The sequence below is a fragment of the Pseudomonas sp. genome (assembly GCF_017744435.1).
Taxonomy (GTDB): domain Bacteria; phylum Pseudomonadota; class Gammaproteobacteria; order Pseudomonadales; family Pseudomonadaceae; genus Aquipseudomonas.
Map to the genome: position 1 here is coordinate 1 of NZ_JAGIBG010000028.1, position 115,343 is coordinate 115,343.

The following is a 115,343-nucleotide window of genomic DNA, read 5'->3' on the forward strand; positions in this document are numbered from 1 at the left end:
CCTACAGGCGAATGCGTAACCTGTAGGAGCGGCCTTGCCGGGGCGCCGGACCGGTCGGAAAGGGCTGCAACGCAGCCCCAAACATCAGAAGCTCTTGCTGTAGAACAACGAGTAGGATTCGATGCCGTCGTTCGGTTGCTTGATGCCGGCATTGGAATAGTGAATCAGACGGACCCCGACTTTCTGCGCCGCCGGCAGCTTCAGGCCGAAGCCGATGCGGTCTTCAAAATTGACGGCCGAACCCAGGTCATGGTCGCCCACCTCGGTCTTGGAGAAGGCCGCCAGGCCAATACCGGCTTCGACATACGGGGTGTAGGTGAAACCACTGAACTCATAGGTGAACACCGGGCTGAACGACAGCGAATGGGTGCCGCTGGCATCGCCACCTTCCCAGTAGGTGTAGGCCGCGTCCCAATAGCCCGTCACAAAGCCGATGTCACTTTTCAGCCACTGCTTGTCCCAATCGAACGACATGCCAAGACGGTAGGTCATGTCACCTTGGCCGGTGGCCCCCACGGCACCGGAAACCTGTGCGGCCTGGGCCAGATTGGTGCCGGCGAGCGCCAATAGGGCAGCGGCCAGCGTGCTGGCAAGACGGGTTTTCATCAATGACTTCTCCTGATGGTCACACTGGCAAGTGGGGGCTTGGGCCCCTCGATTTTTGCGGCGACCGGTGCATCCAACCGGTCACACGGGGTAATACTTTTCTGATTATTGTCTAGATAATCAGAAAGTTGAAAGTGAATTGCCAGCATTGTTTGAATTTACCCGCAGTGCCCAGGCATCTCAGTCGTATTCGGCCTCCTCATGCTCCCCCAGCAAGCGCCGTTGCCGGGGTGTCGCCTGCTCCAGCACCTGTGGGTTGAACTGCCAGTTCAGGTAGGGAGAGAACTTCTGCGCCACCATGCGCCGGCCGTAGTGCACCTGCAGCATGTCGCGCTCACGGGCATTGCTGCAGTTGGCGCCGCCGCTGTGCCAGATGTCACTGCGAAACACCAGCGCGTCGCCCGCCTGGCACAGTACCGGCCGGGCTTCACGGCCCTGCCACTGCTGTTCGCCAGGTAGCGGTGAGCGCGCAGCCCGATGGCTGCCGGGCACCACCCAGGTCGGGCCGATGTCGAGGTCGATATCGCTCAGGTATACCTGTGCGGTCAGAATCTGCATGGGCGGGCAGAAGTCGCCGCGCGCCACCAGCCAGTCGGGCAACGCCATGGGCAGATGGTCCAGGTGCAGGCCCATGCCCGGATAGCCAGGGTGGCTGCGCCAGGCGGTCTGGCCGATCACATGGCAGTCGGCGCCGAGGGCCGCTTCGGCGAGGTCGATCAATGGCGGCAGGTCAAGAAAGGGCAACCACAGCGGGTCGCGATTGAACACACACTTGTAGTGCTCCAACAGCCCCTGATAGTCCCAATGGAGGGGCTGCAGGTCATCGATGGCGCAGCGCAGCAACGCCACGCGTACGCCATCGAGAACGTCGCGAAGCAAGACGTAGCCCTGCGCCTCCAGCGCTTGCAGTGGTGAGTCGAGGCTCATGCAGAAAGACTCCCCTCCAGGTGGAGTACAGATGTACTCCACCTGCTTTTGCCGATCAGTGCCAGTTCAGGCTGGCAGTGGCAGGCGTCTTGCCGTTCACGGTGACCAGTTGCTGGACCGTAGTACCCTGCCCCTGGCCAACGACCTTGTACTGGCCCGGTGGCAGCTGGACATAAACCAGTGGCCCGGCATCCTGAAGGCTCAACACCGACTTGCCTTGTGCGTTCTGGATTTCGACTGCAGCGCCACTTTCGAACTGGCCGTGTGCGCCGGTCGACAGCTCAACGTGCAGGTCATAGCCCTTGGTATGGCGCAAGGCATTGGCTTCGTCCTGGCCGATACCCCCTTCAAGGTAGCGCACGCCGTTCTGCTCTTGCGGCTGCAGTTGCACGGCTTGCATGTCGATGGGGGCGTTGTGGTCGTCCACTTCCGCGGCAGCGGCCAGAGTCCAGGGCAGCGCCAGTGCAATCAGCAGCGTGGCGCCCAAAGCATAGTGATGGTTACGCATGGTCAGCTCCTCCTCAGGGAGATGGCTTACCTAATGTTTGACCCCACACAGTGCTGATGTTCACGCCGTTCGCCGCTCTTCGAGAAGTTTCACGAACATGCTCAGGCTGCGCGAAACGGTGCCCCGGCGCCACACCAGCCAGGTCTTGAGGTAGCGGAACTGCTCCTGCATCGGCCAGGCGCAGACCGTGCTGCAGCCGGGCATGTTGTCGAGCATGCTGCGCGGCAGCATGGCCAGGCCGGCACCGGCGCTGACGCAGGCGAGCATGCCGTGGTACGACTCCATTTCGTGGATCTTGCCGGGCACCGCCTGGTCCTGGACGAACCAGTTCTCGAAGTGATGGCGGTACGAGCAGTTGGCACGGAAGGCGTAGATGCTCGCGCCGTTGACGTCCTGGGCGCGGGTCACCGGGGCGTGGTTGAGCGGCGAGATGATCACCATCTCCTCCTCGAACACCGGCATGCCTTCGAGCGTGGGGTGCAGCACCGGGCCGTCGACGAAGGCCGCCACCAGGCGCCCCGCCAGCACGCCCTCGAGCATGGTCCCGGAAGGCCCGGTGGACAGGTCGAGATCGACCTTGGGGTAGCGCTGGTTGTAGGCGGCCAGCAACGCCGGAATACGCACCGCCGCCGTGCTCTCCAGCGAACCCAGGGCGAAGGTGCCCTGGGGGTCTTCGCCGGCCACTGTCAGCCGCGCCTCGTGCACCAGGTCGAGGATGCGCCGGGTGTATTCAAGGAAGTTCCAGCCCGCAGGCGACAGGCGCAAGCGGCTTTTTTCGCGGATGAACAGCTCGACGCCGAGGTCTTCCTCCAACTGCTTGATGCGCGTGGTCAGGTTCGACGGCACCCGATGGATGTGCTGGGCGGCGGCGCTGATGCTGCCCTGCTCGGCCACGGCCTTGAAGATCTCCAGTTGCACCAGGTCCACAGTCGTTCTCCAAACGTGAATGTTTCGCTCATTATTATTCAGTTTTCATTAAAGCCATAGCCCACTAGTCTGGCGTCACTGATTAACAACAACGAGAGTGTCCAGCCATGAGTGCGATCAGCAGCCTGACCCACGCCATCTCCGTCGACCCGTTCAGCGGCGAGCAGATCGGCGCCTACCCCTTCGACACCGACGCCGCACTGGAAGCGGCGCTGCAACGTGCCAAGGCTGGCTACGGCCAATGGCGCCAGGTGTCGCTGGGTCAGCGCAGCGAGTACCTGCTCGCCCTGGCCAGCACCCTCGAAGCGAAGGCCGAAGCCTTCGCGCAGATGATCAGCCGCGAAATCGGCAAGCCGATCGCCCAGGCCCGTGGTGAAGTCGCCAAGTGCGTCGGCCTGTGCCGCTGGTATGCCGAGCACGGCCCGGCCATGCTCGCCGCCGAGCCGACCCAGGTCGAGAAAGCCCGCATCGAGTACCGCCCGCTGGGCCCGATCCTGGCCGTGATGCCGTGGAACTTCCCGGTCTGGCAGGTACTGCGCGGCGCCGTGCCGGCGATCCTGGCGGGCAACACCTACGTGCTCAAGCACGCACCGAACGTGATGGGCAGCGCCTACCTGCTGGGTGAGCTGTTCAAGGACGCCGGCCTGCCTGAAGGCGTGTTCGAGGTGCTTAACGTCACCCCGGACGGCGTTACCCGCGCCATCAACGACGTGCGCATCGCCGCCGTGACCCTGACCGGCAGCGTGCGCGCCGGCATGGCCATCGGTGCCCAGGCGGGTGCGGCGCTGAAGAAGTGCGTGCTGGAGCTGGGCGGTTCCGACCCGTTCATCGTGCTGGCTGACGCCGATATCGATGCCGCCGTGCAGGCCGCCGTGATCGGCCGTTACCAGAACACTGGCCAGGTCTGCGCCGCCGCCAAGCGCCTGATCATCGAAGAAAGCGTTGTCGAGGAATTCACGCGCAAGTTCGTCGAAGCCACGCGCAAGCTGAAAATCGGCAACCCGCTGGAAGATGACACCTACATCGGCCCGATGGCCCGCTACGACCTGCGCGACGAGCTGGATGGCCAGGTCCAGGCGACGCTGGCCGAAGGCGCCACCCTGCTGCTGGGCGGTAACAAGGTCGAAGGCGTGGGCAACTTCTATGCACCGACCGTGTTCGCCAACGTCACCCCGGACATGACCGCCTTCAAGCAGGAGCTGTTCGGGCCGGTGGCGGCGATCATCACAGCCCGTGATGCCGACCATGCGGTGGAGCTGGCCAACGACAGCGAGTTCGGCCTGGCGTCGACCATCTACACCGCCGACTATGCACTGGCAGAGCGCATGACCGCAGCGCTGGATACCGGTGGCGTGTTCATCAACGGCTACTGCGCTTCCGACCCCCGCGTGGCATTTGGTGGCGTGAAGAAGAGCGGTTTCGGGCGCGAGCTGTCGCACTTTGGGGTGCGCGAGTTCACCAATGCCCAGACCGTGTGGCTGGATCGTAACTGATTCATTGACTGGGGCCGCTACGCGGCCCCAAGTCTTCAATCCCGGACCTGGTCCTTGACCCAGTCCAGCATCCCCCCCGGCACAATCAGCTCATGCCGCGCCCGCGAACAGGCGGTATACAGCCCCGCCAGCATCCGTGCCCGCTCGTTGCGATTGCCTGCCGTGCTCGGTGCCACCATCAGTTCCGGCGACACCATCACCCGGGCGAACTCCATGTTCTTCACATCCCGCACCCGCCCGAGGAACAGTTTCGGCGCCTTGTCCCAGCGATAACGGCTCTTGGCCTTGGCGAAATGCTCGGCGGTGTAGCCTTTGCGCAGCATGCCGGCCACGGCGACAAAGGCCTTGTCGTCACCCTTGTCCTGCTCCAGCGCCTGCCAGCTGGGGTAACGGAACAACATCGGGTGGCGTGCCCGAGTGCCGTAGCGGTACAGCTCGATGCAATCCTCGACGAACAGCTCGAAGTCCTTGCGCGCACTTTTCAGCAGCACGAACGGCACCCCCTGATGGGTCAGACGCTGGAACCAACCGAACAGGCCCCACTCGTCATCGACGATCAGGGCGGTGGGCTGCTCAGGCACCGTCACCGTGTCGAAGAAACTCACCCGTGTGTAATGCTCGGCACTGCCACTGAAGGCGGCCTGGATCGCCGCCGGGTGCGCCTGGATCAACGGGTTGAGCACGCCATCCATGGCCGGGCCAGCGCGCAGCGAATGGTCGATGTAGCGCTGGCGGATGAAGTTGCCATGGTGCGGGCTGAGGCCGTTGAGGTTCTGCAGTTCGTCGCCCAGGGCGATCACCGACTGCGGGCTGCGATCGAGCACGGCCAGCATCGGGGCCGAAAGCTCATGGGCCTCGTCGACGATGACGTGGCTGTAGCGGCTGTCGATCACCTCGGCAGTCAGCGACAGCAGTTTGACCCGGTGGTAGTCGCGCACCGGCAGCTGGATTTCACGGGCTGACGGGCGGATCAGTTCCTGCCAGTACAGGCGAGCCTTTTCCAGCAGCACTTCCTGGTCCAGCGGCGTGGTGCCAGGCCCGGCCCACGGCAGGTGATGCAGCTGCAACAGGCTGTCACCGCTGCGGCAGAAGCTGCGCACGGCCTTGACACACAGGGCCACCACATCGCGTGCGGCGAGCGGGCCAATGTCAGGGATGTTCAGCCAGCGCACCACCTGCGCCTCCTGCGGGCGCCAGGACAGTTTGGTGCGGTACGGGTCACGCAGGCGCCAGCCGTTGCTGGTGAGGTCACGGTTGAGGATTTCGTCGGCCAACTGGCCGAAGGTCAGCGCGGTGTAGGCCTGGGCATCCTTCACCCGTGCCTGCAACGCCCGCAACTGGCCTTCGGTGAGGGCCAGCAACAGCGTGCGCTGGGGGTCTAGCAGGCGAGCGAACTGGTGGATCAGGAAGGTCTTGCCGGTGCCGGCGAACCCCTGCACGGCAACCGATTCGTCGACACCGCAAAGGAACTCGCGCAGCAAGCGGTTCTGCTGGTCACTGAGCATCAGGTCACTGGCCAGTGACGGCAGGTACACCGGGTGCAGCGGGGTCACGCGCTGGCGGTAGTTGTCGGCGAACTGGAAATTCCACTGGCCTTCGGCGTCCTGGAACTCGTCGGCCTGGTACTCGGTTTCGGCCGACACCAGGGCGACGCCGTTCTCACCGAGCATGCCCAGCCCCATGGCGAACGCCTCTCGGTCGAAGTGCTGGGCTACCTGCCGTTGGAAGCGGCCTGGGGCTGCACCTTCGACTTCATTGGCGATGCGCACGATCTCGGCGAAGCGGCGCTCCTGGGTGTCCGCCGAGGCGCTGGCCGGTTGGCGCGGCAGGTTCTGCACGAACAGCACGGCGGCAGCTTCCAGCAGGCTGGCGCTCGGGAAGAAGTCGGTGGCGGTAGGCGCGCTGGCCAGGCGGTCGGCCTGGTCGCTGGGCAAAGGCAGGTAGAACATCGGGACCTCGGGTGGAAACTGCCGGGCACGATAGCAATTTTCCAATGGGAATGCTGGGTTGTCTGTACCGGCCTCTTCGCGGGTAAACCCGCTCCCACAGGTACCGCGCTGCCTTCAAGACCTGTGACATCCCTGTGGGAGCGGGTTTACCCGCGAAGAGGCCGGTACAGGCAACAGAATTCTCAGCCCCTTCCCCGCTTGAGGGTCTCGCTCGGAAACTCCTTGAACAACTGCCGGTAACTCTCTGAAAATCTTCCCAAATGCCAGAACGACCAGCGCATGGCCACTTCCGCCACGGTCACCTCACCGCCGCGCAACAGATCCCGCCGCGCGCCGTTGAGCCGACGCAAGCGCAGCCAGTGCGCCGGCGGCATCCCGGTAAACGCCTTGAACGCCTGCTGCAGCTGACGCAGCGACACACCTGCCACCTCGGCCAGTTCCACCAGATTAAGGGTTTCTTCCGGGCAATCTGCCGCCCACTCACTGACCCGTTGCATGATCGCCCGCTCTTCGCCGCGCCGCCCCAGCGCCCCGCCCTGCAAGCGCTGGCAGGCGTTGTCGAGAATGAACAGGCAGTCCTCGAGCAGCTGCTCGGCCAGTGCCTGCCCTTGCAGTGGGCAATCGGCCTGGCCAAGGCGGGTCAAGGTGGCGCTCAGCCAGCTGCCGAACAAGGCATTCTGGCCGCTGCCCAGCGGCACCATGAACAACCCTTCGAGCCGTTGCGGGTCCAGACCGTGACGGGCAAGAAACGCCTGGTCGAACACCACCGCCACTTCCTGGTAGTTCTCCGGCGTGATCCAGATATTGCGGCTCTGTTCGTTGAGCAGGTACAGGCTGTTTTCGCTCTGGTCGAAACAGAACGCCAGTGAGCCGCTCGGCGCACGGAAAAACTGCTCGACCCGGGTATTCAGGCGCTCTTCGTACACCTCCACGCCATCGAGCCCCAGGCAGCGCAGCTGGCCACTGAAGTGCCCTGGCGACATCTGCCGGTACTGCTGCTGCCAACCGGGGGTGGCGCGCACCTGTTCGGTCACATCGGTGGTGTGGAAAGCCTGAACCTGCAAGGCATTGGGCGTTGTCACGCTTTGTCCTAGTTGCACTCTTTTGGTGCATTCATTGCCGAAGAAAGTGGATAGATGGCTTTGCGGGCCTGCGCTCAAGATAGTCTCCAGCGCGTCACCTGGGAAGCGCAAAGCCTTGGAAACCCTGTAGAGGCTTTCGCGGGTAAACCCGCTCCCACAAAAAAACCCAACCAAGAGGTCTGTATGAACGCCCCCTTCGATCAGCTGTCCACCTGGCTGAAAGAACACCGCATCACTGAAGTCGAATGCGTGATCAGCGACCTGACCGGCATCGCCCGCGGCAAGATCGCACCGACCGCCAAATTCCTCCACGAGCGCGGCATGCGCCTGCCCGAAAGCGTGCTGCTGCAGACGGTCACCGGCGACTACGTCGACGACGACATCTACTACAACCTGCTCGATGCGGCCGACATCGACATGATCTGCCGCCCCGACCCGACGGCGGTCTACCAGATCCCGTGGGCCATCGAACCCACCGCCATCGTCATTCACGACACCTTCGACAAGCACGGCAACCCGATCGAGCTGTCGCCGCGCAACGTGCTGAAGAAAGTGCTCAAGCTGTATGCCGACAAAGGCTGGCAGCCGATTGTCGCGCCGGAAATGGAGTTCTACCTGACCCAGCGCTGCGAAGACCCGGACTTGCCCCTGCAAGTGCCGCTGGGCCGCTCGGGCCGCGCTGAAAGCGGGCGCCAGTCGTTCTCGATCGACGCCGCCAACGAATTCGACCCGCTGTTCGAAGACGTCTACGACTGGTGCGAACTGCAGGGCCTGGACTTGGACACGCTGATCCACGAAGACGGCCCGGCGCAGATGGAAATCAACTTCCGCCATGGTGACGCGCTGGACCTGGCCGACCAGATCACCGTGTTCAAGCGCACCATGCGTGAAGCCGCGCTCAAGCACAACGTCACCGCCACCTTCATGGCCAAGCCGATCACCGACGAACCGGGCAGCGCCATGCACCTGCACCAGAGCGTGGTCGACATTGCCACCGGCAAGCCGATATTCGCCAATGAAGACGGCAGCATGAGCGAGCTGTTCCTGCACCACATCGGTGGCCTGCAGAAGTACATCCCCAAGCTGCTGCCGATGTTCGCGCCAAACGTCAACTCGTTCCGCCGCTTCCTGCCGGACACTTCGGCACCGGTCAACGTCGAGTGGGGCGAGGAAAACCGCACCGCCGGCCTGCGCGTGCCGACCTCCAGCCCCGATGCCATGCGCGTGGAAAACCGCCTGCCGGGCGCCGACGCCAACCCTTACCTGGCAATCGCCGCCAGCTTGCTGTGCGGTTACCTGGGCATGGTCGAGAGGATCGAGCCGAGCGCGCCGGTCCAGGGCCGTGCCTATGAGCGGCGCAACCTGCGGCTGCCGATCACCATCGAGGATGCCCTGCAGCACATGGAAGATTGCGAAACCGTGCAGCAGTACCTGGGCAAGCAGTTCGTCCAGGGCTACGTGGCGGTCAAGCGCGCCGAGCATGAAAACTTCAAGCGCGTCATCAGTTCCTGGGAGCGCGAGTTCCTGCTGCTGAGCGTGTGATTCTCCGGGGGCGCCCGGCGCCCCCCTTGCACCGAACTCAAAGAACAAGACCAACGAGGTGTCGACATGCGTCATCTGCAAGCCCTGATCCCCGCCACATTCGCCCTGCTGTTCGGCGCCGCCGCACAGGCCACGCCGAGCGTCAGCGTGTACAACTGGACCGACTACATCGGTGAAACGACCCTGGCCGACTTCCAGGCCAGCAGCGGGATCAAGGTCGTCTATGACGTGTTCGACTCCAACGAAACCCTGGAGGGCAAACTGCTCGCCGGCCGCACCGGCTACGACGTGGTGGTGCCTTCCAACCACTTCCTCGCCCGCCAGGCCCAGGCCGGTGCATTCCTGCCGCTGGACCGCAGCAAGCTGCCGAACTGGCAGCACCTGGACCCGAAGCTGCTCAAGCAGCTCGAGCAGAACGACCCCGGCAACCAGTACGCAGTGCCGTACCTGTGGGGCACCAACGGCATCGGCTACAACGTCGAAAAGGTCAAGGCCGCACTGGGCGTGGACCATATCGATTCCTGGGCAACCCTGTTCGAGCCTGAGAACCTGAAGAAGCTCAAACAGTGCGGTGTGGCCTTCATGGACTCGCCCGACGAACTGTTCCCGGCGATGCTCAACTACCTGGGCATGGACCCGCGCAGCGAAAAGGCGGATGACTATGCCAAGGCCGAAGCACGCCTGCTCGAACTGCGCCCGTACATCACCTACTTCCACTCCTCCAAGTACGTCTCGGACCTGGCCAATGGTGATATCTGCGTGGCCTTCGGCTATTCCGGCGACGTGTTCCAGGCGGCCAACCGGGCCGTGGAAGCGAAGAACGGGGTGAAGATCGCCTACAGCATTCCCAAGGAAGGCAGCAACCTGTGGTTCGACCTGCTGGCCATCCCCAAGGACGCCCAGAACCCGGAACAGGCCCTCGCCTTCATCAACTACCTGCTCGACCCGAAGGTGATCGCCAAGGTCAGCGCCACGGTCGGCTACGCCAACGCCAACCCTGATGCCCAGGCCTACATGGACAAGTCCCTGGTCGACAACCCCGAGATCTACCCGCCCCAGGCGGTACTGGACAAGCTGTACATTTCCAGCACCCCGAGCCCGAAGATCATGCGCGTCATGACCCGCTCCTGGAGCAAGATCAAGTCCAACCGTTGAACCGAGAACGCGCCATGCCTTTCGATACCCAACATACCGCGTCGTACTACGCTGCCACGGCGCGCAGCACGACGCCCTACCCCAGCCTCGACGGTGAACTGACCGCTGATGTGTGCGTGGTCGGCGGTGGCCTGACCGGGGTCAACACCGCACTGGAACTGGCCGAACGCGGGCTCAGTGTGGTGCTGCTGGAAGGCCGACGCATCGGCTGGGGCGCCAGTGGGCGCAACGGCGGCCAGCTGATTCGCGGCATCGGCCATGATGTCAGCGGCTTTGCCCGCTACGTCGGCCAGGACGGCGTACGCTACCTGCAGCAGGCCGGCATCGAGTCGGTGGCCCTGGTCGCTCGCCGCATCGAACAGTATGCGATCGCCTGCGACCTGCGCTGGGGCTTCTGCGAACTGGCCAACACCCCGGCACAGTTCGCTGCCTTCAAGGCTGAACAGGAGGACCTGGCCAGCCTTGGCTACCGCCACGAAACCCGCCTGGTCGGGCCCGAGCGCATGCATGAGATCGTCGCCAGCGACCAGTACGCCGGCGGCCTGGTGGACATGGGCTCAGGCCATCTGCACCCGCTCGACCTGGTCCAGGGCGAAGCGCGCGTGGCCCATGGCCTGGGCGTGCGCATCTTCGAACAGAGCCCGGTGCTGCGCATCGAACATGGGCCCACGGTGACCGTGCACACGGCACGGGGCAAGGTGCGGGCACAGAGCCTGGTGCTGGGCTGCAACGCCCACCTGGACGAACTGGAACCACGCCTGAGCGGCAAAGTGCTGCCGGCCGGCAGCTACGTGGTGGCAACCGAGCCGCTGCCGGAAGCACTGGCCAGCAAGCTGATCCCACAGAACATGGCCATGTGCGACCAGAAGGTCGGCCTGGACTACTACCGGCTCACTGCCGACCGCCGCCTGCTGTTCGGCGGTGCCTGCCACTATTCCGGGCGCGACCCCAAGGACATCGCTGCCTACATGCGGCCCAAGGTGCTCAAGGTATTCCCGCAACTGGCCGATGTGCGCATCGACTACCAGTGGGGCGGCATGATCGGCATCACCGCCAACCGCTTCCCGCAAGTGGGGCGGCTAACCCAGCACCCCAACGTCTTCTATGCCCAGGGCTATTCCGGGCATGGGTTGAACGTGACCCACTGGACGGCGAAGTTGCTGGCGGAAGGTATCGCATTGGGACAGAGCCAGGGGCTGGATGTGTTCAGCGCGGTACCACACCTGACGTTCCCGGGCGGCAAGGCGCTGCGCTCGCCGCTGCTGGCGCTGGGGATGTTGTGGTACCGGTTGCGGGAGGCGCTGGGATAGCATGGCGAATGCCGTGAAGGCTGCGCCGCGTGGAAGATCGAGCGCCGCACGGGCGGTGCTCGATCCCAGGCATGCACGGCAATGACAGCTGGACAAAAGCAAAGCTACATAGAGCTTTAACTTCAATACGTAATAAATTGTTTTTATTATATATTGGCTAACCTAGAATCAACTTGAGCTACACAAGAAACTGATTTCAACCTATTGATAGTCCCACGGATTTCCACACTCCAGGGGCGGTTCGATACGAAGTAAAAACTCACCGCTTTTCCAGCAACCACTGGCCATCTTCCAAGCACCTGCTAGCGTTGTTCTGGCCGACCCATCATGGATGCATGACCATCATGAAATCATTGCCTCGCGTTACCCTGTTGTGTGCCGCTTTGCTCGCTGTAGCCGCGTGCTCCAGCAACCGCGTGGACCCCAAGGATTATTCCGGCTTCCTCAAGGACTACAGTCGCCTGCAGGAAGCCAAAAGCCCAACCGGTGCACCGGTGATGCGCTGGATCGACCCCAAGGTCAATGTCAATCAGTACACGCAGGTCTTCATCGAGCCCAGCCAGTTCTACCCCAAGCCCCAAGCCACAGCGGTCATTTCCCAGCAGACGCTGGCTGAAATCACTCGCTACTTCAACGATGCCTTGCGCCGTGAAATGGGCAGCGTGCTGACCCTGGCCAAGGCGCCCGGCCCGGGCACCATCGTGGTACGCCCGGCGATCACTGCAGTAGCTACCAGCAATGAAAGCCTCAAACCTTACGAATTCATCCCGATCGCGCTGATTTCGGCGGGCGTCAACACCGCGATGGGCGGCCGCGACCAGGAAGTGGATGTCGGCGTCGAAGCGGCCTTCCTCGATGGCGGCAACCAGAAGGTGCTGGCCCAGGTGGTGCGCAAGGGCACCGGCAAAGAGCTGGAGAACGACAAGACCAAGCTGACCCTGAACGATGTAAAACCCGTGCTCGACGGCTGGGCCAAGGACATGCGCGCCAGCTTCCTCACCCTCAAGAACAAGAGCAAGTAACGCAAAGCCGCTCCGCTCGTCGGAGATCATGCAAAAACGCCATCACTGTCGGGCAGCCCTGCTTTACTCAAGCGGGCTGCCAGGCAGGCGGCACCGCAGACCAGGGACTGGTTGCACAAGCTGGCTGACAACAGCCGCTCGCTCCGGGCAAGCAACACCGCCGCCCGGCTCCCTCATCTCCCCGCCTTTTCCGCCCGCCTTCGCAGCTGTGTAACGGTCATTCATTCATCGAATGCAACGGAGGCAATCATGTCTGATTCACTGCTCGCACCTTCGGCAGGCCTGTTCCCGGTGTCCTACCAGATCGGCAACAACGCCGCTGGCGCCCCGCGCCTGCAGCTGGACCTGCTGGTCTATACCCCGGACCGTAGCCTTAACGGCGCGGCCCAGCTCACCCAGGCCATCAACCCACCACTGGCCCTGCACCTGGACGTCTGGGGCAGCTACACCTACCTCACCGTCCAGCCACCGAGCGAAGGCAGGATCCTGATCACCGCCCAGGGCAACCAGGGTGGGCCGCATGCCAACTCACCGGTGCAGTTCAAGTTCAGGGCGCTGCTCGACCCGAGCTGGCAGCACGGCGTGGCCGACTACGAGTACTACAATGGCCAGGGCTGGGTGAGCGTGGACAACGTCCCGGTCACGCTGGAAGGCCAGCGCATCCAGCAGCTGGCCAACGTCGACCTGCACAGCGAACTGCACAACGCCACCCTTGAGGCCGCCATCGCCAACGGCGATCTCGCGCACCTCAAGCAGTTGGCCACCGGTGGCCTCGAGCAGGCCCTCGCCGCGACCAAGTCCCCGGCCACCAAGACCGCCAAGAAAGCCTGAGCAGGCAAGGAGAGACACCATGGCAATCGGACTGTTCCATGTTCGCCTGAACGTCAGCAACGGCTTGCCCGGCGCTCCGACGTTGACCCTCGACCTGTTGGTCAACGCCGTGACCAAGAAGGTCTCCGGCAAGGCTCGCGCCAGCCAGGCCACCTACCCGTCGCAGCCATTCCAGGCCAACGTGTGGGGTGACTACAGCGAGCTGCAGTTCGCGCCGGCCGGCGCGCCGTCGATCGTCCTGAGCCTGGACGGCAGCCCCAGCGGCCCGCTGAGCCAGATCGCGCAGACCTTCCACCTGCACGGCCTGCTGGAAACCGGCTGGAGCAACGGCTCGGCCAGCTACCGGTACTTCAGTAACGGCCACTGGGTCGACCAGCACGGGCGAGTGCGCAAAGCGCCGGATGTGACCCACCAGGGCCGTCCGCAATTGACGCAGCGGCTGAAGGCGGCCGTCAGCCAGCTGGAAAGCGTGTAACCCGCAAGCAGCGTTCGCCGGCAAGGCCACTTGCCGGCGAAACGCCGATCAGCACTCGACGAACGCTACCGCCAGGCCACCCCGCGACGTTTCCTTGTAGTTGGCATGCATGTCGGCGCCGGTGTCGCGCATGGTGCGAATGACACGGTCAAGCGAGATGAAATGCTCGCCATCACCCCGCAAGGCCATCTGCACGGCATTGATCGCTTTCACCGCCGCTATCGCATTGCGCTCGATGCACGGCACCTGGACCAGCCCGCCGACCGGATCACAGGTCAGCCCGAGGTTATGCTCCAGGGCGATTTCGGCGGCGTTTTCCAGTTGCGGCGGTGTGGCACCCAGCACTTCGGCCAAGCCCGCAGCAGCCATCGAGCAGGCCGAGCCGACCTCGCCCTGGCAGCCGACTTCAGCACCGGAGATCGATGCATTCTTCTTGCACAGGATACCGACCGCGGCAGCGGCCAGCAGAAACGCCACCACATCGTCGTCACGGGCGCTCGGGTTGAACTTCATGTAGTAGTGCAACACTGCCGGGATAATGCCGGCGGCGCCGTTGGTGGGCGCGGTGACCATGCGCCCGCCGGCAGCATTCTCTTCGTTCACCGCCAGGGCAAACAGGTTGACCCACTCCATGGCGCTCAAGGTCGAACCGATCACGTTGGGCTGCCCGGCCTCCTGCAGGCTGCGGTGCAGCCGCGCGGCACGGCGCTTGACGTTGAGCCCACCAGGCAGAATGCCTTCGTTGCGCAGGCCGTTGTCGACGCAATCGCGCATCGCCGCCCAGATCCGCAGCAGGCCTTCACGCACCTCGGCTTCCGGGCGCCAGGCGCACTCGTTGGCCAGCATCAGTTGGCCAACGCTCAGGTTGTTGGCCTTGCACAGGGCCAGCAATTCGGCGCCGCTGGAGAACTCGTACGGCAGGTGAACGGCATTGGCCTCGGCCTTTGGCGCGTCGATTTCGCCCTGCTCGACGATGAAGCCGCCGCCGATGGAATAGTAGGTCTGCTGGAACAGGCTGCCCTGCCCGCCCATGGCCTCCAGGGTCATGGCATTGGGGTGATAAGGCAGGCTTTCGTCCAGCAGCAGCATGTCGCGGGCGTACTGGAACGTCAGTGGATGGCTGCCATCGAGCATCAGGCACTGCTCCTGCAGCAGTTGATGGATGCGCGGTTCGATGGTGGCCGGGTCGATGCGGTCCGGCCACTGGCCCATCAGCCCGAGCAGGCAGGCGCGATCAGTGGCATGGCCTACCCCGGTGGCGGAAAGTGAGCCGTACAGCCGCACTTCGATGCGCTGCACCTGTGCCAGCAGGCCTTGCTCGCGCAGTGCCTGGGCAAAGCTCGCCGCCGCCCGCATCGGGCCTACGGTGTGGGAACTGGACGGGCCGATGCCAATCTTGAAAAGGTCGAAAACACTGATAGCCATACTAATGCCTGACCGTGTCGGCGCTGAATGCTGCCGCACGGCTATCTGAGAAAATTGAACGGTATTGCCAATTTGCGCGATACTGCCGCGCTCGCTGGCAGATGACCAACGAAACTTTCTAAGCAAGGCTTTAGCAGGACTAAACGATGCGGCGACAACTCAATGGCCAGATGTTCGTCTGGCTGCATGTCTTCTCTTGTGCGGCGCGGCACCTGTCGTTCACCCGCTGCGCCGAAGAACTGCACATCACCCCCGGTGCGGTCAGCCAGCAGATGCGCCAGCTTGAAGAACGCCTGGGCTACAAACTGTTCCTGCGCCGGGCGCGCGGTGTGGAGCTGAGTGCCGAGGGCCAGCGCCTGGCACAGACGGTCACCGAGGCCTATGGCAGCATCGAGGCCGAACTGCTGCGCCTGGATGCCGGGGAAATCCGCGGCACCTTGCGCCTGCGCTCGATCCCGTCGTTCCTGGCCAAGTGGCTCACCCCGCGGCTGCCGCGCTTCCAGCAGCGCTACCCGGACATCGAGCTGCGCCTGGTCGCCGAAGACAGCGCCCAGGCCTTGCATCCCGGGGACTTCGACCTGGCCATCGACCTCAACGACGGCAGTTACCCCGGCATGCTGTCGACCCCGTTGCTGGACGAACAGATCTTCCCGGTCTGCTCGCCCGCGCTGCTGCGCGGCCGCCCACCGCTGCATGGCCCGGCAGACCTGACGCACTACCCGCTATTGCATGACATCACCGCCTGGCGCGGCAGTTCGGAGTACGCCGAGTGGGAGTTCTACCTGGAGGGTATCGGCGCCAGCGGGCTGGATGTACGCCGCGGGCATACCTTCAACCGCAACCACCTGACCATCGAAGCGGCGATCGCCGGCATCGGCGTGGCCATTGCGCGGCGCACGCTGCTCAATGACGAGCTTGAGCGCGGCGCCTTGATCGTGCCGTTCGGCCACCCCATCGCCAACCACAAGCGCTACGTGGTGCACTACCCGCCGGGCGGGCTGAACCAGCCCGGCGCCCGTGCGGTGCATGACTGGCTGGTGGAAGAAGCCCAGGGCTTTCGCGCCTTGCACCCCCTGGTACTACCGGCCTGATCACTCGGCGGCGATGTGCTTGATGTCGAAGTTGAACGACGGCACATAGCCGGTGCCGAGCAGGTGCGGGCATTCCGAACTCTTGTAGTCATCGCTGAGCAAATCCTGAGTGCTGTCATAACCCGGCATCGAGATCCCGGTCATGTTCAGCAGCGTATGCGGCAGCGAGGCGATGCTGACCTGTTGATCCTCCCTGACCTTCAACTTCTGCAGTTTGCCCGACTGCTCCGGCGAGAGGTTGCCGCTCGACCAGACAAACGCCGACGTCGACAGGTCATACTCGTTACCCATGCCATGGCCCAACAGTTGCCGGCTGTCATCCAGCAGATTCTCGCCGTGGTCGGACGCGTAGACCAGCAGCGCTTTCTTCTGGCTGGCCGTCAGCTGTTGCATGATCGAGGACAGAAGCGAATCGGTATACAGCACCGAGTTGTCGTAATCGGCTGTGATCCGGTCTTTCTGGCTGTCGCTGGCAGGCTTGAACTGGGCAAAGTCGCTTGGGTATCGCCGCGCGTATTCGAAGTGGCTGCCCTTGATATGAATGAATATCGCCTGCCGATGCCCATTGGCCTTGCCCAGCACATTCTGCAACGCCGGTATCAGCGCACCGTCATAGCTGCGCTCCAGGTACTGGCGGTATTGAGCTTCTGCGGCGATTTGCGGAATGATCCCGCCGAAGCTGTCGACCTCCTGTGAGGACAGCCAGTAGGTGTCGTAGCCGGCCGCGCGGAAGATCCCTACCAGCGATTTGTTCGACGCAATCAGGTCCCAGTCGCGGATCGGTTCCAGGCTGAGCAACGAAGGCACGGCTACCGAGGTATAGGGCGCGGTCGTGCACATGCGGTTGAACTTGAACAGCCCCGGCAGCTGATCGAGATGGGGCGTGGTCCTGTTGTGGTAGCCGTACAACGACCAGTTGTGCGGGCGCGAAGATTCGCCGATGACGAATACCAAGGTCTCGATGTCGGCCTGGTCGGAGATGCTGGTGATCTTCACCTCCGACTCCATGCGTTGCTTGATGTACCCCTTGGACTCCACATACAAGGTTGCCGTCAGGCCGATCTGCGACAGGTAACCCACCGGCGTGCTCTGGTCTTTCGCCACCAGGTCGAGCACTGCGCCTTTACTCAGCGAGTTGACCTTGACGGTCTTGTAGAAGTAAGCCCCATAGCCCAGCAGCAAGCCGCCCAGCGCCAGCGCAAAAATGGCCTTGTTGCGGTACAGCCGACGCCCGTGCAACCCGGCCAGCCCCACCCCGTAGCACACTGCGAACACGGCCAGGATGCCGGCGATCGAGCGCCAGTAGGTGGCGAAGAAATCCGTCGCTTCCTTGTAGTTGGTCAAGGCAATGAACAGGTAGGCCGCCGTCAGGCGCGAATTGAAGTTCAGCACGACGAACAGGTCGATGCTCGCCAGCAGATAGAACGGCAACAGCAGCAGATGCACCTTGAACTGGTTGGCGGATACGAAGCGGATCGCCAGCAGCCACAAAAATGAAATGGCAAAGGTGTATAAAACCAGCAGGTCGATCTTCGCGCATTGGCAATCCGCCAACAGCCTGGCCAGCAGCGGCGAAAACAGAAACGCCCACAGCACCAGCGAGGGCCACTCGGCTTTCAACAGCCTGGCGGCACCTGCCCCTCCCGCTGACAAGATGCTCATGCACCCTCCCCCTGTACACCACGCCGGATTCCGGCGTCAGTAAGCCTGCTTGCCGGTGAAGGCATTGACCGTGCGCACCAGGATCACGAAGTCGAGCCACAACGACCAGTTGTTGATGTACTCGATGTCCGAATTGACCCGCTGGATCATCTGCTCGATGTCCTTGGTTTCACCCCGATACCCACGCACTTGTGCCAGGCCGGTCATGCCGGGCTTGATGTTGTGGCGGGCGAAGTAATCGACGATGTCCTGCGAGTACAGGGTGTCGTGCTGCAAGGCATGGGGACGCGGGCCGACCAGCGACATGTCACCGGTCAGCACGTTGAACAGTTGCGGCAGTTCATCGAGGCTGGTGCGCCGAATGAATGCACCAACCCGGGTCAGCCGCTTGTCATTACGCTGCGCCTGCTCGACCACACCGTTTTCCGGTTGATGCACGTGCATGCTGCGGAATTTCCAGATGCGGAACGACTCCCCGGTCCAGCCCGTGCGGTCCTGGCGGAAGAACACCGGCCCCGGGCTGTCGAACTTGATGATCAATGCGACCGCCAGCAACACCGGCGATGCGCACAGCAGGATGAGCGCGGCCAGCACGCGGTCCTCGAGGTTCTTAAGGAACAGGCTGGTCCCGGTCAGCGGCGTTTCCGACAGGGTCAGCACCGGAATCCCGGCAATTTCTCGCACGCTGTGGTTGATCAGGCGCAACGAGAAGATGTCCGGTACCCAATTGACCGCGATGCACTTGTCGAGCAGCTTGAGGTAGACATCCTGAATGACGGCGGAACCGCCAAGGGGCGTTACCAGGTACACCGTGCGAATGCCATGTTGGGCAATGATCTCGTCCAGATCGGCGATGCTGCCCAACACCGGCAGGCGCTGCTTTGCATCTTGTTGCGCCTCGCGCTCCGGGCCTTCTTCCTGATCGACCCAGATGCAGCCCATCACCCGCTCACCGAACCACGGGTTGTTGCTGATCTTTTGATACAGGAAGTTGGCCAGGTCGCCATTGCCGATGATTAACGCGTTATCCAGCCGCGCGTGGGCGGTGAAGCGCTTCTGCAACTCGCGCATGGCCACGTGCAGGAACAACTGCACGATATAGCCGATGACAAACAGTTGCACGACCAGCAGGCGTGAATAGGTTTCGCTCTGCTTGGTCAGGAAGGCGATGACCACCAGGAAACAGAATGTCGCCGACCAGGCCTTGAACAGCCGGAAGGCCTTTACCGAAAGCCCCACATTGCTGCGATAGATGGCGTAGTGGTCATAAATGACCGCCAGCGCGCCGATCAGCAGCAGGAGCATGATCACGTAGTCCGAGGTGATGTAGCCGAACTGGTCGTAGATCAGGTACCACGCGACACCGGTGACGGCAATCCCGTCGAGGCCCGCTTGAATGGCGTTGCTGACGCTGCTTCTACGCTGGAGCAATGACCGACTGCTTCTAGGTTCGAACACCATCGTAAGGCCTCACTGATCTGTGTGTGGCAAATGCCTGACCATCACAACGAAGCGATGGCAACTCACCTCAGGTACCTGAAAAACCTTTGAAATTTTGCAGCACGGCGCCCCGCGTCGATTGATATCACTGTAGCAGCACCCGGCGGTTGCTGCGGGGCCGTTCGACCACCTCGACAGGCAGCATTCAGCTTCTCCACTACACCCGATGCGCAGGCACCCTGGCATAGAGCAGCGCACGCAACAGGAACAACGGATTACCAATCACATAGCGCGCAAACAGGCGCTTCGGCTCTTTGAGCAACCTGAAAACCCACTCACCGTTCAACCGCCGCACCCAATGGGGGGCTCGCGTTACCTTGCCGCCCAGAAAGTCGACAATGGCGCCGCCGCACACGATCAGGCAGGGGCTGTCGAGCGACGCCAGCCGAGCGGCCACCTGTTCCTGCTTGGGCATCCCCATGCCCAGCACGATCAGCGCTGGCTGGTGTGCCTGGGCGAGGCCGAGGTAGGCGTCGACCTCGGCAAAGCCATCGTGCCGTGACACCACATGCACGCCAAACTGCGTTTCGCAGCGCTGAGCGGCCGCAGACAGGAACGGCTCGCGCGTCCCCCAGAATGCCACGCGCCTGCCCTTGAAGGCCGCCAGCAGCTTGGGGATGAAGTCCGTGCCGTTCATGTTGAGACCGGGCGCCAGCCCCAGGCGCCGCAGCAAAATCGCCATGCCGGCACCGTCACGCAGCAGCACCTCCGCTGCCGCCAGTGCCTGGCAGTAATCAGCCTTGCCCGCGACCAGGTTCATGGCATGGGCGTTGACGAAACCCAGCACGATTGCCCGCTGGGGTGAACTCAGCGACACCAGCAGGCGTTGCTCGTCCGTCGCATCCCGGACCAGGCGCAACTTACCCATGACCAACTTCCAGCGTTGCAGCCAGGCCCACCGTTCCATCAGCTGTCATCCCGCTTCGAACGCACCCAGTCCACCTGGCGCTTGAGTAGAAACCCCAGGTACAGGGGGATTTTCCTGGCCGCATAGAACGGCGCGTACAGCAGTACCGAAAACGGGATCAGCTCCCGTGCAAAGCGCGCCCACGCCAGCAGGACAGCAGCGCCGAGCAGGCCCAACCCCAGCGTGGCAAGCAGCGCTGGCAACAGCACGCCGAATATCCCGAACGCCAGCCAGGTGAGCGCAAAAAGGACCATCAGCAGCATTGACAACAAGGCCAGCGGCGGCACCAGCAGGTCGGCGGCCATGCCCAACAGCGGCCAGTTGCGTTGCACCAGTGCGCGGCCCAGAAGCTTCGGCCCCTCGGCCAGCACCACCCCCAGGTGACCATGCTCCCAACGCTTGCGCTGGATGCTCAGGCCTTCCTGGCTGGTGGGGAAGTGACTGTTGACCACTGCGTCCGGGCAAAACAGCGGTGGTTTGCCAAGCGCTGCACACTCCAGGCCCAGCTTCAGGTCTTCAACCAGGTGCCCGGTGGCCAGGTTGACGGCCGACAAGTCTTGCCAGGCAAAGGCCATGCCCGCCCCCATCAACTGACAGGGCAAGCCCGCTCGGGCCCAACCACGCGGGCGGACCAGGTTCTTCACCCGCCAGGCAAAGGCGGCGACCTGCACCTTCAACCCGGCACCGGCAGGTGCATGCATCAGATACAGCGCCTGCGCGGGCCGGGCATTATCGACACAACAGCGCGCCAGTTGCTCGAGCGCACCTGCACCCACCTGGCAGTCTGCGTCGATGATGATCAGTACCTCGGGGGGCGACTGGCGCAGATGCTGCACCCCGAAGTCCAATGCGTAGCCCTTGCCCCGACGCTGTTGATCCTGGCGCTCGACCACCTGCGCGCCCGCTGCGCGGGCCAGGCTTGCGGTCTGGTCCGTGCAGTTGTCCGCGACCACCAGCAACTGGTCGCCTTCACCCAATTGCGGGCTGATGCTGGCCAGCGTGGAGGCAATCAGCGTTGCCTCGTTGTGCGCCGGCACCAACACGGCAACCCGTGCACGAGCACCTGGCCGGGCGACCCGTGCAGGCGCAGGCAGGCAGGCCAGCAGCACCTGGGTGAACAGCACCAGCGTCGGCAACAGGACCAGCAACACCGCCAGGCCCAGCAACCCGCTCAACAGGGTCAGCATGTCGGCACCTTGAAATGGCTGACCAGCCTGGCTGCTTCCGTATCGATGTCGTGGCGCTTGAGTACGCGCTGGTAAGCAGCCTCGCCCTTGCGCTGGAGAGCCTCGACCGGTTGCTGCAGGCAGTCGAGCATGGCCTCGGTCAACGCCTCGACCGAACCTGCCGGGAACAACCAGCCGTTCTCACCCTGGTGGACCAGTTCGGGAATACCGGCCACGTAGGTGGTCAGCACCGGCCGACGCAACGCCATGGCCTCCATGATCACCACCGGCAAGCCCTCGGCAAAACTGGGCAGCACCAGGGCTCGCGCGGCGAGGAGTTCGTCCCGCACCTGTGCACTGCTGATCCAGCCGGTGATGCGCACCTGCGCCTGCAAGCCATGCCGGGCGATCAGCGCCTCGATCGGGCCACGCAATTCGCCATCGCCGGCCAACACCAGCTCGAAGGCCACACCCCGGCTCGCCAGGGCACGCGCCGCCTCGATCAGCAGCAGCTGGCCTTTCTGCTCACACAAACGCCCTACGCAAACCAGCCGAGGCGCAGCGGGTGGCACAAGCGCAGTACCCTCGTGGAAACTGCGCTCCAGGCCACAATGCACGACCTTGACCTTGCCCCAGTGCTCATGGGCCACCCAGCGATACAACTGGCTACGACCGAAGGAGCTGACGGCAGCCACGAAAGCGGCCCGGCGCACCTTCTCGCCCAGGTGCAGGATCTGCGCCTTGTCGAACTCTTCCGGCCCATGCACGGTGAAGCTGTAGGCCGGCCCGCCGAGGGCATTGGCCAGCATCACCACTTCTGTCGAGTTGGTGCCAAAGTGCGCATGTACATGTTCCACAGCGGATGCCTGCAGCCATTGCACCACCCGGCACGCTTCAGCCAGGTAGACCAAGTGGTAGGGCCATGGGCGATCAGCGCGCCAACCCAGGCGAAGCGCCAGGCGCAGTGCGCCAAGAAACCGCCTGGGTTGTGCTCGCGCGGCTTCGAACAACGGCTTCAGCAGGCCCTTCAACCCCTCCTGCAGCACATAGCGCGTCTTGCCCCGTTCTGCCAGGTCCTGGTCATCGTGCAGCTCGGCATCCCAGCCACGCAAGGCGATGCGCTGAACCTCGATGCCCTGGCGCTCCAGCGCCAGTATTTCGCGGCGAATGAAACTGTGACTGACCTTGGGATACTGATTGATGAAATAAGCGATACGCATAGTGCCCCGAATCTGAGTCCGTTTACTGAATGGCCAGGCCTGCCGTGCTCTGCTGCACGGGGCTGCCGGCCAAGGCGGCCTGTATCTGGCCAAACGCGTCATCCAGCAACGCATGGCGCCTGCGGTACATGGCCCGTTTCTTCGCCGCGACTTCCTCTACCGCGCGCTGCGCGGGTGCCAAGGGGATGATGAAAAAGTCCTCGCGGTCCGAGGGCCCGGCGCCGTTTTCCTGCCAGATCACATCGTAGTTGGCCGCCAGATCCTGATGCTTGTCGGCGCCAAAATAGGGATGGCGATGGTGGCGGTACTCGTCCCCCACCGCATAGATACGCACGGCCCCCACCGTTCTTGCCACGCACTTGATCGCCTCGATCAACAGGCTTCTGGGCCGCAAACCTTCGAAATCCTTGGTCAGGTCGCGGTAGATCGTCAGCGAGGTCTCGCTGTCCACGCCCTTGTGGATGCCCTGCACTGCGCCGATGTACAGGCACAGGCCCGCCGCTTCACGGCACAGGGTAAAGGCGAGCGAGGCCACGCGCAGTTCGCCCTGGAACAGGTTGATCACCAGCTCCCCTTCGCGCTTGAACCAGATCGGCCGGTCGAGCACCAGGCTGCAGCCGCTGGAGTACGCCGACAGGTCGCACAGCTGCCGATGCTCGTCACGTCGCAACAGCAGCAACGGGGCACAGTGCGCAGCGACCACTTCATAGTGCGACGCCACCGCTTCCAGACGCTGCGGGGCGCTCCAGCATTTGCTGATGTAAGGCCACTGAACGACGCCAATGCAATCGACGCCCAGCCGCTCGAAGCGGTCCTGGCCCAGTGCCCGTGACATGCGCTGGGCGAAAGCCTGCAAGCCGGACCACTCCCGGGCCATGGATACCGTCAACTTGAACTTGTTGTTGAGCGCGCGCAGCGAATAGCCGGGCTGCAAGGTGAGCACGCTCTTGGCCAGCGATCTGAACGTCATGGTCATGTCATTTGTACTCGATCAGCAGCGCCTTGCCGGCCGCATACCTGTTCAGCAGGAACTTCGCCTGGCCGAGCATTTCCGGGAACTTGCCCAGCACCAGGAACACCGCCTGCCACCAGTTTTCCCGCGTCGAACGCTCGCCCCGGCGGGCCAGGCGCACAATCTGCAGCGGATAGATCAACAACAACAACAGCCCCCAACCGCCCGACAACAGGCTCACGGCGAGGATTGCCAGTGGCAGGTTCAGGCCCCATAACCAGGCGCGCCGTGATTCACGCAACCAATGGCGCTCCGGCGTCTGACCATGCAGGTAAGCGCCTTCGGCATAGGCATAACCGGCGCGTAGACTACGCCGCCACCATTGCCCGAAACGGGTCATGGCGGCATCGTGCAGGGTCATTTCATCGGCCAGGCGCCAGACCTTCCAGCCACCTGCACGCAAGCGCACGCATAGCTCCGGCTCTTCGCCGGCAATCAGTTCCGGGCGAAAACCGGACACCGCCATGAAGGCGTCGACGCGCATCAGTGCATCACCGCCACAGGCCTTGGCTTCCCCTACCGGTGTGTCCCACTCCAGGTCGCACAGCAGGTTGTACACCGAGCGCTGCGGGAAGCGTTCGCGGCGGCGCCCGCACACCACTGCCACGTCCGGGTGCTGGTCGAGAAACGCCTGGGCCTTGCCCAGCCAGCCAGCATCGACTTCACAGTCGCCGTCGACGAACTGCACATGGCGGATGCCGGGCACGATGCCTTGCAGGCAGGCAAAGCCTTCGTTACGGGCCCGTGCTGCGGTAAAGGGTTGCGTCATGTCCAGCGCCACCACTTCGACGCCCAACCGTTGCGCCAGCTGTACCGAGCCGTCGGAGGAGCCGGAATCCACGTACACCAGCTGGTCCGCACGCCCCATCAGCGACAACAGGCAGCGCTCCAGGCGCTGGCCCTCATTGCGACCGATCACCACCACTCCAATGCCTGTCACCATGGGCTTCACTCGTCCGCTTTGAGCTAGGTCACGTGTACTGCACCGCATCGCTGTGCTTGCGCGCCTTGATGGTCGCGGGCACACCCACGGCCAGGCAGTTGTCCGGCACATCGATCAGCACCACCGCGTTCGAGCCTATCGTCACGTTGTTACCAATGCGTATGTTGCCCAGCACCTTGGCGCCGGCGCCGATATCCACGTTGTTGCCGAACACCGGGGCGATGGGTTCGTCGACATTTTTCAGGCCCACCACCACGCCGTTACGGATCCGGCAGTCATCGCCAAAACGCGCATAGCCACTGATGACGATGCCGCCGAAGTGGTCGATGACGAAGTTGCGGCCAATCACCACCTCGCAGGGCAGTTCGACCCCGGTGATGATCTGCACGAACTTGAACAGCACCTTGTAGACGAAGGAGCACACTTTGCGCAGCAAGGCCGGGCGTACGCCATAACGCCAGCGGCCAAAGCGGTAGACCAGCAGCACCCAGAACCCCTGGGCGCCCCAATCCCCCCCATGCGCGCGCAAGTCTGCACGGATGTTATCGAACATGGTTTCACCTACCGTGTGGGTTGGCTGGCAAACTGGGTCTTGAACAACAGTGACCAGGTGGCGCGGGTATGCCGCCAGCACGCCTTGATCGCTGCCAGGCCGCGGCCTTTGAGCAACGCCTTGAGCGCCAGCACCAGGTCGCCCAGGCTCACCAGCAGCATGTGCAGGGCCAGCCCTGCCGCACCGTGATGCTTGCGGAAATACAACAGTTCGCTCTCGATCTGATAACCGGATATCTGCCGGCTCGCCGCTTCCAGTTCGGCCACCGACTTGGAGCTTTCACCACCGATGTGCACCACGGTGGTGTCGGGGAAGTACACCACTTTCCAGCCGGCCGCCTTCACCCGCTTGCAATGGTCCACTTCCTCGTAATAAAGGAAGTAGCGCGGGTCGAACAGCCCCACCTGGTCGAGCACTTCACGGCGCACCAGGTAGAAGCAACCTGGCAGCCAGTCACACTCACGCACCGAGGCGTGGTCCCAGTCCATTTCATCGACCATTTTCAGCCCCGGGAAGAAACGCCCGAGCCCGGTGCGCCCGACGAATACGTTCAACGGGGTCGGGAAATAGCGGCAGCTCGGCTGCAGGTCGCCATCCCGGCCCACCAGGCGCACGCCAAGAATGCCGCACTCCGGGTGTGCTTCCATGTAGTCGACGGTTTTCTGCAGGCTGTCGGCCGCCACGAAGGCATCGGTATTGAGCAGCAGCGCGTACTTGCCTTGCAGGTGCGCCAGCAGCTGATTGTTGGCGCGGCCAAAACCGACGTTGCGCTTGTTGCTCAGCAGCAGCGCTTCAGGGCAGACCTTGCCCAGGCGCTCAACCGAGTCGTCAACCGAGGCATTGTCCACCACCAGGTAGCTGGCCAACGCCTCACCACCTGCGGCGCGCAGTGCATCGAACATCGGCTGCAGCAATGCCGCGGTGTTGAAGTTGACCACCATCACATCGACAGGCTTCTTATCCATTGCTGTCGTCCCCGAAGAAATAGCGACGCCTGTGCATCGCCAAGGTCGACTCCAGCGACGGGTCGAAGGAGCCTTTGCGTTGCTTGATCAGGTCTATCCAGGGGTAGGCGTTGCAACGCTCTTCGACCCGCTTGATCAGGTCTTCAGTAGTGCAGATGAATTTGGCCGGGTTGCCGCCGACCACGGTCCCCGGAGGCACGTCCTTGGTCACCACGGCACCGGCAGCCACCACCGAATCAGGCCCGATGGTCACCCGCGGCATGACGATCGCGCCGTGGCCGACGAAGCTGTTGTCCTTGACGTCGATGACACCCACCGAGTCCAGTTTCGTGCCATAGCAAAGTTCGATCAGCGCCACCACGCCGTCGTGGCCGATCAACGTGCAGTCGGACAAGCCGACGTTGTTGCCGATGCGCACCAGCGCCGGGTCGGTGACGTTGCAGCCGACATTCATGTGAAAGTTCTTGCCCACGGAATAGAACTTGCCCCATCGGTACTGGAATTCGCCCCACTGCCTCGGTGTCGGTTTGCAAAGTTTCAGGTAGGCCGTGACGCCTTTCCCGGTCGAGTTGGCATAATTCGCCACTGCATTGCGTATCCATCCAAACATATGGCAAGCCTCGCAAATCAAGCGATCCTGGACTGTCCCTGAGGCAAGCAAGGTCTCGTTCTTGTAGGTGCTGACCCTGTTGCACTCAACCCTTTCACACCGCGACTTCATTTCTGCCGGTTCAGGCCGCCGCTCCCTTTGTCGTGCTCATCTTCTCGTTGAGGTGGTCGGCCAGCCTCAAGGCGAACTGCAGCAGTGGCATGGTCGGGTTCGAGGCGCCGCCGGTGGCGAAGATACTGCTGCCGGCGACATAGAGGTTCTCGGTGCCGAACACCTTGCAGTTGATATCGACCACCCCGTCCTTCGCGGCGGCCGCCATCCGCGTGGTGCCCATGTGATGCGCATGCGGCGACAACATCAGCGGCAGGCTGGTGTCGTAGACGTAATCGCTGAGCTTGATGAAACCCAGGCCCATTTCGGCGAACTGCTTGGCCAGTTCGTTGCCGATGCACTTGATGGTGTGCCGGTCATCGGCGCTCAATACCCAGTTGACATTGACCTTGGCCACGCCCAGTTCGTCCTTTTCATCCAGCAGCGAGATACGGCTCTGAACGTTAGGGAACTGCTCGATCAGCGTGGTGATCACGCCATCGCCCGGGCAGCTGAACTTGGCCACGAACTCGATCTTGCTGGCCACGCCCATTTCACAGGCCAGGTTTTCCAGAAAGTGCTTCACTTCGGCCGTACGGCCGTAGGTCCGCACATCTTCCAGCACCGACGCCAGCACATTGCCCTTGCCGGCGTGGTATTCGGCGACGAAGGCATCGGTGGTGAAGTATTGACGCGGCTCGGTGTCCTCGCCGCTGCGCAGGATGAACTTGCCCATGTCGATATTCAGGTGCTCCATGAAGCACCGGCCGACCAGGCCGTCCTTGCGCACGATGCCCGCGTCCGCCAACGACTGGCTGTTGAGCAGCTGCCTGGCGTTTTCAATGGCCCCCATGGCCAGGATGTAGTTGCGCGCGGTGACCGGCTGACGCTTGCCGTCGTAATCGGACACCTGAACAGCTTTCAACCGGCCGTTGGCCTGATCGAACAGGAGGTCGACGCAGTTGCAGTTGATGAACACATCCAGCCCAGGCGTTTCGTCGAGCGCCGTTGCGTATTTCTGCGCAAAGCGTGTTGGCGGGCTGAGCAGGAAACGGTCGGCATCGAAATCGCCACCTTTCAGGCCCGGATTCACCGCGCGAAATTCCGCGCCCTGGGGCAGGTCGACGATCTCCATGGCGCCTGGCAGATAGCGCTCGATTTCAGCGTAAGGGATCGGCCAACCAGGCATGTCGACGGGCGGTGGCACGGCGAAATCAGATTCGGTGAACGGCCGGCAACGCCCCATCCAGTGATTGGAGGTGCCGCCCAGGTAACGCAGGCGGGCTTCCCCGGGATACAGCTCGAGGCCGGTGGAGGTGCACTTGTACAGCGCCTGCGAGCGCGGCGTGTATTCGCGCCCGCCCCCTTCGAGCAACGCCACGCTCCATCCCGCAGCCGCCAGGCGCAAGGCCAGCGTGATCCCCGCAGGGCCTGCGCCGATGATGCAGAAGTCGTAAGCGTTACGCAGAGTCTTGTCGGTGTCGTAGTCCTTGATCATGAGCGTCCGTCCTGGAAGTACCCCACCGGCAACACCCAGCCATTGATGATGACGAAGCCGCCCTTTGGCTCTGGTTTGCGCGCCGCATTGGCGTTGGCATTGACGCAGACACCGAACACGGCCGCCCCGGCACTCAACAAGACACAATTACGTAGAAAGCCTCTCCGCCCCAGCAACGGAGTACAAAACTGCAGCTTCCCCATGATCACAGCCCCATACCGTTGATTTTCTTATGCCCCGCTCTCTACCGCGGGCCTTGTCGGGCGACCATCAGGGTCAATCGAAAAAGCGCGTCGACAGAGAGGCACTCAGTGCCCCTATCGCAATCATAGGCATAACCTGCGTCACGCGCCTGTGCTGGATTTTTCGCATCGCCACAACTTCAATCGACTGCATGACTTCAATCTCTGACCGAATGGCTAGAACTCACTATAGTTTCATTTAGCCACGATGCTAGCCTCCATCCAGTCCACCGAGGGATAGGTGCCTACAACCCATGCCTGAACATTTAAGAGCCCTGGTCGTCATTGTGCTTGTGGCCAGTGTGGTTTTCTTCATGGCCCGGCGTCCGGCAACGGACCTGATCCCCCTGGCGGACTTCAAGCGACGCCGCAACCTGTGGTTTGCCCTGACCCTGGCGGCTTTTTTTGCCCACAGCTTCTGGCTGTATGCCGGCGCCGCCGCGGTCATCCTGCTGGTTGCCCAGCGCCGCGAGCACAACCCGCTGGCGCTGTTTTTCATGTTGTTGTTCCTGATCCCGCCAGCGATGACCGAAATACCCGGTTTTGGCGTGATCAACTACCTGTTCGACATCAACCACCAACGCGTCCTGACCCTGTGCGTGCTGCTGCCGGCGGCGCTGGTGCTGCGCAAGCAAAGCGAGAGCATTCGCTTCGGCCGCCTGTTGCCCGACAAGCTGCTGCTGGCCAGCCTGGTGCTGACCAGTGCGTTGGCACTGCGCGAAACCACCGTCACCGACACGCTGCGCCAGGTGCTGAGCCTGTACATCGATGTGTTCCTGCCCTATTACGTGGCCAGCCGTGGCTTGCGTGAACTCAGCGACTTCAAGGACGCCATGCTGGCGTTCGTCCTGGTCGGCTTTCTCCTGGCGCTGCTCGGGGTTGCCGAGTACGTACGGAACTGGCTGCTGTACAACGCCCTGCTCGATGCCCTGGGCCTGCAATGGGACATGAAAGCCTATCTGAGCCGTGGTGGCTCGTTGCGGGCCAGTGTCACCACCGGGCAGGCCATCGTGCTCGGCTACGTGATGGCCGTGGCCATCGGTTTGTTCCTGTTCGTGCAGCACTTCGTGCAACGGCCTGCGCACCGCTACATGGGCGCCCTGCTTCTGGCCGCCGGGCTGTTTGCCCCGCTCTCGCGCGGCCCCTGGATCGGCGCAGGGGTGATTGTCGTGGTGTTCATCGCGCTGGGCAGGCGCGCCGTATCGCGCCTGGCGATGCTGGCCCTGGCCGGGGTGCTGAGCATACCGCTGCTGAGTGTCATGCCCGGTGGCGACAAGATCCTCGATCTGCTGCCCTTCATCGGCAAGGTGGACACGGAGAACATCACCTACCGCCAACGCCTGCTCGACAATTCGTGGATCGTCATCCAGCGCAACCCGCTGTTCGGCTCCTTCGATTACCGCAGCACCCCGGAAATGCAATCGATGATCCAGGGCGAAGGCATCATCGACATCGTCAACACCTACGTTGGCCTGGCCTTGCGCATCGGCCTGGTGGGGCTGGGGCTGTTCCTGGGCTTTTTCGCCTGCATCCTGCTGGGTATCCACCGGGTGATGCGCGCGATCAGCGACAACGCCGACCCGTACCGGCTGCTGGGGCGGGTGCTGCTGGCGACCTTGCTGGGGATCCTGGTAACCATATTTACCGTCAGCAGCATCACGGTCATCCCGATCGTGTACTGGTCGATTGCCGGGCTCAGCGTCGCCTACATCCAGATGATGCGCCGACAGGCCATTGCAGAAACCAGCCAGGTGACCACCATCAGCCTTCAACCGAGGTAGTTCGATGCCCAGTCTTGCCCTGTGTACATGGACCCGCACATCGCTACTGGTCGGCCTGCTGGCATTGCCAGTGGGCGCCTGGGCATCCGAGTGGGTCGTGCGTGTCGACGAACAGAACGGCCTGCCCACGCTGACCCACGGCGGTGGCCCGGCCTTCGTGCCCAGCTTCGACTTCTGGGGCGCGAACTGGGGTTGGACCGGGTTCTATCCTGCGCTCAAGGTCGATGGGCCCTACCGCTACACACTGACCGGCAGCAACAAGGACCTGGACTTCGACCTGAAGGCCGACATCCACAAGCCCCAGGCGCAAACCCTCACCTGGGACTTCGACCTGCAGGCGCACAGCAGGCAGAGCAACGTGATGGGGGGCGGTATCGTCTGGCGCTTCGACCCCACGTTGATTGCCGGGGAAATGGGCGACCCGGTGCTATTGCCCGATAACCGCGGCTGGGCATGGGGCAAGAACCCCCAAGGGCCACATGTCGAAATGCGCTTCGACCCACCGCTGGCCAAAGTCTATTTCGAGCGCGGCAACACCGACCAGGTGCGCACCTTCTTCTACACCGACCCGATCAAGCCTGGGCAACAACAGATCAAGGCACAGCTGAGCGTGACCGGGGATATCACCATCGGCCAGACCGCCACTGAACGCTTTGGCATGACTGACCCCACGACGTGGCCGGACGACCAGCTCGACTGGCGCACTTCACCGGTTGACCTGTCGTTCCTCAACGCGCCGGAAAAACCGGCCGGCAAGCGCGGCTTCGTCAAGGCCGATGGCGAACAACTGGTGTTCGCCGACGGCACCCCGGTACGCTTCTGGGGCACCAACCTGTCGGCCTATTCGCTGTTCCGTACGCCCGACGAGGAAATCAAACTACAGGCCAAGCGCCTGTCGGCCCTGGGCTTCAACCTCGTGCGCCTGCACCACCATGATTCCCCCTGGGTGACCCCCAACATCTTCGGTGACTTGCAGAAAATCAAGGACACCCAAACGCTCAGCGACGAGTCGCTGAAGAAGATCGACCTGTGGATCAAGAGCCTCAAGGACGAAGGTATCTATGTGTGGCTCGACCTGCATGTGTCGCGGCCAGTCACTGCTGCTGACAACATCTATGGCTTCGACGAACTGCCCAAGGACCATGCTGTCGCCGGTCTCAAGGGCTACCTGTTCGTCAACGTCACCCTGCAGCAGGCCTTGAAGCGCTTTGCCGAGCAGTACCTGACCCACGTCAACAGCTACACCGGGCTCGCCTACAAGGACGACCCGGCAATCGCCGCCGTGCTGATCACCAACGAGAACGATGTCACCCACCACTTCGGCAACGCGCTGTTGCCCGACAAGGATGTCCCCAAGCACAGCCGCCTCTACATGGACCAGGCCAAGGCCTTTGCCCAGCGCCACGACCTGCCGGCGGACAAGACCTGGCGCGCCTGGGAGCACGGCCCGTCGAAGCTGTTTCTCAACGACCTGGAGCAGCGCTTCTACGCCGACATGATCGGCTACCTGCGCACGCTCGGGGTCAAGGTACCGATCGCCACCACCAGCACCTGGGGCCTCAATGGCCTGTCCTCGCTGCCCGCATTGACGGCGGGTGACGTGGTCGACGCCCACAGCTACGGCGGCCTCGGCCAACTGGAGAAGAACCCGCTGAGCAGCGACGGCATGATCAACTGGCTGGGCGCGGCCCAGGTGCTGGGCAAGCCGATGACCGTCACCGAGTGGAACGCCGAACCCTTCCCCTTGCCCGATCGCCACACGCTGCCGCTTTACGTGGCGGGTACCGGCAGCCACCAGGGCTGGGACGCGATCATGCAATACGCCTACAGCCAGCAGGCGTTCTTCGAACAATGGCGCCGGGCCGACAACTGGAACGCCTACAACGACCCAGGGCTGATCGCCACCCTCCCCGCAGCCGCCCTGCTCTATCGGCGCCAGGACGTGCACCCGGCCAAGACCCGCTACGTCTTCGCGCCCACGGCAGCGACCCTGTTCAACCAGGAGATCTCACCGGCCAACTCGGTGCTGCTGCGCACGGCCATGGAGAAAGGCCGCCTGCAGATCGCCATGCCGCAAACCCCAGAGTTGCCGTGGTTGCAGGCCAGTGCGATGCCCGCAGACGCACAGGTACTGAAAGACCCCGGGCAGTCACTGATCGATGCCAATGCCAGCGAAGCCGTAAGCGACAGCGGCGAGCTGCGCCACAACTGGCAGCAGGGCCTCTACACCATCGATACGCCCATGACGCAGGCGGCGACGGGCTGGCTGGGCGGCCAGTCGCTCAGCGTGGGGGACATCCAGGTCAAGCTCAAAACCGGCTATGCCAGTGTCGTGGTGCAGAGCCTGGACAGCAAGCCGCTCGCCCAGTCGCGCAGCCTGCTCATTTCACTGGGCAGCCGCGCCATCCCCAGGCCCGAAGACGTCACCCCGTTCCACGTCGAACCACTCGAAGGCAGCCTGAGCATCAAGGCGCCGGCGGGCCTGAAACTCTACAGCCGCAGCACTGATGGCAAGGAAAATCTGCTGCCTGCGAGCTACAAGGATGGGCGCTACCTGATCTCGTTCGATGGCCAGCACATGGCCAACTGGCTGTTCTTGAAATAGGGCATATCGCCATCTACAGTCATTGAAGCCCTGTATTCCAGGCATTCGACGCTGCGTCTGTTCCAGGAGGATTGGATGAAGTACTTGGTTGTCGGTGGTGCAGGTTATATCGGTTCACACATGGTCAAGCACCTGCTGCGTGCCGGCCATGAGGTGGTGGTTGCAGACCTTCAGGCGCCGGCGCCCGACATCGAGTGGGACTGCCTGGACATCGCCGACGGCCACGCGCTGGACGCCCTGTTCAGCGACTATCACTTCGATGCCGTGTTCCATTTCGCCTCGTTCATCCAGGTCGGAGAGTCGGTGGCAGACCCCGACAAGTACTACCTGAACAACGTCTGCGCGACCCTGAGCCTGCTCGAGGCCATGGTACGGGCAGGCATCAAGCGGCTGATCTTTTCCTCAAGTGCCGCCGTATACGGCGACCCTCAGTATGTGCCTATCGACGAGCAACACCCCAAGGTGCCGATCAACCCCTACGGGCGCACCAAATGGATGGTGGAACAGATGCTCGAAGACTTCGACCGGGCCTATGGCCTGCGTTCGGTGAGCTTGCGTTACTTCAATGCGGCCGGCGCTGACCCGGACGGCGAGCTGGGCGAATGCCACGAGCCGGAAACCCACCTGATTCCGCTGATCCTGCAGGCGGCCTCCGGGCGTCGTGAGGCCGTGACCGTGTTCGGCCATGACTACGACACCCCGGATGGCACCTGCATCCGTGACTATATCCACGTTGCCGACCTGGCTTCGGCGCACGCACTGGCCGTGGAGTATCTGCTGGCAGGGGGCACGACAGCGGCGTTCAACCTGGGCAACGGGCTGGGGTTTTCGGTGCAGGAAGTGATCGAGACGGCACGCACGGTGACCGGGCGCCAGATCACTGTGATCGAGGCCCCCCGTCGTGCTGGCGACCCGCCCCGGCTGGTGGCGGATGCCGAAAAAGCCAGGTCGGTGCTGGGCTGGCAGCCCGTGCACACTTCACTGGATGAGATCGTGAGTCATGCGTGGGCGTGGGAGTCGAAGTATCCCTGGAAGTGACAGCCAGCCCCTTCGCTGCGGCTCGACGCGAAGGGGCCAACCCTCAGTAATACGTCCGCGGCTGCTCATCCGCCTTGTTCAATACCGCCCCCACCAGGTTCGACGAGGCCAGGTGATACAGGCAATCCTCGATGTCCTTCTTGCTGTTCATGCCGTTGCCCACCACCAGCAGCACGCAGTCGAACTTCGGCAGCACGGTGATCGCGTCATCCGAACTCAGCAATGGCGGCAAGTCGAAGATGCAGATCCGCGAGTCATAGCGGTCGCGCAGGTCGGTGATCAGGTTGCTGACCTTGGCTGACGACAGCACCTCGGTAGACATCGGTACCGGCTCACGCGTCGGCAGCACGACAAAGCGTGGCAGCGTCGGGTTGACCAGCGCCTCTTCGAGCCAGGCCTTGCCGTTGAGCACGTCGTTGAGCGCCTTCTCCATCGGCAAGCCCAGGCTGCTGCCAACCCGCGGGCGGCGCAGGTCGAAGTCCACCAGCAAGGCGGTCTTGTTGGTGTGGTGGGCGATGCTCATGGCCAGGTTGACGGCCAGCACCGTCTTGCCCGCCTCAGGCGTTGGCGAGGTGATCGCCAGCGTGCGCCAGCCATTGTCCTCCATGGCCTGCAGCACCTGGGTACGCAGCAGGTCGATCGCCCCGCTCATGTTCGAGTTCTTGTTGAAGGACACGATCCGGTTACGCTCCAGGTGTTCCGCATTCAGCGGCACCACCTTGGTTTGTACGTAATCGAATTGCCCAAGCTCCCCAGGCTTCTCCATGACCGAAGGTACCTGCGCCGTCTCGGGCGTGACAGGCGAAACCTGGTGAATGTTCTTACCAATAGCCGGCGTACTTCTGTCCATCGCTGCGCTCCCTATTCAAACCGAGCCATAGCTTTGAAAAGCAGGAGGTCCAAAGGCATGTAAAAAATATGGACGCCCACCAACAGGATAGCAACCAGCAGCAATCCGGCACCGATCATCATCGAAAGCAGCCTTTTGCGCCTGGCTTTATCTGCCTTGGTCGCGATATACGGCACCGCCACCAGCACACGCCGACCCAGCACGCTCTCCAGGGCACCGACGCCGCGCACGCGCTGATTGAGCATTTCCAGCAGCATCACCAGGCCACCACCAGCGGCCGGGGCCAATACCAGGCCAAGGGCGACGATTTTCTTGCGGTTGGGTTTGACCGGTTTTTCCGGCATCAGCGGTGGCTCCAGCAGCACGAAGCGCTCGGCCTTGTTTTCCTGTTCGAGGCTTTCGGTAATCTTCGCGCCCATCTGCTTGTTGCGGATTTCTTCGTATTTCTTGCGTGCGTTGTCATGGTCACGCAGCAGCGTCACCAGGCCGCGCTCGACTTGCGGCGCCTCGAGGATATCGGCCTCGTAGCCTTCCATCTTGGTGGTCAGCTGGCGCTTCTGATCGGCCAGCGAGGCGATGCGCGACTGCGCAGCAGCCATCTTGGTCCGTACGCGCGCGGCGTCGAGGTTGCCGCCAGCCGCTGCGGCAATGCCCTGGTTACCCGATGCCTTGAGTGCGTCGATCTTGCGTTTGATCGCCACCACGTCCGGGTGCGCTTCGGTGTATTTGGTCAGCAGTCGAGCGTATTCGGCCTTCAACCCAGGCAGATCCTGAGGGTCTGGGGCAACGGCCCTGCCATTGGCCGCCTGGGTCGGCACGCCGGAGTTGGCCGCCGCCAGTTCCAGTTCCAGATAACGCAGTTCTTCCTGCGCAGCCTTGTAGTCACGGTCCACCTCACGGAACTCCAGCTCCGAGCGCGACAACATGCTCATGCGCAACTGCTGGTTTTCAGGCAAGGCATTGGAATGCGCCTGCTTGAAGTCCGCCAGCTTGTTTTCCAGGTCGGCCAGCTCGGCGCCGAGCTTGTCAGCCTCCTGGGAGAGGAATTCGGTGGTTTCGGTGGCGCGCTCGGTGCGCTGCTTCATGTTCTCGTTGAGGAATAGCGACACCAGTTCGTCGGCCACTTCCTTGGCCACGTCCGCGCGTTTGTCCTCGTAGGATACGGTGAAGGCCACGGTGGCCTCGCCGCGCCCCTTGACGTACGTGCTGAGCGTGGCGACCACGATCGCACTGCGCATCTGTTCGATCTTGTCGGTTTCGCTGAAGCGGCTGCCGCGGTCGGCGAACAGGTTGTACTTCTCGATGATCCGCGCCAGGTTCTCGCGGGTCATCACCCGCTGGCGGATGACCTCGATACGCTCATCGGCAAAGGTGTTGTTGCCGGCCGAGACCAGGTCCGGGGAGATCTGCTGCGACTCCACCAGAATGGTCCCGGTCGACTGATAGATCGGCGGCACACTGATCGCCACCCCGATGGTAGCGGCCACCACGACCACTATGACGATCGCCAGCAGCAAGGCACGGTCCTTGATGATGGCGACGTAATCTTTGATAGAAAGCTCGTACTCAGATTTCATAGTGGCCACCAATCCGAAATTCAGATGTCGGGGTATCTATACGTCAGCGTCAAACCAGCGATGGTAGCGTCGGCATTGGGCAGGCCACTTTGCTGGCGCTCCTTGTACAGCAACGAAAAACGCAGGTCCCAGGCCGGCGAAAATGTCCGGCTGGCCCAGACGCTGTAGGTCTGTGTGGTGTTGGGGTTCTGCCCTTTGCTGTCCTGCCACCAGGCGTCTGCGCCGACCCGGGTGGTTTCGGTCAGCAGGTAGCTCCAGCTGCCACGCACCATGTCCATTTCGGCTGCACCGCCCTGGGCGTTGGACATCGTGGTGCGGTCGGCACTGAAGCTGGCCTCGTGACGCGAGCCACGGTAAGTCAGCGATGCGCCGCCTTCACCACGGCGCTGGGTACCGGCACCGTTGGTCTGGTTGACGCCAACATGCATGGCGCCCACCAGGCTGTCGGAGAACTGATACTTCAGGCCGATGCTGGGGACATAGCTGTTGGTGGCGATGGCCGTGCTGTTGCTGTCTGGCTCGTAACGCCGGGCTTCGAAGCTGGTGATGATGTCGGTGCGCTCGCTCCAGGCATACGTCCAGTCGAAGTCGTTGGCGTACTCGTCGTAACCGATCAGCGTACTGATGTCGTAACTGGCATGGGAGTAGCGAAGTTCGTTGGACAGGGTGCTGCGCTCGGTCACCGCGCTGCTCCAGTTGCCCGTGAGCCTGGACATCTTCTGGGTGCCGTCGGTGGTAACTACCACACCGGTATCCTGCACCGCACCGGACAGCGTCGAGCTCTCGTCGTATTGCGCCAGCAGGCCAAAGCCGCCGCTTTCGGTCTCGCGCTGCCAGCCCAGGCGCAGGTTCGGGTCTTCACGGTCATCCATCACCGAGCGGTCCGATGAACGCAGCACATGCATGCCCACGCCCATGCGTAACTGATCGCGATCGAACTGACCTACCAGGGTGTAATCAGGCGCAATGATCGTACGCGTCACACCTTTCTCCTTGGACGTCAGGAGCAATGGGTTGCTGTCGTACTCGACAGTCGTGGGAACCTCGACTGAAGACTGCCAGTTAGCGGCATCAACCACCCCGGAGAACGGCATCATCATGATTGCCGTTACAACACTCGTCGTTTTATTGATAGGCACAAGTCGTTCTTAGTTATTAGGTAGAGTCAGGGTACGACCAGCGTATCGCCAGCCTGAAGTTGGAAGTTGGTGGACATGTCACGCCCAGAAACCAGATCCTTGTATCGCACCGGCATGACCTTTTGGCCGCGAATGACCTTGATGGCACTTTCGTCGGCGAATTTGTCCATTCCACCCGACATGCTCAGGGCCTGAAGCACCGCCGTAGGGCCTGCCATCGGCACTGGGCCGGGCTTGATCACTTTGCCTTGAACATACACCAGGTTGCCAGCGGTGCTGGTGACGACCACGCTGACATTCGGCTGGGCCAGGTAAGGTTTCAGTGCGGTCTCGATTTTTCTCGCCACCGCAGTGGCTTCAAGGCCGGCGACATCCACGCGACCCGCCAGCGGGAAGGTAATACTGCCATCGGGAAGGACCACGGTTTCCTGACGCAGGGTGTCTTCCTGCCAGACCGAGATCATGACCTTGTCGCCGGGGCTTAACAGGTAGGTAGAAGAGGAAGTGTCGGCGGCAACAGTGCCGGACCAGACCACCAGGGCGCAGAGAACGGACATCAGCAAACGTACCATGAGGGATCCCTCCGGCCAGTCGGCCCAGGTTAAGAGCACTGAATGAGTACAACGACGAACCTCTCGCTCCGCTTCGCAGCGTATCTGCTGCGACGGCCTCACCCATCCTGGAGGCCCTTTACCGCGATGCCGCCCTGCCTGTCTCTTACTGCTGTTCGCGCCGAGGGCGCTGGCTACTGGAATATAGCAACAGCTGTAAAATTGACAAGCATTGGCGCCTCCGAAAAACGTAATGGTCCACGTTTTTGCGTCAACGCATTGGCATCGTGATAAAAATGTTAAAACTTAGATCTTCTTTCTATTGGCGACCGCAATGAAACCGATCACTGCGGAGGCAAACAACCATCCCGCCGAAGACAGCGGAACAATGGTGTTTTCGGTCAAGTAAGAGTCGGCCGCTCGCGCCGCACCAGTCAATAATACCAACAGGAAGAAAGACTTGATGAACAGAGTCGAGCGCATGTTCGCCCCCTGCAAGAGGTAAGTTGTTATTGATTTGGCGGAAGAGTGGATCGCTGTTGATTTGAGCTTATGGGCACAATGACATTACGTCAATGATCCGACACCATAATAAATCTCAATGGGACGTGTCTGGGCTCGTCAAAATGCCGTCAGCATGATTTTGCTGGGATTTTCACCCTGCCAGGACTGCGTTTCTACGCGCAGCCTGGCAGTCGATTGCCGCCCCATCGAGGATCAGTAAGGGAACAGATCCAGGGTTCGCTCCACTTCATCGATATCGATGGTGAAGCCTTCTCCTTGCGGCGTCCCGACCACGAAACCGAAGTGCTGATGGTCGCGATCGGTCAGGTATTTGTAGTAGCTCACGAAGCGGTTCGGCGGCTGTAGCGCCAGTATCGAACCACCGGGCTGCAAGACATTGACACCATGCACCAGCTGGCTACCTTCAACGCCAATCACCGTTCTGGCCCCCGCACAGGCGGCGACGATACCCGGCACATCGCTCTTCATCGGGTCGATGATGCGAAAACCGCGGTATTTCTGCAGGTGCGAGGCCACTTCCAGCTCATTGCGCATCAGGCGCAAGTCGCCATCGCTGCCACGCAGGATGAACACCCCCGGGTGCGGCGACGGGTCGACATGCGACAACAACTTGTCACCCATGGCGCGGTAGCGCGAATACCGGTTGCGGTTGTTGCTGAGGTCGTCGAACAGCACCAGCTCATGGAAGAACGCGCCACGCGTGCGCAGTGGCTGCATGCCCAGCCAGCGTTCATATGCCGGCCCTTGGCTGAACAGCGGATAGCGAGCCGAGGGCGCCGTGGTCACCGGCACGCCTTCTTCGCAGGCCAGGGCGTAGGTCGGGCAGTCTTCCATCAACCAGGTACCGAACCAGGTATTGCCATTCTGGGTGCAGTAGATGGCCCCACGGTCGATCTCGTGATCCACCGTGACGCCAGGGAACCGGCTCGGCTTCAACGACAACCAATGGCTGGCATTGCCCTTGTACAACGCACCGTCGATCAGCCAGACGTCCTTCAGCAGGTAGCCCCGTGTCGGCCCCTGTTCGATAGTGATCCCGCCTTCCATGGTCCGCGCAGGATGCACATACGGATAGAAGCGCTTGGCTTCCCAGCCCGTTACCCGCTCCAACTGGTTGGGCAAGTAGAATGCCGGTGGCGATACCGTTGTTTCACCGGGTGCGATATCCCAGACCTTCTCGGCGACACGCTTGATATCGATATCAGCCTTGCGTGCCAGGCGCTTGCGCGCGATGTGCTGGTAGGCCGCCAGGGTCCAGGTGTTCTGGCTGGCAACCGAAGAGCCACTGAAGTTCGAAATACCGCTGCCCATGAAACGCCCCTCCCGATGTGACAGGTGTCTGGTCTGAGGCAAGGCACGCACTCCCGGCATGCCTTGAAGTCGGTTCAGCTGGAAACGACGACCCTTTCCATCATGGGCGGGGACTGTAGCGTGGCGTAACGGCTGCGCAGGGTTTGCAGGAATGACTCGCCACTGCTCCCGGCGCCATAGAGGTAGATCTTGTGCAGGCCACCAAACACCATCTCGTGATAACGGCTGGCGACCTCATCATCACTGGGCCCTTCCGGCAGGCCCAGGTGAAGCGTCAATTTGTTGCCCTCGACGGCGAACAACGGCGTGTCCCAGAGGAACTGCGCGGTCCCCGTGCGAGGCAGGCGGATGAACAGGTAGGCATGGTTGCCCAATTCATCAATGTCACCGCCACGCCGGCGCTTCCACTTCAACAGGCCGTCGTCCGGCCGCGCCAGGCACATGCCGATATCGTAATAGTCATAGCCGTTGGCCAACGCCCACTCGAGGGCCATGAACGTGGTGATCGAATTGACCTCGCGCAACTTTTTCGGGTCTGAGAACACCGCTTCGCAATAGCCGAAACGCAGGGTGCTCCAATAGCGTTTGCCGTCCCGCGTGATCTCGCAGCCCAGGTGGCAGCCGATGACCTCATCGCCGCAGGTGATCAGGTCCAGGCGCCCTACCCCTTTGGCCAGACGAAACACTTCGTCGGTTGGAAACTGCGCCGCATGAATACCCTGCCGGGCACTGGCATAGGGCCGCAACAGCTGTTGATCGGCCATGGCGATCTCGTCATCGGCCAGCGTCTGGCGCATCTGGTAGAGCGGGCGGTTCTTGCGAATGCTGCGGCGCAGTTCACTGTCGTAGCGGGCGGTGATGTCGTCGAGCGAGCGGCCCAGGGGCACCACGGCGCTCAGGTAATGGGGGACCGTCAACGAGCCGGTAGTCGGCATCTCGCTCACCACCACCACATGCCGGGGCTCAGCTGGAGCGGCCTCATCGGCAGCTTCGGCCAGTGGTTGCTGGCCCTTGCCGCCAATCAGCAGCTTGGCCATTTCGCGCTGCTGCTTCCTGCCGATGTAGAGGATTTCGTAAGGGCTGGCCTGTTGCAGCCGGAAACGCGAGATTTCCCAGCGCCAGAAGCAGGTACGGGCCAGCAGCTCGCGTAACTTGCTTGAAACGGTCCGGATCTCGTAACGCATGGAAGGCGAGATCATTTTTCGCGCCACAGCCGCCAAGTTCTCTTTCATGTCTTCTTCGACGTCCTTTGATGTTGTCAACGGGGCTGATCGGAAAACAATAAAGCGGAGCTTGAAAGCCTGCATAACGTGTTGATTTATAAACCATCAACTTCGGATGCCGCCTTCACATTCAGTAACAATTTAAGATGCAGGTACGCTGCTTGGCAAGCGGCATTTTGACAGCATCCCAGCTTTATTAATGGCGTCAAATTTGTGCGCACGGGCAAGTCTCATGGATTGCTTTTGCTATATATCCCCACTATTTCAATACGCTGAAAGTTGTATTACTCCACTACCGCTGCAGGCGATTGCACATGCTGCTTGATGGCCCCTTTCGACAAAGGAGCCTCGAGATGGCCATCCCTGCTACCGCTATGCCTCACGAAGAACTGATCACAACGCAACTGCCCACCTGGACCCGCCACACCACACCCCAGCACTGGCAAGCTTTGCGCCACAGCCAGCAACTCGATGCATTCGACCAGGACTGGTACAACAATGCCGCACCTGACCTGCGTGAAGCCGTAAAGGCCAGCCACACTCGCCTGCTACGGTCTCAAGCAAGGCTGGGGCGCTTGCTCAAGGGTCTGAAGCAGATCAGCGAATTTGCCGAACCGATCCTGCAGGCACGCCTTGCCGAACTCGGCGTCACGGCACCGCTGCGCGACAGCGAGCTGCTACGGGTCGAACGCAGCTGGAACTGGAGCGCGTTGGGTTACCTTTACAGCCACCGCCGTGGCAATTTACTTCAATCCGCATTGCAGAATTTTGCCGATGACGAAACGTTCACCCGCGAAAGTGCCCTCGCCCTCAGCACTGCAATCCATGTGACCCCCATTACAGTGCAAAGCCTGGTTGTGACTGGCCCGCAGACGCCGACCGCGCAGGTTGCGCTGGCATCGGAGCAATATCAGGTCGAACGCCTGGCGCTCGCGCCCGAGGTCTTTGCCCAAGCCTGCCGCGAACTCGACCTCGGTGGCGCTTACCAGGCCCATCTGCAGCAATGCTTCACGGCGCCCCAGGTCCGTAGCCAGGCCATTGCAGTGCAACAGGACCGCTTGCGCCTGGCAGCAGACCTGGGCTACCTGCGCCAGGCACTGAGTGGCAGGGCTCGCGATCAGGTCGAGCGGTTGCTGCAGAACGGTGCCGTGCCCTGTTGGCAACTGGCCCTGTTCGGCATCGTCTTGCACGAAGTGATGCTGATCGACGCAGGTCATACCGGCTGGCTGCTCTATTTGCCCGGCAATAACCCTGCCCTGCACGCCTGCGCAGATCTGGGCGCCGTCAATCAGGTACTGGCAACCCTTCTGCGGGAGCCAGAAAACCGTCAGCGATTCCAGGCCTACCTGAGCCAGGCCGACCAGCCGCATTTCCTCGACCTGCTGCAACAGAACCTGGACAACACTAGCTCGCCCGACCTGCACCCCAGCGTCCACGCCATCACCGGCGAACCCTTCGGTTACTATCAGGACCTGCACCTGGCCCGCCTGAAAAGTGAAGCCGAACGCCTCGCGGTGCCCACTGCCGTGGCCGACGCCCAAGCCCGGGCAAAACGCCTCGAGCACTGGGAAAACATTGGCCTGGACGTGCTCAACGTGGCAGGTTTCTTCATCCCGGCAATCGGCACCCTGATGATGGCCGTGACCACCTTCCAGTTGCTGGGCGAAGTCTACGAAGGCTATGAATCCTGGCTCGAAGGTGACCGCCACCTGGCCCTGCAGCATCTCGAAACCGTCGGCCTGAACCTGGCCCTGATCGGCGGGCTGGCAGCGGCAGGCCACGTCGCGCCAAAGCTGTTAAAAAGCCCTTTGCTGGAGAAGTTGCAGGAAGTTCACTGCAGCGATGGCCGCTATCGCCTCTGGCAGCCGGACCTGGCCCCCTACCGCAGCCCCCGGCAGCTCCCGAAAGGGCTGCAGCCCAATGCGCAAGGCCAGTACCTGCATGACAGCAGCCATTACATCCGCCTGGATGGCCAGCTCTATGAGCAGCGTTTCGACCCCGACATCCAGCAGTGGCGAATCACCCACCCCGAGGCACCAGACGCTTACCAACCGCCGCTGGAGCACAACGGTCATGGCGCATGGCGCGCTGCCCATGAACAGCCTCAGCAATGGCCATTCGCCGTTTTGGCAAAGCGTCTGGGCGAAGCTTACGCAACCTATAGCCCAGAACAACTGGAGCTGGCCGGGCGCATCTGCGGTGTCGATGCAGCCCGCTTGCGCCAGGTACACCTTGAAGGCCAGCCGGCACCTGCATTGATGCTCGACACCTTGAAACGCATGATAAGGCGTACAGAAGTCGAATCGCTCCAGGACGAAACTGCGCAGCAGCTTCTACAGGGTCACCGCGATTGGCCACTGGTACGCGCACTGGAACAACTGATCTTCCCTTTGCAGGCAACAACCGACAGTGAACGGTTGTTGTTCAGCTACCTCGATGACATGCCTGGCTGGCCTGAGGATCTGCGCCTTGAGCTGCGAGCTGGCAGCCCGCAAGGCCCGCTGCTCGACAGCTGTGGAGGCAGCCTGGCAGGCAGGGTCTGCCGCGTCATCAAGTCCACCGAAGGTTATGAGGCCGACCTGGGCGAGCGCCCCGCCCCGGCGCTCCAGGACCATGACCTGTGCCGGGCGATAGAACAGGCACTGCCCAGTGCCTATCGCAAGGCGCTGGGTTTCTCGACCACTGATGGCAACACCCTGCGTCAGCGCATGCTGGTCTGGACCGAACCCCGTCGCAGCGAACTGCTCCGACGCCTCTGGACCGCAGGGGGGCGCCGTAGGGTCAAACCCGGTGGTTTGAAAGGCGGGCTCGAAACGACACCCAGCAGCCCTTATCGGCGGGAACCCTTGGCACTGCGCTATCGCCGTTTATACCCCACCGCCAATGACGACGACCTCCGTCAGGCCGAACATGCCTGGCGGCAACAGTTGATTTCGCCCACACAGGCCATGCGCGACCTTGAGCAACGCCTGCAGACCTTGCGTCAAAACCTGAGTGAATGGGCACGCCCCGACCCGCAGTTCCCGCACCGCCGCCAAGAGGCCATTACCCCTATCATCAATGCCTGGCGCCGCATATCCAGCCTGCCGCTGGGTCGTGACGCCGAGGTCTACAGCCTGGAACTCCCAGGCCTTGATCTGACGGACCATGACCTGGCCAGCCTGGCCTTGCCGGACGATTTCGCCCACATCGAGCATGTTTCATTGGCAAACAATCGCAACCTGAGCCAGTTACCGGCCGAATTCTACGAACGTTTTCCCAGGCTCAAGCGTCTGTACCTGAGTGACTGCCGCTTCAGTCGCCTGCCTCGCCTGGCAAACCCACAGGAACTGGCCTGGCTGGACCTCGACAGTAACCGCATTACCTGGGATGACGACACCCAGCAGATGCTCGATCAATTCACCAATCTGGCTGTGCTGGACATGAGCAGCAACCCATTGTTGCGCGCTCCCGACCTGAGCCGGATGCCGGGTCTGTACACGCTGTTCCTGGATAACTGCGCACTGACCGAATTGCCGCCCGGGCTGGAAAGCATCACCAGTTCGCCGGTGGCGATCGACCTGGGCGATAATCAGCTGCAACAACTGCCGGCCGGTTTCCATGTGCCGCAACCGGTCGCCCGGGCGATGCGCCTTGAAAGCCCACGGCTGAGCCCGGACATGCTCGAAGAAGTCGAAGCCTACAATGCAGCGCATCAGGTGGATCTACTGGTGAACGAAAGCGACTATGAGGACTTTTTCCCCAATACCGGCCCCGCTGAAGCGGCGCTCTGGGACCGCATGCCGCTGCAGTACCGACGAGACTTGAGGGTGCTGCTCGACCTCGAACCTTTCACATCACACCCACACCAAGCACTCGCAGAGTTCTGGCGACGCCTGGCTGTGATCGACCATGACCTGCCGTTACGCCAGCACGCCTTTGCTCGCCCGGCTTATGAGCTGTTCAGCATCCCGATGTAAGTACCCTGCCATTAACGCGGGACTCGCGCCCTGAGCGGGTTGCGCGCCATCCACTTCTGCAGCTCGGCGGCCGGCATCGGCCGCCCCAGCAGGTAGCCCTGGCCCTGGTCACACCCGGCATTGCGCAGGAAGTCATACTGCTGCTGGGTCTCGATCCCTTCGGCAGTGATGCGATAGCCCAGGGCATGCCCCAGGTCGATGATCGCCCGGGCGATAGCTACTGCATCATCGTCATCCGGCAGGTCCTTGATGAACGCCCGGTCGATCTTCAGGTGGTCGATGGGCAAGGCACGCAGGTAGGCCAGCGACGAATAACCGGTGCCGAAGTCGTCCACCGCCGTGGCCACGCCCATGGCTTGCAGCTGGGCCAGGGCCGCGCACGCCTGTTGCTGGCTTTCCATCAGCAGGCTCTCGGTGATTTCCACTTCCAGCAGGTTGGGGGCCAGGCCGTGGCGTTCCAGGGCAATGGCCAGGCTCGAGACATAGTCACTGCGCTCGATCTGCAGCGCCGCCACGTTCACCGCCAGGGGCCCCGGCAGGCAATCGGCGGCGCGCCAGGCGGCCAGTTGCGCACAGGCCAGGTCGAGCACGCGCTCACCCAAGGGGATGATCAGGCCAGTGCGCTCGGCAAGCGGGATGAACTCGCCAGGCGGGATCAGCCCATGCTCCGGATCGCGCCAGCGCAACAAGGCCTCGACTCCTTCCAGCTGGCCGCTGAACAGGTCGACCTTCGGCTGGTACCACAACTCGAACTCGTTATCCTGCAACGCCCGGCGCAAGTTGCGCTCCAGCTCCAGGCGCTGGTGCAGCCGCGCCGTCATGTCCGGGTGATAGGGGCGCCAGGCGTTGCGGCCACCCTCCTTGGCCGCGTACATGGCCGTGTCGGCATGGCGCAGCAGGCTGCCAACGTCTTCGCCATGTTGCGGGCACCAGGCCAGGCCGATGCTGCCCGTCACCAGCGCGGCATTGCCATTGAGGTCAAACGGCCGCTGCAGGCAGCGCAGCAGCTGCCGCAGCTGGTGGCTGACCTGGCCCTGGGTGCCCTGGAGCATGAACACGAATTCATCGCCGCCCAGCCGGCATACCCGGTCGCTGGTGTCGAGTTCCTGAAGAAAGCGCGCGGTCGCCTGCTGCAGCAACAGGTCGCCCATGGCGTGGCCCAGGCTGTCGTTGACCTGCTTGAAACCGTCGATATCCAGCAGCAGCACGGCCAGGCCATGGCCTTCGGCCGTGGCCTCGGCCAACTGCTGCTGGAACAGCACCCGGTTGGGCAAACCGGTGATGGTGTCGTAATGCGCCAAGCGTTCCAGCTGCGCCTGCGAACGTTGCAGCTCGCGGTTACGCTGTTGCAGCTGGCGCTGCTTGCGGTTGATCTGCGCGATGAACAGGCTGAGCAGGCCACTGCAGGTCAGGGCGAACCAGAACAACGGCGAATGGAACAGGCTCGCGTCCTGCTGGCCGTGCTGGCGCTGGATGTCCACATGGCCAAGCGCCATGGACACGCCAATACCGGCCAGGGAAACGCTGACCGGCAACAAGCGGCGAAGGGCGCGACGCAGCGTGCCGGAAGTCGGTGTCTGTTCGTGGGTCATCGGGGAATTGGACGGGGTCATAAGCCTGCAGGTGTGGGCGATTGCCCCTGTATCGGCGCGGTGCGCGCAATATTGAGCCAGACTGGTGTTTTTCTTGCCCAGGGTGCATGCTCGTAGCTGAAGCGTTTCACCCGCCAAGACACATGAGGTGCAGTACCCATGGAACATCTGCTCGATTCGCTGTTTCCCGCCGCCGGCGACATTCCCGAGAACTGGCGCCTGGGCGCACCGCTGGAACAACGCGACTACCTGGTGAACGGTGAACTCAGACGCTGGGACGGGCCACTGGCCACGGTGCGCAGCCCGGTTTGGCTGAAGGAAGCGGACGGCGAGCGCCAGGTGGTGCTCGGCAGCGCGCCGTTGCTCGACGCCGACACCGCCCTCACCGCCCTGGACGCAGCGGTAAACGCCTACGACAAGGGCCGTGGCGCCTGGCCGAACATGCGCGTGGCCGAGCGCATCCAGCATGTGGAAACCTTCCTCGCGCGCATGCGCGAGCAGCGCACCGCCGTGGTCAAGCTGCTGATGTGGGAAATCGGCAAGAACCTCAAGGACTCGGAAAAGGAATTCGACCGCACCTGCGACTACATCGTCGACACCATCAACGCCCTCAAGGACCTCGACCGCCGCTCCAGCCGCTTCGAGCTCGAACAAGGCACCCTCGGCCAGATCCGCCGGGCGCCGCTGGGCGTGGCGCTGTGCATGGGCCCTTACAACTACCCGCTCAACGAAACCTTCACCACGCTGATCCCGGCGCTGATCATGGGCAACACCGTGGTGTTCAAGCCGGCCAAGTTCGGTGTGCTGCTGATTCGCCCACTGCTTGAAGCGTTCCGCGACAGCTTCCCGCCGGGGGTGATCAACGTCATCTATGGCCGTGGCCGCGAAACGGTCAGCGCGCTGATGGCCAGCGGCAAGGTCGATGTGTTCGCCTTCATCGGCACCCACAAGGCCGCCAGCGACCTCAAGAAACTGCACCCACGGCCGCACCGGCTGCGTGCGGCCCTGGGCCTGGACGCGAAGAACCCGGGCATCGTCCTGCCCCAGGTGGACCTGGACAATGCCGTGGAAGAGGCCATTACCGGCGCGCTATCGTTCAATGGCCAACGCTGCACGGCGCTGAAGATCCTGTTCGTCCACGAGGATGTGGTCGAACCCTTCCTCGACAAGTTCCAGCGCAAGCTCGCCGCGCTCAAACCAGGCATGCCCTGGGCGCCTGGCGTTGCGCTGACGCCACTGCCGGAACAGGGCAAGGTCGACTACCTCGACCAGCTGGTGGCCGATGCCACGGCCAAGGGCGCACGGGTGCTCAACGAAGGGGGTGGGCAGAGCCGCGGCTCGTTCTTCTACCCCGCCCTGCTCTACCCGGTAAATCGCGACATGCGCGTGTACTACGAAGAGCAGTTCGGCCCGGTGGTGCCGGTGGTGCCTTATCGCGACCTGCAGACCGTGATCGACTACGTGCTCGACTCCGACTACGGCCAGCAGCTGAGCCTGTTCGGCAACGACCCGGCCACCATTGGCAGCCTGGTCGACATCTTTGCCAACCAGGTCGGCCGCATCAACCTCAACGCCCAGTGCCAGCGCGGCCCGGACACCTACCCGTTCAACGGCCGCAAGAACAGCGCCGAAGGTACCCTGTCGGTGCACGATGCCTTGCGCGTGTTCTCCATCCGCACGCTGGTCGCGACCCGCTTCCAGGAAGCCAACAAGGAACTGATCAGCGAAATCATCCGCAACCGCCAATCGAGCTTCCTGACCACCGACTACATCTTCTGACGGCCGCGCTTATAGAGAATCGATCTAGCAGCATTGTCGATTTTCCATCTGCGCAAACGACTCTAAGCATCAGGGCGCCCCTCGGCGCCCACCACCAAGGAGAGTCGAACATGGCTGTCAAACCCATCCCAGAAGGCCAGCACAGCATCACCCCGTACCTGGCCATCAACGACGCCGCCAAGGCCATCGAGTTCTACAAGAAGGCCTTTGGCGCCACCGAAATGTTCCGCCTCGAAGGCCCGGACGGCCGCGTCGGCCATGCCGAACTGCGCATCGGCGATTCTTCGCTGATGCTCGCCGACCCGTGCGACATGGAAGGCGGCCTGACCGCCAGCCAGAAACTCGCAGGTGCTGCGGTGGGCCTGCATCTGTATGTCGAGGACTGCGACAAGGTCTATGCCCAGGCCATTGCGGCGGGCGCTACTCAGTTGCACGAGGTCAAGGACCAGTTCTACGGCGACCGCAGCGGCTCGCTGAAAGACCCGTTCGGCAATATGTGGTTCGTCTCCACCCACAAGGAAGACCTCAGCCCCGACGAGATCCGCGCCCGTGCAGCCAAGATGTTCGGCGGCAGCTGAGCGACGAGTTGAAAGCGCGGTGCGTTTGCTTGAAGCTTGAGGCTCGTAGCTTGGAGCTGCCTCATGCGAATCATCGACAAAACCGCCGCGCAGGTGCGCAGCCTGACCCCGGCCGAAGAGGAACTGCTGGTCGGCTTCGCCACCGGCAGCCTGGCCGGGCCACGCCTGCTGCAGGCCAACCAGCTGCTGATGAAGGTGCGCAGCGCCAACCAGTGGCTGGCCTGCGACTGCCGCAAGGATGCCTTGCCGGTGCTCAATGTCACCCTCAATGGCAGCACCGGCACGCTGTTTCTGAAGAACAACCCGGGTACTGCCGAGCATGCGCCCGGCTGCCCGTTCACCAAGGACGAACGCGAGGCCAGCGAGCGCGAGGAGGAACCCGTCGCGCCTGCCGCCTGGCTGGCACCTGACACCCCGCTGCGCCTTATCGGCGATTACCGCAAGGCCAGTGAAGACAATGGCACGGCGGGCGAAGGCAGTGAGCGCCGCGAACAGCAACGCCTGCTGTCACTGCTGCTGACCTGGATCGAGACCAGCGGCCTGAACCTTTACGCCACGCACCTGAAGAAAGACCTCACCGGCCAGTTCGCCGAGCTGCGCAGTGTCGCCAGCCGCTACCCGTTGCTTGAACGGGTGCCGGCCAGCAATTATCTGGAAACCCGCCTGGACATGAAGCACATGATGATGCTCAAGTCCCGCCTGCGCGAAGCCACGGTGTTCGGCAACCACCGTCGCCATGGCCTGATGCTGGACTGCGTCGACCAGATCAAGGGGCGCAAGCTGTTCAACAACCGCAGCGAAGACGGCTTCGATTTCCAGGGGCATCACCTGTATTGGGGTGGCAGCCGGGCGTCAGGCCCGCTGCTGGCGTTGGCCCTGTACTCGCCCACCACGGCGGGCAGCCACTTCTATGAACTGATTCACGTTGCCAGCGTGCCGGTGCTGTCACGCGCACAGATGTTTCCGGTGTACCGCGACGAAGAGCGCGAGCCACTCAAGGCACTGGTGTCGCTGATCGACTGGATGGCCAGCAAAGGGGTGAAGGTGCAGATGCGCCGGCCGGTAATCGGTGGCCAGGTGATGGATGAACTGGTGCTGACCTCGGATCAGGACCGGGTGCTCTCGGTGTCGTTGCTGGAGAAGCCGATCGGGCCGGAGCCCGATGCCGAAAACTTCAAGCGCTATGCGGACTTCAAGAGCCTGGAAACCTTCCGCAAGTATGTGGCCGGGTTCTTCATGCGTGAGCGCTAGGACTTTTTCCCAAGATCTTGCGCGAACTCTGTAGGAGCGGCCTTGTGTCGCGAAAGGGCTGCAGAGCAGCCCCAGGATCTCAGCTTCGCCGCATGAATTGCCGGGGCTGCTTCGCAGCCCTTTCGCGACACAAGGCCGCTCCTACAGCGACCGGGTCGGCCCGAAATACCAGTCGTCAGAATGCCGCCCGGAAAATCCCCTCGATCTCGTCCTGGCTGGCCGGCCGCGGGTTGGTCAGCCCACAGGCATCCTTGAGGGCATTGGCCGCCAGAATGCCGACATCCTCAAGCTTGGCCCCCAGCTCCGCCAACCCCGCCGGAATGCCCACTGCCACCGCCAGGTGCTCGATGGCCGAAATCGCCGCCCCCGCGCCCTGCTCCGCATCCAGCCCACACACCTTGATGCCCATGGCCTTGGCCACATCGCGCAGGCGCGCGGCACTGACCTTGGCATTGAAACGCTGCACATGCGGCAATAGCACCGCATTGCACACACCATGGGGCAAGTCGTAGTAACCGCCCAGCTGGTGCGCCATGGCATGCACGTAACCGAGCGAGGCATTGTTGAACGCCATGCCCGCCAGGAACTGCGCGTAGGCCATGTTCTCCCGCGCCTGCAGGTCGTTGCCATCGTTCACCGCCTGGCGCAGGTTCTCACTGATCAGGCTGATGGCCTTCAGCGCGCAAGCATCGGTAATCGGCGTGGCCGCCGTCGACACATAGGCTTCGATGGCGTGGGTCAACGCATCCATGCCGGTGGCCGCCGTCAGCCCCTTGGGCATGGCAACCATCAGCGCCGGGTCGTTGACCGACAGGATCGGCGTGACGTTGCGGTCGACGATGGCCATTTTCACATGGCGGCGCTCGTCGGTGATGATGCAGAAACGGGTCATCTCACTGGCCGTGCCCGCCGTGGTGTTGATGGCAATCAGCGGCAGTTGCGGCTTGCGCGAGCGGTCGACGCCCTCGTAGTCGCTGATATGCCCACCGTTGGTAGCGCACAAGGCAATGCCCTTGGCGCAGTCATGGGGTGAGCCACCGCCCAGCGACACCACGCAGTCGCAGCGCTCACGCTGCAACACGGCAAGGCCCGCCTCGACGTTGGCGATGCTGGGGTTGGGCTTGGCACCGTCGAACACCACCGAATCGATATCCTGCGAGGCCAGCATGCGCCCGATGCGAGCGGCGACCCCCGCCTTGGCCAGGCCCTGGTCGGTGACGATCAGCGCCTTGCGCAAGCCATAACCGGCAATCGCGGCCATGGCCTCGTCAAGGCAGTCGATGCCCATGATGTTGACGGGCGGGATGAAGAAGGTGCTGCTCATGACCGGATCCTCCTGGTGGGTCTGTCTACCAACGAGGATCCGCCCGTTCAATGCAGCGGATGTTGATCCAGAGCAACGTTAGCCAAGGAACAGCCGGTAAGCCGGATTATCGGTCTCGTCCCAGTAGCGGTAGCCCATTTCGTCCAGCGCCTGGGGCAGGCTGGCCTGCTCGTCGCCAGGCACTTCCAGCGCCGCGAATACCCGCGCTTCGGCCGCGCCATGGTTACGGTAATGGAACAGGCTGATGTTCCAGCGCTTGCCCAGCCGCTCCAGGAAGCCCAGCAGCGCCCCTGGCCGCTCGGGGAACTCGAAGCGCAGCACACGCTCATCGGCCCCCGGCGCGGCATGCCCGCCCACGGTGTGGCGCACATGCAGCTTGGCCAGTTCGTTGTCGGTCAGGTCGAGCACGCTGTAGCCCTGCCCGCGCAGGCTGGCCAGCAGCTGCTCACGCGGGTCGTGCAGCGGGTGGGTCTGCACGCCAACGAACAGGCGCGCTTCCTTGCCCGGGTAGTAGCGGTAGTTGAACTCGGTGATCTGCCGCTTGCCCAGCGCCTGGCAGAAGGCCCGGAAGCTGCCGGGCTGTTCGGGGATGGTCACGGCGATGATCGCCTCCCGCTGCTCGCCCAGCTCGGCACGTTCGGCCACGTGGCGCAGGCGGTCGAAGTTGACGTTGGCGCCGGAGTCGATGGCCACCAGGGTCTGCCCCGTGACGCCCTCGCGGGCCACGTACTTCTTGATCCCGGCCACGGCCAGGGCACCCGAGGGTTCGGTGATCGAGCGGGTATCGTCGTAGATGTCCTTGATCGCCGCGCACAACTCATCGCTGCTGACGGTCACCACTTCATCGACAAAATGCCGGCACAGCTCGAAGCAGTGGGCGCCGATCTGCGCCACCGCCACGCCATCGGCGAAGGTTCCGACCTGCGGCAGGATCACCCGCTCGCCTGCCGCCATGGCAGCCTGCAGGCAGTTGGAGTCTTCCGGCTCGACACCGATCACCTTGACCTCGGGGCGCAGGTATTTCACGTAGGCGGCAATGCCCGCGACCAGCCCGCCACCGCCAACCGGCACGAAGATCGCGTCCAGCGCACCCGGCTGCTGACGCAGGATCTCCATGCCCACGGTGCCTTGGCCGGCGATCACGTCCGGGTCGTCGAACGGCGGCACGAAGGTCGCCCCGTCGCTGTCGGCCAGTTTCAGCGCGTGGGCCAGGGCATGGGGGAAGCTCTCGCCATGCAGCACCACATGGCCACCCCGCGAGCGCACCCCTTCGACCTTGAGCGACGGCGTGGTGGTGGGCATGACGATGGTCGCCTTCATGCCCAGGTGCGCCGCCGCCAGGGCCACGCCCTGGGCATGGTTGCCAGCCGAGGCGGTGATCACGCCCCGTTCGCGCTGGGCCTGGGTCAGGCGTGACAACCGCGTGTAGGCCCCACGGATCTTGAACGAGAAGGTCGGCTGCAGGTCTTCACGCTTGAGCAACACCTGGTTGCCGAGGCTGGCAGACAGCGCGGGGGCGGCTTGCAAGGGCGTCTCGATGGCCAGGTCGTACACCGGCGCGGACAGGATGCGGCGCACCTGTTCCGACAGCAATTGCTGCGGGGTGGACGGGGTACGAGGGCTGACGTTGAGGCTGGTCATCGATTGCAACTCCTTGGCTTTTTTTCACGTTGCCCAGGAGTCAGAGAGAAGAAACCCGCCTCCAGGGCGGGTTCGGTGCACGTACGCGCTAGCCCGCCAAGCTGATAATGGCGGTAATAATAATGGCGTTCACGTGCGGGAAGGTTTTCATGGACAGGACGTTATCTCGCCGGCCCTGGCCAAGTCAACACTTTGCTTGTTGCGCCGACAGCGGCACGTCGAACACCTTGTCGAAGCCCCACTGGAACACAAAGGCATAGACGAAGAAGAACACGAACAGGGCCAGGTTGGTGAGGAACGCCGCCCACAGGCTGACATCCAGCCAGTACGCCACCAATGGCAGCAGGATCAGCACCAGCCCGCCCTCGAAGCCCAGCGCGTGCAACCCCCGGCGCAGCAGCGTGCGCTCGCGCTTGCGCTGGCGTGCCTCCCAGCGTTCGAAGGCCCAGTTGTAGGCCATGTTCCAGCTCATGGCGATGCCCGACATCAGCACCGACAGCACTGTCGACTCCGCCATCCCGGCCCCGAACGCCAGCTCCAGCGCCGGTGCCACGCAAGCCACGGCAATGGCTTCGTAGAGAATGGCCTGGACGATCTTGCGCGCCTTGCCTTGCATGTTCTGCTCCCTGAAGAATCGGCCTACAAAACTACAAGATGAGAGCTCCAAGCAAAAGCTCGAAATTCAGCTGATAGCTGCACGCCATCACCGGTCACGCATTGGACAACCCTGCATGCGACTGCTTGTATCTATCACTTGCAAGCAGCGACATGTCCTACCACTTCGTCCAGGGATTTGTACGAGGAACACGACGATGGCGTATTGCGTGATGATGGTGTTCGGCACCCGACCTGAAGCGATCAAGATGGCCCCGCTGGCCCGCGTGCTGCGCAACTGGCCCGAGGTGAACCTGCATATCTGCTCCACCGGCCAGCACCGCGAGATGCTCGAGCAGGTGCTCACCGCCTTTGGCCTGAGCGTCGACCAGGACCTCAAGGTGATGACCCAGAACCAGACCCTGAACGGCCTGGCACGTGACCTGCTGGACAAGCTCGACCAGGCCTACGAGCAGGTCAAGCCCGATATCGTGCTGGTCCACGGCGACACCACCACCAGCTTCATCGCCAGCCTCGCGGCCTTCCACCGGCACATCCCCATCGGCCATGTCGAAGCCGGCCTGCGCACCGGCAACCTGCAGCAGCCCTGGCCCGAAGAAGCCAACCGGCGCCTGACCGGGGTGCTCGCCGACCTGCACTTCACCCCGACCCGCGACTCGGACGCCAACCTGATCCGTGAGGGCGTACCGCCGGAGCACATCGCAGTCACCGGCAACACTGTCATTGACGCCCTGCTATGGATGCGCGACCACCTGGCCGAACGGCAATGGCAGCCGGCCGCCGACTCGCCGCTGAGCGTGCTGCGTCCCGAGCAGCGCATGGTGCTGATTACCGGCCACCGCCGGGAAAATTTCGGCCCCGGCTTCGAGCGTATCTGCCTGGCCCTGGCGCAGTTGGCCGAGCGTTACCCGGACGTGCAGTTCGTCTACCCCGTGCACCTCAACCCACAGGTGCAGCAGGCCGTGTATGGCGTGCTGTCGAACCGCAGCAACATCCACCTGATCGCCCCTCAGGACTACCCGCACTTCGTCTGGCTGATGAACCGCGCCCAGGTCATCCTCACCGACTCCGGCGGCGTGCAGGAAGAAGCCCCGGCACTCGGCAAACCGGTGCTGGTGCTGCGCAAGGTCACCGAGCGCCCCGCCGTGCTCAAGGGCGGCACGGTCAAGTTGGTGGGCACCCTGACCGAACGCATCGTCGACGAAACCCGCCAGTTGCTCGACGACCCGGAGGCCTACGCACGCATGGCGCGGGTCTATACCCCGTTCGGTGACGGCCATGCCAGCGAGCGCATCGCCGAGCGCCTGACGCGCTGGTTTGCAGAAACGGCCAACCTGCGAGATGACGCATGAGCCTGGCCTTCATCGACTACCTCACCTATGTGCTGTTCGGCCTCAAAGTCCTGGCGATCATCCTCGCCTCGCTGATGTTCCTGCTAGGCCTCGACGACCTGTTCATCGACCTGTGCTACTGGAGCCGCAAGCTGATCCGCCGCTTTCGCATCTACGACAAATACGAAAAGGCCGACGAGAAACGCCTGTTCGAAGTAGCGGAAAAGCCCCTGGCGATCATGGTCCCGGCCTGGAACGAGGTGGGCGTGGTCGGCGAAATGGCGCGCCTGGCGGCCTCGACCATCGACTACGAGAACTATCAGATCTTCGTCGGCACCTACCCCAACGACCCGCAGACCCAGACCGACGTCGACGCCGTGTGCCTGCATTACCCGAACGTGCACAAGGTGGTCTGCGCGCGCCCCGGTCCCACCAGCAAGGCCGACTGCCTGAACAACATCATCGACGCCATCCTGCGCTTTCAAGACGATGCCCGTATCGAGTTCGCTGGCTTCATCCTGCATGACGCCGAAGACGTGATCTCGCCCATGGAACTGCGCCTGTTCAACTACCTGTTGCCGAACAAGGACATGATCCAGATCCCTGTGTACCCCTACGCGCCGGAATGGAAGGGGTTCACCGCCGGGCACTACGTCGACGAGTTCGCCGAGAACCACGGCAAGGACGTGATCGTGCGTGAGGCACTGACCGGCCAGGTACCCAGTGCCGGCGTCGGCACCTGCTTCAGCCGTCGCGCCATCAGCGCCCTGCTCGAAGACGGCGATGGCATCGCCTTCGACGTGCAGAGCCTGACTGAAGACTATGACATCGGCTTTCGCCTGAAACAGAAAGGCATGAAGTGCATCTTCGCCCGCTACTCCATCACCGACCCGGCGCTGGCCCTCAAGCACGAGTGGCGGCCGGGCATGAGCCGCGAGTTCGCCCAGGTGATCTGCGTGCGCGAGCACTTCCCGCGCGACTGGCAGCACGCCATCCGGCAAAAGTCGCGGTGGATCGTCGGCATCGTCTTCCAGGGCACCAGCAACCTCGGCTGGAGCCGCACCGGCGCGCTCAACTACTTCCTCTGGCGTGACCGCCGGGGCCTGTTCGCCTACCTGCTGAGCTTCCTGGTCAACCTGTTGCTGCTGGTGCTGCTGGCCATGTGGCTGGTGACCGTGATCGCCCCGGATTCCTGGCGCTTCATGTCGATCCTCAGCGACAGCCAGCTGCTTGCCACCCTGCTCTGGCTCAACGGCCTGATGCTGGTCAACCGCCTGTTCCAGCGCGGCTGGTTCGTCACCCGCTACTACGGCATCTTCGAAGGCCTGCTGTCGGCACCCCGGATGATGTGGAGCAACTTCGTCAACTTCTTCGCCAACCTGCGTGCCCTGCGCCAGGTCATGGAGATGGGCGATTCGCGGCGGGTGGCGTGGGACAAGACCACCCACGAATTCCCCGCGCTCGCCTCGCCGGCGCGCACGCCACTGGGCCATCGCCTGGTAGAAAAGGGCTACATCACCGAGGAACAGCTGGAGCAGGCGATCACCAGCCCGGTGCGCCGGCGCCTGGGCCGCGAACTGCTGCTGCGGGGCTGGCTGACCAGCGAGCAGCTGGTACAAACGCTGGCCGAACAGCTCGACCTGCCCTGGGCGCCGCTCAACCCGTTCAAGCTCGACCCACAGCTGATTGCTCAGTTGCCACGCCGGCTGGCCACGCACTATGGCGTACTGCCAGTCGCCGAAGACGGCAACACCCTGGTGCTGGCCAGCGAAAGCCCGGTCAGCCAGGTGTCGCTGGGGGTGATCAGCCGCCAGCTGAAACGCCCGGTCAGCTGCCGCCTGGCCCCCCAGGGCCGGGTCACCCTGGGCCTGCGCTATCACTACCCGAGCCCCTGGCAGACGCCCGAAACCCACGACATGCTCGCCGTGCTGGAGCGGCACCAGGATGATGCCGATCTGATCGAACGGGTCAGCCATCACCAGGTGATGCTTGGCGCCCTGCTGCAGGTGCGTGGCATGGTCCCGGTCACCCTGTTCAACCAGGCACTGATCGATTTCGACCCTGAGCAGCAAAGCCTCGGCGAGCACCTGATCGCCCGCGGCATCATCACCGAAGAGGTGCTGCAGCAGGCCCTCGCCGAACAGGCCAGCGAACAGCAGGCTGCCTTTGATCTGACCCGGGAGGTGGCATGAAGCCGCGTCTGTCCCTCACCCTGTCCGGGCTGTTGCTGTGTTCCACCGCGCTGGCGACCCAGGCAGCCCCCATGACCGAATTCCAGCGTTTCACCAGCTACCCGTTCATGGAGCGCAGCTACCGCGAAGCGAAGAAGGACAACTGGGCCGAAGTCGAGCGCCTGACCCGCCATGTGCTCAGCCGTGTGCCGAACAACGACGAAGCCCGCTCGCTGCTGGTCGAAGCCCTGGCCCACCAGCGCCGCTACAAGGAAGCCGAAGCCATGGCCGAGCAGCTCGGCAATGGCCCCGAATACGCCAATGCCTTGCAGGAGCTGCGCCTGACCTGGATCGAGCAGGACCCACCCGCTGCCAGCCAGGTGGAAGGCTGGCTGGCCAGCGCCGATGGCACCCAGCGGGTACGCCTGTGGCAGGCCTACAGCCTGAGCCTGGCCAAGTTCGGCGGTGCCGGCAAAGCCCTGGCGTGGCTCAACCAGCTGCCGCCGCACGACGATGGCCAGGTGCTGCGCCTGGCCCGGGCCAACTTCGCCGAGCAACTGCGTAACTGGAAGGAAACCATCGAGCAACTGCAGCCTTTGGCCGACAAGGGCCAATTGCCGCCAGAAGACTGGCAGCGCCTGGCCAACGCCTATGTCCAGCAGGTCGATGAAAAGGGCCTGGAAAAGCTGCTGCAAAGCGCCCCCTCCCCCGAAGTCGCCAACCAGACGCGCCTGGCCATGGCCAATCGGGCCATCGCCGTCGGCCACCATCAACTGGCACAGCGCTGGTTGGAACAACTGCCTACCGAACAGTTGCAGCAACCTGAGCAACGCCAGCAGTTGTGGGAGCTGGCCCGTGAAGGTGATGACGCGCCGCTGGTACGGCAACTGAGCAACGAATTGCAGCGGCCTTGCCTGGAGACCGTCGACTGGTTGTCACGCCGTGACCCGGACGTTGCCCGCGAACAGTTCAAGGACTGCCCGGCCAGCGCAGACCCGCGCGCTTATGCGGTGCTCAAGCAGCGCCTGTATGGCGACCCGGTGCAGCCGCCACAACCCCGCACGGCAGCCGAATGGGAAAAACGCTACCGTCAGAACGGTGACCTGGCTGCGCTCGAACAAGCCACCTACCTGCTGCTGCAACAAGGCCAGAGCGAGCACGCCCGCACCTTGCTCGAGCAGGCCTATGACCGTCGCCAGGGGCGCCTGACACCTTCCCTGCTGCTGCGCCTGGGCAATATCTATGCGCGCAACGATGGCCCACTGAACAGCCAGCGCATACTCGGGCTGATCCCCAGGGTCGACGCCAATACCCGTGCCCAGTTGCTCGGCCGCCTGGCTGAAAACGGCCAGTGCGACGCCGTGCGCCGTGCCATCCCGGCAAACCCGACCGAAGCCGGCCAGTACCGCGCCCTCGGCCGCTGCGCCATGCCCGATCAGCCCGGTGAAGCGGTGGTCTATTACCAGGCCGCCGAACGTCTGGGTGACAGTGGCAACCGCCTGCCCCTGGCCTACGCCTTGGAAGCAGCTGGCGATTCCGAAGCGGCCATGCCGATCTGGCGCAACCTGCCGGCCAGCGCCTGGAACGACAACGCCCGCCTGACTGCCGCCCGTGGCGCCTTGAATGCCGGCGATGCCGACGCCGCCCGCCGCTACTGGGACGCGGCCGCGCACAACAGCGCCGATGACTGGGCACTGGGTGCCGCCATCGCCCAACGTCAGGGCGACCCGCACGCGGCGCTGGGCTTCCAGCGCCAGGCCCTGGCACACAACCCGCGTGCCGACCACTACTACGCCGCCGCCAGCACCGCGCAACTGGCCGGCGACAGTGCGCAGAGCACCGCCTGGCTGGCCGAAGCCGTGCGTCTTGAGCCCAACCAGCCGCGCTATCGTGCCGACTATGGCATGCGCCTGGCCGGCTCGCAGGACAAGGCCCAGCGTCGCCAGTCGATCCCTTATCTGGAACGCGCCACCCACGATTTCCCCGAGGACTATCGCCTGGGCGAGACCCTCGCCCTGCGCTACGACGAAGCCGAGGACAGCGCCGCCGCGCGCCGCGAGCTGCGCCGGGTGATCGACGTGGAAGAGAACCTGGTCGACGGTGACGACGAGTACGGCAGCCTCGAAGCCCGCAAGTACCGCCAGCGCCGCGCCCACGAAACCCTGTCACGGCGCGACACCATCACCCTGGCCAGCACCTGGTCGCCCGCTGGCACCTCGACCAACGACAAGTTCCTCGATAACGGCCAGCGCAGCGGCACCTCGCGTCGTGCGCAATCGCAGAACGTGCAGCTGGCCATGTGGGACCACGCCCTGGGCGAGGAACCCAGCCGCAACGGCAGCACCCTGTCAGTCTACGGCCGGGTGCTGTTCGGCGGCCAGAGCCGCACCGACTACGCGCAAAGCATGGGCACCGGCGTCGGCCTGCGCTACAAGCCGCTGGGCCAGGCCAACCTCAACCTGTACGCCGAGCTGTATCACCAGCGGCAGATCGACGACGACCACTACAGCGGCCTGAGCCTTGGCGAGCTGCTGAGCCCGGCCAAGGTCGGCAGCAACTGGGGCGACTTGCGCCACCATGCCGAGTCGAGCAATGACCTGCTGCTGCGCGCCACCGCCTCGTTCCTCGACCAGGGCGACTGGCGCAACGACTGGCGGGTCGACGAAGACGACTGGAACGAGCGCTTCCTCTACCTCGATGCCGCCTGGTGGACCCGCGCCGGCGACCACGCCTGGCTGTCGCGCTACCAGCAGGGCCATGCCTGGAAGCTGCCCGGCAACTCGCCACAAACGCTCATGCCGTACGGCTTCTTCGAGTTTTCCAGCCAGGATCCGAGCAACGACTGGCGCCAGGACGCCCGTGCCGGGGTCGGTGTGCGCTGGCAGTGGTGGTTCGACGACGACCGCTACAACGCCTACCGCGGCTCGCTGAAAGTGCGTGCCGAGTACCAGCAGTCGCTGGGTGGCAACCTCTACAAGAGCGCCAATGGCGTGCTGGTTGGCGCGGAGATGACCTTCTGATGCGTACGCTCCTGGCAATCTGCATGCTCGCCCTGTGCCTGCCGGCCCAGGCCGACCAGCGCCTGTTCTACCAGCCGCTCAACCGCGATGCCACCGTGACCCCAGCGCAGTGGCAGCAACTGTGGCGCGCTACCAAGGCGCAAGGCGGCAAGACCCTGATCGTGCAGTGGAGTGCCTACGGCGACAGTGATTTCGGCGGTGCCCAGGGCTGGCTGGCCAACAGCCTGCGCGAGGCCCACGCCCAAGGCCTGGAGCTGGTGCTCGGGCTGTTCCTGGACCCGGCCTACTACCAGCGCATCGAGGAACTCGACGGTGACGGCCTGAGCAACTACTGGAAGTCGCAATTGGGCCGTTCGCTGAGCCAGTACCAGCAGCTTCGCCAGGGCTGGCAGCTGACCGTCGCTGGCTGGTACCTGCCCATGGAGCTGGATGACCTGCATTTTCGCGATGCCGATCGCCGCGCGGCGCTGTACAGCCAGCTGCAGGCCTTCAATCGGCGGCTGGACAAGCCGCTGCACATCAGCGCGTTCAGCGCAGGCAAACTGGCACCGCGGGTCCATGGCGCCTGGCTGGATCAGCTGGCCAGGTTGGGCTTGACTGTGTGGTGGCAGGACGGTGCCGGGACCGGGCGCTTGCCGCCGCTGGTGCGCCAGAATTACGAACAGGCGCTGCCGTGCCGGGTGGGGGTGGTGCGCGAGGCGTTTCGCCAGGTGAGTGCACCGGGGCAGGCGTTTCGGGCTGAAGCTGCGGAGCCGAAGCTGGGTGCTGGGTGCCATGCCGAAGCGGTGTTTGCCTTGCGCTACCGGCCTTGGGCCAGGGGTGTTCTGCCACAGAATTGAGTCAACCTGTTCTGGCCCTTTCGCGGGCACGCCCGCTCCCACAGGGATCGCACACATTTCAAACTTGTGGAGATCCTGTGGGAGCGGGCGCGTCGAGGCGTCGAACCGCCGCGAAAGGGCCGGTACAGGTCAAGCAGTACTCACAGGAGACACCGATGTTCAAGACCATCGAAGAGCACGTGCGCAAGCAGGTCGCCCCCGCCGCCCTGCGCGCCGAGTTCCGCCAGCACGAATTCGAATCCATGCGACCGTTCTGCATGCTGGTGTTCTGCATCAGCACGCTGATCTGGCTGATCTTCGACCTGATTGTCAGCTTCCTCGGAGGCCAAGGGTTTACCTGGCTGTCCTACCTGTTCATCGCCCTGCTCGGCTGCTTCACCGTGGTGCTGCGCTTCACCCGCCGCAGTCACCATTTCGACGTGCTCAACCTGCTGTTCATCGCCGTCATCACCTTGGGCATGCGCCTGGTGATCGAAGGCCTTCCTGAGCCGCTGCGCCCGGTGTGGCTGGTGCTCGGCGTGTCGACCGTGCTGTATGCCGTGTCGGTGCTGCCCGTGCGGCGCTGGTCGTTATTCTGCGCCATGGCCATCACCTGGGTCATGCTCAACCCCTTCTACCACACCCGCATCGATGTCGATGAACTCGAAGGCGCAATGCTGATCAGCTACGCGCTGTTCCTCAGCGGCCTGGTGAGCTATAGCTACCTGCAGATGCGCCAGGCCAAGCTGCACAACTTCTACCTGTCCAAGGTGCTGCTGGAGCAAGCCTATGTCGACGCCCTGACCGACATTCCCAATCGCCGCTCGTTCATGGCCAAGGCTGAACGCCAGCTGCGCCTGGCAACACCGGGGCAGTACCTGGCGATGATCGACATCGACAACTTCAAGCGGGTCAACGACCGCTTCGGGCATGACATTGGCGATGAAGTGCTCAAGCGGGTGGCAGTGCATATCAAGGCAGGCGTGGCCGGCCATGAGTTTGCCCGCCTGGGTGGCGAGGAATTTGCCATCTTGTTCGATGGGCTGGACCAGCAAGGGGCCGAGCAACGGGTCGGCGCGCTGTGCCAGCGCGTACGCGACGACCTTGGCGTGCCGCCCGTGACCATCAGCATCGGCCTGGCCCGGGTCGACAGCGGGGACAGCCTGAGCATGGCGCTGGTACGGGCGGACCAGGCACTGTACGAGGCCAAGCACACTGGCAAGGACCGCGTCGTGCTGTGGACTAGCCAGCTGGCAGCCGAATCCTGAACTGTGCCCCACCCAGCGCCGACTGCGCCACGGTCAGGGTCCCGCCCTGCCCTTCGATCGCCCGGCGGCTGATCGCCAGGCCCAGGCCGAAGCCGCCGGTATTGCGGTCGCGGCTGCGGTCCAGGCGGTAGAACGGCTGGAAGATCCGCTCACGCTCCTCGGCCGGAATACCGATCCCGTCGTCTTCCACGGTCAACAGGCAGGCGCCGTCCGCCTCCAGACGCAACCTCAGCAACAGGCTTTCATCGCAATAGCGCATGGCGTTGCGCACCAGGTTCTGCACGGCCCGGGCGGTCAGTCGCGGGTCCAGCACGAAGCGGGGCAAGTTGTCCTCGGCCTGCACCTCCCACTGGATACCGCGGGTATCAAGTTCTTCGGCAAAGCCGCCGAGCACGCTGTCGACCAGCTCCAGCAACGACACTTCGACCCGTTCCCGCGCCTGGTCGGCGTTGTACAGGCGGCTGTACGACAGAAGTTCGAGCACCAGTTCGTCCAGCTCGCGCACATGCCCGACCAATTCCAACAGGCGCTTGCGGCTGGTCGGTGGCACCTCGTCGAACAGCAGCACCAGGCCGAAATCCAGCCGGGTCAGCGGTGTGCGCAGCTCGTGGGAGACCGCGTTGAGCAGCTCGCGCTGCTGGTTGACATGGCGTTCGAGGTCGCTGGCCATGGTGTCGAACACCCCAGCCAGTTCGCCGATGTTCGAGTGCGGCGAGATGTGCGTGCGCTCGGCCATCCGCCCCTGGCCCAGGCGCCGGGCGGTTTCCTTCAGGCGCTCCAGGTCACGCCAGTGCGGCCACACCCACAGCAGCAGGCAACCGAGCATCGCCGCGCCGATCAGCACGGTCACGCCCCAGGACAACACGTTGATGTCCAGTGGATCTGGCGGTGAATGCAGGCTGACCAGCCAATCCTGGTCCAAAGGCGCCAACACCGTTTCGTAATAGCCCCAGTCGCCAATGCGCACGGCGTACTGGCCCTGTTCCAGGCGCGCCTGTTCCTGCGGGCTCAGGCCGGCCTTGTCGCTGCGCAGCAATTCGACCTCCAGGGGCGCGAACAGCTTGGCCAGGTCCTGCTCCACCGCTGGCCATTGTTCCTGCGGCGCCTGGCGAAACTGGCGCACGATCAGCGACTGCACGCCTTTGGCCTGGTCCAGGTTGTAGGCCATGAAACGGTCGTGGAACAGGCCGACGATGGCGTCCGGGATCAACAGCAACGCCCCGGCGTAAGCGACGATGATCACCAGATACAGGCGCACCAGGATCTTCAGCATGGTGCGTCAGCACTCCCACTCGACACGGCTGAACAGGTAACCCTTGCCCCACACGGTCTTGATCTTGCGCGCCTCGCCGGCACTGTCGTCGAACTTGCGGCGCAGCTTGGAAATGGCCACGTCCACCGAGCGGTCGGTGCCGTTGAACTCGATGCCGCGCAATTGCTGGAGAATGCGGTCGCGGCTGAGCACCACACCGGCATTGCGGGCCAGCACCACCAGCAGGTTGTATTCACCGCTGGACAATTCCACTTCCTCGCCGCGCCAACTGACCAGGCGTTCGGCCAGGTCGATGCGCAGGCCACCGATGAGGATCTGGTGGTGGTCCAGCCGTGGCTCGTTGACGCTGCTGCGGCGCAGCAAGGTACGCACGCGGGCCAGCAAAACCCGTGGCTCGCAGGGTTTGGTCACGTAGTCGTCGGCGCCCATCTCCAGGCCCAGCACCTGGTCGTGGCTGTCGTCGCGGGCGGTCAGCATCAGGATCGGCAGGCTTTGTGATTCCTGACGCAGCAGGCGGCACAGTTGCAGGCCATCGATGCCGGGGAGCATCAGGTCGAGAATCACCAGGTCGGGGTTGTCTTGCCGGAAGGCGTCCAGCACGTGGTCGCCACGGGCAATCACCCGGACATGGAAATCGTTGCGTTGCAGGTAGCTGGCGATCAGCTCGGACAGCGCACTGTCATCTTCGACCAGGAGAATGTTGGGCATAGGGCTTACAGGAAGTCATGGGGATATCTTCGCCGGCCTCTTCGCGGGTAAACCCGCTCCCACAGGTACGGCACAGGATTCAGACCTTGTGCGGTCCCTGTGGGAGCGGGTTTACCCGCGAAGAGGTCGGCACAGGTTCATGCAGAATATAGAAACCTACAAACCGGTAGGACTGTTCTTAACACTTTTTCACACAGGTCCTACAGGTGTTAACAGCCGTCCGAGGAACGGTTGCCTTAGGATATGCACGGTCATCATCGGAAGATCCGCATGCCTATTACCCTCCCCCCGCGCCTGCGCCCCCTGGCGCTCGTGGCGCTGCTTGCCCTGCCCCTGGCCGGTTGCGACGACGCGGCCGAGCAGGACGAACAACAACCCACACCGCAAGTGCGGGTAGAAACCCTGCAACTGCAGCCCCTGGCCATCAGCACCGAGCTGAGCGGGCGCATCCTCGCCCCGCGCACGGCAGAAGTGCGCGCGCGCGTCGCTGGCGTGGTGCTCAAGCGGGTGTACCGCGAAGGCAGCGATGTCAAACAGGGCGATGTGCTGTTCCTCATCGACCCGGCGCCGTTCAAGGCCGACCACGACAGCGCCCGTGCGACCCTGGCCAAGGCCGAGGCCACGCTGTACCAGGCGCGCCTGCAAGAGCAGCGCTACCGCCAGCTGGTCGACGACAAGGCGGTCAGCCGCCAGGAATACGACAACGCCCGCGCCGCCTTCCTCCAGGCCGACGCGGCGGTTGCCGAAGCCAAGGCGGCGCTGGAGCGCGCCCGCCTGAACCTGGGTTACGCCACGGTCACCGCGCCGATCTCCGGGCGCATCGGCCGCGCCCTGGTCACCGAAGGTGCCCTGGTCGGCCAGAGCGAGACCACGCCGCTGGCGACCATCCAGCAACTGGACCCGATCCACGCCGACGTCACCCAGTCGACCCGCGAGCTCAACGCCCTGCGTCGGGCCTTGCGCGCCGGTGAGCTGCAGCAGGCCGGCGATGGCCAGGCCCGCGCCACCCTGATCCAGGACGATGGCAGCGCCTACCCTTTGCCAGGCAAGCTGCTGTTCTCCGACATCAGCGTCGACCCGAGCACCAACCAGATCACCCTGCGCAGTGAATTCCCCAACCCGGACCTCGACCTGCTGCCGGGCAGCTACGTGCGCGTGCGCCTGGAGCAAGCGGTGCAGCCCAAGGGCCTGAGCGTGCCGCAGCGCGCCATCCTGCGTGACAGCGCCGGTGTGCCGAAGGTGCTGGTGGTCGACGCGCAGTCGCGCATCAGCGAACGCCAGGTGGTGCTGGGCAACGCCCAGGGTGATCGCTGGCGGGTCACCGAGGGCCTGGCGCCCGGTGAGCGGGTGGTGGTCGAAGGCCTGCAGCACGTCAAGGCGGGCGACCAGGTCCAGGTTGACGCCGACGCCCAGTCCATCGTCCAGCACACCGGCCAGTGAGGGCCTGACCCATGCCGCAGTTCTTCATCGACCGCCCGATCTTCGCCTGGGTGGTCGCGTTGTTCATCCTGCTTGCCGGCGCCCTGGCCATCCCCCAGCTGCCGGTGGCGCAGTACCCCAACGTGGCGCCACCGCAGGTGGAAATCTACGCCGTGTACCCGGGCGCCTCGGCGGCGACCCTGGACGAAAGCGTAGTCAGCCTGATCGAGCAGGAGCTCAACGGCGCCGACAACCTGCTGTACTTCTCGTCGCAGAGCAGCTTGGGCAGCGCCACCATTACTGCCACCTTCGAGCCCGGCACCCACCCCGACCTGGCCCAGGTCGATGTGCAGAACCGCCTCAAGGTGGTCGAGTCGCGCCTGCCGCGCCCGGTGACCCAGCAAGGCCTGCAGGTGGAGAAGGTGTCCACCGGTTTCCTGCTGCTCGGCACCCTCACTTCGGAGGACGGCAGCCTCGATGAAACCGCACTGTCCGACATCCTCGCGCGCAACGTGATGAACGAAATCCGCCGCCTCAAGGGCGTCGGCAAGGCGCAGTTGTACGGTTCCGAGCGCGCCATGCGCATCTGGATCGACCCGCAAAAGCTGATCGGTTTCAACCTCACGCCCAACGACGTGGCTGAAGCCATTGCCGGGCAGAACGCCCAGGTCGCCCCCGGCAGCATCGGCGACCTGCCCGCCCGCGGCACCCAGGAAATTACTGCCAACGTGGTGGTCAGGGGTCAGCTGAGTACGCCCGAGGAGTTCGCCGCCATCGTCCTGCGAGCCAATCCGGATGGTTCCAGTGTCACCGTCGGCGATGTCGCCCGGGTCGAGATCGGCGCCCAGGAGTACCAGTACGGCACCCGCCTGAACGGCAAACCGGCCACCGCTTTCAGCGTGCAGCTGGCGCCGGGCGCCAACGCCATGGAAACCGCCACCCTGGTGCGGGCGAAGATGAAAGAGCTGTCGCGTTACTTCCCCGAAGGGGTCAAGTACGACATCCCCTATGACACCTCGCCGTTCGTCAAAGTGTCGATCCAGCAGGTCATCAACACCCTGTTCGAAGCCATGCTGCTGGTATTCGCGGTGATGTTCCTGTTCCTGCAGAACCTGCGCTATACGCTGATTCCGACCCTGGTGGTGCCGGTGGCGCTGATGGGCACCTTCGCCGTGATGCTGGCCATGGGCTTCTCGGTCAACGTGCTGACCCTGTTCGGCATGGTGCTGGCCATCGGCATCCTGGTCGATGACGCCATCGTGGTGGTGGAGAACGTCGAGCGGATCATGGCTGAGGAAGGCCTGCCGCCGAGGGAGGCCACGCGCAAGGCCATGGGCCAGATCAGCGGCGCCATCGTCGGCATCACCCTGGTGCTGGTGGCGGTGTTCCTGCCGATGGCCTTCATGAAAGGCTCGGTGGGGGTGATCTACCAGCAGTTCTCGCTGTCGATGGCGGTGTCGATCCTGTTCTCGGCCTTCCTCGCCCTGAGCCTGACCCCGGCCCTGTGCGCCACCTTGCTCAAACCGCTGGCCAAGGGCGAACACCATGAGCGCAAAGGCTTCTTCGGCTGGTTCAACCGCCGGTTCGAAAGCATGAGCAACGGTTATCAGCGCTGGGTGCTGCAAGCGCTCAAGCGCAGTGGCCGCTACCTGTTGCTGTATGGCGTGCTGCTGGCCGTGCTGGGTTATGGTTTCAGCCAGCTGCCCACGGCATTCCTGCCCACCGAAGACCAGGGCTACACCATTACCGATATCCAGCTGCCGCCGGGCGCCAGCCGCATGCGCACCGAGCAGGTTGCCGCACAGATCGAGGCGCACAACAGCGACGAGCCGGGCGTGGGCAACACTACGCTGATCCTCGGTTTCAGCTTCTCGGGCAGTGGCCAGAACGCCGCGCTGGCCTTCACCACGCTCAAGGACTGGTCCGAACGTGGCGCCGATGACAGTGCCCAGTCGATCGCCGACCGGGCAACCTTGGCCTTTACCCAGCTCAAGGACGCCGTGGCCTACTCGGTGCTGCCACCGCCGATCGACGGCCTGGGCGAATCGACCGGATTTGAGTTCCGCCTGCAGGACCGCGGCGGCATGGGCCATGAGGCGCTGATGGCTGCCCGTGACGAACTGCTGGCCGGTGCACACAAGAGCAAGGTGCTGGCCAACGTACGCGAGTCATCGCTGGCCGAAAGCCCGCAGGTGCAGCTGGAAATCGACCGCCGCCAGGCCAACGCCCTGGGCGTGTCGTTCGCCGACATCGGCTCGGTGCTGGACGTGGCCGTCGGCTCCAGCTACGTCAACGACTTCCCCAACCAGGGCCGCATGCAGCGGGTGGTGGTGCAGGCCGAGGGTGACCAGCGCAGCCAGGTGGAAGACTTGCTGAAGATCCACGTGCGCAACAACAGCGGCAAGATGGTGCCCCTGGGCGCGTTCGTCCAGGCCAAATGGGTCAGCGGCCCGGTGCAGCTGACCCGCTACAACGGTTACCCGGCGGTGGCGATTTCCGGTGAACCGGCTGCGGGCTACAGCTCGGGCGAAGCCATGGCCGAGATCGAGCGCCTGGTCGCCCAGCTGCCGGCCGGTGCCGGCCTTGAGTGGACCGGCCTGTCGCTGCAGGAACGCCTGTCCGGCAGCCAGGCCCCGCTGCTGATGGCGTTGTCGTTGCTGGTGGTGTTCCTGTGCCTGGCGGCACTGTACGAAAGCTGGTCGATCCCCACTGCCGTGCTGCTGGTGGTACCGCTCGGCGTGCTCGGCGCAGTGCTGGCGGTGACCCTGCGCGGCATGCCCAACGACGTGTTCTTCAAGGTCGGCCTGATCACCCTGATCGGCCTGTCGGCGAAGAACGCCATCCTGATCATCGAGTTCGCCAAGCACCTGGTCGACCAGGGCGTGGACGCCGCAGACGCTGCCGTACAGGCCGCCCGCCTGCGCCTGCGGCCGATCGTCATGACCTCGCTGGCGTTCATCCTTGGCGTGGTGCCGCTGGCCATTGCCACCGGCGCCAGCTCGGCGAGCCAGCAGGCGATCGGTACCGGGGTGATCGGCGGGATGCTCAGCGCCACCCTGGCCGTGGTGTTCGTGCCGGTGTTCTTCGTGGTGGTGATGCGCCTGGCCGGACGCGGCCGAACCAAGGCCGATCAGACGCAGGCCAGCGAAGCCTGACTGGACAAGCCGGGCGTTGAATGAGAGGGTTCCGGGCATTGACTGCCCGGAACCCTTTTTCATGCCTGACACCCTGCCCGCCTGCTCCGTTCTGATCCTTGCCGGTGGTCGCGGCCAGCGCATGGGCGGGCGTGACAAAGGCCTGCTGGAATGGCGCGGCGAGCCCTTGGTCGCGCATATCCACCGCATCGTACGGCCGCTCACTGATGACCTGGTGATTTCCTGCAACCGCAATCAGCAGACGTATGCCGTGTATGCCGACCAACTGGTGGGCGATGCCGAGGTGGACTTCCCCGGGCCGCTGGCCGGGGTGATTGCCGGGTTGAAGGAGGCGAAGCATGACTGGGTGGTGGTGCTGGCCTGTGATGCGCCGCTGGTTGACCGGGATCTGCTCGATGCGCTGCGGCAACTGGCGGTGACCAGCGGCAGTGCCGCAATGGTGCGCCAGGGCGGCTATTGGCAGCCGATGTTCAGTGTCTTGCCGCGCACGGTGCTGCCAGTGCTGGAGCAGGCCTGGGCGGCGGGTGAGCGGAGTTTGCAGAAGGCTTTGTTGCGGGAGGCGGTGCGGGGGATTGAATGTGCCGATGATGATCGCAGGTTGAGTAACTTCAATAGTCCGGAGTTGCTGCAAGGCTGAATTCTGTTTCGCCTGTTCCGGCCTCTTCGCGGGCACGCCCGCTCCCACAGGATCTGCGCATTATTCGAGGTATGCACTGTACCTGTGGGAGCGGGCGTGCCCGCGAAGAGGCCGGAACAGGCGAAACATCAACCCGCAGTCAGCTCCTCGATACTGATCTCGCGCATCCTGAACTTCTGCACCTTGCCGGTGACCGTCATCGGGAACTGGTCGACGAAACGGAAATACCGCGGCACCTTGAAGTGCGCGATCCGCGCCTTCGCCCATTCGCGCAGTTCATCGGCGCTCGCGTTGTGCCCCGGATGCAAACGCACCCAGGCGACGATCTCTTCGCCATACTTGCTGCACGGCACGCCGATCACCTGCACGTCGGCCACCGCCGGGTGGGTGAAGAAGAACTCTTCCAGCTCCCGCGGGTAGATGTTCTCGCCGCCGCGAATGATCATGTCCTTGCTGCGCCCGACAATGCGCACGTAGCCCTGCTCGTCCATCACCGCCAGGTCACCGGTGTGCATCCAGCCCTCTTCATCGATGCTTTCGTCGGTGGCCTTGGGGTTGTTCCAGTAGCCCAGCATCACACTGTAGCCACGGGTGCACAGCTCGCCGATCTCGCCACGTGGCACGGTGGCGCCGTCGGCGTCGATCACCTTGCTCTCCAGCCGCGGCTGGGTGCGGCCAACGCTGGTCACCCGGCGCTCCAGGTCATCGTCGGGGCCGGTTTGCAGCGACACCGGGCTGGTCTCGGTCATGCCGTAGGCGATCTGCACCTCGGCCATGTGCATCTCGCCGATCACCCGGCGCATCACCTCGATCGGGCAGGTAGCGCCGGCCATGATCCCGGTGCGCAGGCTCGACAGGTCGAAGTCGCCGCGTTGCGGGTGGTCCAGTTCGGCGATGAACATGGTCGGCACGCCATACAGTGCCGTGGCCTTTTCCTCGGCCACGGCGCGCAGGGTCGCCAGTGGGTCGAAGGCATCATTGGGGTAGATCAGCGTGCTGCCGTGGGTCATGCAGCCGAGGTTGGCCATGACCATGCCGAAGCAGTGGTACAGCGGCACCGGTACGACCAGCCGGTCGTGTTCGGTCAGGCCCAGGCTTTCGCCAACCATGTAGCCGTTGTTGAGGATGTTGCTGTGGCTGAGCGTGGCGCCCTTGGGGAAGCCGGTGGTGCCGGAGGTGTACTGGATGTTGATCGGGTCGTCGCAGCGCAGTTGCGCCTGGCGCTCGGCCAGGGTCTCACGGCTGACGGACTCGGCACGGGCCTGCAGGTCGTGCCAGGCAAGGAAGCCAGGTGGCGGAGCAGCGGCCAGGCTGACGACCCCGCGCAGCTCGGGGAAGCGCTCGCAGACCAGGGCGCCGGGCTGGCCGGCCGCCAGCCCCGGGATCAGGCCCAGCAGCATGGCGTGGTAATCGGAGGTCTTGAAGGCGTCGGCGCAGATCACCCAGCGGCAACCGGACTGGCCGAGGGCGTAGTCCAGCTCGCTGGAGCGGTAGGCCGGGTTGATATTGACCAGGATCGCACCGACCTTGGCGCTGGCGAACTGAGTGATGATCCACTCGGCGCAATTGGGCGCCCAGATCCCCAGGCGGTCGCCGGGTTGCACGCCCAGGGCCATGAGTGCGCGGGCGTGCTGGTCTACGGCCTCGGCCAGCTGCTGCCAGGTGTAGCGCAGGGTCTGGTGGCGGACCACCAGCGCTTCGCGGTCGGGGAAGCGGGCGACGGTGGTGTCGAAGGCGTCGCCGATGCATTGGGTAAGCAGGGATTTGTCCTGACTGCCCTGGGAATAGCTTGGCTGGGGCATGGGCGCTCTCTTGTTGTTCTTGTGTTGTCTGAACCGGCCTCTTCGCGGGCAAGCCCGCTCCTACAGGGGGTAGTCGATCTCCTGGAGGAGCGGGCTTGCCCGCGAAGAGGTCAACACCGATCTAACGGATGAACACCTGCGGCGTGGTGGTGGACATGTCACCGCCCGGCAGCTTGATATTCTTCACCTTCTCCAGGGTGTCCGGGTTGAACACCGCCAGGTCGTTGAAGGTGCCGCCCAGGTACAACTTGTCGCCCTTCTTGTCGAAGGTCACGCAGTAATAGGTGTGCTCCAGATTAGCCGCCTTGATCAGCTTGCGCTGCTTGATGTCGTACTTGGCCAGGCGGTTGAGCACGCCGTAGATCTGGTTCGGATCCTTCGGCGAGCGCAGGCCGGTGAAGTAGATCTCGGTCAGGTCGGCGAATTCCTGGGTATGGGCCTTGCCGGTCTTGAGGTCGATGCTCAGGTAGCCATACAGCGGCTGCGCCTCGTTCGGGTCCTGCTTGGCGTCCTTGAACTTGGCGATGGTGTAGAGCATCGAGAACTCGTGGCGCGGGCTCTGGTGCGGCCAGAAGTACAGCACGTCCGGGGCGCTGTAGCCTTTACGGTTCCAGGTGCGCAGCGGCAAGGCCACGGTGTAGTTGCCGGTCTTCACGTCCATCTTGTAGATGTCCGGCCCGACGAAGAACAGGCTGCCATCATCGGCGGCGCGCATCAGGTAGACCTGGCGCGGCATCGGGAAGGTGCGCACCGGCTTGGCTTCCAGGCCATCGGCTGTCTTGTACACCTCCAGGCGCGGTGGCTTGACCACGTAGTGGTCGTTCAGGCGCTGGGTCGGGTTGACCGTCGCGTACACCTCCTTGCCATCCGGGCTCAGGGCGAACGAGTACATCGACATGCCGGTTTCGCCGGGCACGCTGGACAGGTTGGCGTGGAAGGTGGTCTTGCAGGTGTCCAGGTCGATGCCGTAGATGTCGGCATAGTGGTTGTTGAGCACGTAGGCGGTGCGGTTGTCCGGCGCCATCAGCGCGGTGCCGGGGCCGAACTTGTCGGGCATCTGGCAGCTCTTGAACAGCGTGTCGCTGGCCACGTCGATGACGTGCAGGTTGTTCGGGTAGTTGGTGGTGATCAGGTATTCCTGGCCAGCCTTGAGGGCCGGCCCGGCATCATCGGCCTGTGCCGCCCAGGCGCAGGCCGTGGCGGCGATGGTCAGCGCGAGTTGCGCGCAGCGTCCAGCTTTCATGCGGTTTCCCCTTGTCATTCTTGTTGGGCCGGTCACTTGTCTTTCGGGAACACGGTGCCGAGGTTGCGCCAGTCTTCCTGGGAGTTGTTCGCCTGGGCGTTCCAGTCCTGGTAGGTGCTCATCATGTCCGGCACCTGGGCCGGCCACCAGCAAGGGTCGGAACAGCCATAGAGGTCGGCTTCCATCGGCTGGCACAGCGAGCTGACGCCGCCAAAGGCGTCCACTTCCCAGCCTGGGTCGGTGGTGGCGGTGCAGCCAGCCACCGCGCTCATGGCCATGACTTCTTCGACGCGGTCTTCGGCGGCGGCCTGCTCGAGGATGCGCGCCTTGTTGTTCAGGGGCTTCAAGTGCTTCATGTCAGTGCGCCTTCCGCGGGGTGATGTAGCGGTCGATGAAGGCCGGGTTGGCGGCCATGATGCGGCTGTAGACTTCGATGCCGAAGTCGACCCAATCGCGCATCAACTCGCAGTAGTGGTAGGTCGGGTGCTGCGGGTCGCCGTAGCGGGCGTAGCTCTCGTGGTAGCAGCCGCCAGAGCACAGGTTGCGAATGCGGCAGCTGTCGCAGCCGGTGTTGCTGCGGTCCAGGCGCTGCGACAGGAAGTCGTTGAGCTGCGCCTGCTTCACGCCCTGGTGCACGTTGCCGAAGGTCGGCAGGCTGGAGCCGGTGAAGCGGTGGCACAGGTTCAGCTCGCCCTCGTGGTCCACGGCCAGCATCTTCAGCCCGGCACCGCAAGGCAGGGCCTTCTTGTGGCCTTCGTGGATGTCGGTGATCAGCTGGTGCAGGTTGGAGAAGCCAATGTTGCGGTGCTCCAGCGCCGCTTCCAGGTACTTGCGACCCAGCGCCTTCATGTTGGCGAACACCTGCACCAGCTCTTCGCCGGTGAGGTTGAAGTCGGCCATGTCGCCGGAGGTGACCGGGGCAAAGCCGACTTCGGCGAAGCCCATTTCATTGAACAGGTGGTTCCAGATGGTCTCGACGTCGGTGATGCCACGGGTCAGCGTCACCCGCGCGCCCACCGGGCGGCTGGTATAGCGCGACAGCAGCAGGTCGGCCTTGCGCCGCACCACGTCATAAGTGCCCTGCCCGCCCACGGTGATACGGTTGCGGTCGTGCACGGTCTTCGGGCCGTCGATGCTGATCGACAGGCCGAAGCGGTGGGCGTTGAGCCAGTCGATGATCTCTTCGGTGAGCAGGGTCGCGTTGGTGGTCATGATGAATTCCACCTGCTTGCCGGCTTCGGCGAAGCGCCGCTCGCAGTAGGCGACCATGTGCTCGATCAGCGGCCGGTTGGACAGCGGCTCGCCGCCGAAGAACACCACGCTGTAGCGTTCCTCGTTGGGCGATTCCTTGAGCAGCATCTCCACCGAGGCTTCGGCGGTGGCGGTGCTCATCTTCTTGCCGGCGGACGGTTTGTCCAGGTCTTCCTTGTAGCAGTAGGTGCAGCTGAGGTTGCAGCCGGTGTTGACGTTGAGCACCACGGTGTTCAGCGCCGTGCGCTCGACCTGCTTGAGGGCGATTTCCGGGGTCAGCGGCGAACCGTCGCTGACCAGCTCCAGCGCGATCAGCTCGCGCAGGGTGTCCTGGATATCGTCGCCGGCAAACTGCTGGCCAAGGCGCTGCATCAGCTCCTCGGCCGAGCAGCCTTGTTGGCGCAGGGTGTCGATGATGCCGCCGGTCACCGCGTCGGCGGTGAACAGCGAACTGCTGGGGATATGGAACAGCATGCGGTCGGCATCGACCTGCACTTCGTGCAGGTTGCGTTCGACCAGGTTCAGTAGCGCGCCCATGGCGACCTCCCGATAATCGATCCGTTGGAAAAACCGTTGTGCCCTGCCCTTACGGCAGCGGCGGGTTGTTCCAGCGTTGCACCGCGACGATCATGTGGCCCTCGCCCTTCTGGCCGCCATCGGCCAGCGTAGCGATGACCTTCAGGTTACCGGCGTTGTTGGTGCCCATCTTGCGCGCCGGGTTAGGGCCTGCGCCGCCGGGCACGAACACGCCGTCGGGCTGCATCTGCCCGGCGAACTTGACGTCCTCGTCCTCGCCGGCACGCTCGTTGAACGGTTCGACCGCCCAGGTGGCTGGCAGGTAACCGATACGCAATGGCTGGCCATTGGCGTCCTTACCCCAGGCTTCGGCTTCGAAACGGCCCTGGACCTTGGGCACCGAGGCACCGTTCTCGCCGATACGGGCGATGGAGAACGCCGGCACCACCTTCACTTCCTCGACTTTGTCGTAGACCGCCAGGTTGACGCCCTTGAGCTCACCCACCGCCACGTCGCGCTGGCCAGGCTTGGCATCGGCCGCAGCGCGGGCCTTCACCCGCACCAGGGTCGGGGTCTGTTCCAGCACCTCGGTCACCTCCACGCCAGCCCCCAGATCAGGCTTGCCGGCCAGGTCGGTGCCAACCAGGGTGATCTCGCTCTCGCCACCGGCCTTGATAAACGCCGGCTGCACCGCCAGCAGGCGGGCCTTGCCTGCTTTTGCAGCGGTGAAGTCCAGGCCGCGCTCATCGTGATCGGCCTCGAACATGCGGCCTTTCATCTCGCCGTCCAGCGCAGCGAAGACCTGGCGCAGGTTGCTGTCGCCGACCTTGACGTTGCCGCGCCACTCATAGCCGTTGTAGAGCATCGCCGAGCCACTGCCGTTGAACGGCGTGCCGTCGGCGTAGCTGCCTTTGACCTCGACCTTGAAGGTGTCGCCCTGGTCGGCAACTACCGTCATCACCCCACGCACATCACCCTTGGCCAGCATGTGGCCGCTGAACGCCCATTGCCCCGGCAGCGCGTCGGCGGTCGGCTTGGCCTTCTGCCAGGCGGCCCAGGCCGGGCTGTCCAGCGGGAAGCGCTTGGCCAGGTCCGGTACCACTTGCTTGAGGGCGATTTCCAGCCAGTCGCGGTCACGCGCCTGGGCCTGGTATTCGAGGGACGGCCACTGGCCGAGGTGGAAGTTGATCAGGTGTTCCCATTCCTGCGCCGGGCGTCGCTGCAGGGCGACACGGGCACCGGAGTGGCAGCGGCCACAGGTTTCGCTGAGCTGGGTGTCGAAGTGTTCGACGGTGTTGAGCCGACGTTCCATGGCGTAGCGCACGCCATCGGTCTCGCTCGGCGCCAGGCCCTGCTTGTCGGCCAGGTACTTGACCAGGGTACGACGGTCGTCGTCGCTGATCTGCAGGCCATGCATGACCTGCATGCGGGCGATGCTCATCAGCCAGCCTTCCGGGGTCTTGCGCTGGTGGCTGATGCGGCTGTAGGTATCGTTGCCCTCGGGGATATGGCACCCCATGCACTTGTTCTGCAACAGGCTCGGGCCCTGCTCGGCCGCCATGGCCTGGGTGCCCAGCAGTGCGGCGGCGACCAGCGCCAGTTTGCCCGCATGCCGCCGGAGTCGAGTCGTCTTCAAGGTCAGACCTCCACGGTTGTTGTTCTTATCGTTCTTGCATGCCTTGGTACAGCCGGTGTGCATGTGACGGTTGTGATACAGAAACTGTGCCAAGTGGGGCAAAGGCGTTGTATTTCAGGCTTTTAGCTCCTCCATCCAGCTATGTGGCCCTGCTGGCCAAGTGGTCGGAGCGTGCCATTTCGCGACAAGGTGTTTCATCCTGAGACAGGGCCTGCTGCGCAGGCCATCGCAGGCAAGCCAGCTCCCACAGAAATCGCGCAGAGCCCGAGTTCAACGCTGTACCTGTGGGAGCGGGTTCACCCGCGAAGAGGCCGGCACAGCCACTGTTTCATCACCGTCTCACACCGTCTCAATGTGCAACAGCGCAGCCATGCAATCCCAACCTTGCACCTCGGCAAAACCCAGGCAGTTCAGCACTTTGCAGCCATCGGGCAACCTTGGCACGGCCATTGCGCCAGTGCCCGTCACATCCAATGACAAGAGGCACAGCCCCATGCTTTCCGACCTGCCCATCCTGCCCGCCACCCGCGCCTTCCTCGAACGCAAGCTGAAGATGCGCATCGGTGCCGACTGGCAGGACGCCGCCAGTGGCCGCACCCTGTCGTTCCGCAACCCGGCCACCGGTGAAATCCTCGGTGAAGTGCCCGCCGCCGAGCAGGAAGACGTCGACCGCGCCGTGCGCGCCGCGCGCCAGGCCTTCGACGACTCGCCGTGGAGCCGTGTGCGCCCCCGCGAGCGGCAGAACCTGCTGTGGCGCCTGGCCGACCTGATGGAGCGCGACGCGCAGCAGTTGGCCGAGCTGGAATGCCTGAACAACGGCAAGAGCGCTGTCGTGGCCAAGGTCATGGACGTGCAGCTGGCCATCGACTTCCTGCGCTACATGGCCGGCTGGGCCACCAAGATCGAGGGTAGCACCGTCGAAGCGTCCATGCCGTTGATGCCCAACGACCAGTTCCATGGCTTCGTGCGCCGCGAAGCCGTGGGTGTGGTCGGCGCCATCGTCGCCTGGAACTTCCCGCTGCTGCTGGCCTGCTGGAAGCTCGGCCCGGCCCTGGCCACCGGCTGCACCGTGGTGCTCAAGCCGGCCGACGAAACCCCGCTGACCGCGCTCAAGCTAGCCGAGCTGGTGGACGAGGCAGGCTACCCGGCCGGGGTATTCAACGTGATCACCGGCACCGGCCTGAACGCCGGCGCCGCGCTGAGCCGCCACCCGGGCGTGGACAAGCTGACCTTCACCGGCTCCACCGAAGTGGGCAAGCTGATCGGCAAGGCGGCCATGGACAACATGACCCGCGTCACCCTGGAGCTCGGCGGCAAGTCACCCACCATCGTCATGCCCGACGCCAACCTGCAGGAAGCCGCCGCCGGCGCCGCCACGGCGATCTTCTTCAACCAGGGCCAGGTGTGCTGCGCAGGCTCGCGCCTGTACGTGCACCGCAAGCACTTCGACAACGTGGTGGCCGACATCGCCGGCATCGCCAACGGCATGAAGCTCGGCAGCGGCCTGGACCCGGCAGTGCAGATGGGCCCGCTGATCTCGGCCAAGCAGCAGGACCGGGTGACCGGCTACATCGAGCTGGGCCGCGAGCTGGGCGCGACCATCGCCTGTGGCGGTGAAGGGTTCGGCCCGGGTTACTTCGTCAAGCCGACGGTGATCGTCGACGTCGATCAGCGCCATCGCCTGGTGCAGGAAGAGATCTTCGGGCCGGTGCTGGTGGCAATGCCGTTCGACGACATCGACGAAGTGATCGGCATGGCCAACGACAACCCCTATGGCCTGGGCGCAAGCATCTGGTCCAACGACCTGGCTGCGGTGCACCGGATGATTCCGCGGATCAAGTCGGGGTCGGTGTGGGTCAACTGCCACAGCGCGCTGGACCCAGCGCTGCCGTTCGGCGGCTACAAGATGTCCGGTGTCGGGCGTGAGATGGGGGCTGCGGCCATCGAGCATTACACCGAGCTCAAGTCGGTTTTGATCAAGCTCTGACAGTCACCCTGGGGCTGCTTTGCAGCCCTTTCGCGACACAAGGCCACTCCCACGAGGAATGCGATCCCCTGTGGGAGCGGCCTTGTGTCGCGAAAGGGCCGCAGAGCGGCCCCACGATCTCAGCTAAAACCCTGTTCTCCCAACCACCGCCGCAGCAATATCTGATGCTCCATAGGTCTCCCATTCAAGACCACATCAAGTGCCACGCCTGCAAGCAGTTCTCCCACCACCGGCGCCAACTCAATCCCCTGCAAATGCCAGATCCCCAAAGGCTGATCCGCCGTCACCACCACTTCAGCCTCGTCCACTAGCCCATCCCGCAACACCGGCCGCCGCTCCACCCGCACTGCCGCCCAGTCCGCCGCCAGATGCAACGGCTGCGCATCCGGCCAAGCCCGACGGCGCTCCCAGAATGGCTGACCTGCGCGTTCAAGCTCCTGCCCATAGAAATCGCGCCCGATGCGGGCAAAGCGCAGAAACAGCTGCTCGATCCGCTGCTGATGAAACTGCTTCGCCAGTGCGGCGCGCTCGGGCCGACGCAGCAAGGTGTTGATCACCACCGGCGCCTGCAGCGCCGATGACAACGACTGGAAAATCCCATTCCCCGACAGTGGGTCAACCGCCATCGCCGCATCGCCCACCCGCACCCAGTCATCCCCCACGCAGTCGCCGGCGAGGATCGCCGTGCTGCTGCGGGCGTGCACCTGCGCAGGCTCCAGCGCACGGGCATCGAACAACTCGGCCACCAGCGCCGACGCCCGTCGGCGTGCGGCGCAATATTCCGGCAGCGCCGCCTTGCCCGGCAGCCCCTCGGCGTCCAGCGTGACCTGCCAATAGCAACGCCCATCCGCCAGCCGAGCCATCCAGGCCCAGCCATCGTCCAGGCTTTCCACGGCCGACGCAGGCGTGCCTGGCTCAGCCTGCCAGAGGTTGAGCAGGCTGATCGTTTCCGGGCCACGCAAACGGTCGGCCGCCAACGGCGCCTGACGGCCACGCGCCTCGACCAGGAAGTCGCCCTGAAGCAGCTGCCCGTCCTCCAGCCGAACCTGATAGCCCTCTGTGCGCGCAACCTCCCGCACACGCCCTTCCACCACCCTCGCCCCTGCGCGAAGCAAGTCATCGCGCAACGCCCGATCGAAGCGCTGGCGGTCAAGCAGGTATTCCTGATTGAGTTGCAGATGCTGGCCATTCCAGCGCACCTGGCGTGTCGCCGGCACCGCTGCCTCGGCCAGGGCGCCGCCCAGGCCGGCATGACGCAGCCCTTCCAGCACCCGTTGCGAAACCCCTTCCACGGCGGCAAAACGCCGCCAGTCGGAGACCACCGTCACCGGGTAGCCCAGCCGCCGCAGGCCAAGCGCAGTAGCGGCGCCAGCCGGCCCGGCGCCCAGTACCAGAATGTGTGGCTCAGGCATCCGCTGCACCTCGTCGCTCCGGTCCGCTGAATGCGGCATGGGCCTGCAGCCAGGCATGCACCTGCTGACGGTCCAGGCCAGGCTGTTGCTGCAACAGTGCCGCAATCCGCCCGCTCACCGCCGCACAACCCAGACTCGCACCGGCCCGTCCGCGCTCCCCCACATAGCCGCCGAAATCGGCCTGGGCGCTGCCGAGCCACGACCACTGCCCCGGGGCACAGCGCGCATCACCGGTAATGCGGATAACCCCCGGATACGCAGCCGGGTACACCGCACTGCCCTGCGCCGGGCTGGACGCGCACAGCAGCACACCGGCCTGCTGCACTTCAGCACAGGCCTGGCGCAACACCGCCCGGTCCTGCTGCAAGCCAAGGCTGAGGTTGATCAGCGTCACGCCCTGCTCCGCCAGCCAGAACAACCCGGCGGCGACCTGCAGGGCACTGGTGCTGCCTTGCTCGGTGAAGACCTGAGCCAGTAACAGCGGTAGCTCGCCGGCCTCGGCTTGCAAGCTGGCCAGCACGGCGCTGCCATGGCCGAGCCGGTCCGGTTGCAACTCGCCCTCGCACAGCACGCCCTCGTCCAGCCAGAAGCGTCGGGCAGCGACCAAGGTCTGCGCTGGCGCACAACCACTGTCGATCACGCCGACCTTGAATTCAGCGGCCATGCCTGATCGCCTCCTGAGGCAATAGGTGCAGTTGCCCACCTTGAAGATGCAGGTGCAGGTCGGCATCGGCCAAGGTCGAGGCGCGGTGGCTGATGAGGATGCGCGTGCGCCCGGCGAACAGTTCGTCGATGGCGGCAATCACTTCGCGTTCGGTGGCTTCGTCCACCGCCGAAGTGGCCTCGTCGAGCACCAGGATCGCAGGCGCCTGCAGCACCGCCCGGGCGATGGCGATACGCTGCTTCTGCCCACCGGAAAGCTGCTGGCCGCGCTCGCCGAGCAGCCCGTCCAGGCCCAGCGGCAGGCTTTCGACCAGGCTGTCGAGGTGGGCCAGTTGCACCACCCGCTCCAGGTCCCCACGGCTGGCCTGCGGCGCGCCATAGGCCAGGTTCTGCGCCAGGGTGCCGCGAAACAGCACGATGTCCTGGCTGACCACGGCGATGCGCTGGCGCACGGCGGCCAGGTCGAGTTCGCGCAGGTCGGCGCCGTCCAGCAGGATGCGCCCGGCATCCGGGTCGTAGAAGCGCTGCAACAGGTCGATCAGGGTCGACTTGCCGACGCCGGAGGCACCGCTGATGGCGACTTTCAGGCCACCGGAGATACAGGCATCGACCTGCGCCAGCACCGCGCCCTGGCGCCCGTCATGGGCAAAGCTCACGCCTTCCAGGCGCAGCTCGCCCGGCCCTTCCGGCATGGGCCTGGGCGAGTCGGCCTCACGCACGGCCACCGCTTCCTGCTTCAGCTCCATCACCCGGCCCAGGCTCACCGCCATGCGCTGCACTGCCACGTACAGGCCCAACAGGCTTTGCACCGGGCCGACCGCCATGCCCATGTAGGTGGAAAACGCGATCAGCGCGCCAAGCTGCCAGGTGCCCTGGATCACCCACCAGCCACCGACCAGGAACGCGCAGGCGCGGCACCATGAGGTCAAGGTGCCAGGGATCGCCTGGGTGAAGAACTCGGTCACCTGCACCTTGAGCAGCTGGCGCATGTAGCCCTGCCCCAGCTGGTCCAGGCGCCCGGCCTCACGATTCTGCTGGCCGGACGCCTGGATGAACTTCATCGCCGGCAGGGTTTCGACCAGGAACGACGACACATCCGCCGAGCGTTCGCGCAAGCTGCGCACCTCGCGCTCGACCTTGCGCCGCATCCAGCGCAGCCACAGCACTTCGATCGGGATCAGCAGTGCCAGCAGCAACGACAGTTGCCAGGACAGCATCAGCATCAGCGCCACTGCGCCCACCAGGCCAATCACCGCCGACACCGCCGAGAACAGCGAATCCACGGCAAAACGCTGGATCTCGGCAACATCGCCGTCCAGCCGCGAGAGGATGTCGCCGGTACGCCGACGGCCGTAGAAGGTCGGTGATAGCTGCTGCAGATGGCGATAAAGGTCATCGCGCAGGGCGAACAGAATGCGCCCCGACAGGCGCGTGTGCAGGTAGCGGTTGACGCCCGCCAGCACCGTGCCCAGCAGGCCGGCGCCAATCATGATCGCCGCCATGTGCCAGAGGGTCTGGTAATCCTTGGCCAGCAGGCCTTCGTCGATCAGCGTCTTGACCAGCCAGGGTTGCACCAGGGCCAGCAGCGAAGCGCCGAAGGACAAGCCCAGCAGCACGCCGATGGCCCGTTGATGGGGGCGGACGAAACCATACAGCCAGGCCAGGGCCTGACGCATGAGTAGCGGGTTGCTGGACTCCACCAGCCTGGCGAACAGGTTGCCCATGTCAGCCGCGCAACTGCTTGAGCTTGCGGTACAGTGTCGCCCGGCTGATGCCCAGCGCTTCGGCGGCGGCCGTGACATTACCCTGGTGGCGCGCCAGGGCGCCACGGATCAATTCCAGTTCGTTGTCCTTGAGGCTGCCGGAAGGTGTCGTGCCGCTGGCCAGTTCTTCCAGCAGGCAATCGGTCAGATGGTCGAGGGTCAGCACCTGCTCGCCGTCCTCGCGCATGGCCAGGGCGGTGCGCACGACCATTTCCAGCTGGCGGATGTTGCCCGGCCAGTCGAAGCCTTCGAGCAGCGCTGCCAGGGCCGGGTCGAGGCTCACGCCCTTGGCGCCGGACTTGTCCAGCAAGCCCTCGATGATGCTCGCCAGGTCATCGCGCTCGCGCAGGGCCGGCAGGCGCAGGGACACGCCGTTGACCCGGTAGTACAGGTCTTCGCGAAAGTGCTGTTCCTGTACCAGGCGCTTGAGGTCGCGGTGGGTGGCGCAGATCAGCGCCACGTCGATGTCCTGCTCGTCGCCCGCGCCCAGCGGCGCCACCCGGCGCTCCTGCAGCACGCGCAACAGCCGCGCCTGCAGGGCCAGTGGCATGTCACCGATCTCGTCGAGGAACAGCGTGCCGCCATGGGCCTGCATCAACCGCCCGACCATGCCGCCCCGGCGCGAGCCGGTGAAGGCGCCCTCGCGGTAGCCGAACAGTTCGGACTCGATCAGCCCCTCGGGAATCGCCGCGCAGTTGACCGCAACGAACGGTTTGTCGGCCCGCGGGCTGGCCTGGTGCAGGGCACGGGCCACGACTTCCTTGCCGGTACCGGTCTCACCCAGCAGCAACACCGGCAGGCCATTGCCCAGGCCCTGGCGGGCCATGCGCAGGTTGCGCGCCAGCCGCGCATCAGCGCCGGCCAGGGCATCCAGGGCGGGTGTCCTGTTGGCCGCTGCCGGCTTGGCCTGGGCCGCGCTGCCATTGAGCGGGCTGTGCCGCGGCAACTGCAGCGCCCGGAAGAAGAATTCGCCCTTGGCCGTTTGTACGTTGCTCACGCCGCCCTGCCACAGGCGGGCGATGAAGGCCGGTGAGCGCTCACCCAGCAGGTCGCTGCTGCGACGCCCGATCAGGCCCTGGCGCGGCACCTGGAGCAATTGGCAGGCATTGTCGTTGGCCGCCAGCACCTCGCCGTCCAGGCTCAGGGCCAGCAGGCCGTGCCAGGCACTGTTGAGGTATTGCGGGCGACTGTGGAAGGCCAGCACCAGCTGCTCGGGGTGGCACAGGCCGAACATCCTGCTCTCGATATTGCCGGCCGCCAGCATCAGCATGCTCAGGCTGTCCTGAGGCTGGGCCATGACCCCTTCACGGGTGATGTCGAGCACGCCGATCACTTCGCCGCGCGGGTCGCGCAGCGGTACCGAGGTGCAGGAGAACGGGCTCAGGCGGTCCAGGTAGTGCTCGCCGCAGTTGATCAGCGTCGGCCGGCCTTCGACCACGGCGGTGCCGATGGCGTTGGTGCCGCGCAGCGATTCGCTCCAGCAACTGCCGGGGTGCAGGTCGCGCAGGCCTTCGCGCTCCAGCACGTGCTTCTGCCCTTCGATGGCCAGCACGTTGGCCTGGGCATCGCCGAGGATGATGATGCCGGCCTTGCCCTGGCGCGAGACCAGGTAGTCGAGCTCGGGGGTGACCGCGTCCACCAGCAGCCGGTTGCGTTCCAGCAGCGCGCGCAGGTCATGGCCCTGCTCCAGGCCCAGGCCGACCTGCTCGCCTTGCAGGCAATCCAGGCCATGGCCGAGGCTGCGGCGCCAGGAGGCGTCGATTTCGTCGCGCAGCATGCCCAGCGGCAGCTCGCCTTCGCTGGCCAGGCGCATGCGGGCCTGGCGGGACTCGTGCAGCGGGTCTTGGGCGTTTGTTATGGGAAATTGTCGCGCCATTGTCTACTCCAGCTGTGCCCTCGCAAGGGAGGGCAACGGGCATCAGGACTTGCAGCAGTGTGCTTGAGCCTGACGTTTGCGTAAAGCCGGTAAAGGCCAACCCCATTCCCCCAAAGCTGGGGGACACCGCCCAGTGCCGAAGCCTGCACAGATCACTGCAGACACCCGCGCAACCCAGGCCCCACAAGCCCTCCAGCCAAATATGAAATTTTTGGCACGGCTGTTGCGCTAGCCCTCCCAGACGCCCCAAGTCCATGGGCCCGTTAGCAGGAGGAACCGACTCATGCTCCGACCGATACCCAACACGCTGGCAGTGGCGATCGTCGCCGGCCTGTTCCAGCTCCCGGCGCAGGCAGCGCTGTATGCCGTCGACACTGGGCCCTACACCCCTGAAAACGGTCATTACGCCGCCTGGTACCAGGACACGCATGGCCGCACCCTCGACCTGTGCCTGTCCAAGGCCGTAAGTTCACGGGTTGCCGGCGCCCCTGGCGCACCGTCGTACATGTGCACCCTGCTGCCGGCGCCCGGCATCTTCGACGACACCAAGCCGTTGGTCTTCCCGACCAACTGGCCGGATGAATCCTTCTGGTTCACCGCCGATGCGGCCATCACCGATGCCGCCCGAGGGGTCACGCTGACCTACGGCACCGCCGTCGAGGCGGCATTCGGCGGCGGCGATCCGGCAGAAAACGACCAGATCAGCTTTGCCCGCGTGCGGATCCGGGTCGATGTTCCCGTGGCCGGCACCTACGTGGTCACCCACCCCTACGGCGTCGAAGTGTTCGATGTACCCGCCGCCGGGCGCCGGGCGATCAACATGACCCGCGACATCGGCATCGGCTCCGCCGGCACCTTTACCGGCGCACTGAAGGGCGATGTCGGGCCGTTCCTGCGCAGCGTCAACGGCCCCTACACCGAAGGCAATGAAAAATTCATCGGCGACCCCAACCTCAACGAGCGCGTCACCGGCAGCCCGTTCAACACCAACTTCGTGCGCATCGAAGGCCCCAACGGCATCGACCTGCGCACCGACCTGTTCGCCATTTCCGGCAAGCTTTCCGAAGTGGTCCGGCCAACCCCGTTGATCCCGCTGCGCAGCACCTACTCGCGGCACACCGAGAACGGTGACCTGCGCGCCCAGCAGGATGTGTTCGTGCTGGCACCGCCACCGCCCGGCAGTGCCACCCTGACCAGCCAGAGCCCTAGCCTGCCGCTGACCGAAGCCAACGGCACCGGCACCTGGTATGCCCAGTCGGCGCTCAACCCGGCACTGCCGACCAGCCTGCTGGTCAGTGCCGACAACAGTGTGGCCATTCCCACCAGCAGCGTGACCACCGCCAGCCTGCCGCTGACCGACCTGGTCACCATCACCAAGGCCGAATACAGCCTGGCCAACGCCACGCTTACCGTGATCGCCACCAGCAGCGACGAAACCAGCCCGCCGGCCATGTCAGCGCGCACCGGCAACGGCACCGTGATCGGCGACTTCATCGGCGATGGCGCTCAGAAAAGCCTGAGCGTCAAGGTGACGCCCATCCCGCCGGCCAAGGTGCAGGTCACCAGCGCCAATGGCGGCAGCGACATCGAAGACGTGGTGCTGGTGCCATGAACAGACAAAGGCTCCGCCTTCAAGGAGGCAGCATGAACACTTGGCAACGCCGTGCGCTGTTGGCCGCCGGTTTCTCCCTCACCCTCAGCAGTGCGGCCTGGGCTGCCCTGTCCGACGTCGACCCAGGCCCCTACACCTTCGCCACCGGCGGTTTCCCGCTGTGGTACAAGGACAGCGACGGCCTGTCACTGGAACTGTGCCGCTCACGCGCCGTGAGTACCTTGGTCGCTGGCGCACCTGGGGCTCCGGCCTACATGTGCACCTTGCTGCCGGAGCCGGGCATCTTCGACGATACCCTGCCCCTGGTGTTCCCTGACAACTGGCCGCCGGAGATGTTCTGGTTCCTGGCAGAAACCAGTATTCCGGCCGTGGGCAACAGCGGCTATGAACTCGACGCCTATGTGGCCGGCGTGGAGGCGGCCTTCGCCGCCGAGAACCCGGTCGATGGCGACCAGCAGAGCTTTGCCCGCATCCGCATCCGCGTCTCGGTGCCACGGGCCGGTACCTACACCATCACCCACCCCTACGGTGTCGAGACGGTCAACGTCACCACACCCGGTCGCCGGGCGATCAACATCACCCGTGACATCGGCATCGGCGCCCCAGGCAACTTCACCGGTGCGCTCAATGGTGCAATCGGGCCGTTCATCCAGGGCTTCGGGGCGCCCTATACCGCCGTGAACCCGGACACCGGCACCACGGACACCTTCATCGGCGACCCCAACCGGCCGGAAGCGATCAAGGGCAGCCCGTTCGGCACCAACTTCATCCGCATCGACGGCCCGCCCGGGCGCATCGAAACCAGCCTGTTCACGGTGTCCGGCAAGGTGCTCGACCAACGTCCGCAGCTACCGGCAACCCTGGAACGGGCGACCTACTCGCGCAATGGCAGTGGCACCCGGGTGGAGGTATTCGCCAAGGCGCCGAACACCGCCAGCGTCTGCTTCCGCAATGGCCTGGCGCTGGTCGGCACTCCGCCCTCAGCCTGCCAGTTCAGCATGACGTCGGACAACAACGGGCTGTTCTTCAGCCAGCAACTGAGCCAGGTGGCGCCACCACCGGTGGTTGTGGTGACGGCCAGCAGCAGCGACATCAACACCCAGCCGACCGCCATTTCGAGCAAGCTCTCCGATGTGGTCAAAGTCAGCACCGCACGCTATGAGTGGGCCACCAAGCGGCTGACCCTCGAAGCGCGCTCCAGCGATGAAGTGGTGATCCCGGACATGGTCGCCCAGGGCTACGGCCGCCTGTCCAAGTCCGGCACCCTGCAGACCCTCACCATCAATGACGTGAGCCAGCCTCCGGCCACCGTCACGATCAAGTCGAGCCATGGCGGCGTCGATGTCGAACCCGTGGTCGTGGTTGGCACCGCGCCGGTCGAAGGTGCCAACCAGCCACCGCTGGCCCGCGCCGATGTCGGCAGCACCAGTGTCGGCGTGCCGCTGACGATGAACCTGCTGCTCAACGACAGCGACCCTGATGGCAACCTGCCACTGAGCATCACCGACCTTACCCAACCGGCGACCGGCCAGGGCAGCGTGGTGCTCAACGGCAGCACCGCGGTGACCTACACCCCACCACCCGGTGCCACTCAACCGGTGGTGGCCACCTTCACCTACCGGGCGATGGACGCCAAGGGCCTGAAGTCGGAACCGGCCACCGTGACCGTCAACGTCGCGCCCAACCAGGCACCGACCGCCAACCCGGAAACCGTGACCACCCTGGCCGCACCGTTGGTCATCAACGTGCTGGCCAACGACACCGACCCGGAAGGCAACGTGCCGCTGTCCGTCGTCAACCTCACCCAGCCGGCAGCCGGTCGCGGCACGGTGACCAGTGACGGCACCACGGTCAACTACACGCCACCGGCCAGCGTGCCTACGGCGTTCACCACCACCTTCACCTACCAGGCGCGTGACTCCCTGGGTGCGGTCTCCGCACCGGCCACCGTCACGGTCAACGTGCAGCCACGACCACCAGCAGGCGAGACCTTCGCAGTCACCGCCGCTACCGTTCTGGCCCGCTCGAACAACCGTTACAACTGGGATGTCAGCGGCACCTCGTCGGTGACCACCGGCAACACCATCACCGTGCGCGTCACCACCACCACCGGCGTGCAGACCCTCGGCACCACCACGGTACCGGTGACTGGCCGCTGGCGCCTGACGGTGAGCAACAGCACCACGATCGTCCCGACGGCCGCACCGACCGCCACCGTGACGAGCAGCCAGGGCAGTACCCGTACTGTCAACGTGACTGTGCAGTAAGGCCAGGAGAACGCCATGAAGCGCCTGTATCCACTGCTGCTGAGCCTGGCCCTGGCGGGCCAGGCCGGGGCCGATGACCTGATGGACAACGCCGACCTTGCTCCCGGCAACGACCTCGGTGAACCGGTGATCATCCGCCTGCTGCCGGTCGGTGCCGGCCAGGCGGCGGTGATCGAGCAGCAAGGTAACGGCAACCGCGCCGCCCTCGACCAGAACGGCCAGGCCCTGCTGGGTCGCATCGTCCAGGCCGGGGGCGCGCAGGAGGCGTACATCCTGCAGGAAGGCAGTGACCTGATGGCCAGCATCAGCCAACAGGGATATGGCAACAGCGCTGCGATCCGCCAGAGCGGCACCAGCAACAGCGCCAGCATCGAGCAGATCGGCAACAACAACAGCGCCAGTATCGAGCAGGCCGGCTCAGGCCTGAACAGTTCAGTGACCCAAGCCGGCAATGGCCAGCGTGTTCAGATCACCCAATACCGATAGACCTGGAGGCTCCACCATGTTCAAGCTCGCCCCCCTAAGCGCCGCTATCGTCCTGGCCTTGGCCGGCCAGGTCATGGCTGACGACAGCACCTCGAACCAGTCGCAGAACGGTAACCAGAACATCGCCGAGGTGCAGCAGACGGTTGCGCCGTTCGCTGCGGCCACCCAGACGCAGACCGGCAAGGGCCACAACCACCTGGCGGTGCAGGAAAACAGCACCAGCACCATCAACCAGACCGCCAGTGGTTCGTACAACGCCGGCTACGGCGAGCAGCTGTTCGAAAATGGCAGCCAGATCACCCAGCAGGCCGCCGGCTCCTACAACGACGCCTTCGCCAGCCAGTCGGTGGGCGAGAACAACCAGTCGCTGCAGATCCAGCAAGGCAGCGAAAACCGCTCGACCGTGTGGCAGGACACCCAGAACGGCAGCCAGGTCACCACCACCCAGAACGGCCAGCGCAACGAAGCCTTCGTCGAGCAACTGTTCGGCGGCAGTAACAACCGTGCCAACATCACCCAGGATGGCCAGGACAACTACGCAACCTCCGAACACATCCTGCACAACGATGGCTATGTGCAGATCTACCAGCAAGGCAAGCAGAACTTCGCTTACGGCGACCAGCGCGACGGCAACGGCGGCACCATCAACATCGACCAGTACGGCACCGGCCACTCGGTGGAGGTCTGGCAGGACACCCAGACCGGCGCCCGCGCCACGGTCAACCAGACCGGCCAGACCAACGAAGGCTACATCGACCAGAGCTTCGGCAAGGACAACGTCGCCAACCTGTATCAACAGGGCCAGTCCAACGCCAGTTGGTCGGATCAGTTCGAGACCAACAATTCGAACACTACCGTCTCGCAAAGTGGCAAGACCAACAGCAGCTTCACCTACCAGACCGGTGACAACCAGAGCCTGACCGTCAACAGCAAGGGCACCGGCAACAAGGTCCTGGCCAGCAACTGGAAAGGCGACAAGATGGGTGGCCAGTTCGGCAAGAACCAGACCGCCAACATCAACCAGAACGGCACCAACAACAGCGCCAACCTGACCCAGAACGGCGAGTACCAACTGGCCACGCTGAGCCAGAAAGGCACCGGCAACAGCATGGAGACCAAGCAGGCCGATAGTTACAACGAGCTGTACTTCGAGCAGAACGGGAGCGACAACAGCCTCATCGCCGACCAGCGCGGCACCGACAACTACGCCTACGGCTCGTCCACCGGCAGCAACAACAGCATCAACCTGGACCAGTCCGGCTACGCCAACCAGAGCTACACCAACCAGCTGTATGGCAGTGGCAACAGCGCCACCATCAAGCAGGCTGACAGCGCCAACGTCGCCTACGTGACCCAGGGCGGCAACAACAACACAGCCAACGTCAACCAGAGCGGCGCCTACCAGAGCGCCACCATCAGCCAGATGGGCAACGGCAACACGGCCACCGCTACCCAACGCTGACCCGCTCCCCCCTTGAACCGCGGCGTCTCCTCTCCCTGGCGTCGCGGTTCCTTTTTATTTCCCTGCTTTGCACATGAGTGATGACACGGTCCTTGTAGGAGCGGCCTTGTGTCGCGAAAGGGCTGCAAAGCAGCCCCGGCATTATCTGCGGCGAAGCTGAAATACTGGGGGCGCTTCGCACCCCTTTCGCGACGCAAGGCCGCTCCTACAAAGACCGCGTTGGGCTTACAATATCTTGCACTCACCCACGCCACCGCCCTGATGATCCAGTCCGACCTCGACCTGTTCGGCCCCCAGCCGCAACGCCTGGCCAGCCACACCGTGCTGCTGCCCGGCTTCGCCCTGGCCGTCATCGAGCCGCTGCTCGACGCTCTGCGCCCGGTGCTGCGCGCCGCGCCGTTCCGGCACATGCAGACACCGGGCGGCCTGAACATGGCCGTGGCGTTGACCAATTGCGGGTCGCTAGGTTGGGTCAGTGATGCCAAAGGCTACCGCTACAGCCCCACCGACCCGGTCAGCGGCCAACCCTGGCCCGCCCTGCCCCAGGTCCTGCTCGAACTGGCGGGTCGCGCGGCGGCGGCAGCCGGTTTCGAGGGTTTTGTGCCCGATGCCTGCCTGGTCAACCACTACCTGCCCGGCACCCGTCTGAGCCTGCACCAGGACCGCGACGAGCAGGACTTCGGCCAGCCGATCGTGTCGATTTCACTGGGGTTGCCGGCGGTGTTCCTGTTTGGTGGGCTGCAGCGGTCGGACAGGACTGAGCGGATATCTTTGAGCCATGGGGATGTGCTGGTGTGGGGAGGTGAAGATCGGCTGCGCTTTCATGGGGTGTTGCCGATCAAACCTGGCATGCATCCGCGTATGGGGCAGCGGCGGATCAACCTGACCTTGCGCAGAGCAGGGTAATTTTCAGACCGGGCGATGTATTTGCAGTGCCTGCGAGATCCAGTCAACCACTAATCATTTGTCAGTCATTGCAACTGGCAATTCAGATAGTTGTATCGAATTTTCTCCAGATCTACGCTTGACTTCAAGGAGGAAACCGACATGCATAAAACCGAACCATCCACTTGCGACAACAGCACAACAACCATTAACGCACCCCTCAGCGACAAACAATCATGCATTATTACCTACAATACCTACGGCCATACAGACAGCATTGAAAGCAACGAACCAAAAATTCTTTATAACGGCGAATTCCTCCTTCACGACCTCTACTTTCTCGGAGCGGGTTATAGATTATACAGCCCAACACTTATGCGCTTCCGTTCACCTGACGTGTACAGCCCTTTCGGAATCGGTGGGCTCAATGCGTATGTCTACTGCCTTGGGGATCCATTAAATTGGGTTGATCCAAGTGGGAGTGCGCCCGTTAAACCACGGATTGCGCACGTATCCAAAACTCACCCTAGCCCTAGCAAGTCTCGACAAACATCAAATAAATCAATATCTACGAACGCGGCACACGTGATCTCAACACAAATGACCTCTAAGTCCTTAAAAGGCTCAGCGCAAGAAAGATACCGCAATAGCATAGGCATCAAGAATAATCTCATTGACGCCAACAGGACAAACCGTGGAACGCCGCGCATCACCAAGAAAGAGGAATTTCTCCTGCACTACTACAACAAAAACTTCGTGGACCAAAGTGGTGACTCTTACAGCAAAAGACAAATTATCATGTTCACCATCATCAGGTCCTGGGAAAAAGGAGAACCCCCAATGGAGAACGTTCGAAAATTAGAATACGGATTAAATAATGGCGAAATCATGGCGCGCGTTACCGACCTACGAAAAGAACTCGAAAAAATAAGAGACGGCCATCACAGATATGACGTGCGATACGAAGCTTCGAGTTAAGAGTGGACTTTCAAGTCCACTCGCAAAGATATTATTCAGTCACTGCTGCTGATTCTGGCTAAGGAACTTGTCCACTTCTGCCTTGCCTTCCCCCGGATCCCCTGCCACCTGCCACAACCGCCGCTCGATCCCCTGGGCCAGCAAATGCCCCACCGCCGCCTCGATCGCCGACAGCACGCACAGCTGCGCCGGTTCGTTGGTGGTGTAGCCCACCTCGGCCTCCAGCAACTTCTTGAACTCGATGAACTTGAACACCCCGGCATTGCGGCCGATCGAGTAGATGGTCTTGCTGGTCATGACGTTGGCCAGCACCTGCCCAGTGCGCACGTCCACCGCGCGCAGGTTGACCGTGACCTGATCGACCCGGTACTCGCGGGAGATGTCGACGCCCAGGTAACGGGCACCCTCGCCGCCACTGCGCACGTTGGTGTCGTAGGCGATGATGCCGCCTTCAAGCATCAGGTTGGCGGCCTGCAGCGGGGGCAGTTCGCTCATGATGTTCTCGGGCACGTCGGGCTTTTTCTGCGAGGCACGGATGATCTTGCGTTCGGTCAGCAAGTTCTGCAGGCCTTCGCGCTCCAGCACCACGAACCAGCCACTGGCATTCAGGGCATCCATCAGCATGCTCGCCGCCCCCTGGGTGACGCTGGTGGAGAACGAGCTGGCCGGGGTCGGCTTGTACTGCCCGGTCTGGTCACGGAAGCCGTACACCACGGCCATCAAGCGGCCTTTCGGGCGCGGCATGTTGATCAGGTCGTAGTAGGTCGAGGCCCGTGGCGTCAGGGTCGGGGTTTCCGTGTCCTGTTCGGCCGGCATCGGTTCGCGCAGGCCACAACCTTGCAGGCCCGCCAGCGTGGCGACAATCAGTAGAGTGCTCAGCAGACGTTTCATGGTGCTCTCTCCCCAGCTAGACGACCAGTCCCTCTCAGGGGTTCAGGCCACTGACCTTGATGAACGAAGTTTCTCCTGTGGCGCGGTCGGTGACCTTGATGCTCAGGGCACCGGAGTCATCGATGACATCGATCAGGAACGCGTCGGTGGCCATGCTGCCGGTCTTGCCGTTGCTGATGTTGTCCAGCAGCTGCGACAGCATCCGTGACTCCAGCTGATTGCTGAAGCGCTCCAGGGCCGAGGTACCGCCAAAGGCGGCGGTACGGCTCTTCAAGTCCGGGTCGTCAAAGTCGTTCTGCGCCTGGGCATTGTTCAGCAGCCAGGTGCCGTTAAGCGGGTTGCCGCCGAACGCCGGGTTGACCGGGGTGTACACCAGTTCGGTGGCGTGGACGACGCAGGCACTGAGCAGCAGGCCAGCCGCCAGGCAACGGGGTATGCAGGTGTTCATAGCTCATCCCTATCCAGATCAGTGGTGTCCTGCAGCAGACGTTGCAGCTTGCGCTGAATGACTTCCTGCTTGACCAGGTCGGCGGCCGCGACGGCCTCTTCTTTTAATTGCGTGACGTTCGGCGGCAGAAAGCGCCGGTACAGCACGTCACGGTCGAACTCTACGGTCACCAGGCTGCCCCAGCGGGCATCCGGGCGCTCGCGCACCACCAGGTTGAAGTCCAGGCGGCTGGTGGCGCGCAGGCGGTCGGCGAAGTAGTAGTAAAAATCGTGGCCGATGTGCGAGATGGTGTTGTCGACGATAAAACCCTTCATCTCGTCCTCGGCGTCGGCCATGGCCGCGCCCGGCAGCCCGGCTGCCAACAGCAGGCACAGGTACAGGGCGTGCAGGCGTTTCATGGCGTGTCTCCCGGGCCGGCATGGGTGCGGGCGCCGCCGGCACTTTCGTTGAAGGCCTGCTCGGCGACGAACTGCCAGTCGCTGTAATGCTCCAGGCCTTCGAAACCGGAAAACTGCGTTTCGAAGCCACTGCGCTTGAACGGGGTGTCATCGGAGCGGCTGTGCACGCCGGTGATACGGCCATCGATGGCACGCAGCAGGCCCCAGTCATCGCTGTTGGTGATCGGGTCCGGGTACAACCGGCGGATATGCCGCTTGGCCTCGGGGAAGCGGTTGTCCTCGAGCAGGTCGGCAAGCTCCTTGGGGTACTGGGCCAGGCCTGGCGACGAGCGATAGTAGCTGCGCAGGGCCTGGGCATACTGGCCACCCACCCACAGCAGCTCGCGCTCGTGCTCGCGCTGGGCGACGCTCGACCACACCGTGCCGGTGGCGGCCAGGGCCACGCTGCTGATTGCAATCAGCAGCAGCACGCCCAGGTAGGTGAAGCCGGCGCTGGCCTTACCATTCCGCGAAGAGGCTGCCATCACGCGCCCTCCCTGTGGCACCGCTCTTGATGTCGGCCACGCCGCCGGCCACGCCTTCCGGCGGTGGCACCAGCTGCCAGGCGTCGCTGCGTTCGGTGATCGGGTCGACCGGAGTGTTGCGCAGGTAGCGCTGCTCGACCAGCTGCTCCAGGGAATCCGGGTAGTGGCCGGTGTCACCGTAGTAATGGTCCAGGGCTTCGCGCAGTACCGCCAGGCTCTGGCGCAAGGTGGCCTCGCGGGAGCTGTCCAGGCTGTTGAAGTAGCGCGGCATGGCGATGGTCATCAGCGTGGCGATGATCGCCATCACCACCAGCAGTTCGATCAGGGTGAAGCCTCGACTACGTTTCATGGCCGTCACCATTGCCCGTAGGGGATGTTGTTGAGGCCCTTGCCACGGGCCTTGGAATACACGTCGAAGACGTCTTCACCTTCGCGTGGGTTGTCCGGGCTGCTGGCGTACGCGCGCAGGCCCCAACCGCCTTCGTCCTGGTTCTTGGCCGCCACCAGCGGGTCATGCGGGATGCGCCGCAGGAAATAGAACTTGGCGCCCTTGGCGCTGCGCACATCGCGCACGCCTTCGACCAGCACCTGCAGGTTCGGCGGGTAGCCGCTGGCGTCCAGGCGCTTTTCGATGAACCCGGCGTCGAAGGCGCGCTTGTAGGCGTCGATGGCGTCGCGGATCTGGTACAGCGCCTCGCGCAGCTGCTGCTCCTTGCCACGGCGCACCACCGTTTCGGTCAGGGGTGCGGCCATGGTCGCGAGCATCCCGAGCAGGGCCAGGGTCAGCACCACTTCGATCAGGCTGAAACCCTGCTGGCGGCGTTTCATGGCCGTGGGCTCACGGTGACGGTGGCCGGGGTAGTGACCGGTGCACTGGCCACCTGGCTTTGCACGGTCGGCGCGCTGTCGCGGCTATCGCTCGGTACGTCGCCCGGCACGTCACGCGGTGGCAGCGGCATCGCCTGGCGCACCTGCATACTCGATTCGGTGCCGGTGCCGAACTCCATGTCCGACGGGCTCTGGTACGGCAGGTTGCGCACGATGCGCGGGGTGATCGCCAGCACCAGCTCGGACTTGCTCATGTCGTCCTTGTTGCTGCCGAACAGCCGCCCCAGGCCCGGGATGTCGCCAAGGCCTGGGATCTTGTTGCCGCTGGCGTTGTGGTCATTGCGCACCAGGCCGGCCAGCACCTGGGTTTCGCCATCGTGCAGGCGCAGGCTGGTCTGCGCGTTGCGGGTGTCGACCTGAACCGGGATGGTGCCCTGGCGGGTGGCTTCCAGTGGCGTGGCGTTACTGACTTCCAGCGCCACCTTGATCGCCACTTCGTTGTTCAGGTGCACGGTGGGCTGCACCTCGAGTTTCAGACCGACGTCCAGGTAGGTGACGCTTTCGGTGATCACCGGGCCCTGGGTGGAGGGCACCGAGGTGGCACTGATGATCGGCACCCGCTGGCCGATGTGGATGCGCGCCTGCTCACGGTTGCTGACGCGGATCACCGGGCTGGCCAGGGTGTTGATGTCCTTGTCCTGGGCATTGATCTTGGCCTGCGGTGCCGGCGCAATGCTGATGCGGCTGGAGTTGATGCCGCGCAGCTGGTCGAGCACGCTGACCGGGTTGCCGTCGTCGCTCAACACGCCGAAGGTGTTCGGCCATTGCAGGCCAAGGTCGAGGATGCGCGAGGTGGCGACTTCCATCACCTCCACTTCCAGTACCACCTCAGGGTTGGACTGGTCCTGGGACTGCAGCAGCTTTTCGGCCATGCGCACGGCGTCAGGGGTGTCGCGCATGGTCAGGGTGTTGAGGCGCTCGTCGACGAACACGTCGCGGGTCTTGAGCATGGTCTTGACCATGTTCAGCGCCGTGTTGGCGTCGATGCTGGTCAGGTAGAAGGTGCGCATGACCAGTTCCTGGTAGTCCTTGGTCTTCTGCGGCGAATCGGGGTAGATCAGCAAGGTGTTGTCGTTGACGATCTTCTGCCGCAGCTGGTTCTGCTCCAGCAGCAGCGTCACGGCATCTTCGATGCGCACATCGCGAACGAAGATGGTCGCTTTCATGTCCGGGCGCAGGTCCTTGTCGAAGATGAAGTTGATACCGGCGACCTGCGACAGCACCTCGAAGATGGTCTTTAGGCCCGCGTCGCGGAACTCCAGGGTCACCGGGCGCTCCAGCTTGCTGCGCAGTTGCGGGAACGGCGTGGCGGTGCGCGCCTGGACGTTCTCGATGTCGGTGCGCAGGGCGATGCCCTTCTGGTTCTGTGGGTCCAGGCGCAGCACTTCGCGCATGTAGCGCTCGGCGCCGAACAGGTCGCCCTGGCGCAGCGCAGCCTGGCCCAGGGCCACGCGTTCGTCGAGGGTGCGAATCAGCTCCAGATGGCGGATGCCTTCCTGGGCGCGGCGGTTGTTCGGCTCGATGGTCAGCACCCGGCTGTAGCCCATGCGCGCGCTGGTGAAGTCGTGGCGAATGCGGTCGGCATCGGCCTGGCTGATCAGCGCTTCCACCGCAGTCTGGCGACCATGTGCCAGGGCAATGTTCAGCTCGGTGTCACGCGGGCTGTCGCGCAGGGCTTCTTCGAGGCGGGCGATGCCAGCCTCGTACTGGCCCTCCTTCATCAGTTCGGCGCTGTCCTTGCGCACTGCGCTGGAGCCGCAGCCAGCGATGGCCACGCACAGCGCCAGGAGCATGAACGGAGCAGGCTTGCACAGTTTCGACGACTTCATGGTGCGCTCCCTACAGACAAGGTCTGTGACTGATGCAAAGGCAGATAAACCAGGTCCAGCTCGTTGGCCGAGACTCTGTCGAGGCGATAGGTGCTGTCGATCACGTCACCCTTGCGCACGACGTACAGCTTTTCCCCGCTCTGCAGGAAGATCTGCAGGTCGTCGCGGTCGCCCATGCGGCCGACGAACTGGAACGGCAGCGCCGGGGCGGTGGGGGCCGCGGCGACGACGGGGGCGGCGGCTACGGGTTGTTCGGTGACGGTGGCCAGGGTTTGTGGTTTGGTCCATTGCTGGGCTGGGAACAGATCTTTGGAAGCCTGTTCCGGCCTCTTCGCGGGCGAGCCCGCTCCCACAGGGTCGGTGGTTGCCTTGGCATTTGTGGAGGCTGGCTTGCCGGCAATCGGGGCTGCCTCCTCTTCCTGGCTGAACCAATGCCCCGGCGCCCAGGCCAGCGCTGCCGACACCCCGAGGAACCCGACCCACATCACTGCGCGTTGTGTGTTCATCACGACCTCGACAGGTAGAGGGTCAGGCGCACCCGGCCGTTGAGTTCGGTGTCGCCGATGCTTTTGCGTTTCAGTTCGAGGTCTTCCAGCACCAGGGTCGGCAACTGGCCGATCAGGCCGCGCAAGAAGCCGCGGATCTGCGGGTAGCTGCCGCGGACTGGCAGGATGATCTGGTAGCGCGACAGCTGGGTCTTCGGATCGACGCCCAGAGCATACTCGCCGCGCGCCAGGCTGATGTGCTCGGCGCTGGCCAGGTGATACAGGCGCTCGATCAGCTCGCTGGCCTCAGGTTGCCCGGGCAGTTGCTGGCGCAGGCTGTCCAGCGCCTGCTGCTCGGGTTTGACGGCGATCTTCAGCTCGCCGCGCTTGACCCGTTCGACCTGTACGCTGGCATCCGCTTCGCTGGCACGCAGTTCGCGCACGGCCTGCCATTCGGGGACCACGCCGAGCATGGCGACGCCGACGGCGAGCACGGCGACGGCAGCAGCGCCCAGGCCGACCGGGCCGATGCGGCGCAGGTGTTCCTGGAGGACGAGGCTGTTGACAGCATCAGGGACGCGCATGGCCGATCTCCCAGGTGGCGGTAAGGTTGAAGCGCACCGGGTGCTCAGGCTGCCCGGCCACTACCTCGTGGTTGAGCAGCGAGACATCGCTGAGCTCGTCGCTTTGCTCCAGGCGCTGGTGGTACTGCAGCATCGCTTCCAGGTTGCGTGCCTCGGCGGTGATGCGCACCTGGCCCTTGCGTGCATCCGGGGTCAGGGTCAGCAGTGCCACGTCTTCCTGCGGCTGCGCTTCGAGCATGGCGAACAGCTGTTGCCAGGGCCGTTGCAGTTGCTGCGAGACGCTGCGCATCTGGGCCAGGCGCTCGGCCTGTTCGCGGCTGGCGGCGCTGTTTTGCGGGGCGACCGGGGCCGGGCGGCGGCCCAGTTGCAGCTCAAGGCTGTGCACGCGGGTCTCCAGGTCTGCCTGCTCGACCTGCAACTGCTGTTGCAGCAGCACCAGCCCGGCGACGGCGACGGTGCCCAGGGCCAGCAGCGACCAGGCCAACGGGCCACTGCGACGGGGCTGGAATTCCAGGTCGAGGCGGCGCATGTCAGGCCACCGCCCGCCACATGGCGCACAGCGGGTCGCTGTCGCCTGCCGGCTGGCACAGCTGCACTGCTGCCAGTTGCGGCACGTCGCCGCGCCCCGGGGCATGCAGGTAGACCCGTGGCAGATGCTCGCCGTACAGCTCGCAGGTGCGTTCGATCAGCGCCTGCAGGGCCTGGTCGCTGTCGGCGCAGCCCTGGGCCAGCACCTGTTGCCAGGCACCGCCGGCGGCCAGCAGCAGCACGCTGCGGCGTGGTTCGGCGAGCACGAACAGGAAGTCGCCCTGCTCCAGTTGCGCCGAGCAGCGGTTGTAGGCGGCCATCAGGTAAGGCTGCACCGAACGCAGGTTCAGGCGGCTTTCCCGGCCCAGGCTCTGCAGGCCCTGCAACAGGGCTTCGGGCAGCGCGGTGGCGATGCGTGCGGCACCGGCTGGCTCGGGCGAGAGGACGATGCGCCAGTCGTCCAGCGACTGACCGTAGAGGTTCTCGAAGCAGGCCCGGGCGTAGGCCTCCAACTCACGTGGGTGGCCGATGGCGTCGCTCCACGGCACCAGGCAGAAGCGGCTGTAGCGGGCCGACAGCAGCACGCGCAGCTGGGCACCTTTGACGGCGTGCTCGGCCAGCAGTGCACTCAAGGCTTGCAAGGCGGCTTCCCAGGCCGGTTGCGCGGCATCGCAGGTGAACGCGCGGCTGCCCAGCCACTGATGTTGATTGGCGTGCCAGCCTCCCAGGCCGACACCTTCAGCGCCCAATACGGCGCAGAAACGATCAGATGAATGTGACACGGTTGATCTCCTCGAGAGTGGTGCGGCCATCACGGACCAGGTCCAGGGCCGAGGCACGCAGCAGGCGCAGGCCGCGCTGGCAGGCCAGCTGCTTGATCTGCGAGAGGGGGCGGCGTTCGACGATCATCTGCCGCAGGTCGTCGTCCAGGTGCAGCAGCTCGGCGATCGCGCTGCGGCCGCGGTAGCCGCTGCCACGGCACTGGCCGCAGCCCTGGGCGCGGACGAACTTCCAGCCGGTGACCGCTTCGCGGGTCAGGCCCGAGGCGGTCAGGGTTTCTTCATCGGCCTCGCACGGCGTGCAGCAGTGTGGGCAGGCCAGGCGAATCAGACGCTGGGCCAGCACGGCGTTGAGGGCCGAGACGAAGCTGTAGGGGTCGACCTGCATCTGGCTGAAGCGGCCGATCACATCGAACACGTTGTTGGCGTGGATGGTGGTGAACACCAGGTGGCCGGTGAGCGCCGACTGCACGGCGATCTGTGCGGTGTCGGGGTCGCGGATCTCGCCGACCAGGATCTTGTCCGGGTCGTGGCGCAGGATCGAGCGCAGGCCGCGGGCGAAGGTCAGGCCCTTCTTCTCGTTGACCGGAATCTGCAACACGCCAGGCAGCTGGTACTCGACCGGGTCTTCGATGGTGATGATCTTGTCCACGCCATGGTTGATCTCGCTGATCATCGCGTACAGGGTGGTGGTCTTGCCGCTGCCGGTGGGGCCAGTGACCAGGATCATGCCGTAGGGCTCGGCAGCCAGCCGGCGCAGGGCGCGCAAGGTTTCCTCGGCAAAGCCCAGGGCCTGTAGCTGCACGCCGCTGACGCGGTCGGACAGGTCCTGCTTGTCGAGCACCCGCAGCACCGCGTCCTCGCCGAAGATGCTCGGCATGATCGACACCCGGAAGTCGATCTGCCGCTCGCCGATGGCGACCTTGAAGCGGCCATCCTGAGGCACGCGCTTTTCGCCGATGTCCAGCTCGGCCATGACCTTGATGCGCGAGATCACCTGATCGGCAAAGGCACTGCCGCTGGCCTTGCCGGCGCCATTGAGCACGCCGTCGATGCGGTACTTGATGACCAGGCCTTGGCCGGTCATGCCCAGGTGGATATCGCTGGCGTGTTGCTTGAGGGCGTCGTACAGGGTCGAGTTGACCAGCTTGACCACCTTGCTCTGGTCTTCGCTGATGCTGGTCAGCGACAGGCGTTGCAGCGGGTCTATCTCGCCGCTGGCTTCGGCGTCATGGTCGAGGGCATCGACGGCGTGGAAGCTTTCTTCGTGGCGGGCCAGGAACGTGGCCAGGTCGGCGGCGTGGGCCAGGTACAGTGGCGCACCCGGCAGGTTGTCGTCGATCCAGGCCAGGCGAGCGTGGTCGAAGGGGTCGGCGAACACGCCGATCAGCTCGCCCTCCTGCTCGATCAGCACGAACTCGCGCTTCAGGCACTGGGCCAGGCTGACCTTGTCGAAGCGTGGGCTGCTGGCCAGCAGGGCCTGGGTTTCCAGCACCGGATAATGCAGGGTCAGGCCAAGGCGGCAGATGAAGCGGTCGGGGGTTTCGTTGGCCAGGCGTTCCAGGCAGTTGAGCAGACGCTCGTCGCCCGCTTGCAGGCGGGCCTGGGCCAGGAGTTCGCGGGGGTAGGCGCTGTGCTTGCCTGCACGGGTATCGAGTACGTCTGACATGGCCTGCGACTCCGCTCAGGGGCGCGTCGCAGGCTGGCTTGACCAGGGCAGCGGGCGCCGCTATTCCCCGGTGAGCAGTTGTTCGTCGTCAGGTCCTGGGGGCTTGGCGCCATTACGGCGGCGATCGGCCAACACCCAGCTGCCATCGTACAACTGCAAGGGGAACGATTCGTTCCTGTTCTGGCGTCGCTCGACAAACCCTTCGGCTGGATCGTCAGTGGCCCTGCGCCGGCGCTCGATGCCCATCAGGTCGAAGATTGCGCGGGCCAGTTCCGCCAACGGGAACGGCTTGAACAGGACATGACTCACACCCAGTTCGGCGGCGCGCTCACGGACTTCGACAGTCGGGTGGGCGGTGATCAGCACGAAATGGCACTGCCTGTTCTTGCGCACGGTCTCCAGGACCTGAAACCCCTCCATGTCGGGCAAGCGGTAATCCAGCACAATCACTTCCGGTGCCAGGCTTTGAGCCTGCTCGATACCACTGGCACCGTCGTGGGCGACGTGAACTTCCAGGCCTTGTGCCTGCAGGTACGCTTGCAGGTTCTGCGCAAGGGTCTGTTCGTCATCGACTACCAATACTCTGTTCACCAAGGTCGACTCCCAAATACTGCCCGGTTACCCGGTTTGCGAAGTGCGGCCTCGACAAGGCTTGAGCAGGCTTCGTGCCAGGCGTGAATAGTCATCTCGCACCACTGTAAGTCATTGATCTTGCAAGGCTGTGCCAAACCCTGCAACACAGGCGTAGGCCCGGTTCCCCACATCCGGGGGAAGTGATGGCACTTTGCCAAACCGTTATTCCCCAGCTTTGGGGAAATCCATTCGCGGGCCTCAGTCAGCGATCTCCACTGTAGCGGATTGGCGCAAACGTTGGCGCACGGATTGGCGCGCCTGCGCCTGCAGCTGGCCGATGAGCGCGGCCCTGGCCAACTGCAGGCCCTGTTCGGGTATGACCGAGGTGTTATCACTTTGGTTCTGCACTCCTTGCAGGATTTGCCGGTTGGCCTGGTAGAACGCCTCGACGTCGGCCTGGCTGGGCTCGTCTACCACGCTGAGCTGGGCGTACAGCTGCTGCGCGGCCAGTTCATGGCGCATGTAATCAGCGTACTCTGCCCGATCGAAACCTGCATCTGCCAGGCGCCTGTCGAACAGCGCCGGGCTGCCGAAGGCGGCTTCGATTTCGCCAACCTGCGCTGATACCTGCTCATCACCGATGTGAATACCTGAACGTTGAGCCTCCTGCCAGAGCAGCTCCTTGTCGATCAGTTCGTCCAGGGCCTGGTCGCGCAGGCGCTTGTACAGCGTCGGGTTGCGGATACTGGTCAGTGCCCTGCCCTGGGCTTGCAGGTACTCGGTGAAATAGCGCTCCAGGCGCATCACGTCAATCGTCACACCGTTGACCCGCGCAGCGGGCACGTCGGCCCAGCTCACCTTGGCGACCACCAGCAACAGGCACAGCAACAGGATACGCATGGCACCTCCGCTCAAGGGCTGTCCGGCAGCGGCCGGTACGGGGCTACTGCGGTAAAGCGCGGCCCGGGCAGCGTCACTGCGACGACATGGGCACCGGCCATGCCCTGGCGTTTGCCGGGGCCGAAGCCCAATGCCGGGGTCAAACCGGTGTCGACATCGTGCAGGCCTTCCAGGGCGGCCACCAGCTGTTCGCGGCTGGCATCGCGGCCAATCTGCTTCAGGGCTTCGGACAACAACTTCAAGGCACACAAGGTGTTGACCTGCAGCGACGCCTGGCGTGGGTCGAGGCCCTGGCGCTGTTGCAGGCCGGCCAGGGTTGCCATGCCCTGCTCGCTCCAGTCGTCCGGCACGAACGGATAGGCCAGGAACACCCGCTGCGACCACTGCGCAGGCATGCCGGCCACGGCTGCCGCCACCTGGCTGGAGGCCGCGAACAGGTAAGGCTCACGACCCTCGGCCTGGAGCGCCTGGGCCAGCGCGGCAAAGGCCTGGGCGCGGCCGACGAAGACGATGCCCGGCCCTTCCACGGCCTGGCCGTCAAACGCCTGGATCGCTGGCGGTGCCCAGCCTTGCTGGCGCAAACGCTCGCGCACTTGTTCGGCCAATGCCGCCTGCTCGTTGCCGGCGTACACCACACGCAAGCCATCGGGCGCCAGGCCCAGGCTGCTCCTGGCATGTTCGGCCAGACTCAGCAATTGGTCAGCAATACCTGGCATGGGGTCGAAAATCTGTGAACTGCCACCGCTGCGTGGCGTGCTGCCGATCAACGGCACACCCCGTTGTTCGAGCAGTGTCGGCAGTTGCTGATCGAGCATGGGCGCCAGCGGCGCGATCAGCGTGAAGACCTGGTCCTGGTCGAGCAAGCGATGCAAGGCGCGCTCGGCACTGGCCTGGTCGGTGCCGGTGTCGGCCACCAGCAGTTCCAGGCGCCGGCCATGAATGCCGCCCTGCTGGTTGATCTGCGCCACGCCATCCTCCAGTACGGCACGCACGACATGCCCGGCGTCTGCCAACGGGCCATTGACGGGCAGCAAGGTGCCCAGGCGTAGTACGCCTTCTTCCACGCCGGGGTCGCGTTCCTCGCCCAGGCGTTTGAGGTAGGCCGTGAGGTTGCGCTGGTCAGCCAGGGTCAGTTCGAAGCGCGGCATGGCGGGGTCCAGCCGCTGATCCGCCGGATCGATGCCGTGCTGGATCGCGCGGGCCAGCGTGCCGTCGTTGTAGGGCGGGTAGCTGCGATTGTTGCTTTGCCGCTCACCCTGGCCCAGTGCCAGGCGCTGCCAGTCGAGGCTGGGTGGGCGTACCCCGCCCTCGGCGCGCCCGCGCCCGTCGCTGCCGTGACAGCTGGCGCAGGGCAGCACGCTGGCGGGGACGCTGATGTCGCTGGCGCCGACCCGGGCCATCAGCTGTGCGTCGCTGCTCGATACCCCTTGCCGGTACAGGCGCTTGCCGGCCTGTTCATTCGGGGTAAGGTCGAGCGCCAGCGCCGGGCCACAGAGGGCCAGGCTCATCAGCACTGCCCAGGGTTTCATGGCTCAGCGCCCGGCCAGCGGTTGAGCCAGCAGCTGCATGCGCTGGGCGATGGCCGCGGGCGGTGCATCCGGGCGGATCTTGCTCCAGCGCTTGCCGGCCACGTCACCGGCAATCAACTGGGTCGAATGCTGCTCGGGGCTGGGCAGGAACTGGCCGATGCGCCCCAGCACCAGGTCGACATCGGCCTTGTCGCCGGTGAGGAACAGCCAGTTGGCGCTGTCCACGCCTTGCTTCTCGGCAAAGGCCTTGAGCGCTGCCGGAGTGTCGTTGAGTGGGTCGCTGCTGATCGACACGAAGGTCACCTGGCTGGCCAGCTCCGGCCCCATGGCGTCACGCACGTCACGCAGCTTGCGGGTGATCAGCGGGCAGGCGTCGGTGCAGTGGGTGAAGATCACGTTGAGCATCACCACCTTGTCCTTGAGCACATCGCTGTAGAAGCGAAGTTCGCGGCCGTTCTGGTCATGGAGCACGGTATCGGTGAACCAGGTCTGCGCATCGCGGGTGCCGCCGCCGCTGGTCATGGTCGGCGGTGCCGGTTGCGGGCTGGGGCCCTCCGGCGCATGCCCCTCATGGGCGAATGCGACCGCGCTGAGGATCCACAGCACGGCCACCAGGGCCAGCCAATCGGTGCTGCGCATCGTGGTGTGGCGGGCTGCGTTGCTCATGGCTGCACCTCACTGTGTTCGGCGATGGCGGTGCTCTTGGCGTGCACGCGGCGGGCACTCAGGCGGTTGATTTCCTCGACCAGCACGGTTGGGTCGGTGAAGCCGTAGTAGCGGGTCCAATGGCCCGTGCGGCCATCACCCACCAGGATCAGCGGTGGATGCTGGCTGAGGTCGGCACTGAAGCTGCCGAGGCCCTTGAGGGTTTCTGTGATCGCGTACTGCGAGCCGGTCAGCCAGCTCCAGCCCGGGCCATGCTGGAAGGCCTTGGCGTAATTCTGCAGGCGCTTGGCGTCGTCACGCTGCGGGTCGACGCTGATCGACACCAGCTGGATCTCCTCGCCCACACGCCCGCCCAGTTGTTGCTGGACCTTGCCCATGATCGACGACACCACCGGGCACACCGTGGTGCAGCTGGTGTAGATGAAGCCCATGACCACCAGGTGCTCGCCCACCAGGTCGCGTTCCAGGCGCACCGGCATGCCATCCTGGTTGAGCAGCGAGACATCGGCAAAGCGCACGCTGGCCTTCTCCTGGTGCGCCGCTGGCGGCTGCCCGGCGTGGCCGTCGTGGTCATGGCCGGCATGGGCCAGGGCCAGGTTGCTGGCCAATGCCAGGCTCAGGGCAAGCAGCTGGAAAGAATGCTTGGCGTTCATCGCACATTCCTCACTTCGGTCTGGGAAGCTGTAGCCGCAGCGGCGGGCAGCACGCGCAGGCTGGTGTAGTTTTCTTCGGCGAACTTGCGCCCGAGCGATGGTGACTGCACATGCAGGTACCAGGCACCGGCTTCAGGCAAGGTCAGCGCCGCCTGGTACACACCCTCGCCCACCTCTACCAGCGGCAAGTTGCGCGGCAGCGACGAGGGCGCCAGGAAGTAGCGCAGGGTCAGGTCGTCCAGGCCTACCCGTGGCCGACCGTCGTCGCCGACGATGCGCACCTTGGCGGTGAACGCCGTCTGTTGTGGCATGGGCTGGTCGAGGCCGATGAACTCGGCATGCGCCCCCCGGCGCTTGTTCGCCTCCGGCGCGGCGGCCACCTCGGTGCTGAAGCAGTGGATGATCTGCGGCTGGTTGAGCAGGAAGGCCACATCGAACGTACCGGCCGCCGGCATTTTCACCGTCGAGCCATACACCCCGGGGGCCAGCTCGCGCAGGCTGCGGTCGATGACCAGGGTCGCGCGGGCCTGGTGGCCACGGTTGTTGTAGCCGGACATCGGGGCGTTCATGCCCTCGGCGTAGAAGTAGGTGGTGTTGTCCACCGGGTTGACCACGAATACCGAGTTGTCATCCCGCGACACCGACAACCCCTGGGCCAGTGGCAGGTCACCGGCCTGGCGTGGCGCCGCAGGGCCAGCTTCGAAGCCCTGCACGATCGGCTGGCGTCCTTCGCCCAGGCTGCTCAGGTTGATCATGCTGACCTTGGGCGAGGCCAGGCCGCGGATGTAGGCATAGCCTTTGGTGAAGGTCAGCTGGTACGGTTCGGCCGCCACCGGCACGCGGTGGATCAGCGTGTCGGTACTGGCGTCGATCACCAGGGCCTGGTTGTCCACGGTGTTGAGCACGATGCCCCAGCGGCCATCGCTGCTGAAGCGCATCGGCCCGAGGCCCTGCTCGGCCTTGACGATGTGGCGCAGCTGATGGCTGCGGGCATCGATCACCCGCACCGTACCTTCTTCACCGTCGGCCACGTAGACCGCCTGGGACAGCGCCGAGTAGGCCACCGACAACGGGTGCGGGCCGACCTCCAGGGTTTTCACCAGGCGCATCCCGGGGATGTCGATGATGCTCAGCGTGCCGCCGTCGCGGTTGCTGACAAAGGCATAGCGCGAGTCGGCGCTGAAGGCGATTTCGTGGTGCCCGGAGCCGGTGGCGAACGACTTCAGGGTACTGCGCGCGGGCACGTCGATTACCGTCACCCCGCCTTTGGCCGGGTCGCGGCTGTTGTTGCCGACCCACAGCCGGTGCTGGTCCGGCTGCAGGGCCACGCGCACCGGTGATTCGCCGGCATCCAGGGTCGCCACACGGGTGAAGGTCTCGGTATCGATCACTGCCACCTGGCCACGTTCCGGGATCGACACGAACACCTGCTTGTCATCCCCGGTTGCCGCCCAGTCCATGGGCCGGCCCGACAGCTCGATGCGCGCCAGGGTACTGGTAATGCCGCCCACCGAAACCGTCGGGTCGATCACGGTCAGGCTGGCGTCCTTGTTCAGCACCAGCAGGAAGTAGCTGTTCAGGTCCAGCAGCGGGCGGGCGCCGATGCTGCTCTTGAGAAACAGCGCAACACGGGCCTTGCAGCTCTGGTCGCGGTTGCCGCCTTCGAGCGGTGCCGCCTGCGCCGGGTCGATCCAGGCACCCGGCGCCATGCCCGACAGCGGCTGGCCGCTGGCCTGGTCGGTGACCTTGAAGCGGATGTTGGCAAAGGCCCCTTCACGCAGATCGTCGCCGGCCAATGGTCGCGCCTCGAACTCCACCGTCACGCCGTCGCGGCTGAGCCGGTGCAGGGCCTGCGGGTCGTCAGGCTCCTGCAGCAGTTCGCGCGGGTCGCACCAGAGCTTTTCATACGCCACGCCCAGGCCGATCAGCGCCACACCCAGCATCACCCCCAGTACCGCGGGCCGAGTCTTCTTGTTCTGGTTCATGCTCGCGCTCCCCTTCCCTTACTGGCCCGCGGCAGTTGCCGGCGGCAGGTCGTTGGTCACCCGCAGGATGCCCCACAGTCCCGAGAGGTTGCCGTAGGCGGCATAGTCGCGGAACAGGTAGTCACCCGGCACTGCGTTGGCGCCACCGGCACTGGGCAGCATGAAGCTGAAGTGCGCGGCTGGCAGCACGCTCTCCTGGGCGCCGATGTACATGGCCATCGGGTTGAAACCGAAGCGTACCGAGCCGATGCCAGGCAAGTTCGTCGGGTAACCGTCGAGATCGCTCTTCTCGGCCTGGTAGTTGTGCAGCGGCCACAGGTGACCATCGAGCTGGTAGGTGATGCCGCGGCTGCCACCGCTTGGCATCAGCACATGGCTGCGCACCGGCTGGCCAGGCTTGGCATACAGCACCGGGGTTTGCGGGTCGCCGCCGACCAGTGCGTTGCTGTAGGCCATATGGGCATTGGGCACGTCGGCTAAGCCGAAGCCATCGGCATGGCCGAACGGTGCGTCCGGCGCCAGGCCGAAGCGCAGCCACAGCGGCTCGGTCTTGTAGTTCAGCGCCATGTTGCCGTTGTCCTTCGGATCGCCCGGCACGCCATTGCCTTCGGTGGCAATGCCCTCCACCGGGCGGCCATCGGCCCAACGCATGTTCATCGAGCGTTGCCACACCGTGACCAGGTCGCGGTAGTCGGGCTGGCCGCTGACCTTCACCGTGGCCTGGGCGCGGCTGGCGCTGTCCTCGGTCCAGGTTGCGGTCTGCGGCAGAACGCTCATGCCGGCGACCAGGCCCTTCTGCGGCTGCTTGATGACATCCGCCGGGGTCAGGTTGAGGCCACCGAACTCGATCGCCGTGGTGTTGATGTTGTCCACCGTGCGGCCCAGTTGCAGCAGCGGCTTGCCTTCGCGCTCCAGGTGGCCGGCGTAGTACTGGTACACCCGGCTCGGGTAGGCGCCGCTGTTGCCCGCCCGGGGTGGCACGGTCTGCACCGGGTTGGCACCGACGTTGACGCCGTCCGACTTGGTGATGTCGTAGGCCAGCAGCTGCGCATGCAGGCCGACATGGCTGGACGGCCGCATCAGGTTGTTGTTGAAGGCGGTTGAGCCTTCGCTGTCGAAGCGGTCGCGCTTGACCACGTTCTGCATCACCGCCGTGCTCGGCAAGTCGGGCATCACCTGCGGCAGGCGGTTTTCCAGGGTGATGCTGATGCAGTCGCCGGCATTGGCACGCAGCACCAACGGCTCCACCGGGACGCCAGCCTTGAGCTTGCCGGTGGCCGGGTCGAGGTCGGCCTTGCGCACGTACAGCACGGCCGTCGGGTCATGCAACGGCGCGCTGTGGCCGCCGACGGTGAAGGTGGTGCCGTCTTCCTCGTCGACCACCGTCACCTGCGGGATGCGCGTGTTGCGGCTGTTGAACACCAGGGTGCCACCATTGGCCTTGAGCGGGCCGCCGACATGCTGGCCGATACCGGCCGGGTCGTTGATGCTGACGCCGGTGCGGTTCTCGAGGATGTCGTTGGCCAGTGCGGCGACGATCTCGTAGCTGCGCTTGACCGTAGGGCGGGTGCCGATGCCATTGGCGTTGGCCGTGGTTTTCGGGCAGATGCCGTCGAAGTTGACCGTGTTGCGCATGGCCACCGGTTGCGGGTTGTTCGGCAACGGGAACAGGTCGGCGCGCTGCGCGGTGTAGTTGCGCATCACGCCCCAGATGCCGTTCCAGTAGCCCTCCAGGGCCGCATCCATGCTGTACAGATAGTCACCGTTGGTGGCCGCGGAGCTGGAGATCATCGACACCGGCGCCATGAAGCCCATCTGCTCGGAAATGCCGATCATCTGCGAGGCCTTCCAGCCCGAGTTGGAGCTGTTGCCAAAGCCGGAGCCGTTCTGCAGCCACTTCACGCCGTGCAGGGTGACGTTGTGCTCCTCTTCATGGCCACCGGCGTGCAGACGCAGGCGCACGTTGTCGCCGGAATAGGTACGCAGCATGGGCGTGAACGGGTCACCCGGCTCGCTGCCGGCCTTGTTGATGTGGGGTGGGAACAACGTGGTGCCGCCGGTTGGCCCGACCGCCGAAGTGATCGCCGAAGGCGCCAGGTTCATGGCCGGGATCGCCCGGTCGGTGCGGCTCTGCAGGGCGTAGCCCAGGTCGCCGCCGAGGCCGTCGGCCTGCATGCCGCGCTTGCCGTCCGGGCCGACCTTGTTCGGGTCGAACACGCGCAGGGCCAGCGGCTCGTTGCGGTAGTTGACGACGAACATGCCGGGGTCATCCACCGAAATGGCCTGCGGGCATGGCCGGCTGGGGCAACCTGGGCTCAAGCCGCCACGGGATTCGACCACCGACTCGAGCAAGTTGGCGGCCTTCTGCCGCACAGGCGGGTTGATGGCGTAGCGGAAGCTGTCTGCGGTGGCCGGATAGGCCTGGCCGTTGGGCACGCCATCCGGGCCGGCGCCGACGTACACGCCCGCTTCATAGGCATGCTGGAAGTCGCTGTACTCCAGGAAGAACTCGCGGTAGCTGTCGTTCTTGCCGTCGCCGTCATGGTCGCCGGTCTGGATCACCGCCTGCCACGACGTCGGGCCGCCGTCCTGGCGGGCGCCTGGGTTGTACAGCTTCTCGCCGGTTTCGGCGTGGTACCAGGTGGAACCGGCCGGCTCGGCCAGCACGGTGGCGTACAGCCCCAGTTGCTGGTGGGTCGATGGGCCGAGGTGGTCGTGGGTGAAGATGGTGCCCAGGCCCCGGTCGACGTTATGCACGTTGACCAGCGGGTCGGCGAACCAGCGTTGCATGGCGGTGCGCGCGCCCAGCCAGTCGGCCCGGCCGAAGCGGCCGAAGTACGGGTGCTGTCTGGCTCTCGGGCAGGCGGCCGTGCCATCGCGGGCATCGCCCTCGGTGCAGCCGTTGAAGCTGCGAATCGCCTGCACCCGTTCCACCACGCTGCCGGGTGAGAGAATGCCGTCTTCGTAGTTCCAGCCATTGGCCGAACCGTCGGCGGCGGTCAGGTCCCACTTCGGCAGGTGGATATGCTGGCCGATCACATCGGTCGGCGTGCGTACCTGATAGTCGTCCATCTCGTAGTACGACGGGATCAGGTTGGTGTGGGTGTACATCGTGCAGTCGAAGGTGTTCATGCGCATCACCAGCGGCTCAGGCGGGCGCTGCTTGGTGATCACTGGCCAGGCATCTTCCCAGAGCGCGAGGATGCGCGCCTGCGGGAAGTGGTAGCCAACCTTGTTGTACACCGCATCGAACTGGATGTTGGCGCCCTTGTAGATACGCGGGCGGTCAGCGGTGAAGGTGGACGCGCCACGGAAGTTCATGCCGGTGAGGCTTTCACCGCTGAAGAACTCGCCTACGCCCGAGGACTGGGTCAGGCGCTTGCCGCGGTCGTCCATGCAGGGTTCGTAGAAAGGTGCACCTGCGGTCGGCAGCGCGCCGTTGGTCCGAAATGCCTTGGCCACCGGCTGGCTGCCGGGGATCAGCGCGTAGCTGGCGTGTTCGGCCTTGGCGTGGAACTGCATGGCGGCCTGTTCGACATCGGTGCCCTCTTCAGGCAGGTAGATCGGCCTGGCCTTGTGCACCACCTTGGAGAAGTCGAGCTTGGTGGTGGTGGTCACCGCTTCACCGCCGGCTGACACCCCATCCAGCGCGTGGCGACCGAGGCCACCGTCCCAACCGTCGACCTGGTTCGGGTCGAGGTTGGCCCACAGGGCCTTGCCACTTTCCTTCAACTGCTTGGCCAGGGCCGGATCGAGCATGTCCAGTGGCGGGGTTGGCGGGCGGTTGCCGACGCTGCTTTCCATGCCGCCGATCCAGAACGGGTAGCCGGGGTTCTTCAAGCTGCCGTCGGCATTGCGGTTGGCTTCGCTACGGTCGACCAGGGCCAGCGAGCCGACCGCCTTGGGCGCGGCGGGCTCGTGGGCGTGGTCATCGTCGCCCTCCACTTCGGGCGCCTCATCGTCATTGGCGGCCACCTGCTCGGTGGCGAGCTTGGGTATCACCACCACCTTGCCTGGCATCGGTGCCATGGCCTTGCCAGGCAACGGGACGATGGCCGGGATCGGCGTACCGGCGACGATCTCGCCATCGGGCAAGGCCCGCGCGCCGACGGCAGGCTTGCCACTGCGCAAGGCGAACGGGGTGCTGTGGTAGCCATTCTGGCCTTGCCCGCTGACTTCCAGGCGGGTGCCTTCCTCGAACACGTCGTGCACCCGCCACATGGCCCACATGCCCTGGGCGAAGTGCGGATAGAAGTGGCAGTGGTAGATGGCATCGCCAGCCACGCGGTTGCGGTTGCCTGCGCCGCCATTGGCAATTTCGTAGGTATAGCCGATGCCCGGCCCGATGCCCTGGGCATCGATGTAGTCGGAGTTGTCATCGTTGGGGTTGAACAACCACTGATGCCCATGCAGGTGGAAGATGTGCTGCTCGTGGCCGTTGTGGGTGTTGCGGAACTTGGTGAAGTCGCCGATGTAGCTGTGGTGTACGTTGGCCGGCTCTGCCGGGTACAGGGCCATGCTGGCCTTGACCCCGGTGGCGCTGGCCGGCGGCACTTCACCGGGGCGGATGTGCTCCAGGCCGACGTTGGCCGGCACATCGACCAGGGTGCCGATATCGCCCACGGTGTGCGCGCTAAGGAAGAACTCCTCGTAGGCGCACGACAGGCAGTCATGCATCGGCCCGACGCCCAGGCGGTTGGCCACCACTTCAGCGCCCATGCCGCCCGAACCGTAGTTGATCATGAACGAATCGCGGGTCGGCTCCAGCACATGGCCCATCACCGGGTCGGCCCAGTAGCCCGGGAAGGCCTGGGTGGCGGCCACTTCGTCGGCGAACTGCGAGGCGAAATCGCGGAACGCCTCGAGGCGGTTGGGCAGTGCCGGGTTGCGCTTGCCGATGCTCTCCAGCGGATAGGTGGTCTTGGGGAAACTGCCATCGGGGTTGGGGCCCATGACGATGGCATCGGTTTCGCTGTTGAGGATCTCATTGCCATTGATCATGGCAACGATCGGCTTGCCGGCCTTGCCCTCACTCAGCCAAGGCTCGGTTTGAGGGTAGCGTGCCTCATAGTCGATTACGGGTTGGCCAGTGGCGGCGCGGCCAGTGGTGGCCAGGCGCATTTCTTCTTCGGTGAGGGTGTTGCGGTAGGTTCGCCCACCTTTGGGGACAACCACCACCTGGCCGAACAGCCCGTTGGCAACGTTGCCGGCGCCACCTTGGCCGCCGAAGGTCGCGCCTTGACTGGTGGCGGCGAACGCACCTTCACGTTCGGCAAACAGGGTGTAGCTGCGGGTGTTGCCGGGAGCCACCAGGAAATTGCCGTTGCGGCCGGTGTTGGCGGCGATGTCTCCGATGCTGTTGACCGCCTGCATGCCGTTGACCTGGAAGCCGACGTGGCGGTCGGTCACCTGTTCATCGGCAACGAAGTGTTCACCGCCCTCGTTCTCGACTTCGGTTTCCGGGCCCTCGCCTTCTTCAGGCTCGATCCCGTGCTTGTTGGGGTTGGCCTTGTAGTCGAGCAGGTTGGTCAGGTTGACCGTCAGGCAGTCACCAGCGGCCACCCGCAGTACGATCGGCCGCGGGCGCTTGTCGGGGCGCAGGGTGACCTTGCCCGGCACTGCCGCGCCGCCCTTGCTCAGCGGCACCTGGTGGTCGTCCACCACGTCCTCGCGCAGGGCGAACATCATGCCGTTGGCGTTCTGCGCGCCCAGGCGGTTGAACATCAGCGGCTGATCCAGCGCCACCACGTTGGCCACCAGGGTGCGCTGACACTGCACGGCGGCCTCGGCGGGCGCTTCCCAGCCAAACAAGGCCAGGACGAATGACGTCAGGACGGGGCCTTTGTACGGGGTCGACATGCTGCACCTCCGGGACACAGGAACACTGCGAAGAGGGCAGCAAGGTGTGTGCCATAAGGGAATGGCGTTTAATTTCAGCTAGTTAAGAAGAGAAACGGAACCGATTGGGGAGGATTACCCATGGGAATTCCCCGAAATTGGGGATGATAGGCATTGGCGTTTCGGGGGATATGCTGGGTAGGTTCTTGCGTGGGCTAGCACTCAGCAAATCTCTCCGTTTTATATTAAAAAGTTCGCTTGGCGAATATTCCTACAGCGTTTTAGGAACAGCCAAACTGCTCTGAGAATTGATTCCTCGTTAGTGTTCAGGCTCATCTTGATCGAGCCTGAAATCACCCATGAGCATCACTCAAGACATTGCCAATGCAGTCGCTGAAGTCGACTTTCTTCTCACCCCCTGCAAAGCCTGCCAACGTCAGGGCCTGCCCATCCTCCCCCTGCGCCGCGCCGTGGTCCCCGATACCCACCCCGCCAGCGACCCCGCCACGCAAACCCGGATGGGCCTGCGCACCTTGCGCAGCGGTTACCTCTATGTGCTGCTCGACCAGCGCATCTGGCACGCCTACGAAGTCACCGCGCAAGGCCACCTGCGCCGTTTCAATCCCTACGAGCCAAACCCGGGACCACCGCCGTCGCTGCCCGAGCGCTGCATGCATGAAGACCACGACATCCCCTCGTCCTTCCTCAATATCGACACCGACACCTACGGCACGGCCTGGCTGGCCTTCTCCAGCGATCCCTGGCCGGTCAGCGTGCTGCAGGCCTACAAAACTGGCCAGGCGCCTGTGCATCGCTTCGAGGGCCTGGACCTGATCCAGGCGCGCAAACACCCCGAACTGCTGGGCTTGGCCATGACTCCTGACAACCTTCAGGTCGACCGCCAGGTGTTCGAATATGCGCAGCAGTTGAACGGCCCGTTCGACAGCGCCCATGGTTTCCATAGCCGCTTCCTACGCAAGTTCGCCTTGCGCGGTTACCTGACCAACGCTATCGCTCGGCACCAGCTGGAAAACGGCGTGCTGGCGGTGGTACTCGACGACACCGTCGGCCTGATCCAGGAGTACAACCACCAGCGCCTGAACTGGCTGGTCAAGCGCCAGGCCTGGCGCGAAGACCCGCTGCGCGCCTATCAGCTGCAGACGTCGCAGATCCTGCAGATCATCCGTGCTACTCAGCGTGAGTGGGCGGCGCAAAAGGTACCTTCGACGTTCGAGCCACAGACTGGCGACGGGCCACCGGTGTTCGTCGATCCTGAGAAAGAGCGTCAGCGCATGGTCGAGGAGGCCCAGCTAGAAAGCGATAAGAAGCTCGAGGAACGCTACGACGAACCTCGGCGCGCGGCGTTCCAAGCGGAGTATGAACAAGAGGAGACCCGGTTCCAGGCCTTCATCGACCGTCATGCCGGTAGCTACGCACAACTCTGCGAGAGCGCGGCCTTCGTCCTCATCGAGCGGCACGACTATGATGGCCGGGACCGCGAATCGGGCATCTCCTACAGCAAGACTATCGCTGCGTGCCTGGCCGGTGGCATCACCGAAGCGCCGTCCACCAATCCTGCGCCAGCACCAGGCACCAGCGAAGCGCTATGGCTGAAATGGCTGCAAGACCCGAACAGTCCACCCTACCGCGCCCTGCTGCTGCGCGACCAAGCATTGCTGGCCGCGCTGATACCCAGCTTCTCGTCGACCGAGCCGACCCACTGGAACGACAGCGAAAAACTCTACTCCGCCCTGAGCAAGTTCATCACCAGTGAAGACTTCGGCCTACAGATGCGCGATTCGCTCAAGCAGGCCATCACCGAGCTGCAGGGCGCGGTCAATGCCGCCAGCCTGCGCCTGCAGGCGCAGCTCGACCCCGGCATCCAGCACGTCGTACGCCACCTGAACAGTGCCAGCCAACGGGTTTACAACGGCGTGCACCTGATCGAGCTGCAGGTGCAGATGAAGCTGGGCGAGTACTACGCCTTGCAGAGCGCGCACCTGCGTGAATTGCAGAACCGCGCCAGCGAGAAACTGGCCAAGGCGCGGGCAGCGATGATGCCAGACCTCGAAGAGGTTAAGGCCGGTATTTTCAAACCGATGGCCAAGGTCAAGCCGATCATCCAGACCGGGCTGCTGAGCCTTGCGGTACTCGAGCCGAAGACTGCACACCAGGTGATCCCGGTCAGCGTCTGGGTCGAGGGTACGGCGTACGAGGTGCATGAGCGTTTGGCCAAGGAAGTGAAGCTTAATGTCAATCAGCTGAATGACGCCGCACAGATGGCGTTGGTGGAGATCAAGGTGGCAGCGGGAACGCTGGAACTGGATGCCCGAAAGACCCTGAACGGCATGAGGATCAGTGCGGGGCAAGCATCTCAGTTAGTGCGCGATAGTTTCACCGGACTGCGAGGAACGGGAAAAGGTTGGGAATTGCTGCTTTCGTTGGGTGGGCTGTATTTGCTAAATGACAGCCTTGGGAAGAACCTGC

The 115,343-nt window shown here is 64.1% G+C and carries 91 protein-coding genes (1 of these 91 running past the window's edge); 31 read left to right on the forward strand and 60 right to left on the reverse strand.

The features are described 5' to 3' along the window. Window positions 1-84: 84 nt before the first annotated feature. The 4 genes from J7573_RS18100 to J7573_RS18115 all read right to left on the reverse strand — a co-directional run bounded on the left by J7573_RS18100 (window position 85) and on the right by J7573_RS18115 (window position 2,968). Window positions 85-606 carry an acyloxyacyl hydrolase gene (locus tag J7573_RS18100; protein WP_294338222.1) on the reverse strand — a complete coding sequence of 174 codons (522 nt, stop codon included), beginning with the start codon at window positions 604-606 and terminating at the stop codon, window positions 85-87. Window positions 607-786: 180 nt separating this feature from the next. Beyond that, the gene (locus J7573_RS18105; RefSeq protein ID WP_294338224.1) at window positions 787-1,533 is read right to left on the reverse strand and encodes a phytanoyl-CoA dioxygenase family protein; all 747 of its coding nucleotides are present in this window, start codon (window positions 1,531-1,533) and stop codon (window positions 787-789) included. Between the two features lie 55 nt (window positions 1,534-1,588). Next, window positions 1,589-2,041, reverse strand: coding sequence for a carboxypeptidase regulatory-like domain-containing protein (locus J7573_RS18110; protein ID WP_294338225.1), 453 nt, complete (start codon window positions 2,039-2,041; stop codon window positions 1,589-1,591). Window positions 2,042-2,101: 60 nt separating this feature from the next. Further along, complete coding sequence (locus tag J7573_RS18115) at window positions 2,102-2,968, reverse strand: LysR family transcriptional regulator (protein WP_218278049.1); 867 nt, start codon at window positions 2,966-2,968, stop codon at window positions 2,102-2,104. Between the two features lie 107 nt (window positions 2,969-3,075). On the opposite strand from J7573_RS18115, the gene J7573_RS18120 reads away from it, so the two are divergent. Further along, window positions 3,076-4,461, forward strand: coding sequence for an aldehyde dehydrogenase family protein (locus J7573_RS18120; protein ID WP_294338234.1), 1,386 nt, complete (start codon window positions 3,076-3,078; stop codon window positions 4,459-4,461). A gap of 35 nt (window positions 4,462-4,496) precedes the next feature. Here the strand turns inward: J7573_RS18120 and J7573_RS18125 are convergent, their stop codons facing one another. Both J7573_RS18125 and J7573_RS18130 read right to left on the reverse strand, forming a co-directional pair. Beyond that, window positions 4,497-6,410 (reverse strand): AAA family ATPase, encoded by a 1,914-nt coding sequence (locus tag J7573_RS18125; RefSeq protein WP_294338236.1) that lies wholly within the window; start codon window positions 6,408-6,410, stop codon window positions 4,497-4,499. Between the two features lie 182 nt (window positions 6,411-6,592). Further along, window positions 6,593-7,492: a helix-turn-helix domain-containing protein gene (locus J7573_RS18130; protein WP_085679485.1), complete on the reverse strand. Its 900-nt coding sequence runs from the start codon at window positions 7,490-7,492 to the stop codon at window positions 6,593-6,595. A 183-nt stretch (window positions 7,493-7,675) separates the two neighbouring features. Between J7573_RS18130 and J7573_RS18135 the strand changes: the two genes are divergently transcribed. The 6 genes from J7573_RS18135 (at window position 7,676) to J7573_RS18160 (ending at window position 13,827) form a co-directional block, all read left to right on the forward strand. Next, window positions 7,676-9,034: a glutamine synthetase family protein gene (locus J7573_RS18135; RefSeq protein WP_103447193.1), complete on the forward strand. Its 1,359-nt coding sequence runs from the start codon at window positions 7,676-7,678 to the stop codon at window positions 9,032-9,034. A gap of 66 nt (window positions 9,035-9,100) precedes the next feature. Then, window positions 9,101-10,189, forward strand: coding sequence for a polyamine ABC transporter substrate-binding protein (locus J7573_RS18140; protein WP_294338251.1), 1,089 nt, complete (start codon window positions 9,101-9,103; stop codon window positions 10,187-10,189). A gap of 14 nt (window positions 10,190-10,203) precedes the next feature. Beyond that, window positions 10,204-11,499 carry an FAD-binding oxidoreductase gene (locus tag J7573_RS18145; RefSeq protein WP_294338253.1) on the forward strand — a complete coding sequence of 432 codons (1,296 nt, stop codon included), beginning with the start codon at window positions 10,204-10,206 and terminating at the stop codon, window positions 11,497-11,499. Between the two features lie 344 nt (window positions 11,500-11,843). After that, window positions 11,844-12,521, forward strand: a complete 678-nt coding sequence (locus tag J7573_RS18150; protein ID WP_294338255.1) for a DUF3313 domain-containing protein — start codon at window positions 11,844-11,846, stop codon at window positions 12,519-12,521. A gap of 249 nt (window positions 12,522-12,770) precedes the next feature. Beyond that, entirely contained in the window at window positions 12,771-13,352 is a 582-nt protein-coding gene (locus J7573_RS18155; protein ID WP_294338256.1) for a DUF1842 domain-containing protein, read from the forward strand. Between the two features lie 19 nt (window positions 13,353-13,371). Then, a complete protein-coding gene (locus tag J7573_RS18160; RefSeq protein WP_294338258.1) occupies window positions 13,372-13,827 on the forward strand; it encodes a DUF1842 domain-containing protein in 456 nt (151 codons plus the stop codon). Between the two features lie 48 nt (window positions 13,828-13,875). Here the strand turns inward: J7573_RS18160 and J7573_RS18165 are convergent, their stop codons facing one another. Further along, window positions 13,876-15,252, reverse strand: coding sequence for an L-serine ammonia-lyase (locus tag J7573_RS18165; RefSeq protein WP_294338261.1), 1,377 nt, complete (start codon window positions 15,250-15,252; stop codon window positions 13,876-13,878). A gap of 146 nt (window positions 15,253-15,398) precedes the next feature. Here J7573_RS18165 and J7573_RS18170 point away from each other — a divergent pair, with 146 nt between their 5' ends. Next, window positions 15,399-16,343 (forward strand): LysR substrate-binding domain-containing protein, encoded by a 945-nt coding sequence (locus J7573_RS18170; protein WP_294338263.1) that lies wholly within the window; start codon window positions 15,399-15,401, stop codon window positions 16,341-16,343. On the opposite strand, the gene J7573_RS18175 is transcribed toward J7573_RS18170, so the two are convergent. The 12 genes from J7573_RS18175 to J7573_RS18230 form a co-directional block, all read right to left on the reverse strand. After that, window positions 16,344-18,005 (reverse strand): phosphoethanolamine transferase, encoded by a 1,662-nt coding sequence (locus tag J7573_RS18175; RefSeq protein WP_294338265.1) that lies wholly within the window; start codon window positions 18,003-18,005, stop codon window positions 16,344-16,346. 36 nt (window positions 18,006-18,041) lie between these two features. Next, entirely contained in the window at window positions 18,042-19,466 is a 1,425-nt protein-coding gene (locus J7573_RS18180; protein WP_294338266.1) for an undecaprenyl-phosphate glucose phosphotransferase, read from the reverse strand. A 196-nt stretch (window positions 19,467-19,662) separates the two neighbouring features. Next, complete coding sequence (locus J7573_RS18185; protein ID WP_294338268.1) at window positions 19,663-20,412, reverse strand: WecB/TagA/CpsF family glycosyltransferase; 750 nt, start codon at window positions 20,410-20,412, stop codon at window positions 19,663-19,665. Continuing rightward, the gene (locus tag J7573_RS18190; protein WP_294338269.1) at window positions 20,412-21,599 is read right to left on the reverse strand and encodes a glycosyltransferase family 2 protein; all 1,188 of its coding nucleotides are present in this window, start codon (window positions 21,597-21,599) and stop codon (window positions 20,412-20,414) included. The genes J7573_RS18185 and J7573_RS18190 overlap by 1 nt, the downstream gene beginning before the upstream one ends. Beyond that, on the reverse strand, window positions 21,593-22,798 hold the full coding sequence (locus tag J7573_RS18195) for a glycosyltransferase (protein ID WP_294338270.1): 1,206 nt from the start codon (window positions 22,796-22,798) through the stop codon (window positions 21,593-21,595). Before J7573_RS18195 ends, J7573_RS18190 begins: the two co-directional genes overlap by 7 nt. A 22-nt stretch (window positions 22,799-22,820) precedes the next feature. Then, a complete protein-coding gene (locus tag J7573_RS18200) occupies window positions 22,821-23,768 on the reverse strand; it encodes a DUF535 family protein (protein ID WP_294338272.1) in 948 nt (315 codons plus the stop codon). 7 nt (window positions 23,769-23,775) lie between these two features. Further along, on the reverse strand, window positions 23,776-24,753 hold the full coding sequence (locus J7573_RS18205) for a glycosyltransferase (protein WP_294338273.1): 978 nt from the start codon (window positions 24,751-24,753) through the stop codon (window positions 23,776-23,778). A 28-nt stretch (window positions 24,754-24,781) separates the two neighbouring features. Continuing rightward, on the reverse strand, window positions 24,782-25,306 hold the full coding sequence (locus tag J7573_RS18210; RefSeq protein ID WP_294338275.1) for a serine acetyltransferase: 525 nt from the start codon (window positions 25,304-25,306) through the stop codon (window positions 24,782-24,784). Window positions 25,307-25,314: 8 nt separating this feature from the next. Then, window positions 25,315-26,271: a glycosyltransferase family 2 protein gene (locus tag J7573_RS18215; RefSeq protein WP_294338277.1), complete on the reverse strand. Its 957-nt coding sequence runs from the start codon at window positions 26,269-26,271 to the stop codon at window positions 25,315-25,317. Further along, on the reverse strand, window positions 26,264-26,881 hold the full coding sequence (locus tag J7573_RS18220) for an acyltransferase (protein WP_294338280.1): 618 nt from the start codon (window positions 26,879-26,881) through the stop codon (window positions 26,264-26,266). The genes J7573_RS18215 and J7573_RS18220 overlap by 8 nt, the downstream gene beginning before the upstream one ends. A 121-nt stretch (window positions 26,882-27,002) precedes the next feature. Next, window positions 27,003-28,469: a GMC family oxidoreductase gene (locus tag J7573_RS18225; protein ID WP_294338282.1), complete on the reverse strand. Its 1,467-nt coding sequence runs from the start codon at window positions 28,467-28,469 to the stop codon at window positions 27,003-27,005. After that, window positions 28,466-28,609: a hypothetical protein gene (locus tag J7573_RS18230; protein ID WP_294338285.1), complete on the reverse strand. Its 144-nt coding sequence runs from the start codon at window positions 28,607-28,609 to the stop codon at window positions 28,466-28,468. Before J7573_RS18230 ends, J7573_RS18225 begins: the two co-directional genes overlap by 4 nt. Before the next feature lie 356 nt (window positions 28,610-28,965). Between J7573_RS18230 and J7573_RS18235 the strand changes: the two genes are divergently transcribed. The 3 genes from J7573_RS18235 to galE all read left to right on the forward strand — a co-directional run bounded on the left by J7573_RS18235 (window position 28,966) and on the right by galE (window position 34,135). Then, window positions 28,966-30,492 carry an O-antigen ligase family protein gene (locus tag J7573_RS18235; protein WP_294338287.1) on the forward strand — a complete coding sequence of 509 codons (1,527 nt, stop codon included), beginning with the start codon at window positions 28,966-28,968 and terminating at the stop codon, window positions 30,490-30,492. A gap of 4 nt (window positions 30,493-30,496) precedes the next feature. After that, window positions 30,497-33,097, forward strand: a complete 2,601-nt coding sequence (locus J7573_RS18240; RefSeq protein WP_294338290.1) for a glycosyl hydrolase family 5 — start codon at window positions 30,497-30,499, stop codon at window positions 33,095-33,097. Window positions 33,098-33,172: 75 nt separating this feature from the next. Then, entirely contained in the window at window positions 33,173-34,135 is a 963-nt protein-coding gene (gene galE / locus J7573_RS18245) for a UDP-glucose 4-epimerase GalE (protein WP_294338293.1), read from the forward strand. 43 nt (window positions 34,136-34,178) lie between these two features. Here galE and J7573_RS18250 read toward each other — a convergent pair whose 3' ends face one another. The 7 genes from J7573_RS18250 to J7573_RS18280 all read right to left on the reverse strand — a co-directional run bounded on the left by J7573_RS18250 (window position 34,179) and on the right by J7573_RS18280 (window position 41,320). Beyond that, complete coding sequence (locus tag J7573_RS18250; RefSeq protein WP_294338297.1) at window positions 34,179-34,985, reverse strand: CpsD/CapB family tyrosine-protein kinase; 807 nt, start codon at window positions 34,983-34,985, stop codon at window positions 34,179-34,181. Window positions 34,986-34,996: 11 nt separating this feature from the next. Next, window positions 34,997-36,562: a Wzz/FepE/Etk N-terminal domain-containing protein gene (locus J7573_RS18255; protein WP_294338301.1), complete on the reverse strand. Its 1,566-nt coding sequence runs from the start codon at window positions 36,560-36,562 to the stop codon at window positions 34,997-34,999. Between the two features lie 20 nt (window positions 36,563-36,582). Next, a complete protein-coding gene (locus J7573_RS18260; RefSeq protein WP_294338303.1) occupies window positions 36,583-37,701 on the reverse strand; it encodes a hypothetical protein in 1,119 nt (372 codons plus the stop codon). Between the two features lie 26 nt (window positions 37,702-37,727). Beyond that, on the reverse strand, window positions 37,728-38,273 hold the full coding sequence (locus J7573_RS18265) for a polysaccharide biosynthesis/export family protein (RefSeq protein WP_294338306.1): 546 nt from the start codon (window positions 38,271-38,273) through the stop codon (window positions 37,728-37,730). 285 nt (window positions 38,274-38,558) lie between these two features. Next, window positions 38,559-38,735, reverse strand: coding sequence for an EPS-associated small membrane protein EppA (gene eppA, locus J7573_RS18270; protein WP_181004478.1), 177 nt, complete (start codon window positions 38,733-38,735; stop codon window positions 38,559-38,561). 234 nt (window positions 38,736-38,969) lie between these two features. After that, window positions 38,970-40,088 (reverse strand): glycosyltransferase family 61 protein, encoded by a 1,119-nt coding sequence (locus J7573_RS18275; RefSeq protein WP_294338312.1) that lies wholly within the window; start codon window positions 40,086-40,088, stop codon window positions 38,970-38,972. Window positions 40,089-40,162: 74 nt separating this feature from the next. Then, window positions 40,163-41,320, reverse strand: coding sequence for a hypothetical protein (locus J7573_RS18280; RefSeq protein ID WP_294338314.1), 1,158 nt, complete (start codon window positions 41,318-41,320; stop codon window positions 40,163-40,165). 344 nt (window positions 41,321-41,664) lie between these two features. Between J7573_RS18280 and J7573_RS18285 the strand changes: the two genes are divergently transcribed. Beyond that, a complete protein-coding gene (locus tag J7573_RS18285; RefSeq protein ID WP_294338318.1) occupies window positions 41,665-45,270 on the forward strand; it encodes a DUF6543 domain-containing protein in 3,606 nt (1,201 codons plus the stop codon). An 11-nt stretch (window positions 45,271-45,281) separates the two neighbouring features. Here J7573_RS18285 and J7573_RS18290 read toward each other — a convergent pair whose 3' ends face one another. Then, entirely contained in the window at window positions 45,282-46,883 is a 1,602-nt protein-coding gene (locus J7573_RS18290; protein ID WP_294338321.1) for an EAL domain-containing protein, read from the reverse strand. Between the two features lie 138 nt (window positions 46,884-47,021). On the opposite strand from J7573_RS18290, the gene J7573_RS18295 reads away from it, so the two are divergent. From J7573_RS18295 to J7573_RS18305, 3 genes are all read left to right on the forward strand, one after another. Beyond that, window positions 47,022-48,641, forward strand: coding sequence for an NADP-dependent glyceraldehyde-3-phosphate dehydrogenase (locus J7573_RS18295; protein ID WP_294338325.1), 1,620 nt, complete (start codon window positions 47,022-47,024; stop codon window positions 48,639-48,641). 110 nt (window positions 48,642-48,751) lie between these two features. Next, window positions 48,752-49,219, forward strand: a complete 468-nt coding sequence (locus tag J7573_RS18300) for a VOC family protein (RefSeq protein ID WP_294338328.1) — start codon at window positions 48,752-48,754, stop codon at window positions 49,217-49,219. 63 nt (window positions 49,220-49,282) lie between these two features. Then, on the forward strand, window positions 49,283-50,470 hold the full coding sequence (locus tag J7573_RS18305; RefSeq protein ID WP_294338331.1) for a hypothetical protein: 1,188 nt from the start codon (window positions 49,283-49,285) through the stop codon (window positions 50,468-50,470). 175 nt (window positions 50,471-50,645) lie between these two features. On the opposite strand, the gene yiaY is transcribed toward J7573_RS18305, so the two are convergent. The 3 genes from yiaY to J7573_RS18320 all read right to left on the reverse strand — a co-directional run bounded on the left by yiaY (window position 50,646) and on the right by J7573_RS18320 (window position 54,051). Continuing rightward, window positions 50,646-51,794 carry an L-threonine dehydrogenase gene (gene yiaY / locus J7573_RS18310; protein ID WP_294338334.1) on the reverse strand — a complete coding sequence of 383 codons (1,149 nt, stop codon included), beginning with the start codon at window positions 51,792-51,794 and terminating at the stop codon, window positions 50,646-50,648. Between the two features lie 78 nt (window positions 51,795-51,872). Further along, window positions 51,873-53,435 carry a threonine ammonia-lyase, biosynthetic gene (gene ilvA, locus J7573_RS18315; protein WP_294338338.1) on the reverse strand — a complete coding sequence of 521 codons (1,563 nt, stop codon included), beginning with the start codon at window positions 53,433-53,435 and terminating at the stop codon, window positions 51,873-51,875. 184 nt (window positions 53,436-53,619) lie between these two features. Then, window positions 53,620-54,051, reverse strand: coding sequence for a PACE efflux transporter (locus tag J7573_RS18320; protein WP_110638971.1), 432 nt, complete (start codon window positions 54,049-54,051; stop codon window positions 53,620-53,622). 196 nt (window positions 54,052-54,247) lie between these two features. Here J7573_RS18320 and wecB point away from each other — a divergent pair, with 196 nt between their 5' ends. The 5 genes from wecB to J7573_RS18345 all read left to right on the forward strand — a co-directional run bounded on the left by wecB (window position 54,248) and on the right by J7573_RS18345 (window position 62,658). Further along, on the forward strand, window positions 54,248-55,402 hold the full coding sequence (gene wecB, locus J7573_RS18325; protein ID WP_294338343.1) for a UDP-N-acetylglucosamine 2-epimerase (non-hydrolyzing): 1,155 nt from the start codon (window positions 54,248-54,250) through the stop codon (window positions 55,400-55,402). Further along, window positions 55,399-57,573, forward strand: a complete 2,175-nt coding sequence (gene nrfB / locus J7573_RS18330; protein ID WP_294338346.1) for a cyclic di-3',5'-guanylate-activated glycosyltransferase NrfB — start codon at window positions 55,399-55,401, stop codon at window positions 57,571-57,573. The genes wecB and nrfB overlap by 4 nt, the downstream gene beginning before the upstream one ends. After that, the gene (locus J7573_RS18335) at window positions 57,570-60,572 is read left to right on the forward strand and encodes a phage receptor (RefSeq protein WP_294338348.1); all 3,003 of its coding nucleotides are present in this window, start codon (window positions 57,570-57,572) and stop codon (window positions 60,570-60,572) included. The genes nrfB and J7573_RS18335 overlap by 4 nt, the downstream gene beginning before the upstream one ends. Then, window positions 60,572-61,411 carry a DUF4434 family protein gene (locus J7573_RS18340; protein WP_294338350.1) on the forward strand — a complete coding sequence of 280 codons (840 nt, stop codon included), beginning with the start codon at window positions 60,572-60,574 and terminating at the stop codon, window positions 61,409-61,411. The genes J7573_RS18335 and J7573_RS18340 overlap by 1 nt, the downstream gene beginning before the upstream one ends. A gap of 155 nt (window positions 61,412-61,566) precedes the next feature. Further along, entirely contained in the window at window positions 61,567-62,658 is a 1,092-nt protein-coding gene (locus J7573_RS18345; RefSeq protein WP_294338352.1) for a GGDEF domain-containing protein, read from the forward strand. On the opposite strand, the gene J7573_RS18350 is transcribed toward J7573_RS18345, so the two are convergent. Then, entirely contained in the window at window positions 62,633-63,931 is a 1,299-nt protein-coding gene (locus J7573_RS18350) for an ATP-binding protein (protein WP_294338355.1), read from the reverse strand. The two genes, J7573_RS18345 and J7573_RS18350, sit on opposite strands and share 26 nt — an antisense overlap. 6 nt (window positions 63,932-63,937) lie before the next feature. Next, entirely contained in the window at window positions 63,938-64,639 is a 702-nt protein-coding gene (locus J7573_RS18355) for a response regulator transcription factor (protein WP_294338357.1), read from the reverse strand. A gap of 270 nt (window positions 64,640-64,909) precedes the next feature. Between J7573_RS18355 and J7573_RS18360 the strand changes: the two genes are divergently transcribed. The 3 genes from J7573_RS18360 (at window position 64,910) to mobA (ending at window position 69,850) form a co-directional block, all read left to right on the forward strand. Then, a complete protein-coding gene (locus J7573_RS18360; protein ID WP_294338359.1) occupies window positions 64,910-66,079 on the forward strand; it encodes an efflux RND transporter periplasmic adaptor subunit in 1,170 nt (389 codons plus the stop codon). Between the two features lie 11 nt (window positions 66,080-66,090). Next, a complete protein-coding gene (locus J7573_RS18365) occupies window positions 66,091-69,213 on the forward strand; it encodes an efflux RND transporter permease subunit (protein ID WP_294338362.1) in 3,123 nt (1,040 codons plus the stop codon). A gap of 61 nt (window positions 69,214-69,274) precedes the next feature. Beyond that, on the forward strand, window positions 69,275-69,850 hold the full coding sequence (gene mobA / locus J7573_RS18370; RefSeq protein ID WP_294338365.1) for a molybdenum cofactor guanylyltransferase MobA: 576 nt from the start codon (window positions 69,275-69,277) through the stop codon (window positions 69,848-69,850). 128 nt (window positions 69,851-69,978) lie between these two features. Here mobA and J7573_RS18375 read toward each other — a convergent pair whose 3' ends face one another. From J7573_RS18375 to peaA, 5 genes are all read right to left on the reverse strand, one after another. After that, complete coding sequence (locus J7573_RS18375; RefSeq protein ID WP_294338369.1) at window positions 69,979-71,652, reverse strand: fatty acid CoA ligase family protein; 1,674 nt, start codon at window positions 71,650-71,652, stop codon at window positions 69,979-69,981. Between the two features lie 121 nt (window positions 71,653-71,773). Next, on the reverse strand, window positions 71,774-72,895 hold the full coding sequence (peaD, locus tag J7573_RS18380; protein WP_294338371.1) for a quinohemoprotein amine dehydrogenase subunit beta: 1,122 nt from the start codon (window positions 72,893-72,895) through the stop codon (window positions 71,774-71,776). A gap of 32 nt (window positions 72,896-72,927) precedes the next feature. Next, window positions 72,928-73,251, reverse strand: a complete 324-nt coding sequence (qhpC, locus tag J7573_RS18385) for a quinohemoprotein amine dehydrogenase subunit gamma (RefSeq protein WP_027916687.1) — start codon at window positions 73,249-73,251, stop codon at window positions 72,928-72,930. 1 nt (window position 73,252) lies between these two features. Then, window positions 73,253-74,683 carry a quinohemoprotein amine dehydrogenase maturation protein gene (gene peaB, locus J7573_RS18390; protein ID WP_294338378.1) on the reverse strand — a complete coding sequence of 477 codons (1,431 nt, stop codon included), beginning with the start codon at window positions 74,681-74,683 and terminating at the stop codon, window positions 73,253-73,255. A 49-nt stretch (window positions 74,684-74,732) separates the two neighbouring features. Continuing rightward, complete coding sequence (peaA, locus tag J7573_RS18395) at window positions 74,733-76,298, reverse strand: quinohemoprotein amine dehydrogenase subunit alpha (RefSeq protein ID WP_294338381.1); 1,566 nt, start codon at window positions 76,296-76,298, stop codon at window positions 74,733-74,735. A gap of 493 nt (window positions 76,299-76,791) precedes the next feature. Between peaA and J7573_RS18400 the strand changes: the two genes are divergently transcribed. Beyond that, complete coding sequence (locus tag J7573_RS18400; protein WP_110638953.1) at window positions 76,792-78,285, forward strand: aldehyde dehydrogenase family protein; 1,494 nt, start codon at window positions 76,792-76,794, stop codon at window positions 78,283-78,285. Window positions 78,286-78,404: 119 nt separating this feature from the next. Here the strand turns inward: J7573_RS18400 and J7573_RS18405 are convergent, their stop codons facing one another. The 4 genes from J7573_RS18405 to J7573_RS18420 are packed head-to-tail and all read right to left on the reverse strand — an operon-like array spanning window position 78,405 to window position 83,999. Beyond that, entirely contained in the window at window positions 78,405-79,697 is a 1,293-nt protein-coding gene (locus tag J7573_RS18405) for a tryptophan 7-halogenase (protein ID WP_294338389.1), read from the reverse strand. Beyond that, window positions 79,690-80,361 (reverse strand): S8 family serine peptidase, encoded by a 672-nt coding sequence (locus tag J7573_RS18410; RefSeq protein WP_294338391.1) that lies wholly within the window; start codon window positions 80,359-80,361, stop codon window positions 79,690-79,692. The genes J7573_RS18405 and J7573_RS18410 overlap by 8 nt, the downstream gene beginning before the upstream one ends. Next, complete coding sequence (locus J7573_RS18415) at window positions 80,351-82,084, reverse strand: ABC transporter ATP-binding protein (protein ID WP_294338394.1); 1,734 nt, start codon at window positions 82,082-82,084, stop codon at window positions 80,351-80,353. The genes J7573_RS18410 and J7573_RS18415 overlap by 11 nt, the downstream gene beginning before the upstream one ends. 1 nt (window position 82,085) lies before the next feature. After that, entirely contained in the window at window positions 82,086-83,999 is a 1,914-nt protein-coding gene (locus J7573_RS18420) for a sigma-54-dependent Fis family transcriptional regulator (protein WP_294338396.1), read from the reverse strand. A 283-nt stretch (window positions 84,000-84,282) separates the two neighbouring features. On the opposite strand from J7573_RS18420, the gene J7573_RS18425 reads away from it, so the two are divergent. From J7573_RS18425 to J7573_RS18450, 6 genes are all read left to right on the forward strand, one after another. Beyond that, complete coding sequence (locus J7573_RS18425; RefSeq protein ID WP_294338399.1) at window positions 84,283-85,611, forward strand: hypothetical protein; 1,329 nt, start codon at window positions 84,283-84,285, stop codon at window positions 85,609-85,611. A 32-nt stretch (window positions 85,612-85,643) separates the two neighbouring features. Then, a complete protein-coding gene (locus J7573_RS18430) occupies window positions 85,644-87,878 on the forward strand; it encodes an Ig-like domain-containing protein (RefSeq protein ID WP_294338402.1) in 2,235 nt (744 codons plus the stop codon). A 15-nt stretch (window positions 87,879-87,893) separates the two neighbouring features. After that, the gene (locus tag J7573_RS18435; protein ID WP_294338406.1) at window positions 87,894-88,364 is read left to right on the forward strand and encodes a curlin; all 471 of its coding nucleotides are present in this window, start codon (window positions 87,894-87,896) and stop codon (window positions 88,362-88,364) included. Between the two features lie 16 nt (window positions 88,365-88,380). Continuing rightward, on the forward strand, window positions 88,381-89,826 hold the full coding sequence (locus J7573_RS18440; RefSeq protein ID WP_294338408.1) for a curlin: 1,446 nt from the start codon (window positions 88,381-88,383) through the stop codon (window positions 89,824-89,826). A gap of 261 nt (window positions 89,827-90,087) precedes the next feature. Next, window positions 90,088-90,732: a DNA oxidative demethylase AlkB gene (gene alkB / locus J7573_RS18445; protein WP_294338410.1), complete on the forward strand. Its 645-nt coding sequence runs from the start codon at window positions 90,088-90,090 to the stop codon at window positions 90,730-90,732. Window positions 90,733-90,873: 141 nt separating this feature from the next. Further along, window positions 90,874-91,689 (forward strand): RHS repeat-associated core domain-containing protein, encoded by an 816-nt coding sequence (locus J7573_RS18450; protein WP_294338412.1) that lies wholly within the window; start codon window positions 90,874-90,876, stop codon window positions 91,687-91,689. Between the two features lie 39 nt (window positions 91,690-91,728). Here J7573_RS18450 and J7573_RS18455 read toward each other — a convergent pair whose 3' ends face one another. From J7573_RS18455 to mnxG, 19 genes are all read right to left on the reverse strand, one after another. After that, on the reverse strand, window positions 91,729-92,580 hold the full coding sequence (locus tag J7573_RS18455; RefSeq protein WP_294338414.1) for a CsgG/HfaB family protein: 852 nt from the start codon (window positions 92,578-92,580) through the stop codon (window positions 91,729-91,731). A 34-nt stretch (window positions 92,581-92,614) separates the two neighbouring features. After that, complete coding sequence (locus J7573_RS18460; protein WP_294338416.1) at window positions 92,615-93,028, reverse strand: curli assembly protein CsgF; 414 nt, start codon at window positions 93,026-93,028, stop codon at window positions 92,615-92,617. Then, entirely contained in the window at window positions 93,025-93,426 is a 402-nt protein-coding gene (csgE, locus tag J7573_RS18465) for a curli production assembly/transport protein CsgE (RefSeq protein WP_294338418.1), read from the reverse strand. Before csgE ends, J7573_RS18460 begins: the two co-directional genes overlap by 4 nt. Next, on the reverse strand, window positions 93,423-93,950 hold the full coding sequence (locus tag J7573_RS18470; RefSeq protein WP_294338420.1) for a type II secretion system protein: 528 nt from the start codon (window positions 93,948-93,950) through the stop codon (window positions 93,423-93,425). The genes csgE and J7573_RS18470 overlap by 4 nt, the downstream gene beginning before the upstream one ends. Beyond that, window positions 93,925-94,299, reverse strand: coding sequence for a type II secretion system protein (locus tag J7573_RS18475; protein ID WP_085676884.1), 375 nt, complete (start codon window positions 94,297-94,299; stop codon window positions 93,925-93,927). The genes J7573_RS18470 and J7573_RS18475 overlap by 26 nt, the downstream gene beginning before the upstream one ends. Window positions 94,300-94,304: 5 nt before the next feature. Next, a complete protein-coding gene (locus J7573_RS18480) occupies window positions 94,305-94,778 on the reverse strand; it encodes a type II secretion system protein (RefSeq protein ID WP_159410170.1) in 474 nt (157 codons plus the stop codon). Further along, complete coding sequence (locus J7573_RS18485; protein WP_294338429.1) at window positions 94,775-96,667, reverse strand: secretin N-terminal domain-containing protein; 1,893 nt, start codon at window positions 96,665-96,667, stop codon at window positions 94,775-94,777. Before J7573_RS18485 ends, J7573_RS18480 begins: the two co-directional genes overlap by 4 nt. Then, on the reverse strand, window positions 96,664-97,173 hold the full coding sequence (locus J7573_RS18490) for a hypothetical protein (RefSeq protein ID WP_294338432.1): 510 nt from the start codon (window positions 97,171-97,173) through the stop codon (window positions 96,664-96,666). Before J7573_RS18490 ends, J7573_RS18485 begins: the two co-directional genes overlap by 4 nt. Then, the gene (gene pilO, locus J7573_RS18495) at window positions 97,173-97,736 is read right to left on the reverse strand and encodes a type 4a pilus biogenesis protein PilO (RefSeq protein WP_294338435.1); all 564 of its coding nucleotides are present in this window, start codon (window positions 97,734-97,736) and stop codon (window positions 97,173-97,175) included. Before pilO ends, J7573_RS18490 begins: the two co-directional genes overlap by 1 nt. Beyond that, window positions 97,723-98,265, reverse strand: coding sequence for a PilN domain-containing protein (locus tag J7573_RS18500; RefSeq protein ID WP_294338437.1), 543 nt, complete (start codon window positions 98,263-98,265; stop codon window positions 97,723-97,725). The genes pilO and J7573_RS18500 overlap by 14 nt, the downstream gene beginning before the upstream one ends. Window position 98,266: 1 nt before the next feature. After that, on the reverse strand, window positions 98,267-99,046 hold the full coding sequence (locus J7573_RS18505; protein ID WP_294338440.1) for a hypothetical protein: 780 nt from the start codon (window positions 99,044-99,046) through the stop codon (window positions 98,267-98,269). Next, window positions 99,030-100,712: a GspE/PulE family protein gene (locus J7573_RS18510; RefSeq protein ID WP_294338444.1), complete on the reverse strand. Its 1,683-nt coding sequence runs from the start codon at window positions 100,710-100,712 to the stop codon at window positions 99,030-99,032. Before J7573_RS18510 ends, J7573_RS18505 begins: the two co-directional genes overlap by 17 nt. 60 nt (window positions 100,713-100,772) lie before the next feature. Then, window positions 100,773-101,306 (reverse strand): response regulator, encoded by a 534-nt coding sequence (locus J7573_RS18515; RefSeq protein ID WP_294338446.1) that lies wholly within the window; start codon window positions 101,304-101,306, stop codon window positions 100,773-100,775. A gap of 237 nt (window positions 101,307-101,543) precedes the next feature. Further along, complete coding sequence (locus tag J7573_RS18520; RefSeq protein WP_294338449.1) at window positions 101,544-102,185, reverse strand: SurA N-terminal domain-containing protein; 642 nt, start codon at window positions 102,183-102,185, stop codon at window positions 101,544-101,546. A gap of 11 nt (window positions 102,186-102,196) precedes the next feature. Continuing rightward, complete coding sequence (locus tag J7573_RS18525) at window positions 102,197-103,714, reverse strand: ABC transporter substrate-binding protein (protein WP_294338452.1); 1,518 nt, start codon at window positions 103,712-103,714, stop codon at window positions 102,197-102,199. Between the two features lie 3 nt (window positions 103,715-103,717). Beyond that, complete coding sequence (locus J7573_RS18530; RefSeq protein ID WP_294338472.1) at window positions 103,718-104,353, reverse strand: SCO family protein; 636 nt, start codon at window positions 104,351-104,353, stop codon at window positions 103,718-103,720. A gap of 23 nt (window positions 104,354-104,376) precedes the next feature. After that, window positions 104,377-105,033 (reverse strand): SCO family protein, encoded by a 657-nt coding sequence (locus J7573_RS18535; RefSeq protein ID WP_294338453.1) that lies wholly within the window; start codon window positions 105,031-105,033, stop codon window positions 104,377-104,379. Continuing rightward, a complete protein-coding gene (locus tag J7573_RS18540; protein ID WP_294338456.1) occupies window positions 105,030-107,018 on the reverse strand; it encodes a cytochrome D1 domain-containing protein in 1,989 nt (662 codons plus the stop codon). The genes J7573_RS18535 and J7573_RS18540 overlap by 4 nt, the downstream gene beginning before the upstream one ends. 18 nt (window positions 107,019-107,036) lie before the next feature. Beyond that, complete coding sequence (gene mnxG, locus J7573_RS18545) at window positions 107,037-112,877, reverse strand: manganese-oxidizing multicopper oxidase MnxG (protein WP_294338457.1); 5,841 nt, start codon at window positions 112,875-112,877, stop codon at window positions 107,037-107,039. Window positions 112,878-113,215: 338 nt separating this feature from the next. Between mnxG and J7573_RS18550 the strand changes: the two genes are divergently transcribed. Beyond that, window positions 113,216-115,343, forward strand: partial view of a T6SS effector BTH_I2691 family protein gene (locus tag J7573_RS18550; protein WP_294338459.1) — the 5' portion only. 1,064 nt of this gene lie beyond the right edge of the window; only the first 2,128 of its 3,192 coding nucleotides appear in the window; the start codon lies at window positions 113,216-113,218; the stop codon falls past the right edge of the window.

What these genes read in the sequence shown, in the direction of transcription:
- J7573_RS18100 (WP_294338222.1), bottom strand. Translation starts at nt 606, where the DNA reads ATGAAAACCCGTCTTGCCAGCACGCTGGCCGCTGCCCTATTGGCGCTC.
- J7573_RS18105 (WP_294338224.1), bottom strand. Translation starts at nt 1,533, where the DNA reads ATGAGCCTCGACTCACCACTGCAAGCGCTGGAGGCGCAGGGCTACGTC.
- J7573_RS18110 (WP_294338225.1), bottom strand. Translation starts at nt 2,041, where the DNA reads ATGCGTAACCATCACTATGCTTTGGGCGCCACGCTGCTGATTGCACTG.
- J7573_RS18120 (WP_294338234.1), top strand. Translation starts at nt 3,076, where the DNA reads ATGAGTGCGATCAGCAGCCTGACCCACGCCATCTCCGTCGACCCGTTC.
- J7573_RS18125 (WP_294338236.1), bottom strand. Translation starts at nt 6,410, where the DNA reads ATGTTCTACCTGCCTTTGCCCAGCGACCAGGCCGACCGCCTGGCCAGC.
- J7573_RS18135 (WP_103447193.1), top strand. Translation starts at nt 7,676, where the DNA reads ATGAACGCCCCCTTCGATCAGCTGTCCACCTGGCTGAAAGAACACCGC.
- J7573_RS18140 (WP_294338251.1), top strand. Translation starts at nt 9,101, where the DNA reads ATGCGTCATCTGCAAGCCCTGATCCCCGCCACATTCGCCCTGCTGTTC.
- J7573_RS18145 (WP_294338253.1), top strand. Translation starts at nt 10,204, where the DNA reads ATGCCTTTCGATACCCAACATACCGCGTCGTACTACGCTGCCACGGCG.
- J7573_RS18150 (WP_294338255.1), top strand. Translation starts at nt 11,844, where the DNA reads ATGAAATCATTGCCTCGCGTTACCCTGTTGTGTGCCGCTTTGCTCGCT.
- J7573_RS18155 (WP_294338256.1), top strand. Translation starts at nt 12,771, where the DNA reads ATGTCTGATTCACTGCTCGCACCTTCGGCAGGCCTGTTCCCGGTGTCC.
- J7573_RS18160 (WP_294338258.1), top strand. Translation starts at nt 13,372, where the DNA reads ATGGCAATCGGACTGTTCCATGTTCGCCTGAACGTCAGCAACGGCTTG.
- J7573_RS18165 (WP_294338261.1), bottom strand. Translation starts at nt 15,252, where the DNA reads ATGGCTATCAGTGTTTTCGACCTTTTCAAGATTGGCATCGGCCCGTCC.
- J7573_RS18170 (WP_294338263.1), top strand. Translation starts at nt 15,399, where the DNA reads ATGCGGCGACAACTCAATGGCCAGATGTTCGTCTGGCTGCATGTCTTC.
- J7573_RS18175 (WP_294338265.1), bottom strand. Translation starts at nt 18,005, where the DNA reads ATGAGCATCTTGTCAGCGGGAGGGGCAGGTGCCGCCAGGCTGTTGAAA.
- J7573_RS18180 (WP_294338266.1), bottom strand. Translation starts at nt 19,466, where the DNA reads ATGGTGTTCGAACCTAGAAGCAGTCGGTCATTGCTCCAGCGTAGAAGC.
- J7573_RS18185 (WP_294338268.1), bottom strand. Translation starts at nt 20,412, where the DNA reads ATGGAACGGTGGGCCTGGCTGCAACGCTGGAAGTTGGTCATGGGTAAG.
- J7573_RS18190 (WP_294338269.1), bottom strand. Translation starts at nt 21,599, where the DNA reads ATGCTGACCCTGTTGAGCGGGTTGCTGGGCCTGGCGGTGTTGCTGGTC.
- J7573_RS18195 (WP_294338270.1), bottom strand. Translation starts at nt 22,798, where the DNA reads ATGCGTATCGCTTATTTCATCAATCAGTATCCCAAGGTCAGTCACAGT.
- J7573_RS18200 (WP_294338272.1), bottom strand. Translation starts at nt 23,768, where the DNA reads ATGACGTTCAGATCGCTGGCCAAGAGCGTGCTCACCTTGCAGCCCGGC.
- J7573_RS18205 (WP_294338273.1), bottom strand. Translation starts at nt 24,753, where the DNA reads ATGGTGACAGGCATTGGAGTGGTGGTGATCGGTCGCAATGAGGGCCAG.
- J7573_RS18210 (WP_294338275.1), bottom strand. Translation starts at nt 25,306, where the DNA reads ATGTTCGATAACATCCGTGCAGACTTGCGCGCGCATGGGGGGGATTGG.
- J7573_RS18215 (WP_294338277.1), bottom strand. Translation starts at nt 26,271, where the DNA reads ATGGATAAGAAGCCTGTCGATGTGATGGTGGTCAACTTCAACACCGCG.
- J7573_RS18220 (WP_294338280.1), bottom strand. Translation starts at nt 26,881, where the DNA reads ATGTTTGGATGGATACGCAATGCAGTGGCGAATTATGCCAACTCGACC.
- J7573_RS18225 (WP_294338282.1), bottom strand. Translation starts at nt 28,469, where the DNA reads ATGATCAAGGACTACGACACCGACAAGACTCTGCGTAACGCTTACGAC.
- J7573_RS18235 (WP_294338287.1), top strand. Translation starts at nt 28,966, where the DNA reads ATGCCTGAACATTTAAGAGCCCTGGTCGTCATTGTGCTTGTGGCCAGT.
- J7573_RS18240 (WP_294338290.1), top strand. Translation starts at nt 30,497, where the DNA reads ATGCCCAGTCTTGCCCTGTGTACATGGACCCGCACATCGCTACTGGTC.
- galE (WP_294338293.1), top strand. Translation starts at nt 33,173, where the DNA reads ATGAAGTACTTGGTTGTCGGTGGTGCAGGTTATATCGGTTCACACATG.
- J7573_RS18250 (WP_294338297.1), bottom strand. Translation starts at nt 34,985, where the DNA reads ATGGACAGAAGTACGCCGGCTATTGGTAAGAACATTCACCAGGTTTCG.
- J7573_RS18255 (WP_294338301.1), bottom strand. Translation starts at nt 36,562, where the DNA reads ATGAAATCTGAGTACGAGCTTTCTATCAAAGATTACGTCGCCATCATC.
- J7573_RS18265 (WP_294338306.1), bottom strand. Translation starts at nt 38,273, where the DNA reads ATGGTACGTTTGCTGATGTCCGTTCTCTGCGCCCTGGTGGTCTGGTCC.
- eppA (WP_181004478.1), bottom strand. Translation starts at nt 38,735, where the DNA reads ATGCGCTCGACTCTGTTCATCAAGTCTTTCTTCCTGTTGGTATTATTG.
- J7573_RS18275 (WP_294338312.1), bottom strand. Translation starts at nt 40,088, where the DNA reads ATGGGCAGCGGTATTTCGAACTTCAGTGGCTCTTCGGTTGCCAGCCAG.
- J7573_RS18280 (WP_294338314.1), bottom strand. Translation starts at nt 41,320, where the DNA reads ATGAAAGAGAACTTGGCGGCTGTGGCGCGAAAAATGATCTCGCCTTCC.
- J7573_RS18285 (WP_294338318.1), top strand. Translation starts at nt 41,665, where the DNA reads ATGGCCATCCCTGCTACCGCTATGCCTCACGAAGAACTGATCACAACG.
- J7573_RS18290 (WP_294338321.1), bottom strand. Translation starts at nt 46,883, where the DNA reads ATGACCCCGTCCAATTCCCCGATGACCCACGAACAGACACCGACTTCC.
- J7573_RS18295 (WP_294338325.1), top strand. Translation starts at nt 47,022, where the DNA reads ATGGAACATCTGCTCGATTCGCTGTTTCCCGCCGCCGGCGACATTCCC.
- J7573_RS18300 (WP_294338328.1), top strand. Translation starts at nt 48,752, where the DNA reads ATGGCTGTCAAACCCATCCCAGAAGGCCAGCACAGCATCACCCCGTAC.
- J7573_RS18305 (WP_294338331.1), top strand. Translation starts at nt 49,283, where the DNA reads ATGCGAATCATCGACAAAACCGCCGCGCAGGTGCGCAGCCTGACCCCG.
- yiaY (WP_294338334.1), bottom strand. Translation starts at nt 51,794, where the DNA reads ATGAGCAGCACCTTCTTCATCCCGCCCGTCAACATCATGGGCATCGAC.
- ilvA (WP_294338338.1), bottom strand. Translation starts at nt 53,435, where the DNA reads ATGACCAGCCTCAACGTCAGCCCTCGTACCCCGTCCACCCCGCAGCAA.
- J7573_RS18320 (WP_110638971.1), bottom strand. Translation starts at nt 54,051, where the DNA reads ATGCAAGGCAAGGCGCGCAAGATCGTCCAGGCCATTCTCTACGAAGCC.
- wecB (WP_294338343.1), top strand. Translation starts at nt 54,248, where the DNA reads ATGGCGTATTGCGTGATGATGGTGTTCGGCACCCGACCTGAAGCGATC.
- nrfB (WP_294338346.1), top strand. Translation starts at nt 55,399, where the DNA reads ATGAGCCTGGCCTTCATCGACTACCTCACCTATGTGCTGTTCGGCCTC.
- J7573_RS18335 (WP_294338348.1), top strand. Translation starts at nt 57,570, where the DNA reads ATGAAGCCGCGTCTGTCCCTCACCCTGTCCGGGCTGTTGCTGTGTTCC.
- J7573_RS18340 (WP_294338350.1), top strand. Translation starts at nt 60,572, where the DNA reads ATGCGTACGCTCCTGGCAATCTGCATGCTCGCCCTGTGCCTGCCGGCC.
- J7573_RS18345 (WP_294338352.1), top strand. Translation starts at nt 61,567, where the DNA reads ATGTTCAAGACCATCGAAGAGCACGTGCGCAAGCAGGTCGCCCCCGCC.
- J7573_RS18350 (WP_294338355.1), bottom strand. Translation starts at nt 63,931, where the DNA reads ATGCTGAAGATCCTGGTGCGCCTGTATCTGGTGATCATCGTCGCTTAC.
- J7573_RS18355 (WP_294338357.1), bottom strand. Translation starts at nt 64,639, where the DNA reads ATGCCCAACATTCTCCTGGTCGAAGATGACAGTGCGCTGTCCGAGCTG.
- J7573_RS18360 (WP_294338359.1), top strand. Translation starts at nt 64,910, where the DNA reads ATGCCTATTACCCTCCCCCCGCGCCTGCGCCCCCTGGCGCTCGTGGCG.
- J7573_RS18365 (WP_294338362.1), top strand. Translation starts at nt 66,091, where the DNA reads ATGCCGCAGTTCTTCATCGACCGCCCGATCTTCGCCTGGGTGGTCGCG.
- mobA (WP_294338365.1), top strand. Translation starts at nt 69,275, where the DNA reads ATGCCTGACACCCTGCCCGCCTGCTCCGTTCTGATCCTTGCCGGTGGT.
- J7573_RS18375 (WP_294338369.1), bottom strand. Translation starts at nt 71,652, where the DNA reads ATGCCCCAGCCAAGCTATTCCCAGGGCAGTCAGGACAAATCCCTGCTT.
- peaD (WP_294338371.1), bottom strand. Translation starts at nt 72,895, where the DNA reads ATGAAAGCTGGACGCTGCGCGCAACTCGCGCTGACCATCGCCGCCACG.
- qhpC (WP_027916687.1), bottom strand. Translation starts at nt 73,251, where the DNA reads ATGAAGCACTTGAAGCCCCTGAACAACAAGGCGCGCATCCTCGAGCAG.
- peaB (WP_294338378.1), bottom strand. Translation starts at nt 74,683, where the DNA reads ATGGGCGCGCTACTGAACCTGGTCGAACGCAACCTGCACGAAGTGCAG.
- J7573_RS18400 (WP_110638953.1), top strand. Translation starts at nt 76,792, where the DNA reads ATGCTTTCCGACCTGCCCATCCTGCCCGCCACCCGCGCCTTCCTCGAA.
- J7573_RS18405 (WP_294338389.1), bottom strand. Translation starts at nt 79,697, where the DNA reads ATGCCTGAGCCACACATTCTGGTACTGGGCGCCGGGCCGGCTGGCGCC.
- J7573_RS18410 (WP_294338391.1), bottom strand. Translation starts at nt 80,361, where the DNA reads ATGGCCGCTGAATTCAAGGTCGGCGTGATCGACAGTGGTTGTGCGCCA.
- J7573_RS18415 (WP_294338394.1), bottom strand. Translation starts at nt 82,084, where the DNA reads ATGGGCAACCTGTTCGCCAGGCTGGTGGAGTCCAGCAACCCGCTACTC.
- J7573_RS18420 (WP_294338396.1), bottom strand. Translation starts at nt 83,999, where the DNA reads ATGGCGCGACAATTTCCCATAACAAACGCCCAAGACCCGCTGCACGAG.
- J7573_RS18425 (WP_294338399.1), top strand. Translation starts at nt 84,283, where the DNA reads ATGCTCCGACCGATACCCAACACGCTGGCAGTGGCGATCGTCGCCGGC.
- J7573_RS18430 (WP_294338402.1), top strand. Translation starts at nt 85,644, where the DNA reads ATGAACACTTGGCAACGCCGTGCGCTGTTGGCCGCCGGTTTCTCCCTC.
- J7573_RS18435 (WP_294338406.1), top strand. Translation starts at nt 87,894, where the DNA reads ATGAAGCGCCTGTATCCACTGCTGCTGAGCCTGGCCCTGGCGGGCCAG.
- J7573_RS18440 (WP_294338408.1), top strand. Translation starts at nt 88,381, where the DNA reads ATGTTCAAGCTCGCCCCCCTAAGCGCCGCTATCGTCCTGGCCTTGGCC.
- alkB (WP_294338410.1), top strand. Translation starts at nt 90,088, where the DNA reads ATGATCCAGTCCGACCTCGACCTGTTCGGCCCCCAGCCGCAACGCCTG.
- J7573_RS18450 (WP_294338412.1), top strand. Translation starts at nt 90,874, where the DNA reads ATGCATAAAACCGAACCATCCACTTGCGACAACAGCACAACAACCATT.
- J7573_RS18455 (WP_294338414.1), bottom strand. Translation starts at nt 92,580, where the DNA reads ATGAAACGTCTGCTGAGCACTCTACTGATTGTCGCCACGCTGGCGGGC.
- J7573_RS18460 (WP_294338416.1), bottom strand. Translation starts at nt 93,028, where the DNA reads ATGAACACCTGCATACCCCGTTGCCTGGCGGCTGGCCTGCTGCTCAGT.
- csgE (WP_294338418.1), bottom strand. Translation starts at nt 93,426, where the DNA reads ATGAAACGCCTGCACGCCCTGTACCTGTGCCTGCTGTTGGCAGCCGGG.
- J7573_RS18470 (WP_294338420.1), bottom strand. Translation starts at nt 93,950, where the DNA reads ATGGCAGCCTCTTCGCGGAATGGTAAGGCCAGCGCCGGCTTCACCTAC.
- J7573_RS18475 (WP_085676884.1), bottom strand. Translation starts at nt 94,299, where the DNA reads ATGAAACGTAGTCGAGGCTTCACCCTGATCGAACTGCTGGTGGTGATG.
- J7573_RS18480 (WP_159410170.1), bottom strand. Translation starts at nt 94,778, where the DNA reads ATGAAACGCCGCCAGCAGGGTTTCAGCCTGATCGAAGTGGTGCTGACC.
- J7573_RS18485 (WP_294338429.1), bottom strand. Translation starts at nt 96,667, where the DNA reads ATGAAGTCGTCGAAACTGTGCAAGCCTGCTCCGTTCATGCTCCTGGCG.
- J7573_RS18490 (WP_294338432.1), bottom strand. Translation starts at nt 97,173, where the DNA reads ATGAACACACAACGCGCAGTGATGTGGGTCGGGTTCCTCGGGGTGTCG.
- pilO (WP_294338435.1), bottom strand. Translation starts at nt 97,736, where the DNA reads ATGCGCGTCCCTGATGCTGTCAACAGCCTCGTCCTCCAGGAACACCTG.
- J7573_RS18500 (WP_294338437.1), bottom strand. Translation starts at nt 98,265, where the DNA reads ATGCGCCGCCTCGACCTGGAATTCCAGCCCCGTCGCAGTGGCCCGTTG.
- J7573_RS18510 (WP_294338444.1), bottom strand. Translation starts at nt 100,712, where the DNA reads ATGTCAGACGTACTCGATACCCGTGCAGGCAAGCACAGCGCCTACCCC.
- J7573_RS18520 (WP_294338449.1), bottom strand. Translation starts at nt 102,185, where the DNA reads ATGCGTATCCTGTTGCTGTGCCTGTTGCTGGTGGTCGCCAAGGTGAGC.
- J7573_RS18525 (WP_294338452.1), bottom strand. Translation starts at nt 103,714, where the DNA reads ATGAAACCCTGGGCAGTGCTGATGAGCCTGGCCCTCTGTGGCCCGGCG.
- J7573_RS18530 (WP_294338472.1), bottom strand. Translation starts at nt 104,353, where the DNA reads ATGCGCAGCACCGATTGGCTGGCCCTGGTGGCCGTGCTGTGGATCCTC.
- J7573_RS18535 (WP_294338453.1), bottom strand. Translation starts at nt 105,033, where the DNA reads ATGAACGCCAAGCATTCTTTCCAGCTGCTTGCCCTGAGCCTGGCATTG.
- J7573_RS18540 (WP_294338456.1), bottom strand. Translation starts at nt 107,018, where the DNA reads ATGAACCAGAACAAGAAGACTCGGCCCGCGGTACTGGGGGTGATGCTG.
- mnxG (WP_294338457.1), bottom strand. Translation starts at nt 112,877, where the DNA reads ATGTCGACCCCGTACAAAGGCCCCGTCCTGACGTCATTCGTCCTGGCC.